The following is a 94,922-nucleotide window of genomic DNA, read 5'->3' as shown; positions in this document are numbered from 1 at the left end:
ACGCACTCGCAATCATCCTCCAAACAGTCACCCCGCAGGAGTGTCAAAACCACTTCAGCGAGGCTGGATATGAACGGACTTAAAACAATCCCGCTCTAGGATCTTCGAAAAAAGGGGCGCAACACGCGCGACAATGAAACCCGTTTCGAAAGGCGCCATTTCGTTTGAATTGCACCTATGTTGCAGCTATCAATCTAGGCTATGCATTCGCTCGACGCCCAACAACGCCTCTTTACGACAAATCTGCTGTCGACCGGCCGCCAATGGCGCCGGGCGGTGGATATGGTCTTGAGTTCTCATGGCATTTCAGAAGCCTCGGCAACGCCGCTTCTGTGGATTGGCCGCCTTGGCGATGGCGTTCGACAGGTGGTGCTCGCCAGCCATGTCGGTATCGAGGGCCCCTCGCTTGTGCGGCTGCTCGACCAGCTGGAGTCCCTTGGCTTGGTTGTGCGCAAGGACGATCCGACGGATCGGCGCGCAAAGGGCCTATGGTTGACGACGGAAGGTGTCGCGCTGGCGGCTCGCATGGAGCGAATTCTCGACGATTTGCGCTCGAGAATATTGCGCGACGTCGATGAGGCCGATCTCGAAGCGGCAGTGCGCGTCCTTCAGGCATTCGACAACATCGATGTTTCCGAGCCAGCGCTTGCCGGCGACGAGCCCGGGGATGTGCGCTAGGCACAAGCGGAGACCGTCGCCCGCTCGGCCGCAATTCTGTTGCACGCTCTTCCGTACGTGCTAGATTTCGTCGAAACATGGCAAGCGTCTGTGTTGGTTGCATTTTTTGGCTCTGTCTGGCGGGTAGGGCGAATGAAGACTGCGAGTGCCTCATCAACAATCCACTACGGTGTCGAGCCGGGATTGCGCTTTGCGCTCCTGCTCGACGGACACGGCGGATGCCGACAGCTCGATATGGCAGGCGTTTGTGCCTGGAAGCCGGAAGACGGCGTGCTCTGGCTTCACTTCGAGAGGGATCATCCCGCGGCGGCGGAGTGGGTGGAGCGGCAGGGTGGCCTTGATCCCTTCGTGACCGAAGCGCTGCTTGAGGAAGAGACGCGGCCGCGCGTCGAGCCGGTCGATGACGGCTTGCTCATCATCCTGCGCGGCGTCTGCGCCACGGCACCGGAAGAAGTAGAGAATGGCAACCGAGAGATCGATCTTGTGCCGCTCCACCTATGGTCGGACTTCAACAGGCTGATTTCGCTGCGCGACAGCGGCCACTACATCATGGCCCTTCGCGACATTCGCCTGGCGTTGGAGAAAGGCAAGGGGCCGCAACGCACCGGCGACCTGCTGGCGCTGATCGGCGATAAGCTCGTGCGCGACCTTGAGCCGGTGCTGGATGGCATGGACGAAGAGGTCGACGAACTCGATGAAATGATCTTCCATGGCGATGCGAGTGAAGTCCGGGAGCGGCTGAAGCTCCTTCGCCGGCGCTCCGTGCAGCTTCGCCGCTATCTTGCGCCGCAACGCGATGCCCTGAATAGGATCGAGCACGACGATGCGCCCTGGCTGCTTGAACGAGACAAGCTGCGGCTTCGCGAGGTCATCGACAAGCTCATGCGCTTCATCGAGTATCTCGACGCGATCCGGGACCGGACAGGCATCCTGCACGACGACCTTTCGACCGTGATCAGCGAGCGGATTGCCCGCAACTCCAACCGACTGGCTGCGCTGGCGGCCCTGCTGCTGCCGCCGAGCGTCGTGGCGGGCTTGTTCGGGATGAATGTCGGCGGCATCCCCGGCGTCAACGATACCTGGGCCTTTGTGATCATTGTTGCCTTCGTGACGATCACGTCGATCGCGACCTTGTGGGCGCTACGCCGAATTGGCTGGTTGTAGGGAGATGCGATTCGCGGTTTGTTGCGTGTACTGTCACACGAAGATTTGACGAGCGCTGCGTTGCCTCATTTCTTGACAAGGGAATTCTCCCGGAAATATTTCTGTTGCGGATGTCACACGTCATCCGCGCGAAATATAAGGGTTCAGGTTCGGCATGATCGACACTCGCTTCTCGACAGCTCTGCAGATCGTCATCAGCGTTGCCGTGAATGAAGAAGCCGATCTTCGAACCACGAGCCAGTCGCTCGCGCAGGGGCTCGATACAAGCTCAAGCTTTGTCCGCAAGTTGCTGCTGCCGCTCAATGAAAGCGGCATTCTGGCGACATCGGCGGGTGGCAAGGGCGGTATTCGTCTGGCGCGTCCGCGAGACCAGATCCTGCTCAGCCAGATCTATGCTGCGGTAACCGGCGACAAGAGAATCTGGGCGACTCGCCACGACATTCCCCATGAAGGACTTGTGGGCGAAAACATCGGCGATCTCTCCGAGTTTCTTTGCGACCGGGCTGAAAAGGCGGTCGTGGACATGCTTGGTTCGGTGACGATTCAAGACAGCGTCTCTGAACTGCGCCGGCTTGAGGCGCAAAAAGCAGCTCTTCAGGGTACGACGGAAACAGGCCTCAATAGCAGCCGTCACGCTGCGGAATAAAACTCACCGACAAAAAAGAGGCGGCCAGGCAGGGAACCCGGACCACCTCTCCTAACTGATCGGAGGTCAATCTGATCAGAAACGATATGGAGCGCCGCAAATTCTCCTCGACCACTGTGGTCGTCGAGGAAAGATAGAATGCGGCGCTGCCGCTTCTTAGAACGCGCGCTGCAGGCGGAAGAAGCCGGTCGTTACATCGTCGCCGTTGTCCGGCTCGAAGTAGTTGACGGTTGCCTTGGCGTAGAGGTTGTCAACGATCTGGTAGTCAAGCGTTACGCCGACCTTCCATGCGTCGTTGCTGTCATCGAAATCACCGGTTGCCGTGTCGATACCGTAGTTGCCGTAGTACTGAACACCGGGGGTGATCTTGAACTTGTCGGTCGCCTTGATGGCGTATTCAGCAGCGAGAACCCATTCCGCCTTCTGGTAGTAGGAGTTCGGGCCAGACGAATAGATGCCTGCGAGGCCGAGCGTGCCCGGGCCAACCGCAACGGTACCCATGGCGCGAACTGCGCCTTCTTCGTTGTCGGTGTCGTAGCCAGCCGTGATCTGGTAGGTGAAGATACCAGCCTTGCCGCCGAGACCAACAGCTACGCCGATATTGTTGGGGGTTTCGCCAGCACCGAAGTAGCCGTCTTCCAGTTCGTCAACGCTGATACCAGCGTAGAAATCGCTGGCTTCGTACTGATAACGGAACGAGTTGTGCAGAGTAACCTTGCTGCCGATGTCATCCGTTTCGCCCGAGAGGCCGTCGTCCCACCAGCTGTAGAACAGACCAGCGCGGAAGCCGGCGACGTCGATGTAAGCGGAGTCGAGCACAGCGGCCTGCGACGAAGCGTTGTCCGCATTGGTCTGCAGGACGATAACGCCGGTGAGCGGGCCATACTCAGTGTCGCTCTTGGCGGTGAACTGGACCTGACCGCGGGTGTACATATCCCAGTCAGAGTCGTTGGCAACAGAGGTGCCGTTGCCGTTGGTCGCGCTGGCATTCGGGCCACCGTTGACCTGGGTACGGATGTAACCGCTGATCTTCAGGCAGGTTTCCGTGCCCGGGATGTAGAAGTAGCCGGTGCCGTAGGCGTCGCATACGCGGACGTATTCAACAGCTTCCGGTTCAGCGGCGACGATGGCGTCGGCAGCCTGGGCGCCCGATACGGCGGCCAGAGCCGCTGCCGAGCTGATGAGCATCATTCTAATAGTCATAGTTGAGTCCAATCTAATGTGGATTGGGCACAGGTCATCATTGCCGTAAACGGCCCTACCTACCCCAATTGTCAAACAAGCCCTCACGGGGACGTGATGTCTCCGCGCCGCCAAATTACATTTCCGAATAAATGTATCAATTATAGATACAGTCATAATTTGTTTTTTATTGCAGAGCAAAAACATCTGTTGCAGAAAGGCAACGGTGGCGTTCGACGCAATTCAGCCACGGTAGAAAACTGCTATTGGTCAATGACTTATAGCAGTTGTGTTTATCCGAGTAACAATGTTGCAGCGCAGCATTTTGCCTTCGGATGTCCGTTCCTTTGGTCAGTGAAGGCGGTCGCAGCGATCAGGATGCGACGCGTATTGCCTCCCCCACGGCTGCCGTCAGTGCGCGAATAATCGGGTCGGATCTGTTCAGAGACAGGCTGCCGTCCGCATCGACGATCCGGCCTAGCAATGCATGGATGCCTTCGCTGAAAAGGCGGCTTGCCTCCGCAGCTTCGAGACTTGCGAGCGTCGTCAGACCGACGACGCGAACGCCGTGAATGTCGACGACTTGATCCGGTTCCGTGACCGAGCAGTTGCCGCCGTCAGCGGCGGTCAGGTCGATTACAATCGTGCCCGGCGCAAGGCTGGACAATGCTTCTTCGTCGATTAGGATCGGGGGGCGCGCGCCCGGCAGGGTGGCGCCTGTGACGATCAATTGCTTGTCGATGAGTTGCGGCGTGATTCGGCGGCGTAGCGCGCTCATGTCTGCCGGGGACGGATTTGCCGAGAGGCCGATGCCGCCGAGAAGAAGTTTCGCGCCCAGCTTCTCGATCCTGTCTTGCGCGTCGTCGGAGAAGGCGATTGCATGCGTCATCGCGCCGAGGCGACGTGCGGTCGCAATCGCCTGCAGGCAAGACGTGTCGGCGCCAAGCGCCAGCATCTTGATGGGGCGCACAAAGCTGCCGTCGATCGTCAGCATCGATGGTGAGACGCCGAGCCGCCGCGCGGCTTCCAGAACCGCGGCGTGTCCACAGATGATCGCCTGCGTTGTCGAGACATCCATGCTGCCGGCATCCGGAAAGCCGGCAAGCCGTGAGAGGTTGAGCCGCGAAGGATGGCTCCTGCCTGCGTCGTCAGCCTCGATTGATCCGAGAAAGATGAGAATGGCGCGTTCGGGAGGCGCCCGGTCGATGTCCGGTTGGCGAACGGAGAGAATGATGTCGGACCGAGATCGAATGTCCTCGAACGAGGCCGGCTGTGCTCCGGCGGCGACATAGGCGTCATCGTCATGACCTGCGGCGATGCCGCAGCCACGTTCGAAGCGGATCGTCACGCGTGGGGAAAGACGGCGCACATCATCCGGCGTCAGCGCAACGCGACGCTCATCGGGAAAAGTCTCCCGAAGCAGTCCGATCTGGACGCGGATAGTGTTGTGCATTCATCGCTCTTCAAGAAGGTATTTCGGAGTGGTGCCGGAGCGATATAGGCGTTCTCCCCCATCGTTTTATGACAAATTTGTAATTATTTTCATCCCTCCGCGATATCTTTGCACAGGCGCTCAACTTTGGGTAAGTTACTGTTCGCGAAGACTTTCCGCCTGCTTGCATCAGGTAATTCTTGAATTGCGATCATGGCGAGAGATCAGGTTTTGCGTAAGCGCGTTTGGATGTAATGGTTTGTCCTGAAGCGCTTGGCTGCTGGAGGCATTTGTGAATTTCTATTCGGTTTATGATCAGGGATTTGTACGTGTAGCGGCATGTACGCCGAACTGCGAAATCGGGGATCCCGATTTCAACGCAGCCGCGACCTTGGAGCTTGCGCGGCAGGGGCATGCGCAGGGCGTCGCCCTCATGGTCTTTCCAGAGCTTGGCATTTCCGGCTATTCCATCGACGACCTGCTTGGCCAGGATGCACTGCTCAAGGCGGTCGAAGCCTCGCTTGCCGAGATCGTTCGGGCCAGCCGGGATCTGACGCCGGTGCTACTCGTCGGCGCGCCGCTGCATAGCGAGGGGCGGCTCTTCAACTGCGCCGTTGCCATCCATGCGGGACGCGTGCTCGGCGTCGTTCCGAAGATGTTTCCGCCAAATTACCGTGAGTTCTACGAAAAGCGGTGGTTTGCGTCCGGCCGCAGCGTGCGTGGCCAGCAGATCCGCGTCGCGGGCCAGGTCGTGCCGTTCGGCGTCGATGTGATTTTTGCAGCCGAAGACGTCGCTGATTTCGTGTTTCACATCGAGATCTGCGAGGACCTCTGGGCGCCTGCACCGCCGAGCGATTTCGGTGCGCTTGCGGGTGCACTGATCCTCACCAATCTTTCCGCGAGCAATATTACGGTTGGCAAGGCGGACACGCGCAAGCTGCTGTGCTCGGCGCAATCGGCGCGTAGCTGGTCGGCCTATGTCTATTCAGCGGCCGGTCCGGGCGAATCAACAACCGACCTTGCATGGGATGGCCAAGCCTGCATCTACGAACTCGGCAGCCTGCTTGCGGAAACAGAGCGGTTTCCGACGACATCGCAGATGTGCGTGGCGGATATCGATGTCGAGCGGTTGCGCCTCGAGCGGCTGCGGACCGGCACGTTCAACGATGCCGCCACGCTCAACCTCGGCCCGGATCGCGAGTTCCGGCGGGTCTCGTTCGCGTTCAAGAAGCCTGAAGGCGATATCGGGCTGAAGCGAGATGTCGCGCGCTTCCCGTTCGTGCCCGCAGACGAGGGGCGGCTCGATCAGGATTGCTACGAAACCTTCAACATTCAGGTGCAGGGCTTGATGAAGCGGCTGCGCTCGACCGGTATCAAGCGCCTTTGCCTCGGTATCTCGGGTGGTCTCGATTCGACCCATGCGCTGCTGGTTGCCGCGCGCGCTTATGATCAGCTCGGCTGGCCGCGTTCGGATATCCTTTGCTTCACGATGCCCGGTTTCGCCACGGGGGATGCCACCAAGTCGAATGCGTGGGCGCTGATGCGCAGCATGGGCGTGACCGCCGAGGAAGTGGATATACGTCCGCTGGCGCTGCAACTTCTCAAGGACCTGAAGCACCCGTTCACGGATGGCGAACCGGTCTATGACATCACGTTCGAGAACGTTCAGGCCGGCTTGCGGACGGATTTCCTGTTCCGCGCGGCCAACCAGCGTAACGCGCTGGTGCTCGGCACGGGCGATCTCTCCGAGATCGGGCTTGGTTGGTCGACCTACGGCGTCGGCGACCAGATGAGTCATTATAATGTCAACGCATCGATCCCGAAGACGCTTATTCAGCATCTGATCCGCTGGGTTATCCGCACCGGCGATTTCGATGCCGAGGCAAAAGCAACGCTCGAGCGCATTCTCGATACGCTGATTTCACCCGAGCTGGTTCCAGCCGACGAGAATGGCGTGATGCAAAGCACCGAGGATAAGATCGGACCCTACGACCTCCACGACTTCGCGCTGTATTACACGACGCGTTTCGGTCTTCGTCCGTCGAAGGTGGCCTTCCTTGCCTACAAGGCATGGCACGATGCCGGCGCCGGCGTCTGGCCGCCGCATTTTCCGGCCGACAAGCGCCGGAGCTTCGATCTGTCCACGATCAAGCATTGGATGGAAGTCTTTCTGTTCCGTTTCTTCACGATCAGTCAGTTCAAGCGCTCGGCCTCGCCGAACGGGCCGAAAGTTACATCGGGCGGCTCGCTTTCGCCGCGCGGAGACTGGCGTGCGCCATCGGATGGCAACGCGCGAATATGGCTGAAAGAACTGAAAGCCAATGTGCCTGATGTCAAAGACTGATGGACTGAGTTGACCACCTTTGCCTTGCCGGGGAGGACCGGTGCGGTAAATATGGGATGACGTGCAAACGCCCGGAGGTCTTCGTCATGAGAGATTGCCGTTCTGAAAATCTTCCGCGCTATGAAGTCTTCCAGGAATTCCCCGGTCGATGGGCGGTCATGGATACCATGACCTCACTGCCCGCTGCGACGGACGGACGCGATTTGGTCGGTCTGACAAAGCAGGATGCCGAGGATATTGCGAGAGAGTTGAACAGCAGCGATGCCCAGGGACTCGATCCGCTGATCTGATTTGTCCAGCTTGGGGCGGCTGGCGGCGCTACCTTTGTTCCCGTGCCGTCATGAGCTGCAAAGAACCGGTTCCCGTGACTATTGGACGTGGGCAAAGTTACTAAATTTATTGCCGAAGCAAGATCAAAAAATCCAAGTCCAGGCAAAACGTGGATATAAACTATATAAAAGATAGCTATTTGTTGTGCGTTCATCGTTTTGGCGTTATTTGCTGGTTAGGGGATGGAATACAGGGTGCGAGGCATAGAAAATGCTGACGAAAAAAGGGAAGTATGGGCTGAAGGCTCTGGTCGATCTGGCGCGGCTGGCGCCGGGCGAAACCGCCTTCATCAATGACGTTGCCGCACGCAACAATATTCCGAAGAAGTTTCTCGACACGATCCTGCTCGAGTTGCGCAATGTCGGTATCCTTCGCTCGAAGAAAGGACCCGGCGGCGGTTATTCGCTATCGCGTCCAGCAACCGAAATTCGCATCGGTCATGTCATCCGTACGCTCGACGGTCCGCTCGCGCCGATCCGCTGCGCCAGCCGCACCGCTTATGAGGCATGCGACGACTGTTCGGATCCCGAAACCTGTCAGGTGCGTCGCTCCATGACCGAGGTACGCGACGCGATTGCCGACATTCTAGACAACATGACGCTGGCTCAATTCGTGGCCTCCGGCGGCAAGCTCGACGATGCCCCGGAAGAACTGCCGATTTCAGCCGTCAGCTGAGCTGTTGCGGATTTCACTGAAATAGTGCCCTGCGATGCCCGAATAGAATTCGTTCACGGGCTGAGCCAGCCCGTGAATGCGGGCGTTTCGCCAGTGCCGATCGAGATTACGACCGATGCCGGCCGCGTCGTCCCCTGAAAGCGCGAACAATGCGTTGGCGGTTTCGAGTGCTGCCGAACTTGCGGTGATCTGGGCGGCGGACGCGGCGTAGAACGCGCTTTCGACGAGCTTCTGCGATGACGAGACCTGCGCGACATCGAGCTTTCGGCCCGCACTTTCCACGAGCGCGGCGGCTGCCTCTATCGTGACGACCAGTTTGCCGATCTCCGCAAGACGCGGCGATGCCGCCAGGTTTGCCAGGACCGCCCTGGCGATCCCAAGGCTGGTGCCGGCGTGCAGGAGAGCTGTGATTGCGTCGACAATCGAGGGGGAGGGTGTTGCGATGGCAGACGTTGCATCCGCGGTCACCAGAGTGCCATCAGCGATTATGGTGGCGCCGCCGTTCGTTCTCTGTCCCAAGCCGTCCCAGTCGTCGATGATGCGCAGGCCCTCGGCTTCCCGCGGCAGGTAGAGCACCAGATTCTGAATTTCGTTCTTGCTCGTTATTGCAAACCAGTCTGCGAAAAGCAGAGCGGGGGCCGGGGTGCTTCGACCAGCCAATCGATAACCGCCTCCTGCAGACGCCACGGCGTCCGGTTCGGCAAAGCATGCGCTGGCGAAGCGTTCGCCTGCCAGCGCGTGGGCGAAGAGGGAGGATCTCAATTCGTCATCGGCAAGAATACGGACCTGTTCTAGGACGCGGAAGTGCAGCTCAAGACACTCGGCGACCGACGAGTCGCCCTCCGCAATGATGGCGACGATTTCGCCGAGCAGGGCGTTGGAAACGTCGAGCCCTTCATGCTCGGGAGGGATGGTGATAGCCGTCAGGCCGGACTGGGAGAGCTGATCGAGCTCCGCATAGGGGAGAATGCGATTGATGTCGCGTTCACTCGCTTGTTGCGCGAATGCTGTCGCAAGCCTTCGGGCGATCGCGATCGCCTCTTCCTCGCTTTCAATTCTATGCGCCACCGGCCTTTGCCGGTTGTGAAACTGCGAAACGGTTCCCATCGGCAACCTCTCTGTTCCCAGCAGTCTGAGGGATCACATTTCTGAAGATAAGGTGCGTTTTTCTACAAGTAGGCATGGTATTGAAATTTTCTTATCCGCTTGATTGTCGCCGCAAGCCCGGTAGTTATGGCGTCGCGTCTCGGTGAAACCTTGGCGGGCGTCATCCTGAAAATCAGGTCGTCAAATTCCTATGCAGTGAGAGGTCTTACATGACACCGAACGGCCGCACACGGCTTACACTTGATCCCGGTGACATGCCGATCTACGCGATCGGTGACATCCACGGCAGGCATGATCTGCTGCAACAGGCCGAGCGAGCGATCGTCGATGACGCTGCAATGCTGCCGGGTCGCAAGCTGATCATCACACTCGGCGACTATATCGATCGGGGGCCGTCCTCCGCTCAGGTCATCTCGCATCTGATGACCTCGCCGCCTGAGAATTTCGATCGCATCTGCCTGACGGGAAACCACGAAACCACCATGCTCGATTACCTCGACGGGCTGATTTCATTTTCCGACTGGATGCCGATGGGCTCCGATGCGCTGCTGAGATCCTACGGGCTTGATCCCGAGCAGTTGCCGCGGATTTTTCCGACGGCCGCCAAGCTGGATGACTTTATCCGGCAATCCATACCGACGTCGCATATCGAGTTCCTGCGATCGCTGCCGATCCTGATCGACACGCCCGATATCCTGTTCGTCCATGCCGGGATCGATCCGGCACGGCCACTTGAAGACCAGGACGACGAGGACCTGGTCTTCATTCGCCAGCGCTTTATCAACAGCGCGCTACCCTTGCCGAAGCTGGTCGTGCACGGACATACGCCGGTCGAACAGCCCGATGTGCGGGCAAGCCGTCTCAACATCGACACCGGCGCCTACAAGAGCGACCGCCTCACGGTCGCTCGTCTGTGGCGTGGACGAGTGCACCTGTTCTCGACCTGATCAGGCGCCGGCTTCAGCCGGCTGCCGGGGCTTCGGTGCTTCGTCGGTGTAGTAGCTCACATATTTCTGGCGGTAACGTTCCGCGCCGCCGAAGTTGGTGAACTTGCCGAGCTCGGTCATGTCAGTCTTGTTCAGGATCACACCCAGGATCTTGGATTTGATCTGCGGTTCCGCGTTGAGCAGGTCACGCACGACATTGGTCGGTGTCGCACCCCATTCGGTCACGAACAGGAAGCCATCGACCTGCGGCGCGAAGGCCTTGGCATCGATGACAGGCCCGAGCGGTGCAAGGTCGACGACGATGTAGTCGAACATCTTCCGCGCGTTCTCCATGAGATTGAACATGCCCTGCGAGGCCAGAAGTTCGCTGGTATGCATCAGGTGATCGTTCGGCAGAACCGGAAGGATCGCGAGCTTCGTCACCGGATCGACCTTGACCGCGCTCGCCCAAGGGACTTCGCCAAGAACAGCTTCGACGAGGCCGTGCTGCGGCGGCTTCTTGAGCATGCGTGTCAGGCCGGGGTTGCGAAGGTCGGCGTCTATCAGAAGCGTGCGCTTGCCGCTTGATGCCAGAAGGGCCGCGAAGTTCGCGGACGTGGTGGACTTGCCTTCGCCCGGCATTGCCGAGACCACGCCGATGACACGGTCGGACTTGCCCTGGAACATGACGTCGCTGGCAAGCTTGGCGTTACGCAGGGTCTCGGCAAAGACTGAACGAGGCGCTTCGAGCACGACGCGCATGATGCGTTCGAATGTTGCGTCGCTGTTATCGGGCTCGGGTGTGACGACCTTCGCCGGCGTTTGAGCGCGAGGCCGGAAGATCTTGTTCTCGCGTGGCCCCTTGGTGACCAGAGGCAGGTAACCGAGAAACTTGAGGCCAAGGATGGTGCGGACATCTCCCTCCACGCGGAAGAAGCGCTCGCGGAATTCCTGGAAGACGGTCAGGGCGCCGCCGGCCATCAATCCGAGGACGATCGCCAAGCCGAGCGTCATGGTCTTCTTCGGGCTGGACGGCGACACCGGTACGCCCGCCTCCGAGATGACGCGAGCCTTGGCGATGGGGAAGGACTGCTGCTGCGAGGCTTCCTCGTATTTTCCGAGGTAGGATTCGTAGAGCGTCTTCAATGCCGTTGCGCGTTGCTCGAGATCATTCAGCTGGACAAGCGACCGATCGGCCTCCGAATTCTTGCCCGTGAGGTGATCGATATTCTGGCGCAGCGATGCCTCGCGCGAACGGGCGACTTCAAACTCGTTGCGGTAGCTCGCGGTCAGCTGCTGAAGTTCCTGGTAGATCTGGTTGGTCAGATCCTGTTTCTCCGAGCGCAGTGCGACGGCTTGCGGGTGGTCCTCGCCGAAATTCGCGGTCACTTCCTGTTCGCGCTTGCTGACGGAAATGTAGCGTGTGCGGAGATCCTGAATCACGGTGTTGTCGGTCTGGCTGGACGAGATCGCGGCGTTCTTCACAGCACTATCCGGTCCAAGATCAACGATGGATTTGAACTGGTTGTAGCGCGCCGAAGTGCTGGCGGCATCGGCCTGGGCAACGATCAGCTGCTTGTTGAGGTCGGCAAGCTGCTGCTCCGACATCAGTTCACCATTGGCCGAGGTCAACCCGTTGTCTGACTTGAACTTCGCGACATCAAGGGCTGCCTGTTGCGACCGCTCCCTGAGGTCGGTCAGACGCTGCTGGAGCCAGACCGACGCGCTTTCGGTCGCGTCGAAATTGGCATTCAGCTGGTCGCTGAGATAGGCGGTTGCGTATGCCTTGGTGATGCGGGCCGCGAGCAGCCGGTCGGTCGAACGGAAGGAAACGGCGAGAACCGCGCTTCGGTTGACTCGCGATACGGTGACGGCGTCCTGAAGCAGGGATGCGGCCTTCTGGCGGCGGCCGTTGCGCTCGTCGTCCTCGTTGGCCGGTGGCTTGCCTGGCAGCAGCGCGCTCATGATCAGCTTCACGCCCGACTTCACGAGGGCAACCGGCGACTGCGGCGGATCAAGGAGCGTGTCGTTGTCCTGAAGCTTTTCGGCATCGACGACGCGAAGCGCGAGCTGGTTCGACTTCAGGATTTCGACGGCGCTGGCGATCTGCATGTCCACTTGCTGCGAATTCGCGATCGGTGGCTGATCCTGGGCATATTTGGTCATGCTGTCATCGAGCAGGATCTGTGTCATCGATGTGTATTGCGAGGTGGAGAAGAGCAGATAGACGACCGCAACGGCGACCATCGCTCCGACGCAAAGGGCGATCGACCCGGCGCGGCGTATCACGATGGCAATCAGGCGGTCGATGTCGATGAAGGAATCGCTGTCGTCGGCCGCTTTCGGCAGAGTGCTGTGCAAGGTCAGGTTCCGTTGGTTCATGGCTCTATCCTTTGCGGGAGCGGGCGCCATCGATGGCTGTGAGGTCGGCTTGCTGGCCAATCAGTTTGCGGAGCGGCGCAAGTGCGCGCTCAAGTCGTGCTGCGATCGGCATCCTCAGATGCGCGACGGCTGACGGGTTGCTCCATGCTGTACTGATCGCTCCTGAGATCGACCGGTCTTTGATATGCTGGACGAGGATCAGGAACGCATGTCCCCGGCGCAGGCTTCGTGTCCTGAATTCCTGCGCGGCCGAAGCCTCCGCATCCAGCGGGTAATTTCGAAGGAAGGTCTTATCGCCTTCGATCATGGCGTCGATGTGATGCAGGGCGAGAACCCGGGAAATCGAGCCCTCGCGGATATGGTAGTCATAGCCGGGGACGGGCTCGATCACGCATTGTGCGCCGAGCGCCATCGCGCCGGCGAAGAAGAGATAGTCTTCGCCGATCCTCAACGCCTCGTCGAAGCGAAGCGCATGGCTTTCGACGAAAGCTCGCTGAAAGATGGGCTTGAGATATCCGAAATTATGCGTCGTTTGAAACAGGGCGTTGGAGCGGATGAAGACGGGGAGGGTCAGCTCCGGTGTCCGCGACAGGTTATGTTCGGCGAACATCGTTTCCGGCGGCGTACCATCGGCCCTGACCACCCGAAGATTGTCGACCGCGATCTGGGCACCAGCGGCTTCGGCGCGCTTGATCATGCGCTGCAGCCTGTCCGGCTCTACCATGTCGTCCGAATCGAGGACGGCAAGCCATCGGCCGGTCGCTGCCGCGATCGCCGCGTTGCGGGCCGCGGATGGTCCGCCGTTGCGGGCAAGCGCCACCAGCCGGACATCGGCTGCCTGGTAGCTTTCCGCAACAGCTCTTGTCTCGTCGGTGGAGCAGTCATCAGCGACGATGACCTCGACCGAAACGCCGCGCTGGGCAAGCGCGCTGTCGATCGCCTTGGCAAGCGTCCCGGCGGCGTTATAGGCGGCGATGATGAAGCTGACGTCGGGCTGGGTTTGCGTCATGCAGCCTCCGCCGTTCCATATTGGCGGATCTCACGGACGCCGAGCAGGCCGCTGACGACGCCGGAATGCATGACGCCGCGAAGGGCATAGCGGTAGCGGGGAACCGCGGAAAAGACGCATCCCAGTGCCGCCGCATAGCAGAAACCGGCCTTGGCCAAGGCCAGTCCGACCGTCTTGATCCGCTTCAGACCCGGGCTCTTTTCCTGCAGTAACCGGCCGTGGGTCTGGCCGAAGCGGAAGCGGCGCTTGGCGAGCCATACCAGATCGGCGCGGTTTTCCGTGACGGGTTCATAGACATAGGCGTTCTCGGCATAGGCAATCATGCCGCCCTCGGCATGCATATGGCTGAAGAACTCCGTGTCCTCGCCGCCGGTTTTGCCAAGCGCGAGGTTGAAGCGGCGACCGGCCACGGTCGGTGAGGCGAGCCGCAGAAGGACATTGCAGGTGTAGCCCGTTCGAATTTCGCCGGCGACCCACACTGGTAGTGTCGAGTGGAAGTCTCCCTCGCGCATCCATGCGGGAGCAGTCTGGGAATAGACGCTGCGAACAGGGCCGAGCACGGCATCCGCCTTGGTCGCTTTCGCCGTTGCCAGCAGTTCGACCAGCCATTCCTCGCTGGCATCCTCGTCGTCATCTATGAAAGCAAGGAAGTCGCCGGTCGCATGATCCAGGCAGGCGTTGCGGGCGATCGAGATGTTCGAGGCCGGGCAATGAACATAGGCGATCTTGTGGGGCACGGTATGCCGCAGGGCATCGACGCGCGCCTGGGCGCTCGGGGTCTTGTCGTTGTCGGCAACGATGATCCGCAACGCGGCGCCTTCGGGAACGGCGAGAACGGCAAGCGAGAGCAGTGCTTCATGCAGCGAAGCGCGCCGGTAAGTGCAAATGCCGATATCGATCTGGATGGTTTTGGTCATGAGGACGCCTTTCGTCCGCGGAAACTCAGAAGCTCCATCCAGAAGCCGGCAGACCAGGCGAAGTGCATGACCATAGCGGAGACTGCGGCCAACGGGCCGTAGGGGTTGCGCTGCCCGACGGCCATCCAGAAGCCGTAGCCCACGCAGGCAACGGCCCAGAGGCTGAACGGAATGACGGCGGCCCAGTTCAGGACGGCAAGGAAGGCGCCAATGAACACCGGAACGACGAGAAGGGGTAGCAGCTGGCGCAGGCTCGGCATGCTGCCGTGCTTCAGAATGTTCTTCGCCCGGCCGCGGCCGTAACCGAGATACTGGCGAAACAGCGTGGCGACGCTGGAGCGCGGATAATAGATCATCCGTGTCTTGTCAGTCATCCAGATGCCGAAACCCGCCTTCTTCAGGCGGTAGTCCAGTTCCGCGTCCTCGTTGTGGCTGAACGTTTCGTCGTATCCGCCGACGGTATCAAAGGCGGCGATGCGCATCAGCGCGTGGTGGCCATGGTTGGTCCAGTGGCCCTTGGCACCCTCACGGTGTTTCGAGCCGCCGTTGCCGAGCTTGGAATTCTGCGCGAATGCGGTCGCCTTCTGGAATGTGCCGAAGCCGACCGTCTGCATTGCCACGACAACCGAGTCAGCTTGCGTTTCGACGGCTTCCTGGACGAGGCGGCGGCAATAGTCGGCGGGATAGTCGCCATGCGCGTCGATGCGGATCATGTAGTCGTAGTCGCGCCCGAAGGTGGCGACCGCCAGGTTGATGGCGGCGCTCTGGATTCGGCGCGGATTGTCCAGCAGGACGATGCGAGGATCGATTGCGCTCGTGCGCGCGACGATCTCGCGTGTCGCATCCTTGCTGCCGCCGTCGGCAACCACGATCTGCGCATTGAGATCATCGAGTTCGGTGCTCAGTTTGCCGAGCAGGGGCTCGATGTGTTTCTCTTCGTTCAGGCAAGGGATGATGATGAGGCTGGAGACGCTGCTACACACATCAGACTTCATGTTTGTCCACCCTTCTGGAGCTGCTGTTTCTGAAAGAATTGCACCGGCTTCGCCCCTCTCTGCGATGGCCGGAACAAGGCGGGAAAGGCTTGCGACGAGCGCTTCGCAATCGCTGCGGTCGGCAAGCCATGTCTTGCGGTCCTGGGCGGCGACGGCCTCGCTCAAGGCGTGATATCGCTCGCCGGTCATGGTCTCGAAGAGAGCCTGTAGGCCGGATGCGCTCGCTTCGGAAAGAGCAACGCCGATGTCTTTTGCGTGCAGGAAGCGTGCGGTCTGCGTGCCGTCCAAGGCAATCGGAACGGTGCCGTAAAGGCAGCCCTCGTAGAGCCGGTTCGGCAAGAGCCAGCTGGAGTTCAGACCTTCCTCGAAGAAGTCGATGGCCCAGGAAAAGTGGACGTCGTCGTAGATGGCCCGGAGATCTTCCGGGTTTCGATATGGCCCTTCGAAACGCAGATAGGGCTCGTCGCGCACGAAGCTGTCGAAGTCCTCGAACTCCGAATAGGCGGGGCGACCGCGCAACACGATTTCCACCCGTCCTTCCATGCGGCGGGAGAAATCCGCCAGCAGGGCAAGCGACTTGCGGCAGCGAAGCGCGCCGAACCAACCGATTTTCCAAGGCTGACCGGGTTGCTTGAGAGGCCGTACGATCGATGGTTCCGGCCCTGAGGCGTCGAGTGCTAGGACCTTGTTTTCGATCAGCAGGGTCTCCGCACGGACGCCTGAGTGAGGCGCGAAATAATTCTCGATGAACGCAGGAGAGCTGGTCATGATCAGTCTGGCATTTCGGCCGAAGAATGCCTCGGCCCGCCGCATCGCTTTGCCGGCGAAATCGCCGCGCGACAGCAGACGGTGGATGTCCAGGCACTCGTAGACGACAGGAACATCGCCGCCGAACAGGGTGTTGGCGCGATCGGCGATGGCAAGCGCTTCGAGATTTCGGCCGATGATGACGTCCGGCTTGCCGGTATTCTTGAGCAGGCTTTTCAACGCCGTCATGGCTTTCGCGACAGCGGCCATACGCTGGGCGAACCGCGCGTCGGCGGTGCGCCCGAGCTCGATCGGCGTCAGTCCGTGCACTTCGGCGAGGCGGTTTTCGCCGCGCCGAAAGCCGGCGAGCGTCACCTCGGCACCGCCCTCGCGCAGCATCAGCACCCGCCGCCGGACGGCCGGGTCAGCCAGATCGTGCACGAGATAGAGGACTTTGAGCATAGAGATGTCTTCTCCGTTGCGAGCCGGTGGCATCGTTTAGTTGAGCGTGCAGGCGATGGATTGGGGGAACTGGCACGGGGCTCCGGCGGCCGTATAGGCAAGTCGCTCGACTTCCAGCGTGGCCGGCTGCGTATAGGCAAAGCGGCCCATCCAGTTCGACAGCGTGTCCGTCCCCCAGAGGCTGAAGAAGATTTTCTGCGGGTTGGTCGGGATTTTCGACGGGTCGGTCACGTCCTGCACGAGCCTGCCGTTGAGATAGTAGCGCAAACGGCCGGGTTCCCAGACGAAGGCATAGTCGTTGAAACCTTCATCCGCCTTGCTGCCGACGGGGACGAGCTTCTCGTTTCCGCCCTTGGCCTTCACGTATTGATTGACCTGTACCTGACTGGTGTTCTTTCCGAGCACCTCGAAGTCGATCTCGTCGTGGTCCTTCTTGTCCGCCGGGCCGATGTAGGTGAAGAACGCGGAATTCAGGCCGGAGCCCGTGCCGGCCTTCATGCGTGCTTCATAGGTTCCGTAGCCGTATCGCTTGGTCGTCTGGATCTCGCCGCAGAGGTACTTGCGATCCTTCGACTGTCCTTCCGTGAAGGAAAGATGCAGGGAGCCGCCTTCGACTTTCACCTGGTTCTTCGACCAGGTGCAGTTCTGATGGGCACCGTTGTTCCAACCGTCGGAGACATACCAGGCGCTGCGGTCGAGCTTGTCGAAGTTTTCGACGAAGGAGCCGCCGGCTTGTTGGGCGACAGCCGACGAGGCTCCGAGAACGAGGACGCCGAGCAGGCCAAGAGTGGGGGAAAGTGTTCGCGCATGGGCGATTTTGGTCGTCATGTGTCACCTTCGCTGTGAAATGAATTCGGAAGAGATCGTCGCTGCCGTTGCAGGCGCTTCAGTCCGTTTTTTCGTGCGTCCGCCAGTCAGCGTCGCATAGAGGCGAGGCGCGATCGTTCGGCAGAGGTTGTTGGAAACCGCAAGAACCGGAAACAGCAACGCCAGCGAGCCCAGGAAGAACAGCGGATAGACGCTGACCCCTCCCTTGCCCCAGACGATCCAGAGAAAAAGCAGCAGGGGATAGTGCGCGCAGAAGATCCAGAAGCTGAGGCTTCCGGTTTTCGAGAGGCGCTGGCCGATCTGGGTTTTGATCAGCAACGCGGATAGCAGCCAGAAGCCGAGGGCGCCGACAATTGCCAGCGTGTTACGGAACAATTGTACCCAATCGGGCATCGATGGACCGGTCAGGTAGATGATCGTAGCAAGCAGCGCAGAGCTCGCAAGCAGAAGTGCCACGCCAACAGGCGCATAACGGTCAAGCGCCTTCAGATCGATCTTATACAGGCCGATGTAGATACCGAGGCTGAAGCTGAAGAGGATCGAGCGCTTGAGGACGATGTAGAGCGACAGTTCCGGAACGAGCGCCAGCACCAGCAGCACCGACAGCGTCAGCAACGGCACGCGGCGGATCAGCCAGGCGAGCAGCGGAGACAGCAGGATGCAGACGAACAGATCGCGCAGGAAGTAGAGCGGAACGTTGACCGGGAAGTCCTCCGTCGCAAAGAGCTGCGTCATCAGATCGCGTGCGGTTGCGTGCCATGGGTCCGGCACATAGCCGTTGCCCAGACCGAAACCGAGCGCCACGACGATTGCGAGAAAGAACGCGCTGTTCCACAGCAGAAACGGCAGCAGCACCGTCTGCGACTTGGTTCGCACGGTCTTCAGATAGCTGAAGCTCTCCAGCCCGCTGCGAAACAGCAGATAACCGGAGATTGCACTCAAACACGGCACACCGACACGGAAGAGCGCTTCCGTCAGAAACACCCTGAACCAGTCGAAAATCCCGTAAGTCCCGTTGAAAGCACTATTTGCTGCATCAAACGGTATATGAACAAACACGATGCCCGAAATGAGCACTATGCGCATCAAGTTGATCCGCGAGGAAACGTTTGCATCAACATTCACGTTATCAGTCACCCCTTTTGGGTCGCACCTCCCTCGCGACCGTTTCAATCAGAGCAGACCCGAGCCCGCAGGCGAGAAGCTAGGGCGGATTCGCGGAATAAAATATGGCACTGCAGCAAAAAGTGATCGTCGGCCCCGGTTTGAAACGTTTGCTACCTGCCGTTACGGAAGCTCTTTTGGCGCTCCAGCGAGCGTCGCGAGCCGCTGTCTATGTCAACGTCAGCAGTGCATTCAAGAAAATGGTTATATTCATTGGGTTAGCTGTTCGCCGCCGGCCGGCGAACACGAAAGTTTTTGTCGACTGGTGACGAATGTTACAATGTTAGAGACCTCGCAGACTGCTTTTTGTGGCAGGAATGGGGCAAATAGCAGCTTGCAGCTGCATTTTGAGGCGGCTGTTCGTGAATCGGTTGTTTGTCCGCTTTGACAAATTTCGGACGAAATGCCCCTGATGATTGTGCGCTGCAGCAGCTTGTGGCCGATCCCTCGGCCGCTATATGCGCGGACTGAAGCACCAATTCGAACCTCTCAAGGAGAGAGTATGGCGACTTTCACGATCATCATCCCGTTCTATCAGCGGGAGGACGGGATCCTCAGGCGGGCGCTGGCGTCGGCCTTTTCGCAAACTTTCCAGGACTTCGACATCATCGTTGTCGACGACCAGTCGCCGTATCCGGTGGCCAGCGAACTTGCGCCGCTTCCCGAGGAGGAACGTGCGCGAATCACCGTTGTCAGCCAGCCGAACGCCGGCCCGGGTGGAGCGCGCAATACCGGCCTCGATCATGTTGCCGGTCAGACGAGCTATGTGGCGTTCCTCGATTCGGACGATATCTGGACGCCCAACCATCTGGAGAATGCCTTTGCCGCGATGCAGACGCTCGGTGGCGATTGCTACTGGGCCTCGATCGAGGGTGGCGAGGAATTCGACTACCACTTCGGAATTGCGGCGCTGGAGCAAGTCGAAGGCGCGCGCCGGGTGATGGAAAAGCCCGTCGTCCTTGACGTGCCCGACATTGCCGGGGTCATGGTCAACAACTGGGCCTTCCTGCACATGTCATGCATGGTCATCGGTCGGCCGTTGATCGAGACCGTTCGCTTCGATGCGGCGTTGCGTCTGGCGGCCGAGGATGTGCTGTACTTCTGCGATTGCATGCTCGCGGCGAAGCAGGTGCTGCTCTGCGCCGAGGCCGGCGCGCTGCGCGGGGAGGGGATCAACATCTTCCACGGCGTCGACAACACGTCGCCGGAGTTCCTGAAGCAGCAATTCATCACCTGGATGGCGCTCGATCGGCTCGAGACCCGCTTCGCGCGCCGTCCGCGCGAGATCGAGGCTATCAAGGCGCACAAGATGATGGCGCGCAGGCAGGCCGTCTGGAGTCAGATCGGGGTTCTGCGCCGGCGCGGACGTCCTGATTTCAAGTTGCTGGCGCGCTGGGTGGCGCAGGATCCGCGCCTGTTGCAAAGCGCCCTGCAGCTCGCCGTGGGCAAGCTCGCCAAGTAGCTTTCGCTACTTGGCCTGGGCCGGCAGAAGATATCGCAAACGCTCGCCTTCAATCGTGACCGAGACGCCGGCCGGGTTGCGCCAGCGCTCGGTCTTGTCGGCGAGAATGCCGCCGGCGATGGCCGGAAAAGCGCCCGGATGCTTCAGCACATGGGCGATGGCCGCGACCGGGCCTGTTTGGGACTTGATATCCAGGAACCGGCGTAGCTCGTACTTCCCGCGCACGTGGCGTTCGTGCCGCCGTACCGCCGCGGCCGCAGGTCGGGGCAGCTCGGATGTCGCAAGAAGCGCGCGGTCAGCTTCATAGAGCCGTTGCAGATCACCGGTGCGGTGGCTGCCGCTGAGCGAGTTGCTGCGAACGACCGCTCCATAGCCGCAGCTATGGATGACCTTGTACCGGGCGCCCAGCGCCAATGCGCGGATATAGAGATCGTAATCCTCGCCGAGGCGCATGTCCTCGCGATATCGCAATCCATGCTTGTCGAGAAACGAGCGGCGCATGACCGGCTTGAGGAAGCCGATCTCGCCTCGCCGAACGCCGCGCTTGGAGATGTTGCCGTCCACGAAGGTCGTAAGGTCAAGGAAAAGCGGATCCTCGTCGAAGTCGTCCAGCTTCTCGGAGGCGAGGGCGGCCGCATCGGCATCGACGAAGGCAATGTTGTCAGCCACGAACTCCCAGTCATCCTCCGCAAGCATTCGACGGAACCGCTCTTCGAAGAAGAAGTCGTCGGCATCGAGAATGGCGATCAGGGGAGCGGAAGAGATGTCGATCGCGTGGTTGCGGGCGGCTGATGGGCCCTTGTTGACGTCGAATCGGACCACATGAAGTCTGCCGCTTGCGTCGTCGCCCCGCTTCGCAGCGTCTGCGGTGCCATCGGTCGATCCGTCATCGACCACGATGACTTCGGCCACTTCCTGCTCGCGAAGGGCTGATCTGACAGCGGTTTCGATGGTATCGGCCGCATTCTTGGCGGCGATGATGACACAGGTGCTTGCCGTTTGAGCCACACTCTACCTCCGTTGTTTCGCCCCAGAACTAGGACGTCGGGCGACGGCAGACAACGGATCGGACTTCACATGATGTTACGGGCCGATCTCCGCGGCCAGGGCGTCGTGGCGGGACGACGGCGATTCGATTCTCAGCGGTTGAAGGGTTCGGAGCCCTTGAACGGCGAGACAGGCAGCTTTTCCGGCTCTTCGCTGCGTGCCGATGCGTTCTTGTTCACGTTCCGGCTCCGGGACTCTTTCCACACGAGATACAGCACGCCGCCGAAATAGCCGGCCTGAAGCAGGACAGCGCAGATCGCCGTCTTGATAAGTGCGCTGGAAAGAGAGCCGCCCAGCCAATAAGTCGCGATTGCAAAAACCGCCAATGCGCCGAGCATGCTGACGAAAACGCGAGGTGCATACATATGTTGCCTCCCCATCGGAGCCGTCATTCAATGAACAACCATTGAATACGACCGCCCCATCAGGACCTTTGGTAGACACGTTTTACAGGACTTCTTGATTTAACAGAAGCTCTGGAGACGTTATTTGCGTCTGCGGTACCGGTAGTACAAGCACGATCTTAAATGTTTGTTCCGGGGATTGGTAAAAATACCACTTATGACGATTTCTCGCATTTTTCGAAGCAAACGCAACGAGATGGCTGCGTCGTTCTCGAATGTGGCGAAACTGGCGACGGATCGTATCGACCGCGCCACAATTCCCTGCCGCATCAGCTGCCGCTTGGGCGTTTTACGTTCAACTTTTATTACAAAGTTTTAATTTCAAACGTTTCGTTTGTGCCCTGCGAAATCAATGTTGCGATGCAATAAAAATCTGTCCGGCAAGATCAAAAACACCCCTTGTGCAGAAGCGAACGATCAAATGGATGATTTCGCCGACAGATGTCGCAATGACTTAGACTTCAGTATTTTTGCGCGGTCAAGCAACTGACGTTCAGGTTGTTTTGTTGTGCAAAGATCAATTCAAGAATGTCCGACAAATGTAAAATTGTTTCAGTGATTGCTGAAAGACAAAAAGGTGAACAGCACCCTATCAAAACCGTTCGGAAACGTTTGGTTTTAAAAATGTGGCTTAAAAAAACAAAATCCGCTCATACACTTCAAACTCGTCAGCGCTAGCTAAGCGTCCTGAGCCTACCGACCAAACGGCAAACATAAGTGGAGTTACCTCTATGAAGTCTGCGACGAGATCGGACAGTTCGCCATTCTATGGCGCAGTTCACGAAAGGGTGTTTCCGCCCACCGGCGGATTCGCAAAACGGGCATTCGATGTGTCCGCTGCCTGCATCGGGCTACTGTTTCTCAGCCCGATTTTTCTTATGGTGATGCTCCTTGTGAAGCTCACGGACCGAGGTCCGGCCTTCTATGGGCATCGTCGTATCGGCCATAACGGCCAGGAATTCCGTTGCCTGAAGTTTCGGACAATGGTGACCAATGGCGACAAGGTTCTGCAGGAGCACCTGCGAAACAACCCGCAAGCCATGGAAGAATGGCGTGCAACGCGCAAGCTGCAGAATGACCCCCGGGTCACTGCCGTTGGTGCGGTGTTGCGCAAGCTGAGCCTTGATGAGCTGCCCCAGCTCTTCAACATCATTCGCGGCGAAATGAGCATCGTCGGACCGCGTCCCGTCGTTCAAGACGAACTTGAAATGTACGAGCATGCGGCCGTTTATTATCTGCAATCGCGTCCGGGCCTTACTGGCCTCTGGCAGGTCAGCGGACGAAACGATGTTTCCTACGCAGCCCGCGTCGCTTTCGACACCCACTATGTCGAGAACTGGTCGTTGGTCCGGGATGTCGTGATTATCGCACGCACCATCCCCGCCGTTTGCGCTCAGCGCGGCAGCTACTAGCTGCTTCTTCTTCCAAGCTCCACGAGCAAACGCGCGGCAACGCCTTGAGCCTTGTCGTGCCGTAACACGGGGAAAGTTATGAATAGACGCTTCTTTGGCGGCAAGGCCGGGCGAACCCGTGCCCTGCAATCCGGCATCGCGCTTGCGGCCGGGTTGAATGCCTTTCTGTTATCAACGTGCATTGCCAGCGCCGATGACTATCGGCTCGGGGTGATGGACAAGCTGAAGATCCGGGTTGCCGAATGGCAGACGGCGGATGGAACGATCCGCGACTGGTCAGTCGTCAGCGGCGACTACGCGGTAGGTCCGTCGGGCAGTATTTCGCTGCCGTTCGTCGGCGATGTGCCGGCGTCTGGAAAGACGACGGACGCGATCGCGCAGGAAATCGGCTCTGCGTTGCAGAAGCAATTCGCCTTGAAGGATCGACCGTCCGCTTCCGTCGAGCTGTCGGAGTTCCGGCCGGTCTATCTTTCCGGTGACGTGGAAAAGCCGGGTGAATACCCGTTTGCGCCGAATCTCACGGTCGTCAAGGCCGTGAGCATCGCCGGCGGTCTTCGCCGCGCCGATGCGGGGCAACGCTTCGCCCGCGACTTCATCAATGCCAAGGGCGATGCCGTCGTCTACATGGCGGATCGCGCACGGCTTCTCGTGAAGCAAGCGCGCCTGAAGGCCGAAACGGCCAACCAGGATACGATCGAGATGCCCGCGGAGCTGCGCGACAAGCCTGAAGCAAAGGCTCTGCTCGCAAGCGAGACGGCACTCATGACGTCACGCAGGAAGCGGCTGACGCTGCAGCTGCAGGCGCTCGACGATCTGCGCGCGCTGCTGCAAAGCGAAGTCGAGACGCTGGCGAAGAAGACCGAGACACAGAACCGCCAGCTGCAGCTGGCGACGGAAGATCGCGACAAGGTCGAGGATCTGGCGGAGAGGGGCCTCGCGCTCAGCGCCCGCAAGATGTCGGCCGAGCAGCGTGCCGCCGACATCGAGGCCACTCTTCTCGATATCGACACGAACTCGCTGAAGGCCAAGCAGGATATCAGCAAGGCCAACCAGGACGAGATCACGCTCAAGAACGACTGGGACGCCCAACTGGCGCAGGAACTCCAGAATGCCGATGCGCAGCTGGACGAGCTCAACCTGAAGCTTGGAACGAGCAATTCGCTGATGTCGGAGGCGTTGACGCAGTCGACGGATGCGGCTCGTTTCGACGGGACCACAGGCGCTGCAAGCATCGCCTACTCGATCATCCGCGAAGTCGATGGAAAGCCGAAGGAAATCCCGGTGCAGGAGAACACTGCACTGCAGCCCGGCGACCTGATCAAGGTCACTGCCGGTCTGTACATGAGGTAACGAGGCCCAATGCGTATCGCTAAGTCGGCGCTCATCCAGCCCGGCGGGAATGCGGCCTATGCCATTCCCGCCGTGGCGCTGTCACTGTTCTGTTTCGCCTACTCGATCAAGTTCGGTCAGGTGGCGATCCTGCTTTATTATGCGCTGTGGTTGCCGCTGATTGCCGTTGATTACAAGAAGGTACTCGGCAGCTACGGCCGCTACATGTGGATTTTCGCGTTTGCGACGCTGGCGTTCCTGTCGGTCTTCTGGTCGGCGGTCCCCAGCGTGTCGCTGCGCGCCAGCATTCAATATCTGACACAGGTGATCTGCGCGCTGATCGCGGTGCGGGTTCTCGATGTCAGGACGCTGACTGTCGGCATGATTGCCGGCGTCGGCATCGTCCTCGTCTACTCCCTGCTGTTCGGTTACTACGAATACGATCCGCTCGACGGCACCTTCAGCTTCGTCGGGGCCTTTGCTTCCAAGAACCAGCTTGGGTTCTATGCGTCGCTGGGGCTGATCGTCTGCTTCGCTGCGGTGTTCATCTTCGGTGAGCGCCGCCTCTGGATGGCGGCTGCCGGTGTCGTCGGCCTATTGTCCGCCTACTGCCTCCTTGCCTGCCAGTCGGCAACATCGGTCCTGACCACCGTCGTGGTGATCGCGCTGATCGTGGGGCTTCGGGTCGTGCTGGCGCTGACGCCCAATCAACGCAAGCTCCTGGTCGTGGGCGGCGGCGTTGCGGTCATCGTTCTGGCAGTGGCGGGTGTCTATCTCGGTGCCGTCGATGCCGTGCTCGGTATTTTCGGCAAGGATTCCACGCTGACCGGCCGAACCTATCTCTGGCAACAGGGGATCGAGGCGGCGCAGCAGAATCCGATTTTCGGCGTTGGCTACCAGGCCTATTGGGTCCAGGGGTTTTCGGAGGCCGAGCGTCTGTGGGAAGAGTTCTTCATCGGCTCGCGCAGCGGCTTCCACTTCCACAACACCTATATCGAGACGGCCGTGGAACTTGGCCTAGCGGGCGTGATCACACTTGCCCTAACGCTGCTCCGGATCCTGTGGGGGCATCTGCGCCGCCTGATCGAGGACATCAGGAACGACGAATCCTACCTGCTGTTCGCTATCGCGGTGCTGCTCACGATCCGCTCCTTTGTCGAGATCGACATCCTGACACCCTACAATGTCGGGACATTCCTTTTCTATTTTGCAGCCGGGAAATTGGCCGCCCCTCGACGCTTGCCGGCTGCCGGCAACTGGCGTCGGCAAAGGCTGCCAGAACCGGTGATGCCATAACGTCATTTGCATTTCAGACCGGCGTTGATCGGTCATTCGAGGGAACCGGATGAAGACTCTTTACGGCATCCAATATCTGCGCGCCTTTGCAGCGCTCGCTGTCGTCGTCTTTCACGCGGCGGAAAAGGTTGGCGAGCACTTTGCGATCGGTGCGGCCGGCGTCGACGTGTTTTTCGTCATCAGCGGTTTCATCATGTGGGTCATCAGCGACCGGCGGCCGATGTCGCCGCAACAGTTCCTGTTTGATCGCGTTCGTCGCATCGCGCCGTCCTACTGGCTGGTCACGGCTGTCATGATCGTCGGTGCGGTGGTCGGGTTGTTTCCCAATCTCAAGCTGACGGCGTCGCATATCATCGCCTCGCTCTTCTTTGTTCCTATGCGCTCGCCGAGCAATGGCGAGATCTGGCCGGTTCTGGTGCAGGGCTGGACGCTGAACTTCGAGATTTTCTTCTACGTGCTGTTTGCCGGTGCGCTGTTTTTGCCGCGCAACTGGCGGCTAGGCTTTCTTTCGCTGGCGTTCGGCGGCTTCTTCGCGTTCGGCTTGATCTTCCAGCCGACGTCTCCGGCGCTTCACACCTACACCCGGCCGATCATTCTCGAGTTTCTCGGCGGCGTTTTCCTTGCCGAACTCTGGCTTCGCCGGTGGATCGCCGGCACCAGCCTCGGGCTGGCCTGTGTCGGCGCCTCGCTTTCGGGCTTTGCGGCGATCTTCCTGATCGGCGCTGATTTCGACGAAGCGATCTGCGGCCCTCTGGCGATGGCGCTTGTCTACGGCATGGTGTCGCTGGAAGCCGATGGAAGCATCGGGCGGGTCCCGTTACTGACCTATCTCGGCGATGCGTCCTATTCGATCTACCTCTGGCATACGCTGGCGATTTCCGTGATCGTCAAGATCGCTGGCTTCGCCGGTCTTTCCTCTGCACCGACGGTGGTGGCGTCGGTGATCGGCGGCACGATCCTCGGTACGGCGGCTTACGAGTTCGTCGAGAAGCCCTTTAGGAAGATGTTCTCGCGGACCGGGTCGAAGCAGGGCGCGCTGGCGCGGCGCCCCTCATGACGAGGCTTCGATCTTCGGCTCTTCCTCGACGGCAGTTTCGGTCTCGGCGGACGCGGCGGGCTTCCGCCGCCACGAATGCAGGACGACATAGAAAACAGGCGTCAGGAACAGGCCAAAGAACGTTACGCCGAGCATCCCGGAGAAAACGGCCGTCCCCAGTGATTGGCGCATTTCGGCGCCGGGGCCGGTGGCGATCGCGAGCGGCAGGACGCCGAAAATAAAGGCGAACGCCGTCATCAGGATCGGGCGCAGGCGCAGGTGGCTGGCCTCGATCGCAGCCTCGACAGGCGATTTGCCCTGTTCCTCAGCCTGGCGTGCGAACTCAACGATCAGAATGGCGTTCTTGGCTGCGAGGCCGATCAGCACGATCAGACCAATCTGGGTCAGGACGTTATTGTCCATGCCCCTCAGCCAGACGCCGATCAGTGCGGCAAGGACGGCAAGCGGGACGATCAGAATGATCGCCAGCGGCAGTATCCAGCTTTCATATTGAGCCGCCAGTGCCAAGAAGACGAAGACGACGGACAAGATGAAGATATAGATGGCCGTGTTGCCGGTGTGGGTTTCCTGGTAGGCGAGCTCTGTCCATTCGAAGGTCGTGCCCGGCGGCAGGATCTTCGTCGCCAGCGCCTCCATCTTCTTGATGGCGTCGCCGGTCGATGTGCCCGGTGTCGGATTGCCCTGCAACGGTACCGACACATACATATTGTACCGCTGCACGAGAGCCGGGCCGCTCGAATCCTGAATATCCATCAAGGTGCCGAGCGGGACCAGCGCGCCGGTTGCGGACCGGACCTTCAGCGCGAGAATATCTTCCCTGTCCATGCGGTATTGCCGGTCAGCCTGTGCGCGCACCTGATAGACGCGGCCGAAAGCGTTGAAATCGTTGACGTAGGCGACACCGAGATTGATTGACAAGGCGTTGAAGATGTTGGGGATCGGCACGTTCAGGAAGCGTGCCTTGTCGCGGTCGATCGCCAGGAAATACTGCGGGCTAGCGTCCGAGAAGGTCGTGAAGACGCCGGTCAGGCCCTCGGTCGTTGCCGCAGCACCCATCATCTGACGAGCGAGGCCCAGCACCCGTGTCATGTCGGCATTTTCAAGATCGGAGATCTGCATCTTGAAGCCGCCGGAGTTGCCGACGCCACGCACCGATGGTGGCGGAATGGCGATGATGAAGGCTTCCTGGATGCTCTGCAGCTTGCCGAAGAGTTCGCCGATGATCTTGTTGGCGGTTTCGCCGCCTTCCTCGCGTTCGGCGAAGGACTTGAACGGCACGAAGACCACGCCTGCATTCGAGGCATTGGTGAAGGTCGCGCCGCTGAAGCCGGCAAACTGCACGGCATTGCCGACGCCAGGCACGGTGCGGGCAATGTCGCCCACCTGTTTGACGACGGCGTCGGTCCGCGCAAGCGAGGCGCCATCGGGTAGCTGCACGACGATGATCGCATAGCCCTGGTCCATCGTTGGAATGAAGCCCGACGGAACCTTCGTGCCCATGTACCAGGTGGCGGTAAGAAGGCCGGCAAAGACCAGGAGCGAGCAGGTCAGCCCCACCCAGCTGCTGACCAGATGCCGGATGATCCATGAATAGCCGGCGCTCATCCGATCGAAGCCATGGTTGAAGCCATCGGCAAGGCCGCGTCCGATGCGGGATGCGATATTGGTCCGTTTGGTCTCGTGATCGTGGCTTTTCAACAGGATGCCGGCCAGCGCCGGCGATAGCGTCAGCGAGTTCAGAGCGGAGATGGCTGTGGTGACTGAGATCGTGACCGCGAACTGCTTGTAGAACTGGCCGGAGATGCCGGGAATGAAGGCGGTGGGCACGAAAACGGCGATCAGCACGAGCGAGATGGCAACGACGGCGGTGCCGACTTCATCCATCGTGACGTGCGCTGCCTCCTTCGGCGTCATCCCTCGCGCCAGATTGCGCTCGACGTTCTCCACCACAACGATCGCGTCGTCCACCACGATCCCGATCGCGAGAACGAGGCCGAAGAGGGTGAGCATGTTGAGGGAGAAGCCGAAGGCGAACAGAATGGCAAAGGTGCCGATCAGCGATACCGGGATCGCGATGATGGGAATGATCGCGGTGCGCCAGGACTGGAGAAAGACCAGAACGACGATCGCCACCAGGATCGCCGCCTCGGCGATCGTCCGATAGACCTCGTAGATGGAGTCCGAGATGAATTCGGTCGTGTCGTAGACGATGCGATATTCCAGCCCCTGCGGGAAGTTCCGCGCAAGGTCCTTCATGATCCCCTGGACCTGATGGGCCGTATCAAGCGCATTGGTTCCCGGTCGTGCAAAGATGCCAAGGGCGACTGCCGGGTCGTTATTAAGATAGCTGTTCGTCACATAGTCCTGTGCCCCGAGCTCGATACGGGCGACATCCTGCAGCTGCACGAGGCGGCCGCTGGCGGTGGATTTGACGATGACATAGCGAAACTCGCGGACGTCGGAGAAGCGGCCATTGGTGCGAACGGTATACTCAAAGGCATTCTTGCCGGTGACGGGCGGCGCTCCGATCTTGCCGCCCGAGACCTGCACGTTCTGATCTCTCAGTGCCGCGACCACGTCATCCGAGGTCATCTGGTATGCCGAGAGCTTCTCGGGATCGAGCCAGATACGCATCGAATACTGTCGTTCGCCGAAGATCTGAACGTCGCCGACGCCATCGAGGCGAACGAGTACGTCGCGGATGCGATTGCGGGCATAGTTCGACACATAGAGCTGGTCATAGCGATGCGACGGCGACAGCAGGTGCACGACCATCATCAGGTCTGGAGAGCTCTTGTCCGTGGTTACGCCCAGTCGCTGCACTTCCTCGGGAAGGCGGGGCAGGGCGATGGAGACGCGGTTCTGGACAAGAACCTGCACCTTGTCGAGGTCGGTACCGAGCTTGAACGTGATGGTCAGCGACATGGCGCCGTCGGCGCTGGAATATGAGGACATATAGAGCATGTCCTCGACGCCGTTGATCTGTTGCTCGAGCGGCGTCGAAACGGTATCGGCGATGGTCTGCGGGTCGGCGCCGGGGTAGGACGTCCGGACGACAATGGTCGGCGGCGCAATCTCGGGATACTGCGATACCGGCAATTGTGTGTAGGCAATGCTGCCGACCACGAGAAAGACGATGGAGATAACCGCCGCAAAGATCGGGCGGTTCACGAAGAAATGGGCAAATCTCATTGTCCGCTCTCCGCTCCGGCCGTATCAGGCGGCGTTTCGCTTCGCTCCTTTGGCAGCTCGGTCATTTGCGGTGTGACCGTTCCGCCGGGCCGGGCGCGCATCAGGCCGTTGACGATGATCGTTTCCGTGCCGTCCAGACCTTCGCGAATGACGCGGTAGCCATAGAGCCGCGGTCCCGGCCGCACGGGCTTGGTCGAAACCTTGCCGTCGGTGCCGACGACATAGACGACGCGCTCGTTTTGATCGGAGCCGATCGCCTCATCGGGAACGAGGATGGCTGTGTAGGTGTTGGAGGCCTCGACCTGAATGCGGCCGAACAGCCCAGGCTGAAGCACGAGGTCGGGATTGGCGAAGCGAGCGCGGATTCTGATCGTGCCGCTCTCGTTGTCGATGCGGTTTTCGGCGAAATCCAGCTTTCCCTTGAAGGGTTTGGCGTTGGGATCGCTGATCGTGACGACGACATCGACGCCGCCACCGCCTTGCTGCAGATCCTTGCCCTGCCGGCGAGCGGTGTCGGCAAAATTCAGCAGGCGACGTTCGTCGACGTCGAAGTAGAAATCGATCGGATCGAGCGAGACGATGGTGGTCAGAATGGTGTCGTCGGCCTGAACCAGATTGCCGGTCGAAATCAGGCGGCGGTCGATGCGGCCGCTGAGCGGCGCAGTGATCTGGGTGTAGAGCATATCAAGAGCGGCGCGATCGGCGGTTGCCTGTGCACCGCGGACGTTGGCTTGCGCTGATATCCATTCGCGGCGGCGGTCATCGAGGATGGAGACGGACTGGCTGCCTGTCGTTGCCAGCGACTCCGCCCGCTTGAACTGCGCTTCCGCATAGGTCTGCGTGGACTTGGCGACCTCAAGAGCGGCGTTCGCTTCGTTCAGCGCCGTGATGAACGGCCGCTGGTCGATCACGAAAAGCAGGTCGTCCTTCTTGACGATTGCGCCATCGGTGAAGTGCACCTCCTGCAGGTAGCCGCCGACGCGGGAGCGAACCGATACCTGGTCCACCGGCTCGAAGCGGCCGATGAATTCGTCGTTGTCGACGACATCGCGCACGACAGGCTTTGCCACCGTGACTGGAGGCGGCGCCGGCGCGCCCTGGGCGACGGCATTTGCGACGGGTAGGAGGATCATGCCGCCGAGCAGAAGCGCGGATCTAAGCGAGAAAAGCATAGCAGTCCCCCGATTGCGGCAGCTGCTTGGCAGCGCCGGTTATGTCGATGAAATCATGCGCGTCATGTCTTGCTGCTGCGGACGAGAGTCGGTCGCCCGTATCGAATTCCGCACCAAGGCGCCGCTGCGGACGTGTTGGTGATCTGCCATTGCCAGAAATCTGATGCGGCGGAGGCCGCCGCTAAGTAGCTGTACGAGGTATATAAACTGCCCCGAAGCGAAATTGCAAATGCCGACGGGTTGCAATTTCGTGCGGCGCAAAAAGCGATGCGTGTGTGCCCATGAGGTCCGTTTGTGCCGCCGTTCGCAAGGACGGAGCGCCGGTGCGGCATTTTGGTCGCATCCGTCGAATCTGTAGCCGGCACCCCTTGTGCGCCGCACAAGCTTAATATATCTGGACACATTATAAGTGTGCTTATGATTGGCGCAGACTTCAATGAACAGCAATCCGACCCTCGGTTTTCTCCTGCACGACATCGCTCGCTTGCTGCGCAAGCGGTTCGAGCATCGTGCGCGGTGCCTTGGGTTGACGCGATCGCAGTGGCAGACGCTGGCGTATCTCTCGGCAAACGAGGGAATCCACCAGGGCGGGCTGGCTGAGATCCTTGAAGTCGAGCCGATTACACTTGCGCGTATTCTCGACAAGCTCGCGGAGCGTGGGCTTATCGAGCGCCGCCAACATCCGACTGATCGTCGTATCTGGCTTCTCTACATGCGGGACGAGGCTCGCCCGCTTCTGGAGACGATGCGCGAAATCGGCGACGTGACACGCGGCGAAGCTTTGGACGGTATCTCGACGGAACAGCGTGACGAACTGTTCCAGATCCTGTCCCTGATGAAAATAAACCTAGTGCAGGCCTGCCGGACCCCCCTGGCTGAAAATGAGACCAACCATGGCTGATCAATCCCCCCTTCGCATCGTTGCCGATGCCAATGCCAAGACTCCAGTTGAAGACAATGACCTTCCTGCATCCAAGGAAACGGTAGCTGAGGCGCCTTCATCCAATTCAGCGCCTGCTTCTGCCGTGGCTGCGCCTGGCGGCACAAAGGTCCGCCGCCGGCGCAGCCTCACGCGTCCCGTGCTCTTTGCGCTTCTGCCCGTCGCGTTGGTGGTTGGTGGATACTACTACGTCAACGGCGGCCAGGTCATGTCGACCGACAATGCCTATATTCAAGCCGACATGGTCGGCCTGACGACTGATGTGTCCGGTATCGTCGATCAGATCAACGTGCATGAGAATGAAGCGGTCAAGAAGGGCCAGGTCCTCTTCAGCCTGCGGCAGGATTCGTTCAAGATCGCCCTCGATGGCGCGACAGCGCAGCTCGGTGCCGTGCGCAACCAGATCCTGAACCTGAAGGCCAGCTATCAGCAGTCGCTTGCCGAGATCACCCAGGCCGAAGCCGACATTCCTTATTATCAGAGCGAATTCGATCGCCAGCAGAACCTGATGAACAGCTCTGCGGCAACCCGCGCGGCGTTCGATCAGGCCAAGCATAATCTGGACGCCGGCCACCAGAAGGTGATCGTCGCCAAGGCGGAAGCGGCTGCGACGCTGGCACAGCTCGGCGGCGACGCCGATCAGCCGGTCGAACAGAACCCGCTCTATCTCGAAGCCAAGGCCAAGGTTGACGATGCGCAGCGCGAGCTCGATCACAGCGTCGTCAAGGCGCCGTTCGACGGCATCGCAACGAACGTCAATTCGCTGCAGCCGGGATCCTATCTGCAGGCGTCCACGCAGGCCTTCTCGCTGGTTTCGACGAGCAACCTGTGGATCGCCGCCAGCCCGAAGGAAACGGAGCTGACCTATGTGAAGCCAGGTCAGCCGGTCAGCATCTATGTCGACACCTATCCTGGCGTCGAGTGGAAGGGCAAGGTCGAGAGCATCAGCCCGGCTTCCGGCTCCAGCTTCTCGCTGCTGCCGGCACAGAACACCACCGGCAACTGGGTGAAGGTCGTGCAGCGTATCCCGATGCGGGTCAGCATCGAGGATGCCGCCGGCAAGCCGCCGCTGCGCGTCGGCATGAGCACCGTCGTCGACGTCGATACCGGCCGTGCCCGCGGTCTTCCGGATTTCGTCTCCAAGCTTTTGGGTCGCACCGGCGGCAAGGATCATGAGTAACGCTGCTGCTTCTTCGCCGGCCACGCCGGTCGCCAATCGCGGCGCGATCACGGCCTGCGTCATTCTCGCCGTCATCATGCAGGCATTGGACACGACAATCGCCAACGTCGCGCTGCCCTATATCCAGGGCAGCGTGTCGGCGAGTGCTGACCAGATCAACTGGGTTTTGACGTCCTATATCGTCGCCGCCGCCATCATGACGCCGCCGTCCGGCTTTCTTGCCGCGAAGTTCGGCCGCAAGAGAGTGCTTCTGACCGCGATCATCGGCTTTGTGGTTGCTTCGGTTCTTTGCGGTCTTGCGCAATCGCTGAACCAGATCGTTGCCTTTCGCCTGCTTCAGGGCTTGTTCGGCGCGTCACTGGTTCCACTGTCTCAGGGTATCCTTCTCGACATTTATAGTGTCGAGGAGCGCGGCTCGGCCATGGCCCTATTTGGCGTCTCGGTCATGGTCGGGCCGGTCCTGGGTCCTGTGATCGGCGGCTGGCTGACGGACAACATCAGCTGGCGCTGGGTGTTCTACATCAACGTGCCCATCGGGGCTCTGGCGTTCGCGGGGATCGTGATCTACGTCACCGAGACCAAGCTGGACGCTCTGGCAAAACTCGACTGGTTCGGGTTCGGGCTGATGAGTTTGGGCATTGCGTCGCTACAGCTCTTCCTCGACCGCGGCGAACAGCTCAACTGGTTCGGCTCGGGCGAGATCATCATCGAGGCGGTTGTCTGCGCGTCGGCTTTCTACCTCCTCATCGTGCATACGTTGACGGCGGAGAAGTCCTTCGTGAATCCGAAGCTGTTCCTCGACCGGAACTTCTCGGTCAGCATGATCTTCATCTTCGTGATCGGCATCACCTATCTCGCCTCGCTGGCACTGATGACGCCTTACCTGCAGACGTTGATGGGCTATCCCGTCATCACCGCTGGTATCGTCATGGGGCCGCGCGGTATGGGGACCATGCTCTGCATGTTCATCGTCGGCAGGCTGATCGGCAAGGTGGATACGCGCATCCTTCTGGTGCTCGGTCTCAGTCTGACGGCGTGGGCGATGTATGACATGACGGGATGGACACCCGACGTCTCGCAGTGGACCATTGTGTCGGTCGGCTTTGTTCAGGGAGCCGGGCTCGGGTTCCTGTTCGTGCCGCTGACGACAATCGCCTTCTCGACCCTGCCGGCTCACATGCGCGGCGATGGTACCGGTCTCTACAATCTGTCGCGTAACATCGGCTCAAGCGTCGGCATTTCGATCGTGTCGGCCCTGCTGGTGGAGAACGCGCAGGTCAATCACGAGACGATCGCGGCCTATGTCACGCCGTTCAACCGCGCCTTCGAGGCCACGGCTGCACAGGGGCTCAATCCGCTGACGGCTGCCGGCCGGGCATCGCTCAACGAGTTGATCACGCTGCAATCGACCATCATTGCCTATATGGACGACTTCAAGCTGCTGATGCTCATGTCGCTCGCCGTCATTCCGCTGGCGCTTCTGCTGCGCAAGCCGAAGGTCGCGCCTGTCATGGACCACAGCGCCGTGATGGAATGATCAGCGGAACGGCTTGCTGAGATATCGCGACCCCAGAATGCCGAAGCGCCATGGTGCTTCGGCATTTTTCGTGATGCCGATACGCTTCCCGGAGACGACCTCGGCGGGCGTGGTCGGTGCGATGGAAAACGGCGCCTGATCGAGCAGCCGGTCATTGAGTGATATGTCGATGCCGAGCGCCTGGCAAAGCTTGCCGGGACCGCTGCAAAGCTGGGTCAGGGCCTCGGTTCCCCGACGCTCCGCCATGGCGGCGAAGCCGACTTCTGGTTCCAGTGCACGGATAAGGACAGCGGAGGCGGGGGTGCAGACGAAGTTCAGGCACCAATGCATGCCATAGATGCGATAGATGTAGACGTTTCCGGGTTTGCCGAACATCGCGCCGTTGCGCTGCGTCGGTCCGCGGAAAGTGTGGGAGGCCTCGTCGTCCGGGAAGTAGGCTTCCGTCTCGGTAATGCGACCGCCGGCGCCGTCCACCAGAAAGTGGCAACCGAGAAGATCGCGCGCGACACTGATGGCGTCGCGTTCAAAGAAATCGGACAGTTTTCGGCCAGTCAAAGGAGTGGTGCCGATCGCACCGAGCGATTGTGTCATCGGTTCTGGGCGAGTTGACCGGCGGCCTAGTGGCCGGTCTTGGGATGCGCGACTGATGTTCCCGTCACCGAAACGGGATCGCTCGCCGGGAAAGTATCTTCGAGACCTTCCTCCAGTTCCTCTTCCAAAAGGGCCGGATCCTTCTGGCGCCGGCTGTCTGTCTTCGGGGCGTCCAGGGCGACTGCAAGCAGCGCCTTCGCACGCGCGACCGCATTGTCGCTCGTCAGGCCGGGGGACGCTGCCTTGTAGAGGGTGACGGAAATGCTGTTGCCGGTGTCGTCGCCGAAGATAACGGCGAAGCCGCCATCCCTGGGGTGCACGGTGGTGTCTGTGATGGCCATGGAATGTTCTCCCGGTTCTGACAGTTGAGCCAAGTGAAACGCTTTTCGTCAGGATTGTCGAGCAAAGACCTTGACGATCCAGTCGATGAAAACGCGCACGCGCGGCGAGAGTTGCCTGTTGCGCGGGTAGAGCAGCGAGACGGGCGTCTGCGTCAACGGGAAATCCTTAAGGATATGAACGAGTTCGCCGGAGTGAATGTAGCGCTCGGCGTGATAGCGCGGCACCTGTATGATGCCGAGGCCGAGCTTGGCTGCGGCATGGAAGCTCTCTGCGGCATTGACGGAGATGGTTGCCGGCAGGACCACGTTGCGGATCGCACCGTTTACCAGGAATTCGAGGGGTAAAAGCGAGCCGGTCGCGCTGGAGTGAAAGCCGACCATGCGGTGGCCCTTCAAGTCGTCGGGATGATCTGGCGTTCCAAATCTTGCAAGGTAGGCGGGGGAGGCGAGCGTTACCTCCTCCAGCATCGCCACCCGGCGCGCGACCATGTCGCTGTCCTGCGGTGTTCCCACGCGCAGCACGCAGTCGATCCCCTCGCGCACGAGATCCACGAGCCGGTCGCCCTCGCTCATGTAGAGCTCTATATCGGGATAGGTCTCGAGAAACGACGGCAGGTTAGGCAAGACGAAGTGCCTGCCGAGCGTGCCATGCACATCCACCCGAAGAACGCCCTTTGGCTTGGCGCCGGCAAACGCGCCCTCAGCCTCTTCGATGTCGGCGAGAATGGAAAGACATCGCTGATAATAAGCCTCGCCATCAAGCGTCGGGCTCACGTGGCGTGTCGTCCGCTGCAGCAGGCGCACGCCGAGGCGAGCTTCCAGCTGCTTTACCGCGTCGGTGACGGTGGAGCGGGGCAGGCCGGTATCGTCGGCGGCAGCGGTGAAGCTGCGGCGTTCCACGACCCGGGAAAACACCCGCATGGCATCGAATCTGTCCATCTTGTTGTTCGTCTTTCCCGGATAGTGATGGCGAATAATGCATGATTATCCGCTGAACAGAAAGCGCCATCTTGTCCTCATCGAAACGCGCTGGGCGCAAATGATGAAGGAGAAGGACAATGACCGTAGCAGAGAACAAGGTCGCACTGGTTACCGGCGCTTCCAGGGGCATCGGGGCTGCTATCGCCGAGCGTCTTGGCAAAGACGGGTTCACCGTTGTCATCAACTACTCGGGCAATGCGGCTCCGGCCGAGGAGCTGGCGCAGGCGATCGAGCGAAAGGGCGGAAAGGCGCTGACGGCCAAGGCCGATGTCAGCGATGCCGAAGCGGTTCGCCGGATGTTCGATGCGGCGGAAGCTGCCTTCGGCGGGGTCGATATTCTGGTGAACAATGCCGGGATCATGATGCTGTCTTCCATAGCCGATGCCGACGACGCCAACTTCGATCGCCAGATCGACGTCAATCTAAAGGGCACTTTCAACACGCTGCGCGAAGCTGGAAAACGCCTTCGGGACGGCGGGCGGATCGTCAATTTCTCGACCTCGGTCGTCGGGACCAAACTCGAGACCTATGGCGTCTATGCCGCCACCAAGGCAGCGGTCGAGATGTTGACTGCGATCATGTCGAAGGAAATGCGCGGGCGGAACATCACCGTCAACGCGGTGGCGCCGGGGCCGACAGCTACAGACCTGTTTTTGAACGGAAAATCCGATGAACTTGTCGCCCGTCTGGCGAAGATGAATCCCCTCGAAAGGCTGGGGATGCCGGACGATATTGCTGCTGCCGTATCGTTCCTTGTTGGCCCCGATGGCGCCTGGATCAATGGCCAGGTGCTGCGTGCCAATGGCGGGATGGTGTGACGCTTAGGCCGCACTGTTCCATTTTTGAATACGTGCTGTGCACGAATCAGCCCTTACAAAAGGCAAATTCTGCGCTTATATTAGAAAGGTAAGGGCGACGGGAGGCCTCCAACTCCGGGCGCCAGGTTCTCAGATACCGGCCGTGCCATTTACCCTGGTGGTATGGATGGGTCTGAAGGAAATTCGATACCCAGACAGTTGCGGCCCGTCGAAGGAACTCCCTTCCGGGCCGCAATTGTTTTCACGCCTTATCCTTCACGCGTCGTTGAGCTTGGCATCGACCAGCAGCTTGACCAGCCAATCGACGAAGACGCGGACCTTGTTGCTGAGGTGGCGGTTCGGCGGGTAGACGATATAGAGCGCGAGCGGCTCGCGGGTCCATTCCGGCAGCACGGGTATCAGCTCGCCCTTTGCCAGCGCATCGCGGATCATGAAGCGCGGCAGCTGGGCGATTCCGAGGCCCGTCAACGCTGCCGTTACAAAGGTCCGGCTATCGTTGACCGACACCATATAGCGCGGATTGACCTCCAGATTTTCGTTGTCCTTGCGGAATTCGAACGGAAGCGTCCGGTTGGTCTGTGCGCGAAAGTAGCTTACGGAATAGTGATCGTTTTCAAGATCTTCCGGGCGTTCCGGCTTGCCGAACTTCTCGAGGTAGAGGGGTGAGGCGCAGGTGATCAGATCTACCTCCGATACGCGCCGTGCGATCAGCGACTGGTCCGCCGGTGTGCCGCCGCGCAGGGCGCAGTCGACGTTCTCGGCGAGATAGTCTACGGTTCGATCACCGACACCGAGATCGATGCGGATATCGGGATATTTCTGATAGAAATCACAAAGCGCGGGCACGACGATCCAGTCGGCGAAAGCGCCGGCCATCTCGACGCGCAGGCGACCGCCCGGAAGGCCCTGCGAGTTTGTCAGGCTGCCATCGAGTTCTTCGAGTTCCGACACGATCTGTGCTGCGCGCTCGTAGTAAAGCGCGCCGTCGGTCGTCACCATGACGCGGCGGGTGGTGCGGTTCAGAAGCTTGGTGTGAAGATGTGCTTCAAGTCCCTGGATGAGATTGGTCACCGTCGCCTTGGGCATGGCGAGTGTATCGGCGGCCCGTGTGAAATTGCCTGTCTCTACGACGCGGATGAAGGCGCGCATTGCCGAGAGCTGGTCCATCGGAAATCACCTAAATAGGTTGCACTGCGGTATTGTTCGAAATTTGGAACAGTGTAATCGCGATGGCGTCACTTATTCCGTGAGTGGAATAACAATATCTTTTTTTCAGAAATTGCAAGCCGTCGCGGCTCGCAATATGTTTTACTCCGATTGAGCGAAAGCTGGAACGATGACGGTGCAGGTGAAAGACATGGTGCTGGAGAAGGTGGCCATCGGCCCCGTTTCCGCGCGCGTCTATCAGGGCGCCGAATTCGGCAAGGGCTCGCCGATCGTGCTCTACTTTCACGGTGGTGCCTTCCAGCAATCCGGCCTCCAGGATTGCCCGGTCGCCGAGGCGATCGCGAGCGCCGGCGCCATCGTCGTCGTGGCCGACTACAACGCGCCGCTCGGGAATGTCTTCCCGAAGCCGCTCGAGGTCGGCTACTCGCTGTTTTCCTACATGGCCAACAAGCGCGCCTCCGGTATCGGCGATCGCAATTCGCTGCTGCTGGTGGCCGGCGACGAAGCGGGTGGCAACATTGCCGCCGGTGTCGCCTTGAAGGCACGTGACCACTATGCCGATGCACTCGACGGCCAGATCCTGATTTCTCCCTTGCTCGACCCCTTCATGGGCTCTGCTTCGATCCGCGAGGCCGACAGCATCGGCATGCGCCAGCGTTGGGCAGAGGGCTGGAGCCACTATCTCAGCGGCGGCGGCTGCCATCCTTATGCGGCGCCCTGTCTCTGTTCGCGTATTGCGGGCGTTGCGCCTGCTCTGGTTTTCACCGCTGGAGACGACCCGCTCCGCGATGAAACGCTTGGCTACTCCGACCGCCTGAAACAGGCCGGCGTTGCAGTTCGTCAGCATGTTCTCCCCGCCGGAGCAGGCTGGCCATCGATTTACGGCGGGACATCCGACAAGTCGCCGGAGTGGCAGGAGAGCATCAGCCACGAATTCGGAAACTTCGTTCGGGATATGCGCAGACAACCCCTTGCATTGAAGACGAACTGATTATTTTTCGGCCGCGAAGGCCGTAAGGAGAATACCAATGACGTCCAGTAAGAAGCGCTGGGCCCTCGTGGGCGCCGGTCTGAGCCTTGCTGCGTCCGTTTCGGCCGCAGCCATCTTTTTCGAACTGCCGATGAGCGCGACTGCAACGGCGGCTTCCACACCCGCGCAGGCTCCCGCTGTGCCGGTGACGGTTGCCGTCGTCGGCAGCCGTGATGTCACGACCTGGCAGGAGTTTTCGGGCCGCCTTGAAGCGGTGGATCGCGTGCAGGTCCGTTCACGCGTGGCCGGCGCTGTCCAGTCGGTGCACTTCCGCGAAGGCGCGCTGGTGAAGGCCGGCGATCTGCTCTTCACCATCGATCCGGAGCCCTACCAGGCGGCGGTTTCGCAGGCTGAAGGACAGACCGCCTCTGCCGAGGCCAAGGTCAATCTTGCTCAGATCGAACTCGAGCGCGGCCGCCGGCTTTCCGACAACAAGACGATTTCGCAGAGCGATTTCGACCAGCGGCAGAATGCCTTTACGGAGGCTCAGGCCGGTCTTCGCACCGCTCAGGCGGCGCTTCGCTCGGCCCAGCTTGAACTCGGCTACACCGAGGTCCGCGCCCCGGTCGCCGGCCGCGTCGGCAAGATCGAGGTGACCGTCGGTAACCTTGTTGCCGAGGGCAGCGCATCTCCGGCGCTGACGACGCTTGTGTCGGTCGATCCGATCTACGCCAGCTTCAACGCCAGCGAAGAGATGGTGACGAATGCGCTTGCCCAGCTTCCTGCTGGCGACGGTGCCGTTCCCGCTGTCGAGCAGATTCCCGTCGAGGTCGGCACGCTCGCCGATCAGGGCACGCCGATCAAGGGCAAGCTGCAACTGATCGACAACCAGGTTGATGCGGCCAGCGGCACGATCGGCGTTCGCGCCGTCTTCGACAATCCCGGCGGCAAGCTGATCCCCGGCCAGTTCGTTCGTGTCCGCATGGGCGAGCCGAAGGCCGAGAACAAGATCCTGATCAGCGACCGCGCGATCGGCACCGACCAGGACAAGAAGTTCGTGTTCGTCGTCGATGCCGAAAACAAGGTCAGCTATCGGCCGGTCCAGCTTGGTCCGTCTGCGGACGGCCAGCGTATCGTCGAAAGCGGCCTGACTGTTGGCGACAAGATCGTCGTCAATGGCTTGCAGCGTATCCGTCCGGGTGCAGTGGTTGCCCCGCAGGCGGAAGAGAAAGTCGCGACGGCGCAGTAAGCTGAAGCATCCGGAGCGTCTCGGCGCCCCGCGTTAATTCCGAAATGACGTGATCCACCGGCGGTCTCCCAACCGCCGGAGAGGGTCGTTGCATCCCAAATTTCATCCCGGAGAGGGCTTTGAAATGAATTTTTCCAGATTTTTTGTCGACCGTCCGGTGTTCGCCGGAGTTCTGTCGGTCCTCATCGTCGTCGCCGGTCTGCTTGGACTGCGCGCACTGCCGATTTCCGAATATCCCGAGGTGGTTCCGCCATCGATCGTCGTGCGCGCCACCTATCCGGGCGCAAACCCCGAGGTCATTGCGCAGACGGTCGCCACGCCGCTCGAAGAGCAGATCAACGGCGTCGAGGGCATGCTCTACATGTCCAGCCAGGCGACCTCGGACGGCGTCATGACGCTGACCGTCACCTTCAAGCTCGGAACCGACCCCGACAAGGCGCAGCAGCTGGTTCAGAACCGCGTTTCGCAGGCCGAGCCGCGCTTGCCGGAAGAGGTGAAGACCATCGGCATCACGACGGTCAAGAGCTCTCCTGACCTGATGATGGTCGTGAACCTGATTTCGCCTGACAACCGCTACGACATCACCTATTTGCGCAACTACGGCGTCCTCAACATCAAGGACCGGCTGGCGCGCATCGATGGCGTCGGCCAGGTACAGGTCTTCGGTTCGGGCGACTATTCGATGCGCGTCTGGATCGACCCGCAGAAGGCGGCCGAACATGGCCTTGCCGCAAGCGATGTCACCAACGCGATCCGCGGCCAGAACGTGCAGGCCGCAGCCGGCACCATCGGCGCTTCGCCGAGCCTGTCGGGCGTAGACCTGCAGCTGAACGTCAATGCGCAGGGCCGTCTGCAGACGCCTGAGCAATTCGGCAACATCATCGTCAAAACAGGATCGAACGGCGAAATCACGCGTCTGCGCGATGTCGCCCGTATCGAGCTTGGCGCTGCCGATTATTCGCTGCGCTCGATCCTCGATGGCAAGCCGGCGGTCGCCATTCCGGTCTTCCAGTCTCCGGGTTCGAACGCCATCACCATCTCGGACGAAGTCCAGAAGACGATGGAAGAGCTGAAGACCGCCATGCCTGACGGTGTCAGCTACGAGATCGTCTATGACACGACGAAGTTCGTCCGCTCGTCGATCGAGAAGGTCGTAGACACGCTGCTCGAAGCCATCGCGCTCGTCGTCATCGTCGTCATCCTGTTCCTGCAGACATGGCGCGCCTCGATCATCCCGCTGATTGCCGTTCCGGTCTCGATCATCGGCACGTTCGCGGTGATGTATGTCTTCGGTTTCTCGATCAACGCGCTCAGTCTCTTCGGCCTCGTGCTGGCGATCGGTATCGTGGTGGATGACGCGATCGTCGTTGTCGAAAACGTCGAGCGAAACATCGAAAACGGGCTCAGCCCACGGGCTGCCACCTACAAGGCCATGAAGGAAGTGTCCGGTCCGATCATCGCGATCGCGCTGGTGCTTGTCGCGGTCTTCGTGCCGCTCGCCTTCATCTCCGGCCTGTCGGGCCAGTTCTATCGCCAGTTCGCGCTGACGATTGCGATCTCGACGGTCATTTCGGCCTTCAACTCGCTGACGCTGTCTCCGGCTCTGGCTTCGCTGCTGCTGCAGGATCACCACGCCAAGCGTGACTGGCTGACACGCGCCATGGATGCCGCCTTCGGCTGGTTCTTCCGAGGCTTCAACAAGGCCTTCGGCGCCGGTTCGCGGGGTTATGGCAAGGGCGTCGGCGGCCTGCTGTCGCGCAAGAGCATCGTCATGCTGGTGTATGTCGTGCTGGCAGGCGCGACCTACGGGCTCTTCAATGCAGTGCCGGGCGGTTTCGTGCCGGCGCAGGACAAGCAGTATCTGATCGGCTTTGCCCAGCTGCCGGATGCCGCCAGCCTTGACCGCACCGAAGACGTCATCAAGCGGATGAGCGATATCGCCATGGCTGAGCCTGGCGTCGCGCATGCGATTGCCTTCCCGGGCCTGTCTATCAACGGCTTCACCAACTCCTCGAACGCCGGCATCGTCTTCGTGACGCTGAAGGATTTCGAGGAACGCAAGTCGCCGGCGCTTTCGGGCGGTGCGATCGCCATGTCCCTGAACCAGAAGTTCGCGGCAATCCAGGATGCCTTCATCGCGATGTTCCCGCCGCCGCCGGTCAACGGCCTCGGCACGACGGGTGGCTTCAAGATGCAGCTCGAGGACCGCGCCGGTCTCGGCTATCAGGTGCTCGACGAGGCCAACAAGGCGATGATCGCCAAGGCCTACCAGACGCCTGAGCTCACAGGCATCTTCTCTGCCTACCAGATCAATGTTCCGCAGCTCTATGCCGATCTCGACCGTGAGAAGGCGGAACAGCTGGGCGTCCCGGTGACCGACGTTTTCGAGACGCTGCAGATCTATCTCGGTTCGCTCTATGTCAACGACTTCAACGCCTTCGGTCGTACCTACAGCGTGCGCGTCCAGGCCGATGCCAAGTTCCGGGCGCAGCCCGAGGATATCGGCAAGCTGAAGGTTCGTTCGGTATCGGGCCAGATGATCCCGCTGTCTGCGCTCCTGAAGGTGAACGCGACAACCGGGCCGGAGCGGACCAACCGTTATAACGGTTTCCTCTCCGCCGATATCAACGGCGGTCCTGCTCCGGGCTTCTCCTCCGGCCAGGCTCAGGCAGCGATCGAGAAGATCGCCGAAGAGACCCTGCCGAAGGGCATCAGCTTCGAATGGACGGATCTGACCTATCAGCAGATCCTGGCGGGTAATTCGGGCGTGGTCGTCTTCCCGCTGGCGCTGCTGCTGGTGTTCCTGGTGCTCGCTGCTCAGTATGAGAGCCTCGCGCTGCCGATCGCGATCATCATGATCGTGCCGATGGGTGTCCTGGCGGCGTTGACGGGGATCTGGCTGACCGGTGGAGACAACAACATCTTCACGCAGATCGGTCTGGTCGTCCTTGTCGGCCTGTCGGCGAAGAACGCGATCCTGATCGTGGAATTCGCCCGTGAGCTGGAATTCGAAGGACGGACTCCGGTCCAGGCCGCCATCGAGGCAAGTCGCCTGCGTCTGCGTCCGATCCTGATGACCTCCATGGCGTTCATCATGGGTGTCGTGCCGCTTGTCGTCTCGACCGGCGCCGGTGCCGAGATGCGCGCGGCGATGGGTGTCGCGGTGTTCTCGGGCATGATCGGCGTCACCTTCTTCGGCATCTTCATGACGCCCGTCTTCTACGTGCTGGTTCGCAAACTGTCGGGCAACCGCCCGCTGATCCAGCATACGGAGCACGAGCACGACGCGGAGGAAGCCGAAATCATTCGGCTTGCCGCCGAGTAACCCCCACTCAGCGGCCAGACGTGGAAAGGCGGAGCATTGCTCCGCCTTTTCTGTTTTCATGCCTCTGCCATGAGGTTATGTCTTGATTAACGTACATCGGGCGAGAGGAGTCGCGCGGTGTTTCGGTGCGAGGAGGCATTGATGCATATTGCGATTGTCGGCGCTGCAGGGATGATCGGGCGTACGCTGACAGCCCGGTTGGTTTCCGATGGAGCGCTGGCAGGGCAGACGGTGACGCGGCTGTCGCTGGTCGACGTCATCGAGCCGGACGTCCCACAAGGTTTCGGTGGTCGGGCGGATGTCGCAGCGGTTGATATTTCAATGCCAGGGCAGGCCGCGAAGATCGTCAGCTCCCGCCCGGATGTCATATTCCATCTGGCCGCCATCGTCTCCGGCGAGGCCGAGCTGGATTTCGAGAAGGGCTACGGCATCAACCTGGAGGGGACGCGTGCACTGTTCGAGGCAATTCGCCTTGCTCACCTTCGGGATAGTTACCGGCCTTGTGTCGTGTTTACCTCGTCGATCGCGGTCTTCGGTGCGCCATTCCCCGATGTCATTTCCGACGACTTCAATCTGACACCTCTCACGAGCTACGGCACGCAGAAGGCGATGGGAGAACTCCTGCTCGCGGACTATACACGCCGCGGGTTCATCGATGGCATCGGCATCCGCCTGCCAACGATCTGCATCCGGCCGGGAAAACCGAACAAGGCGGCGTCAGGATTTTTCTCCGGGATCTTGCGCGAACCCTTGGCTGGGCAACCTGCCATTCTTCCGGTGCCGGATACCGTTCGTCACTGGCACGCATCGCCGCGTTCGGCGGTTGGCTTCCTGATCCATGCCGCCAGCATCGATCTCCAGCCGCTGGGCTCCCGCCGCAGCCTGACCATGCCGGGTGTCTGTGCTTCGGTCGGCGAGCAGATCGAGGCCCTGCGGCGCATCGCGGGCGACAAGGCCGTCGCGCTCATCCGTCGCGAACCTGATGAAATGGTCATGAAGATCGTCGCGGGCTGGCCGCAAGCCTTCGATGCCCGGCGCGCGACGGAGCTCGGTTTCCGCGCCGATGCCTCGTTCGACGATATTATTCGCGTGCATATCGATGATGAAATGGGAGGAGTGCTTTGATGAGCGACAAGGCGCGCAATATTGCGTTTCTGGGAACCGGACTGATGGGCGCGCCGATGGTCCGGCGGCTTCTCGGCGTGGGTTTCCCGGTGACTGTCTGGAACAGGGACAAGACGAAGGCAGAGGCGCTTGCCCAGGACGGAGCCGTCGTGGCTGATACGCCTGCCGCTGCCGTGAACGGAGCGGCGGTCGTCTTCACTATGTTGAGTGACGGTAATGCCGTTGGCGACGTGCTGTTTTCGAAGGGCGTGGCGGACGCATTGGCCGCAGGGGCGATCGTCATCGACTCGAGTTCGATATCGCCCAAACAGGCGCGTGAACATGCGGGCAAACTGGCCGAGCGGGGCATTCGTCACCTGGATGCACCGGTCTCCGGCGGCGTTGTCGGGGCGACTGCCGGGACATTGGCGATCATGGCGGGGGGCGATGAAGCGCTGGTCGGCCAGCTGGCGGATGTCTTTGCGCCGCTGGGGCGTGTGACATATGTCGGCCCGAGCGGCACCGGCCAGCTTGCCAAGCTCGGTAACCAGCAGATTGTTGCGGTGACGATCGGCGCGGTTGCCGAGGCGATGATGCTGGTCGAGGCCGGCGGCGGCTCACGCGAGGCGTTTCGCCGGGCAATCCGTGGCGGCTTTGCGGAGAGCCGGATCCTCGATGTGCACGGCCAGCGGATGGTTGAACGCAGTTTTGGCAATGCCGGCCCGTCGAGGCTGCAGCTCAAAGACCTGAACAACATCCTGGCGGAGGCCGAGAGCCTGTCGCTGACACTGCCTCTGACGGAGGCTGTTCGGTCCGAATTTGCCGAGTTCGTCGCGAATGGCGGCGGAGATACGGATCATAGCGGTCTGCTGCTTCATCTGGAGAAGAAGAACACCGGTGCCGGTGAATAGTCGAGCGGACGGCGAGCCTCTTCATCTCGTCGTGCGTGCCGATTCGCGCACAATCGTTGATGGATTTTTAGGGTGTCCTAATTAATGTCTCGCGTGAGGGTTGGTGACCGCGTACAAGCAATAGATCGGATGTGCCCCTATTTTTGAAGCTGAGTGAGGCTTAGACGGCGTTGGTACCAGACAATCCCATACGATCCGAGCGAGAGTTCCAGGATATCCTGCGCCGCCTCGAGCTTGCGCTGGATGCCTCGCAGATCGGTGTGTGGGAACACGACCTGGACCGAAACGTGATCTCCTGGGACGCGCAGATGCATCGGCTCTATCGAACGGGACGGTCGAGCGGTCCTGTCGCAACCGCCGTCTGGTCCGACGCGATTCATCCTGATGATCGGTTGCGTGCAGAAGAGGAATTCGACGACGCCGTTGTCAGTCGCGGCCAGTATAATTCCGAATTCCGCATCATCTGGCCGAACGGCGAGATCCGGTACATTCGCTCGCGTGCGCATTTTTATGTCAGCGATGAGGGCAGACCTTCCTTCATCGGCGCGGAATGGGATGTGACGGCGGACGTGTTGCTCAACGACGAGGCGGCGCGGCAACGGTCCGTCGCGGAGGCGCGCGCTCTTGCACTTGAGGAGAGCAACGCCCGGATCGAATATGCGGCGGAGCATGACTATCTGACGGGATTGCCGAACCGCCGTCTTTTCGACAGTCGGCTGGCTGAACTCGCGGAAATGCCTCATGTCTCGACGCTTGCTGTGCTGCATCTCGATCTCGACCAGTTCAAGCAGATCAACGACAGCCATGGTCACACTGCCGGTGACGCGGTCTTGCGCGCCGCAGCACTGCGCATCGAGGCTGCCATTCCGGAGACTGCGATGGCCGCTCGTATCGGCGGCGACGAGTTCGTCATCGTCCTCGTCAATTTCGGCGGCATGGCTGCGTTGAACCGCATAGCGAAGGATGTGCAGCGTCGATTGAAGAAGAAGGTTCGGTTTGGCCAGGAGCTTCTTCAGTCGGGTGCCTCGATCGGAATTTCATGGTCCGCCAATCGCGGCGAGGCAAACCTGCTCGCGGAGTCGGATATCGCGCTTTATCAGGCGAAAGCATCGGGCCGCGATCGCATCGAGTTCTTCTCGCAGCAGCTGAAGGACGACCTGATGAGCAAGCGGCGGCTTGCGGAGGAACTGACGCTCGCTCTCGAGTCCGGCGACATCGTCCCGTTCTACCAGCTGCAATTCGACGCTCGGACGCGGGAGATCGTCGGGATCGAGGCATTGGCTCGCTGGAAACACCCGGAGCGAGGCATTCTTGCGCCCGGGACGTTCCTGAAGGTTGCGGATGAGTACAATCTATCCGCCGAGCTCGATGCGACAATTCTCCGGCGCGTGCTCGCCGATCGGCGCTCATGGGAGCGGCACGGCGCGAAAGTCCCGCATATCGCCGTCAATATTTCCGGTCAGCGGCTCTATGATCCGCTGCTCGTGGACGATCTGGTGGCTCTCAAGATTGCGCCGAATTCCATCGTCTTCGAGCTGATCGAGACGATCTTTCTCGATGATTGCGACGACGAGCTGCTTCAGCGCGTCGATCGGATCAAGCAGATGGGGATCGAAATCGAGATCGACGACTTTGGTTCCGGCCACGCATCGCTGATCGGTCTTGTCCGGCTGCGGCCGACGCGGCTGAAGATCGACCGGCAGCTTGTCGACGAGATTGATACCTCCGAGGAGCAGCGCCGCGTCGTCAAGTCGATCGTCGAAATCGCCAAGGCTCTTGACGTCGGGGTGATTGCCGAAGGCGTTGAAACGGAAGCGCATGCAGCGGTACTTGCAGATCTTGGCTGCGAAACGCTGCAGGGGTTCGCGCTTAGCCATCCGGCGTCCGCCGCTGAAGTCAGCGGTGTCTTTGCAAGGCTTGCTGCGCAGGCATCGCGCGGGCGCTTGTGATCTAGGCTGTCTGCGGCTCGAGCTCGCGGTGGGCTTCGAGGTACCACTCGACAAAGGCCTTAACGCCAGTCGCCAGCGGGGTGGTCGGCTTGTAGCCGGTGAGGGCAACCAGCAGGTCGGCGCTGGCGAATGTCCGGGGGACATCACCCTTCTGCATGGGCAGCATCACGCGCTTTGCCGGTCGGGCCAGCGCCTTTTCGACGGTTTCGACAAAGTCCAGCAGGCTTACCTGCTGACCGCCGCCAATGTTGACGACGCGGAACGGAGCCTGATGCGACAGCGTCTCGACGCGCTCGTCATTCACGCGGTTGCTTTCCGAAGGAATGACGGCGGCCAAACGGACGATCGATTCCACCAGATCGTCGATATAGGTGAAATCCCGGCTCATCTTGCCTTCGCCGTAGATCTCGATCGGCTGGTCCTGCAGGATGTTCTTGACGAACTTGAAGAGCGCCATATCCGGGCGACCCCATGGCCCGTACACCGTGAAGAAGCGGAAAGCCGTCGTCGGAATCTTGTGGAGGTGCGAATAGCTGTGCGCCATCAGCTCCATCGACTTCTTCGTCGCGGCATAGAAGGTGAGAGGCTCGTCGGCGCGGTCCGTTTCGCGGAACGGTACCGACGCGTTGGCGCCGTAGATCGACGAGGTGGAAGCCAGCAGCAGGTGCTGGATCCCGGCGCTTTTGGCTGCCTCCAGAACGTTCCAGGAGCCTTCGAGATTGGAGGTTAGGTAGGCGTGTGGGTTCTCAAGACTGTATCGGACACCTGCCTGCGCAGCCAAGTGAATGATGATATCCGGCTTGGCGGAGGCGACAGCGTCCTCCAAGGCCTTGCGATCCTCAAGCATTGCGGTGACGGCGCGGAACGCCGGGAACTGCGCCAATGCGGCATTCCGCATATGCTTGAGGCGGATGTTGTAATAGTGCGTCATTCCATCGAAGCCGACGACTTCGTGACCGTCCTGAAGCAGGCGGCGGGCAAGATGAAACCCTATGAAGCCGGCCGTGCCGGTGATGAAATAGCGCATTCCTATTGAAGCTCGCTTTTCTTGCCGACAGCGAAGTAGCTGAAGCCGTGGCGGGTAACCTCGGCGGTCGGGTAGATGTTGCGCAGGTCCACCAGAACGGGTTGCCGCACCAGTCCCTTCAGGCGCTTGAAATCGAGCGCGCGGAATTCATCCCATTCCGTCACAAGCACGATGGCGTCGGCGCCTTCGGCAATCTCATATGGGTCCTTGCCGTAGGTGACAGGGCCAAGCAGGTCGCGCGAGGCCTCCATGCCTTCCGGATCGTAGACATGGACCGTCGCACCGCCGTCGAGCAGGGCCTGGACAATCGTGATGGACGGCGCATCGCGCATGTCGTCCGTGTTTGGCTTGAAGGTCAGGCCGAGGATCGCGATCTTCTTGCCGCGCACGCTGCCGCCGCATGCGGCGATCACCTTGCGGCCCATGGCGCGCTTGCGGTTGTCGTTGATTGCGACGGTGGTTTCGATCAGGCGCATCGGGCTGTCGAAATCCTGGGCGGTCTTGACCAGCGCCAGCGTGTCCTTGGGGAAGCACGAGCCGCCGTAGCCGGGACCGGCGTGCAGGAACTTGTCGCCGATGCGCTTGTCCATGCCAATGCCCTTGGACACCTTCTGCACATCCGCGCCGATCTGTTCGCAGAGGTCGGCGATCTCGTTGATGAAGGTGATCTTCATCGCGAGGAAGGCGTTGGCGGCATACTTGATCAGCTCGGACGTGCGGCGTTCGCAGAAGTAAAGCGGTGCTTCGTTGAGATAGAGCGGGCGGTAGACTTCCCGCATGATCTCGATCGCACGCGGCTCTTCCGTCCCAAGAACGATGCGGTCAGGGCGCTTGAAGTCGCTGATCGCGGCGCCCTCGCGGAGGAATTCGGGATTGGAGACGACCGCGATATCCTTGTCCGGGAATTCCTCGCGGAAGATCCGCTCGAGTTCGTCACCGGTTCCAACAGGTACGGTCGACTTGGTCACCACGACGGTGAAGCCGTTGACGGCGGCCGCAATTTCACGGGCTGCCGCGTAGACGTAGCTCAGGTCGGCATGACCGTCGCCACGGCGCGACGGCGTGCCGACAGCGATGAAGACGACATCGGCATCCGCAACCGAAGGAGCCAAGTCCTTGGAGAAGTCCAGGCGACCTGCACTTCGGTTGTTCTCGATGATCGCACCGAGGCCGGGCTCGTAGATCGGCACTTCGCCGGCTTCAAGGGCGTCGATCTTGGCCACGGATTTATCAACGCAGGTTACGTGGTGGCCGAAATCAGCCAGACAAGCACCAGAGACAAGGCCGACATAGCCTGAGCCAATCATCACAATACGCATGGGTTCAATCCCCGAAACATCGAAAGGGTCCCGACCGAGCGGCGGGTTTGTGACGGTGTTACAGAGGTAATTTTATAAGTTCAAGACAAACGAGCCTAGTTCCTTCCGAACTCATCGACGATCCGGATGATGTCGTCTTCGCCGAGATAGGAGCCGGTCTGCACTTCGATCAGCTCGAGCGTGATCTTTCCGGGGTTGGCAAGACGGTGAACTTCGCCAAGCGGAATATAGACCGACTCGTTCTCGCGCAGCATCTGCACGTTGTCGCCAATGGTCACTTCGGCCGTGCCCTTCACCACGATCCAGTGTTCGGAGCGGTGATGGTGCTTCTGCAGTGACAGCTTCATGCCGGGGGTGACGAAGATGCGCTTCACCTGGAAGCGATCGCCATTCAGGATGGAGGTATAGCCGCCCCACGGGCGGTAGGACGTCGGGTGCGTTTCCGTCAGCTTGGATGTCGCGGGCAGGGCGGCGAGCATCTTGACGATATCGCCGACGCCCTGGCTGTCTTCCAGCCGTCCGACATAGACCGCGTCTTCGCTGGCGACGACGGCGATGTTCTCCATGCCTTGCACGGCAAGGTGCACGCCATGCGTCATCACGAGCGAATTCTTCGTGTTGACCAGCGTGGTGTTGGCGGCTGCCACATTGCCAAGTTCGTCACGGCTGCCGCTCTTCCAGACGGAATCCCAGCTGCCGAGGTCCGACCACTTGAACGGCGAAGGAACGACCGCGGCGTTGCTTGTCTTTTCCATGATCGCGTAGTCGATGGAGATATTGGGGCTTGCGGCAAAGGCCGTCTTGTCGAGCCGGATGAAATCGAGGTCCTTGACGCCCTTGGCGACGGCCTCGCTGGCAGCCTTCAGCACCGCCGGCGCGTAATTGGTCATCTCGCTGATCAGGCGGGAGACCGAGAACATGAACATGCCGGAATTCCAGTAGAAGCCTCCCTGTGCCAGCATTTCCTCCGCCTTCGCAAGCGCCGGCTTCTCGATGAAGCGCTTCACCGTCTTCGCGCCGCTCGGAAGGTTGTCGCCGCCTTCAATGTAGCCGTAGCCGGTGGCGGGTTCGCTCGGGTTGATGCCGAAGGTGACGAGTTTTCCGTCGGCGGCAGTGGCTGCGGCCGTCCGCACCGATTCAAAATAGGAATCGTCGGCGACGATCTCATAGTCGGAGCCGAGGACATGCATGATAGTGTCGTCGCCGAAGCGCTCACGCACCAGCGTCGCGGCTGCCGCGACGGCTGCTGCAGTGTTGCGTGCTGTCGGCTCCAGCAGGATGGCCGCGAGGCCGAGATCCAGTTCGCGCGCCTGTTCCGCCACCAGAAAGCGGAACTCCTCGTTGGTGAGCACCACCGGCGTCGTATAGAGCGTCGGGTCGGAGACGCGCAGCAGCGTTTCCTGAAACAGCGTGCGGTCACCGATGAAGCGGATGAATTGCTTTGGCGCAGCGGCGCGCGACAAAGGCCAAAGGCGGGTGCCTTTTCCGCCTGCCATAATCACTGGAACTATCTTCTGCATCACAGCGTCCTCGAATGTTCTTATGTCGTCAATCAGTGTGCGGCCGCCCATTGGCGGATGCCGGCAAGCCCGTCAGCGAGCAGGCCGGCGGCTGCGGCCTCGGTCTCCGACTCGACGTAGCAGCGCATCTCCGGAGCGTTGCCGGAAGGTCTGAAATGGATGATCCGCCGATCCTTGAGCGTCACCCGAAGGCCGTCGATATCGCTGATCGCGTCGACCTCGCCGATGGACCGAAGAAAGGCGGCAAGATTTTCCGGGCCGGCGCGCAGGTAGGCCATAAGCCGGGCGCTTGTCTCGATGGGGAAGTTTTCGAGGCGGTCTGCGGCGGCAACTGGAAGGCGGTACGTGGCGACCAATGCCGAAAGCGGCTGCTTCGTCGATGCTGCGAGCGAAAGCGTCGCCAGTATCGGCAGGAAGCAGTCTCTGGTTGGCAAGGCCCGCAGCGGCTGGCCGTGCACGGAAAAGTCGCTTGCGGTGAGTACGCCACCGTTTGCCTCAAAGCCGGCGACACCGTCACTGCCGGCCGTGCGTGCATCCTGCATGCCTGCAATAACGAAGGGCGATCCGACACGCGTGCGGATCACCCGAAAATTGCCGGCGGATTCGATACCGGAGTTCGATGTGACGGGCGTAACCACGACTTCTGCGTCGAGAAAATTGGCGGTGATCAGCCCCAGGAGGTCGCCGCGCAGCGGCTGGCCACTTTCATCGGCGACCAGCGGGCGATCGCCGTCGCCGTCGGCGGATACGATGGCATCCAGGCCATATTGCTTTGCCGCGTTCTTGAGGATCGCGATGGTTTCCTCGGAGACCGCTTCCGTGTCGACGGGGATGAATGTTTCGGAGCGCCCGAAGGCGATCACCTTGGCGCCGTACTGCTCAAGCAATTCGACCAGGAGGTCGCGAGCAACCGTGCTGTGCTGGTAGACACCGATCGTCAGGCCTGCGAGCGCGCCGTTTTCGAGCAGTCCGCCATTGCGCTGGACAAACAATGACCGGCACTCTTCGGAGCGATCCGGAGCGGTTTTTGCGCCCGGCGTGAAAGAAAAGCCCGCCCGGTCAAGCTCAGCGGCGGCTGCGGTAATCGCCGCTTCGTCGTCCTTGTCGATCTCGCCGTCGGGCCGGTAGAATTTGATGCCGTTTCTGTCGGCGGGAATATGCGAGCCGGTGATCATCAGGCAGGCCGCGCGTTCCTGCAGGCCGTACAGAGCAAGCGCGGGCGTTGGGACCGTGCCGCAGTCGGCTGTCCTGAAGCCAAGGCCGGCAAGCGCATCGACGCAATTTTCAGCCATCTCCGGGCTGGAGTCGCGGAAGTCGCGGCCGACCAGAATCAGATCGCCAGGCTGGGCACGTCGGCTGTCCAGCAGGTATCGACCAAAGGCTGTCGCATAGAGCGCGGAGGCGCGGCCTTTCAGATCCTCGGAAAGGCCTCGTAGCCCGCTTGTACCAAATTTCATCCTGAATAAGCCCTCGGATGCGCTTGAATTCGCTAGTGCTTTGGACGCAATCTACGCAAAGATTGTAAATTTTAACGACTGGCGACCGATAAAATGTCTGCCAAATCCCTTTTCGAAGCAAGTTGAAAGCTCTTCCAGCCGGAAGGGCGGAGGCATGACCATGAATGAACGGACGGTAGCGCTTGAAGAAAGCTGGAGGGATGCTCTCGCTGGAGAGTTCGAAAGTCCCTACATGCAGCAGCTCAAGGCTTTCCTGACGGCGCAGAAGGAGAGTGGCAAGCGGATATTCCCCAAGGGAGCGGAGTATTTTCGCGCCCTGGACCTCACGCCGCTCGCCGACGTCAAGGTCGTCATCCTTGGTCAGGACCCGTATCATGGCCTCGGGCAGGCACATGGTCTGTGCTTCAGCGTTCGGCCCGGTGTGCGAATTCCGCCGTCGCTCGTCAATATCTACAAGGAAATACAAAGCGATCTCGGGATCACCCCGGCCAAGCATGGGTTTCTCGAGCAATGGGCCCGGCAAGGCGTCCTGCTCCTGAACAGCGTTCTCACCGTCGAAGAGGCACAAGCGGCATCCCATCAGGGAAAGGGCTGGGAGAAGTTTACCGACGCGGTGATCCGCAAGGTGAACGATGAATGCGATGCGGTGGTCTTCATGCTTTGGGGCGCCTATGCGCAACGCAAGGCGGCGTTTGTCGACACGTCGCGGCATCTCGTTTTGAAGGCGGCGCATCCTTCGCCGCTTTCGGCACACAATGGATTTTTCGGCTGCGGGCATTTTTCCCAGGCCAATGCCTTCCTTCAGGCACGCGGCCGCGACCCGATCGACTGGCAACTTCCGCTCCAGCCGGAGGACAGCTGACGCATTGCTGAACGAACTGATCTTGTCGTTCACTAAAAGGAGACAATGCGTTCCGGTCGGCGGGACTATTCCTGTCGGCGGTTAAGGATCATCTATCACCCATCGAAAGCCCGCGAGGCGGGCCAGAAAGGGGTCTTAAATGCTCGATCAGATCAAGGGTCTGCACCACGTCACGTCGATGGCGGAGGACGCCCGCACCAACAATCAGTTTTTCACGAATGCGCTCGGTTTGCGCCGGGTCAAGAAAACCGTGAACTTCGACGCACCTGACGTCTATCACCTCTATTACGGTGACGAGACCGGGTCGCCAGGTACGATCATGACCTATTTTCCATTTCCCAAGATGGCCCAGGGTCGTCCCGGCACGGGCGAGGTGGGAACAACGGTCTACTCCATCCCCGAAGGGTCGATCGGCTTCTGGAGCGATCGCCTTTCCAAGCTGAATGTCGGCGGTCTCAAGGCCGAAGAGACATTCGGTGAAAAGCGCTTGAACTTTGCCGGTCCCGACGGCAATGGTTTCGCGCTCGTCGAGGTCAAGGACGATAACCGCCTACCATGGACCCATGGCGGGATCAGCGAGGATCATGCGATCCGCGGCTTCCACTCCGTCGCCATGCGTTTGCGCGATGACGGTGCCACCTCGGAGCTCCTGAAGTTCATGGGCTACCAAGTGCAGGAAGAGCGAGACGGCGTGAAGCGCCTGACAATCCCGGGTGGCAACGGCGCACATCTTGTCGATCTCGAAACCATGCCGAATATCTCGCGCGCCTTGCCGGGTGCGGGGTCGGTCCACCACGTGGCCTTTGCCGTCGAGAACCGTGAAAAGCAGCTCGAAGTCCGCAAGGCGCTGATGGACACGGGCTACCAGGTCACGCCTGTTATCGACCGCGATTACTTTTGGGCGATCTATTTCCGCACGCCGGGTGGCGTCCTGTTCGAGATCGCGACGAACGAACCTGGTTTCGACCGTGACGAGGATACCGCGCATCTCGGTGAAGCACTGAAACTGCCGCAACAGCATCAGCATCTGCGGTCCCTGCTCGAACAGCACCTGCAGCCGCTGGAAGGCTGAGGTGGGAGATTGACATGACCGAAAGCAATTATGTGCACCGGCTGCATGCCGGTGCGCCAGGCAAACCCATTCTCTTCGCTCTTCACGGCACGGGCGGCGACGAAAACCAGTTCTTCGATTTCGTGCGACGCTTGCTGCCGGACGCGACCATCGTTTCGCCGCGCGGCGATATTTCCGAATATGGAGCGGCGCGCTTCTTCAAGCGAACGGGCGAAGGTGTCTACGACATGGCCGATCTCGCGCGCGCGACCGACAAGATGGCTGCCTTTGTCGAGAGACTTGCCGAGGAGCACAGCGCTTCGTCGATCCTGGGCCTCGGCTTTTCAAATGGGGCCAACATTCTTGCCAACGTGCTGATCGAGAAGGGGTTGTTCGACGCTTCGGCGTTGATGCATCCGCTCATTCCGTTCCAGCCCAAGGCAAATCCTGCCTTGGCGGGCCGCAAGATACTGATCACCGCCGGTCAACGGGATCCGATTTGTCCCCCGCCGGTAACGCAGGCACTGGCTGACTATTTCGAAAGCCAGAATGCGTCCGTCGCGACGGAATGGCACCCGGGTGGGCACGATATCCGCCCGAACGAAATCGACGCGGTTCGAGTGCTTTTCGAGCGATATCGATAGATCGACAATGCGTCGGACAGTCTTTTATGAGGCTGTCCGATGCGCGACCGGGCGGCGCCGAGTTGCCGCAAATATAATACGATGATCTCTAGTTGTGTATTCAATCATTTATGGTAATTGTTTGTTAACAATACCTGGGCGGGTGCCCGGTTGTGGATCCGTCGAGGGTTTGCTTTCGGATGAACGAGATTGCCGACCTTCGAACGCTATTCGGCCTGATGCGACGTCAGGTGTGGACGATACTGGCTTTTGCCGCGGCGATCTTCCTGCTGACGCTCATCGTCGTTTTCTCCGTGACGCCGCGATACACCGCGCAAGCACTTCTTCTCGTCGATACCAGTTCCAAGAACCTGCTTGATCCGGATACGGCGTCGGCAAACGGGCTGACGGATAATTCGCGGGTGGAGAGTGAAGTTCGGATCATTCAGTCCGATGCGGTTCTGCTCGATGTCGTCAGGGACGGCAATCTGCTGTCGGATCCGGAGTTTCGGCCGGGTCGTGGCGCGATTGCGCGCGTCCGTGATCTGTTTGGCGGGGAGACTGCCCCGGCATCCGAAAGCGTTGCTCTTGGATCAGTGCTTGCCTCGCTGAAAGACGCGGTCAGGGTTAGGCGAGAAGGCCTGACCTACCTGATCACGGTCGGGGTCACCTCGCAGGATGCCGAGAAGGCTGCAAGGCTCGCCAACCTGGTGACTACAGCCTATGTCAGGAACCAGGTGGACGGCAAGGTCGCTGGTACGATTGCCGCTCGCAACAGCCTCCAGCAGCGGGTGGCCGCGGCCAAGCAGCTGCTGGCAGAGCACGAGATCGAGCTCGACGCCTTTACGGCTTCCCATCATGACCTGCCGGGCTTCAATATCGACGCAGTGCCGCGAATTTCCGCGGCCGGTTTTGGAACCATGGCCGATGGCGGGAGTGCCGTCCCCTCTGCAACGGTGACCCAGTTCTACAGCCTTCAGCAGTCGTCGCAGATTGCCAGAGCTCAGTATCAGAACCTGCTGACCCGACTGCAGGACTTCGAGGCGCAGGCAACGCTGCAACTGGCGGACAGTCGCGTCGTCTCGCAGGCAATGGCGCCAATCGACCCCTCCTATCCGAAGACCTTGCCGATCCTGGCCGTGATGGCGATGGTCGCCGTTGGCATTGGTCTGGGCGCTGCCTTCCTGCGTGAGTTCTTCGTTGGCGGGTTTACCGGCGAAGATCAGGTGAGCGCGGTGTTGAACATTCCGCTGGCAGCGGTGGTGCCGCATCAGGAGGGGAGCGAGCTGGACAAACCACATGGCCGTGGCCTCTCGGACACGATCATAACCGCGCCGCTTTCGGTCTTCTCGGAATCGATCAGGCGGATCAGGGTGTCCGTCGAGCAGGCGCTGCTCAGTCGGGCAGCATTTCTCGATGACGGCCAGGAACAGGGGATCGTGATCATGGTGTCGTCGCCGTCGCATCAGGACGGCAAGTCGACGCTTGCGGCCTCGCTTGCACGAACCTATTCCCGCGCCGGCAAGCGAACGCTGCTGATCGATTGCGATCTGCGCAAGCCCAGCATTCACCGGCATGTTGATCGGGAGCCGACGCCGGCGTTCGTCAATTTGCTGCGGGGGGAGCCTGATCCCGGGCTCGCGAATATCGTCGTGACCGACAATGCGACCAATCTCTCCGTGATCCTGGGCGCGCGCCCGGCCGAGTTTCCGACCGACGACCTGCTGATGAGCCCGAAAATCAGGGCGCTGCTTTCGCGTGCACGTCAGCACTTCGACTATGTGGTAATCGATACGCCGCCGGTCGATGCGGCGGTGGATGCGCTCTATCTTGCGCGCCTGTGCGACGCGGTTCTCTTCGTGGTCCGCTGGGCCAATACGCCTCAAAGCGTGGCTCGCAAGGCTGTTGCCGAGCTCAAGGCAAACGTCCGTGACGGTGTTCCGATCGTTGCTGTGTTGAACCGGCAGGATCAGAAAAAGTGGCTGAGCTTCGGCGGCGCCTATTCGCCGTCGAGGACCTGAGACAATGCCGGCGACCACAGCCGGTTCAAATGTGAATGCAATTTAAGCGATATGCTCGGTTGAGCTTGACATCCAGGTTGTTTTCGTAAAAGTTTAGTTAAATTGCGAATACAACCGACGCCTTATTCTTGATGGAATAGCATATCGGCGGCCCGATATTGGCAGCCGAGCGCGTGGAATAGCATTTTTCAGAAAATCATAGCGAACAAGACATGGTCGAGGGCATGCGGATTCTCGTTCACGACTATTCCGGACATCCGTTCCAGATCGAGCTTTCCCGTTGTCTGGCACGACGGGGCCACACGCTGTCGCACGTCTACTCGGCGAGTTTCCAGACCCCGAAGGGCGACCTCGCCACCAAGGCCGATGATCCCGATACGCTTGACATCGTTGGACTTTCGCTCTCCGAAACCTTCCAGAAGAACAGCTTCTTCAAACGGAGATCGCAGGAAATCGAGTTCGGCCGGATGGTGGCGCGGCAGATCAGGCATTTCCGGCCCGATATCGTCGTGTCCTCCAATGCGCCGCTAGATACACAGGCGTTGATCTACAAGGCCGCGCGTGCCTGTGCCGCGAAGTTCGTCTTCTGGCTTCAGGACATCTATAGCGAGGCGATCAGTCGGGTCGTTCCGAAGGCGCTTCCGGTGTTCGGCGGCGTGATTGCGGCTCGCTACCGGAGACTGGAATATTCGCTCCTGCGACGCAGCGATCATGTGGTTGCGATCACCGAGGATTTTGTTTCGATCCTGCGACAGCAGGGTGTTGTGCAGGCGCGGGTCTCGGTTGTCGAGAACTGGGCGCCGTTGGGCGAGATGACGGACGCTCGAAGCGAAACTGCGCTTCCGGCGGGCGAGGCGGGGCGGGCCCACGCGATCTACGCTGGGACCCTCGGATACAAGCACAATCCCGATATTCTACTCGCCGCCGCCAAGCAGTTGCCCGTTTCCATCGAGGTTTTTTCCGAGGGGAAAGTCGCCGACAGCCTTTCCCGCCGCGCGACCGAGGAAGGTGTTGCCAATCTGTCGGTCAGGGCCTGGGTGCCTTTCGGCGATCTGCCGAAAGTGTTGGCGAAGGCCGATATCCTGATTGCGATGATCGAGCAGGATGCGGGCATATTTTCGGTACCATCCAAGGTATTGACCTATCTCTGCTGCGGGAAGCCCATTCTTGCCGCGATCCCGACGGGAAACCTTGCACGCCGGATCATCGAAAGGGTGCAGGCCGGGCTTGTCTCGTCACCAAGCGATGCGGGGTCGTTTATCGAAAACCTTCGAAAGCTTGCGGGGGATGTGCCTTTGCGCAAGGCGCTCGGCGCGAACGGGCGAGATTACGCGGAGAAGAATTTTGATATTCAACGGATCGGCGATCGTTTCGAGGGGATTTTCGCCGGTCTGTTCTTGCCGGAGTTGAAAGCAATCTAACGCTGGGGGGCGTAGCGTGCGTGGGAAGACTGCTCTTGTCTGTGGTGCCGGTGGCTTCATCGGCAGCCATCTCGTTCAACGATTGAAACATGAGGGCCTTTGGGTTCGCGGGGTCGATCTGAAGTTTCCTGATTACGAGGAAAGTGCGGCCGATGAGTTCGTCATTGGCGATCTCAGGAGCCAGAGCGTTTGCGAACAGGTGATCGACGGTCGCTTCGACGAGGTCTATCAGCTGGCAGCCGACATGGGCGGCGCCGGCTACATCTTCACCGGCGAGCATGATGCCGACATCATCCACAACTCGGCGACCATCAATCTCAACGTGGCCGGTTTCTCCCGGCTGCGGCACATCGATCGCATCTTCTATTCGTCGTCGGCCTGCATCTATCCAGCCTACAACCAGGAAGATCCTGATAACCCCAACTGCCGGGAATCCTCGGCCTATCCGGCCGCGCCGGACAGCGAGTACGGGTGGGAGAAGCTGATCTCGGAGCGGCTTTTCCTGGCCTACAACCGCAATCACGGGATGACCAACCGGATCGCCCGGTATCACAACATTTTCGGCCCGTGCGGGTCCTGGGAGGGCGGCAAGGAGAAGGCGCCGGCGGCGATCTGCCGGAAGGTCGCGATGGCTTCCTCTGGCGGAGAGATCGAAATATGGGGTGATGGGCTGCAAACGCGGTCGTTCCTCTATGTCGACGAATGCATAGAGGGGACGACGCGGCTGACGCGCTCGGACTTTCAGGGACCGGTGAACATCGGGTCGGACGAAATGGTCAGCATAAACACGCTCGTCGATATGGTCTGCGACATCGCGGGCAAGCGTCTTCACAAGCGGCATATTCCTGGGCCGACCGGAGTGCGCGGTCGAAACTCGGACAACCGCCTGATCGAGGAGAAACTCGGCTGGCGTCCTTCACAGAGCCTGACGATCGGTCTTGAGAAGACCTATGAGTGGATAGAGCGGCAGCTGATGCGGAAGGCGGCGTGATGCCGGCTGACGCAACGGTCGCCAGATCGACGGCGCTTCGCAGGATATCTCAGAATGGCCATGCGAACGCTCTGTTGCTGATCGCCAGCTTCGGCATGGGGCAGGGCTCGATCTTTCTCGCGCAGACCTTGCTCGTCAGTCGCGACGCGTTCGATCTTCTCGCGCGTTTCGGCGTGTCCTTCTCCTTTGCGATCCTTGCCTTGATGATTGTCGATTGCGGGTCGGTCACGACGATCGCCAGGCGCGTTTCGCTTGCGGATGCCGCAGGACGGCAGGCCGAGATCGGGCGGTGCTACTGGGCTGCGTGCCGCGTGCGTTTCTGCATTGCCGCCATCGTGGCGACGGTCGGGCTCGGTTATGCCCTCGTGTCGGCGGATCCGTTCTACCGCTTCTATATCTTGTCGGCTATTCCGGCGCTGTTCCTCTGGTCGTTCAATGCCGCAGGGGTGTTCGACGGCATGCAGCTCAGCGGTATCAGCGGAGCGACCAGCGTTCTGGCCTATCTCTCATCGGCGTTTGCTCTCGTGTTTGCAGCGCACGAAGCGCCAAGCACAGCTGGCCTCGTGCTCGGTGCTGCGCTTTCGGCCGGCTATGCCTTTGCCGTCGCGGCCCAGTTGGCGATGCTGCGTCTGCTGGGTTGCTTGCCTCGGCCAGTGAACGTCACGCGGACGCAAAGCCTGGAATTCGCGCGGGAAGGCGGCGCCGTCCTGCTTTCCGTCCTTCCGGGGCAACTGTCATTCCGGTTTCAGATCGTCGTCTGTTCGCTGGTTCTGGGGGAGGTGGCGACCGCGCTCTTCGTTTACGGGCGCCAGATCGCCGCTGCCGCGTCGCAAGTGCTGGACTTCGTTCGCAGGGCACATTTCGCAGTGCTTGCCAGAAATCTGCTATCGGCGGCAAAGCCTTTTCGGGCTGCGTTTCGAACCCAGCGTTTGGCAACCCTGCTGGCGGTGGCCATGGCGTCGGGCCTGCTCGTTGGTGCCGCCGGCTGCTCGATACTGCTCGACGGTGCGCTAGCAAGCGCGGCAGCCGTCGTCGCGCTGTTCTCTGTCGGCATTCTGACCGGCGCCCTGGCGCAAACGGTGGCGCAGGCCGCGCAGGCGCTGGGGCGGTTTGCTCTGGTTGCCTGGGCGATGAATGCCGCCATGATCGCCTGTGTGGCTGCCAGCGCCGGCCTTGGCTGGTGGGTCAGCCTGCCGGGGCTCGCGATCGCGGAGGTTCTGAGCCATGGTGTCATGGTGCTTTGCGTCTGCCGTCCTCTCCGACGGATAACGCCCGCCACTTCGGTCCAGGTCAATCCATGATCCGGATGGGAACCGTACTTGCCCTCTATCTGGCCAATCTTCCTTTCGCCGACAGCGTATTTGTTGTCCTGCTGACTTTACCGATGCTCGCGATGGTGCTGGCGGGCCTCACGCGGATCGAATCAAAGCAGTTTCAGGTCGGAGACGTGTTCTGGTTCTGCCTCTTCATCTATTTCGTGATTTCGCCGCTGCAGCTGCTGCATGGCGACCAGATCGGCGGAACGACGGCGATTACGGCCTTCGCCTACGAGCCGGGGGAGTACGTCGCGGCAATGATCATTGTCGTTCTCTTCTGCCTTCCCTTTCTTTTCGTCTCGATGGAGAAGGGCGAGAGGGCGCCAACCTCGGTGGAGCCAGGGCTGACCGGCCTGCTGGTCGTGAACGTCACGTCCTTTGCGTTGTTCGTTCTGTCGGAAAGCGGTTTTGATCGATTGCTGCTGCCGCGACTTGAGCAGGACCCATCGCAATCATTCATCGCGGGCATGCTGTTTCTGGCCGCGCAATCGGTCACGACCTGCCTGATAGCCGCTCGTTTCCGGGTGGCTCAGCACCGATTTGCAGCAGCCATTCCCTTGCTGGCGACCGTGCTTCTGCTCGCGATCTCACGCAACCCGTTCAACGCGCCGCGTTTCATTCTGCTCGCCGTGTGGGGACCCATCGTGCTTGCGCTCGCCGGCGGCAAGGTTTCCGCCTCGAAATTTTACATCGCCAGCCTGCTCGCGCTGACGGTCGGCTTCCCGATCCTCAATATCACGACGCGATCGGGTCTGAGCGGGCTCTCCGATCTCTCCCAATTGTCCGTTGTCGGCAATTTCTTCGACATTCCTTCCATCGACGTCTACGACACTGCCGTTCACGCCGTTCGTTTCATGTCCGCCCACGATCATCTTTGGGGTGAAAAGCTAACCGCTGTGGTTCTCTTCTTCGTTCCGCGGGCAATGTGGGAAGGAAAGCCGATCGTCGGTGGCCTGGATATTGGCAATGAACTGTTCTCCGCGGGCATGTACGGCACGCCAAACCTGTCGTTCTTTCTCGGCTGCGATTTCTACATGGATTTTGGTTTCCTGGGTGTGGTGCTCGGCGGCACCGTCGCGGCCGTGTTGCTGCGAAGCGCGCTTCGCTCGACCTGGGGCAGCTTCTTCCAGGTTGACGTCATGCATTTCGTTATTGCGTCCTCGCTTCCGATCCTCCTGCGCGGTCCGGTGGGTGCGGTGTTGCCACTCTTTACCTGTCAGATGCTCGTCACGCGACTGGCAGCGATCCCGGTTCGGCGCGACGCGACGCGCGCGGTCAGTGCAGCGGAAGGATAAAGCCGGTGATGGAGATGGAACAGAGGCGACTGGGGATATTGGATGCCCAAGCAAACGGATCGCGGAGCGGCGGCCCGAGCTTCAGCCTCGGGCACCGAGCGCATCGGGCGGTATGGAAGTTGACCTGGGCGCTTCTCGCGGCATGGACGCCGGCTCCGCTTCATCCTTGGCGGGCGCTGCTCCTGAGGCTCTTCGGCGCGAAACTGGCGTCGAATGCGCGCGTCCATGGCTCGGCGAAGATATGGTACCCGCCAAACCTCACAATGGAAGTCAACACGCTGATCGGCCCTGTTGTGACCTGCTACAGCATGGCGCCGATCCGCATCTGCGCGCACGCTATCGTGTCGCAAGGCGCCCATCTTTGCGCCGGCACGCATGACATCGACGACCCGCATTTCCAGCTGGTTGCGCGGCCGATCACGATCGGCGCCAATGCCTGGGTAGCTGCCGAGGCATTCGTCGGGCCGGGCGTGATCGTTGAGGAGGGCGCGGTTCTCGGCGCGCGGGGTGTTGCGTTGAAGGATCTGCCCGCGTGGAGCGTCCACGCGGGAAACCCGGCCCGGTTCATTCGGCAGCGAGCGCGCATTACCAGCCCATAGCAAGCGTGGCGGCGACCCACGCTTCCGCGACGATGGCATAACCCTGGTCGTTGAGATGGATGCCATCGGATCGCAGTGATCGGGGAACGATGCCGGCGGCACGGTCCTCGTCATCGAGCGCGCTCCCATCGCCTGCCGCAAGAAGCGTGGCGTGCAGATCGACATAATGCGGCCCGTAGCGACGGAGCAGTTCGCTGTTCAGATCGAAGATAGCCTGTTTCGTCTGCGGCGTGTCGTTTGCCGAGGTCAGGATCGAGCCGATGAGAAACCGTCCGCTCGTCGTGTGCGCCACCATCGACGCGATATCGGACAGGACGGCCGCCTGATCCGTTGCGTTGTTGCGTCCGGCCCAGATCCATTGAAGATAGCGTCGATGCGACATGGCCTCATCGGATTTGAAGGGTGTTTCATAGGGCACCGGGATGCTGTCACCGGCAAGGCTTCTGGTGAAGTTCCATGTCGAGCCGGATTCGACCGTGAGCGTTCCCCGCGTGCCGGCCAGGGTGCCGCCGGCGCTGGCCGAACTGGTACCGTGGAAGACATCGATTGATCGGTATGTCACCGGAACCTGCGGGTTGTCGTCTCCCCATTCGATCACGATATTGTCGAGCGACCAGACGATTGATGTGCCGCTTGTGAGGATCGCGAGCGCGCCACACACCGGATTGCCGAAATCCATGTTCCCGCTGGTGAAGACGAGCTCGTGATGACCGCTGCTGCTGATCACCCAGGTCGGGTTTCCGTCGGCGGTTCTCGTCGCCCAGCTGCCGCCCGGCGTGTTCAATCCACCGACGTGGATCAGGCCGGTCCCTACGGGAAAGTCGATATCGAAGGCGATGCGGATCAGCTTGCCCTCAGGGATTGCAGCAACTGCCAGCTCGCATCCCCGCAGTGTTCCAGCATCATCGTTTTCAATGACAAGCTTCCCGCCCTCCACACGTATCGGTGTCGTGTGCCCATCCTGTTGGCGGGGCGTCCATCCCTCTGCTGAAGCGCTGAAGCGGTGCGTGGTGGAATAGGTCGGATGGTATGCCGGTATCTGCCCGTCGCCCGGCGTCAGCTGCAGAGCCGTCTCGCTCCCGCCCGCCTCGAACTGTCCGGGGAAAATGCGCAGCGTCAGATCGATCGTGCTGCCTTCGGTGACACTCAGCAGGATGGTGGACCGTACGAACCGGTGCGTCGCCAGCCCCGTTGCTGCGACGTGGCTGCGCGTGCCGTCGAGTTGAAACGAGGGCGCGGCGATTTCGTCGAGGTAGCCTCCCAGTTCATCGGCTTCGATCAGCAGCAGGCGCAAACCGACGACCCCGGCGGTCGATCCGCCGATCAGCTGGGCGTCCGCGGATATCGTCCAGCTGCTGCCCGGCTCGATTTCGTAGTTCGCGGCGATCGCGCCATAGACCAGTCGGCCGATGTCGGTGAACGATGCGGTTGCCGTGCCCTGAATGCGGACATCGCCGTATGGCAAGCCAGTCTCGTCGCGGCCCTTCTGCACGAGCTGATGGCTGAGCCCGTTGATGCTGCCGTCTTCGAATGTGTCCATCCAGTCGCGGCTATGCGGGTAAAGGTTCGTGGGGTTGCTGTCGCGCACAGCGATGAGCAGCGACAAGCCGCCCTGACGGGCCGCGATTTCGGTCGAACTCTGCCCGCCGATGCCGCGGTTCGCCACGTTTCGCGCGGGAGTGAAGAGGTTGGAGGCAACCGCGGGATATGCCTGAGCAAGACTTGAGGCACCGGCGCCTGCGGTGAGACTGTCGCCGTAGGCGACGATCGGGAGAGGCACCGGCGCTTTCGGGACATCGGGTTGAGCGACACCAAGGCTGAAACCAACATGCATTTGAGATCTCCATACGATGCTAGGAGTTTAATCCTAAGGCATGGTCGGTGTGCGGGGATAGGAAAGCGGCGGTGGCACTTCAGAGAAGGGCGGATGGATGTGGGGTGCTTTCTGGACGGGCCCTCCATAAGACCGGAAACGCTCCGTTAAATCCGCCGCCGCCGTCGATCACGTTTCTGCCGCTCCAATTCTCTCCCTTCTGGCACGTAGCTTTTGACCGATTGAACTGACAGGGTATCCTCTCCGGCCTTCCTGATGCTTAGAACGGGAAGCTAGCCGCATCGATATGAAGGACGACGGGAAGCTAAGTGTGCCGTGGTCCAGTGGTTGGTAACCAGCGGCCGGTAGCAGATGATACCAAAGCAGATGGATACGCGCTGCCAGTGCGTTCGGGAGAACTACCTATGATGTCCACAAAGAGTATATGGGGGCGCTTCATGCTGATCCACTCACTGTGAGCCCCCGCATGCTGCAGAACCCGGCTCTACCAGGGGCAGTGGGTATGATCACGTCTGCTTTGCGCCAGCAGGAGACATTGCGGCAATAGAGTGAATAGCTTTATCTCGCGATATACAGGGTGAACCAAGAGGGAAAGACACTCTCGTTTATGTCGCTGGACCGTTCATCGTTCTATTTATCATTTTTTTGGCAACGAGCCCTTTTGCTTTGATCTTTCACGCTATGATCGCTTTCACCAAGCGGAGGAACGGCAGTTTAGCAGCGACCGCCTTGTACGGCGCTGAAGTGATTGGGGTATATCTTTGGTTCAGATGGATTATCGACCCGATTAATGCGGGCTTCGATGCCAACCTTTATGATGGCCCTGTCGGCTTCGGGGCGGGTATGTTTGGGGGCTTCATCATGTTCTTTGCCGGAATGCTAGTGATACTTAACGGTATCGGGCTGTGCCGATTATTGCGCAAAGCCCCGCAGTGACGATTGCGGAACCGGCATGGCTCGGTCAAAAGGGTGAGTAATGGTCTACAATTATGCATTTTGCGCAGTTTTGTTGGTCCTTGTTGTTTGGAATTTCTATATTGGCTGGATAAACAGCGGATATATCGTGAGGGCTAGGTCACTAGGGATATCATCAACTGGAGTGTACTTCGGGTTGGTGAACTACAAAGACCCACGGTGCCCCCCTGATCTCCGCGCTAAGGTGACCCGCCTATTGCGAACATCGGTAGCTTTCAATCTGGTCTGCGTTCTGCTGCTTCTTGCTATTGCGCACGCCCATCCTCTTTGAGATTAATATTGTCGCGGCAGATCAACAGTCTTGAAGCGGGACACGATGTTGGCCCCTTGGACCAGTGGTCCCTATGTCTGCTCTGGGCCGAGAGCAGACAACTGCCTTGGCCGCTTCGCGCCATATGCAGACTTTTGAACGCGGTTAGTTCCATCCCCACTTCCCTGCTTGGCTGCCAGCAAAAGCGAGTAAGCTGATAAGAAACATCAGCGGGAATATTCGTATTGAAAGCCAAGCAGTCAGTTCTGGAGTCAGGTCTTTAACGTCACGAATTTTCCCAAAGAATGGGATCATCATCGCAATCATTACGCAGAAGATGATGGCTGCGGCACCAAAGAATAAGTTGGTAATCATTCCTATGGTTCTCCATGACTGCCAGAATGCGGACGCGCTTAAATCCTGCGATAGCTATCTGCTAGCAGCCTGAATATGGCTATGATCCTCGGGGCGAACACTGCTAGGAAGGGCGGTACAAGAAAGGCGACCAGCTTGGCTTTTTCGAGATGCTTCACTGGCGGATGCAACGTGACGACAGCGGAGCCCGCCACAAACAACACCACGAAAAAGGCACAGCCCGCAGCCAGCTTGAACAACCGTGTAAACTCATCCTCTGAACTGGCCTTGGCTTGTTCAGCTTGAACCGCGAGGTCCAAACCGGGACGAAAGTTCCAAATGAAGGAGCCGATTGCCATAAGCACACCAAGCATTAGGCAATCGAATGGCGATAGGTTCAGATCGAAAGCAAATGTCGCGATACGAAGCAATATGAATGCCCCAATGGTTGCGAATATCGTGAGTTCGCTGCGTCTATTGTATGTCGCCTTGTTGATCATTTTCGCTCCGCAGCCTTCGAGGCTTCTAGCCATCAGAATAACCTAGGCGCGATAATTCCACTCTAATGCAACCGATAAAAATCTATGAATCTTGGCGAAATGACTGCTTAGGGCCGTTAGGTGACGTCCGGGCGGGGCACAGCACCAAGGTTGGAAATTTATCTTTGAACGCTCTCGTCATCGTGGATTTCAGATCGCGAGGAAGCTTGAGTTCGTCTAGCTGTTCGGGCGTGGGTTCCGGCGCAAAGTCGATGGTGTCGAATACAGCGACGGTAGTGTCGTGCTTAAGTGAGAAGGTCGTCACCAAATCGATCGCGCCGTGGCGAGATGCTATCGTAAGACGATGAGACCCGAGATCGACTAATTTGACATTCTCTTGAAGAACGCGCTTCCCGCTCGTTTCAACGAGCACTAAGTTGCCTTGGTCTACAGCGAGAAAGTCCCCACCACACGATGAACCTAAAGCATGGAGTTCGCTGCTCGTAAATTTCGCAACGTCAGGACTTTTGGTTTCCGGCGAGCACCCAACGGAAGCGGTAGCAAGCAAGACCAAAGCTAATGGCCCTCTAGGGAGCATGACGTATCCTCGCGCGGCGTTCTCTGAAAAAAACCACCGCGTGCGTCGTAAGGTTTCGTGAAGACAACCTTTGGTATTTTACAGTTATACTGGCGCCTTAGCCGCTTCGGGCCGATAGCGGACTCAGCGCCCATCATCAAAAGGTATGTCGCCGCTAGGGAGCGCCTGGCGATGCCCGGCTCTGTTTTCTTGTCCGAAAGGTAGTGCGGATCTGTCCAGAAAGCCGTGCCGCGCCAGAGTGGACGCGGCGCTGCCGAGACTGCCTGATGTTCAGATATGCTACGCTTGATTTCGAGAATTATTGGATGCTTCATGTTGTCTTAAGTAATTCCCTTGAGATTGTAATTTCGTTGCTCCATGATGTTGTCGATGCAAAGAGTTTCTCGCGTCGCGCATCGTGACGATCGATGCAGATCGTTTCAGCCATGAGCATGTTTCTTTATTGCCGGTTGTTGTCATGCGCCGCTGGACTCGATTTTGATCTGCGTCCAGCCTGATCGTACGTGCGGCGGATATGATGTAGGAAGATTGCATGAATTCGGAGTTTGCCGTTCGTCCGATGCGGCCCGGTGAGTTGGAGCTTGTACTCGAATGGGCTCGACAGGAGGGATGGAACCCGGGTCTCGATGACTCGCTCGCCTTCCATGATGCAGATCCCTCCGGCTTCTTCGTCGGGGCACTCGGAGAAGTGCCTGTCGGATCGATTTCCGTCGTCAAGTATGGCGATGCCTTTGCCTTCCTCGGCCTTTATATGGTGCATCCCGATTTTCGCGGCCGAGGATATGGCAAGGCCATCTGGGATATCGGCATGGCATCGGCTGAAGGCCGGTCGATCGGTCTCGATGGCGTCACCGCGCAGCAGGACAATTACCGCAAGGTCGGTTTTGAAACGGCCTACCAGACTGTTCGCTACGGCGGCGTGATTTCCTCCCTGCCGCAATCACCCCTGGTGGCGCACGCCGTATCCGACAAGCTCGACGGCTTGTTGCGCTACGATACGACGGTCTTTGGAGCGCCACGATCGGCCTTCGTTTCATCGTGGTGCGCGGAGCGCAAGCATCGCCGCACGGCAATCGTGCGCAAGAACGGCAAGATCCGTGGTTATGGCACGATCCGCCGCTGTTATGAGGGCTACAAGATCGGGCCGCTCTTTGCGGCTGATGTGGATAGTGCTGCCGCGCTACTGGCGGTCCTCGGGCCGGAAGCGGAGGGCGCGCAGGTCTACATCGATGTTCCCGTCAACAACAAGGATGCAGTTGCCCTTGTCGAAGGCATGGGGCTCGAGCCCGTTTTCGAGACAGCCCGCATGTATCGGGGAACGGCGCCGGCGGTGCCGCTTCGAAACGTGTTCGGCGTCACGACGCTGGAACTCGGCTAATCCATCGCGGATGCAGGCATCGCTGTTGCGGTGCCCTTCGGGCGTCCCTTCTCGGCAATGGCGATGCCGCCGAGCGCCAGAGCGAGCGCGATAACATGAAACAGCTGCAAGCTCTCACCTAGCAAGGCCACGGACAGCAACGTGCCGAAGACCGGCACGAGATTGATGAATAGTCCGGCACGATTGGCGCCGATCGATTCTACGCCCTTGATATAGAGGACCTGCGCCAGCAACGATGCGAAGATCGCCGTATAGATGGTAATGAGCCAGCCATTCTGGTCGGGCATCTGCATGGCTCCCTGCGTGCTTTCCCACAGCAGGAGCGGTATCGCGGTCAGCATCGCACCGAGCGCTGGTATCGCCATCAGCGTGCGCCAGTCGAGCGGAGGCTTCCACCGCAGAAAGATCGTGTAGATCGAGTAGGCAGCCACGGCGACCAGCATCAGGCCGTCACCGCGATTGAGGCCGAGTTGCAGCAGGGTGGCGAGATTGCCATGCGCCGCCGTAAGCGCAACGCCTATAAGCGTCAGACCGAAGCCGGCAATCTGGGCGAAAGAAATGGCTGTGCGGAAGAGTATAAAATTGAGCAGGAAGATCAGTATCGGAATGCCGGCCTGTTCGATTGCGACATTGATCGCTGTCGTATACTTTACTGCGGAATAGAGCATCGCGTTGAAAAGCGTGTAGCCAATAATGCCGTAGAAGAAGAGCAGGGGGAGATTTTTCCGAACGACGGGCCAGTCGCGCTTCAACTGCGGCAAGGAGATTGCGGCGATCAGCGCGGTTGCCAGAAACCAGCGCAGAAAAGTCAGCATCATCGGGCTGACATGCCCGAGGGCAAGCTTGCCGGCGACAGTATTGCCGCCCCAGCAAAGGGCAGCAACGACGAGGCAGATATAGGCAGTAAATCGCACAGCCGATTCTTTCCAGCGCGTGCGGAGACGGCGCTTAGTTTCTCTTAATCAACGGGCAGGTAGCCCGCGCTTAGCTGATTTGTCACGTAAAAAGCCGATTCAGGCGGCAATACAGGGTCGCTTTCCCAAAAACAAAGTTTTATAGATGCGCGGGTTTGAGCAGGGTGCGGTTAAAACCGCCTTTAACAGGAAGACGTGAATGACGAACGTAGTCGTAGTCGGTTCGCAATGGGGTGACGAAGGCAAAGGCAAGATTGTCGATTGGCTTTCGGAACGCGCCGATGTGATCGTGCGCTATCAGGGCGGACACAATGCGGGCCACACGCTGGTCATCGACGGTGTCAGCTACAAGCTTGCCCTTCTGCCATCTGGCCTCGTGCGCGGCAAACTCAGTGTCATCGGCAATGGCGTCGTCGTCGATCCCCATCATTTCGTCGCTGAAGTCGCGAAGCTGCGCGCGCAGGGTGTCAATGTAACGCCCGAGGTGCTGCGCATCGCTGACAACGCGCCGCTGATCCTGTCGCTGCACCGCGACCTCGACGGCTTCCGTGAAGACGCCGCCTCCAACAGCGGTACGAAGATTGGCACCACCCGCCGCGGCATCGGTCCGGCCTATGAAGACAAGGTCGGCCGCCGCGCGATCCGCGCCATCGACCTCGCCGACAAGGAAGCCCTGCCGGCCAAGATCGACCGTCTGCTGACGCACCACAATGCGCTGCGCCGCGGCCTCGGCCTGCCGGAGATTTCGGTTGAATCGCTCGAGAAAGAGCTGAACGACGTCGCCGATCAGGTTCTGCCTTATGTCGACCAGGTCTGGCGCATCCTCGATGACCAGCGCAAGGCTGGCGCCCGCATCCTGTTTGAAGGTGCGCAGGGCGCGCTGCTCGACAACGACCATGGCACCTATCCGTTCGTCACCTCGTCGAACACCGTTGCCGGTCAGGCTGCCGCTGGTTCGGGTCTCGGCCCGACGGCAATCGGTTATGTTCTCGGCATCACCAAAGCTTACACGACGCGTGTGGGCGAAGGTCCGTTCCCGTGCGAACTAAACGACGACGTCGGCAAGCATCTTTCGACCGTCGGTCGCGAAGTTGGCGTCAATACCGGTCGTCCGCGCCGTTGCGGCTGGTTCGATTCGGTTCTGGTCCGCCAGACGGTGAAGACATCGGGTATCACCGGCATCGCGTTGACCAAGCTCGACGTTCTCGATGGTCTCGACGAACTGAAGATCTGCGTCGCCTACAAGCTTGACGGCAAGGAGATCGATTATCTTCCCGCAAGCCAGGCTGCCCAGGCGCGTGTCGAGCCTGTCTACATTACGCTCGAAGGCTGGAAAGAATCGACCGTTGGAGCCCGTAGCTGGGCTGATCTGCCGGCGCAGGCGATCAAGTATGTGCGCCAGGTCGAAGAACTTATCGGAGCGCCCGTCGCTCTCCTGTCTACAAGTCCTGAGCGAGACGACACCATACTTGTGACCGATCCGTTTGAGGACTAAGGTCGCGGGTCATTATTTTGTGTGGTTTGGTTAACAAACCACACTCTTTGAGAAAGTACGAATGGCGGATTTTATCGCAGTTATCCGGCGGGCGGTTGACGGCCTGACCGACAACACTCCCGAGATGCGGGTGAAGGTCTACGAGCGCGCTCGCGGTGCCGTTCAGCGGCAGCTCGAGAACATGAAGCCGCGTCCGCCGGAAGCGATGCTGCAACGGCAGCTTGAAAAGCTCGAAGCAGCGATCCGCGAAGTAGAGGCCGAGCATGCCGTGGCATTGCCGGCCGAGGACGACATCTCGGACGTCGAGCTCGCGCTGGAGATCCCGGCAGAGCCGATCGACGAGGCCGAGCCAGAACCCGCGGCAGCCGCGCCCGTCGCAGAGGTAGCCCCGGTCGAAGAGCCGGTTCATGAACAGCAGGCGGCGTACGAAGAGCCTCGCTACGAGGAGCGTGCTGCAGCTTTGGCGGCTCCTGCCTACGAGGAACCGGTTTATGAAGAGCCGGTCGCGCATGAAGAGCCCGCACCGCACGTCGAGGAGCCGGTTCAGTATCACGAAGAACCGGCGCAGCACTATCATGAGGCTCCCGCCGACGAGGTGGTCGAGGCTCAAGAAGCGATAGCGGCCGAGGAAGTCTACACGCCCCCAGTCCACGAGGAGGCGCCTCAGGCCTGGCACGAAGCGGAGCCGTCCTTTGCGGCTGAGCCCGAGCCGGTCGAGCCTTGGCAGGCACCCCATCACGACGATGTCGTCGAGAAAGAGCCCTATCAGGAGTTCTCGCCGGAGCCGGCGGTCGAGCCCCATATCGAGCCAGCTTATGAACCGGCGCCGCAGCCGGTGGCACGTGATTTCGACCTGAGCAACCGGCTCGTCGAACCTGTGCATGTCTTCGAGCAGCAAACGGCGGAATTCGTCGAGCATGTTCGCGAAGAACCGATTCATGCTGATACCGCCGCGCATTTCGACCCGGTATGGTCCGAACATGCCGAGGAAGTCCCGGAGCCGGTCAGAAGAGACGAGCCGACTGACTGGGCGCTTGAGGAGCTCCGCCAGTTTTCGGAGAAATCACCCGTCGCGCCGGCAAACGACGCAGCGCGGGCCTTCGAAGATGTGATTGCCGGGATCGAGCATCCGCCTGAGCCCACGAAGATGCCTGCTGCAAACGAGGGCTTCTCCTGGGAAGCGGCTGCGTTCGACGACCTGCCGCCGCTCGACAGCGGTAAGAAGGAGCAGATCAGCGCCCATTTCGATGATGGCGATCTGTTCTCCGAGGTTCACGGCACTTCGGCTGCGAAGCCCGCGCCGGCGGCCAACGATGCCTGGCAGGAGGCAACCCAGCTTCGCGGTTATGACAACCGCGGCGTGGTTGCCGAAGACGACGATGGCATTTCGTCGAGCGATGTCGACAACGCCATCGCGTCGAAGTTCCAAGGCAAGAATTTCCGCATGGAGCCGAAGCGCCGTCGTTTCGGCATCGGCTCGATCGTCACGATCCTGATCGCGCTCGGCGTTGTGGGTGGAGGCGGCTATGCTGCCTGGACCAACCAGGCCGCTCTGACCGAAATGGTCAAGGGTCTTGTCAGCGCTGCGCCGTCGCAGACAGCCAAGACCGAAACGGCACCCGCAAAGCCCGATCCGGCGACGCCTGCATCGCAAGCCGGCGATCCGGCCGCAGCGAACCCGCCGCAGAAGGAAGTCGCGTCGTTGAACGACGGCTCTTCCGTCAGCAGCAAGTTCACGCAGAGACTGAATGCCGACGGCACCGAAACGGATGCCGGCCCGGCGGCTGCCCCCGGCACTCAGGTCGCCGAAGGAAAGTCTGTCGCCGAGCAGAACGTGGCCGCATCCGATGCTCCCCCACCGGTCTCAGGCGGCACACAACCGGTTGCAGCGCCAACGCCGGGAACGGCGTCCGCCGCAACGCCGACTGCCGACTCGACCACGCCGGCAGCGACCGCGCCGGTTGGCTCCAGCGAAAAAATGTTCCTCTACGAGGAGCGCATTGGTCAGAGTTCGCCGACAGCCATCCAGGGGTCGGTCGTCTGGAGCCTTCAGCACGAGGCTGGGCAGGATGGCAAGCAGGATGCCGTCGTTCGTGGAATGGTCACCGTTCCCGAGCGTAATCTGAGCGCGCAGCTGACCTTCAAGCGCAATTCCGATCCGTCGCTGCCGGCGAGCCATATCGTCGAGATCGTCTTCTCGCTGCCGCCGAACTTCGAAGGCGGCGCCATCGATGGCGTTCAGCGCATTTCGATGAAGCGGACGGAGCAGGATCGAGGCGACGCTTTGATTGCGGTTCCGGCCAAGATTACCGACGATTTCCACATGATCGCGCTGAACGATTATCCGGATGCACGCAAGGCGAACCTCGATCTTCTGTCCAATCGTGATTGGCTTGATATCCCGATTACCTACCGCAACGGCCGCCGTGCCCTGCTGACGATGCAGAAGGGGACGACCGGCGCCGAGGCGTTTACCGCGGCGATCAAGGAATGGGCCGCTTCGGGCGACGTTTCCACCAGCCAGTAAACCGAACTGGACACAACGATCAAAGAAAAGGGCGGGTCATGGACCCGCCCTTTTTGTTGGGAAATAAACCGTGATTATGCGGTTGCTTCAACCACGCGCACGGCCTTGGCTCGTTCGAGCGCTTCCTTGCGCACGGCGTCCTGAACCTTCTCAAAGGCCCGGACTTCGATCTGCCGCACGCGCTCGCGGCTGATATCGAACTCCGTCGACAGATCCTCGAGCGTCACCGGATCTTCAGCAAGGCGGCGTGCCTCGAAGATGCGGCGTTCGCGGTCGTTCAGCACGCTCATGGCCTTGGCCAGCATGCGGCGGCGCGTATCGAGCTCGTCCTGTTCGATCAGAACAGCTTCCTGGCTGTCGTGATCGTCGACCAGCCAATCCTGCCACTGACCGGAGTCGCCTTCGGAGGCCTTGATCGGTGCGTTCAACGAGGCGTCGCCGGAAAGGCGACGGTTCATCGAAACCACCTCTTCCTCGGAGACCTTCAGCTTGGTCGCGATCTCGGTCACGTGCTCAGGCTTCAGATCGCCTTCATCGATAGCCTGGATGCGGCCCTTGAGGCGGCGCAGGTTGAAGAAGAGACGCTTCTGATTGGCGGTGGTACCCATCTTAACGAGCGACCACGAACGCAGGATATATTCCTGGATCGAAGCCTTGATCCACCACATCGCGTAGGTTGCCAGACGGAAACCGCGTTCGGGATCGAATTTCTTCACGGCCTGCATGAGGCCGACGTTGCCTTCCGACACGACTTCGCCGATTGGCAGGCCATAGCCACGGTAGCCCATGGCAATCTTCGCCACGAGGCGCAGATGGCTGGTGACGAGCTTATGCGCAGCTTCGCGATCGCCATGCTCAGAGTAGCGCTTGGCGAGCATATATTCTTCCTGCGGTTCCAGCATCGGGAACTTGCGGATTTCGTCGAGATAACGATTGAGACCGGCTTCACCGGCCGTAATGGACGGCAAACTATTTCGGGCCATGGATTGCACCCTCCTATCTGAATTCCGGCTCCCGCTCGGACGCGTCCCTGCGTCTTCAAGGCAAACCGGGAACGTGCGGCTTGGGAAGCCCGCACGAAGTCAGTGTAGAGATAAGTATGGCGAAACAGTAGTTCAAGGCCGCCGTTCACTTCACGTTCTTGTGACGGCTGACCCGTTGCAGACAGGCCCGTTACAGCTCGGCGTCCCTGAGCGCCTCGGTCAGTGCCACCATGTCGTCGGGCAGGGGAACTTCGAAGCGCATGAGTTCGCCGGTGCGCGGATGTTCGAACTGCAGCATGTAGGCGTGCAGGGCCTGACGTCCGAAGCTGTTGACCGCCTTCTTGGCGGCATCCGGCAGCAGGTTGGCCTTAGTCTTGAAATGCGCGCCGTAAACCATGTCGCCGAGCAGCGGGTGGCCGATATGGGCCATGTGGACGCGGATCTGATGGGTCCGGCCGGTCTCCAGGTGGCATTCGACCAGCGACGCCAGAGATAGCGAGTCTGGGGTTTCGTGGAAGCGCTCGATCACCTCGTAGTGGGTGATCGCCTCGTCGGCATCGGCGGTGCCAGGGCGCTTGACGGCGCGGCGGGTGCGGTCGCCGGTGTCGCGGCCGAGGGGGGCGTTGATACTGCCGGTCAGCGTGCGCGGACGGCCCCAGACGACGGCCTGGTAGGCGCGCTCGATGGGCATGGTGCGGCCGTGGTCGGCAAACTGGGCGGAGAGATGGCGGTGAGCCACGTCGTTCTTGGCGACGACCATGACACCGGTCGTGTCCTTGTCGAGGCGGTGAACGATGCCGGGGCGGCGGACGCCGCCGATGCCGGAAAGGCTGTCGCCGCAATGGTAGATCAGGGCGTTGACCAGCGTGCCGGTCCAGTTGCCGGCAGCGGGGTGCACAACCATGCCCGTGGGCTTCGAGATGACGATCAAGTCATCGTCCTCGTAGAGAATGTCGAGCGGGATATTCTCGCCCTTCGGCGTCTGATCTTCAGGCTCTGGAAGATTGATCTCGAAGATGTCGCCCGGGCGCACCTTCTTTTGCGGATCGGCAACGACGGCGCCCTTGGACGATACCTGACCGTCCTTGATCAGCACCTTCACGCGGCTGCGGGAGAATTCTTCACCAAGCTGCGCGGTCATCCACGCGTCGAGCCGCCCTTCCGCGTTCTCATCGGCCGTCAGGACTTTCATAATGCCGGATGCTTGTTTAAAGGGGTCACTCAAGACGCTTCTTCTCCGAAGTATTTTATAAGAATGGAACGCCAATAATGACGAAAATCCAGCCAGAAGACGATCAGGAAGAGAAACCCCTCGATCCGGCGATGGAAAGTGTCCGGCGCAAGATGATCCGCCTGCAGATCGTCTCGGGCATCATCATGTTCGTGAGCCTTATGGCGGTCTTCGGTGCGGTTGTCTACAAGACGATGCGCGCTCCGGCGAAGGATGCGGCAGCAGTGACATCGGCAGGCGTGCCCTCCGATGCGCCGGTGTCGGTGACGGCTACGCTTCCGCCCGGCTTCGTGATCCAGTCCTCTTCGCTTTCCGCTGGCCAGATCCTGTTTTTCGGCACGACGGCTGAAGGTGTGATGAAGGCCTTGGTGTTCGATATCAAAGCCGGCCGTATCGTGGCGGACGTGACGATCAACGGCGGCTGAGTGCGATGACCTCGCGGCTCATCACCATCGAGAGTGCCGATGACCCACGCATTGCGGAGTTCCGCGACATTCGCGAACGCGACCTGACCGGGCGAGAAAGCCGCTTTATCGCCGAAGGCACTGTGGTTCTCAGGATGCTGGCGGCCGCGCATGGCGGGGAGGGCGACTTTGAGGCGGAGAAGGTTCTCCTGCTTCGAAATCGCGTAGATGGCGTGTCCTCGATCCTTGACGGGTTGCCCGGAACTGTCCCGGTCTATGTCGCCGAGGCGGAGGTGCTCGATCGTATCGTCGGTTTTCATCTGCACCGCGGGGTACTAGCGCTTGGTCGCCGGAAGCCTGCCGCAGCGGACCTGATCGAGCGCCTGCCAGCGCGAGCTCTGGTGCTGGTTGGTTGCGGCATTTCAAACCACGACAATGCCGGCTCGATGTTCCGCAACGCCGCGGCGTTCAAGGCAGATGCGATCTTCCTGGACGAGACGTCCTGCGATCCGCTCTATCGCAAGGCGCTGCGCGTCTCTGTCGGGTCGGTGCTGACCGTGCCTTACCAGCGTGGCGGCGATGCCGTTGACGTGCTGACACGGCTCGCGGAGCAGGGCTTTGCGATCTGGACGCTTTCGCCGCGCGGCGAAACGGATATCCGAGAGATACCGGCCTCCGATCGCATGGCCTTGGTTGTCGGGACCGAAGGCGAGGGGCTGCCGGAGGCGGTACTGTCGCGCTTCCGCACGGCACGCATTCCGCAATCGGAAGGGCTGGACAGCCTCAACGTGGCTATGGCGACGGGTATTGCCCTGTTTGCGATGTCGTCCGCCGCGGGCCTGATCTGAGATCAGCCCGGTTCGGAAAGGATCGTTGCCGCGCGCTGGGCGAGGTCCAGACGTTCGCCTTCACGTGGCTCGGCCGGCTCGGGCAGGAGGTCGCGGATCGGGGAAGATGGGCCTTCGTTCAGGGCCGTCAACGCCACCATGTTCGCCGCGATCGCCGCGATCTCTTCGCGGATCGGGCCGTCATTGCCTGTGTTGGTCTTCGCCTTCAGGAGGCTTTCGGAAACGGCGGCACTTCTTGCGCGAACCTCCTCAGCAAGACGTGCAGCAACGGCGGCTGTGTCGAGTTCAGATGGCATCGCGCTCTCCGGCGGTTGCTTTTCAGAGACCAGTTCTGTGGTCACGGTGGCGAGACCTGCATTGCGCAGCGCACGGTTGGCTTTGCGCAGATCCGCGTTTACGGCTTTCACCTGTTCCTTAAGCTTGGCAATGTCCTGCTGTCGGCGTCCGAGCAGCGTCGTCTTCTCCGACAGCGCAGCGGCATCGCGTGCCGCCCTGTCTTCAAAGCGGATGACGGTATGCTCCTGCTGGGATAGCTTCTGCTCGGCCTCTTTGGCGCGCTTCTGAAGCAGGCTGGCGTCCTGACGGAGATTGTCGCGCTCGATGCGAAGCGCGCCCGACTTGAATGTCAGGCTTTCGATCTGGGTGTCGCGGGCGGCCATATCGATCTTGAGATTGTCCGCCTGTTCGGCCAGCTTGTTCAGCCGCGTCCGCAGCGCATCCAACTCCCCATCCTTGGCAGCACCCGCCTGTTCGGCAATATGCAGGCTGGTCTTCAGCTGGCTGATATAGTTCTCGTCCTTGCGCAGATGGGAGCGAAGCTCGGCCGCCTCGACGCTCATGTCGCCGATCTGCGCCTGAAGGGCACTGATCTCGGATGCAAACTTGCCGGCGTCTAGGGCGACCGAGTCATGCTTCAGCTGCAGCGACAGGGACTTCTCGCGCTCGCGGACGAGGTCCTGCGTGGTGCGAGCATTCTCGGCGGCATAAAGGGCACGCACCATGTCCTTCTGGGCGCGGACTTCCTGCGGGCTTAACGGCATGGTCGCCCGCATCCGGTTCTCGGTGTACCAAACGATGCGTCGATGGATTGCGGGCGATACCAGAAAGGCGAGGAACGCCGCGGTCAGGAAACCCAATCCGAACAACAGAGCATATTCGATCACGGCGTTGCCACTGCTTCCAGGAATTGATTTGCGTCAGTGCTAATCATTAAGCGGACGACCGGCATAGAGCAAGTGGCGGAAAGGCGACGCTCCACGAGAGTTCGTCGCCTCCTGACGATCAGAAGGGGTTCCAGGTCGGATTCGGCGTAACCTTGAGGTAGCCAACGTTCAGGCCGAGGCGGGCGCCGACACCGGTACGGATCGGAACGACGAGCACGTTGTTGTTCTTGAGCAGTGTCATCCCGAAGCCGGCGATCACGAAAGCCTGGCCGCTGACACCGCCGAACCGGGCGTAGATCGCGTCGGTGGAGGGAAGGTCGTAAACCAGCATCATCACGCGCGTGCCTTGGCCGCCGTAGTCGATGCCGAGGGAGGGGCCCTGCCAGTAGAGCGGGTGCTCGCCGGCGTTCTTGGTGTTCAGCTGCCCTTCGCCGTAGGTGAGACCGGCTATGAATGCACCGGATCCTTCCTGGCCAAGGATGTAGCCATTGGGCAAGCCGTACTTCTGGAAGGCAGCCTCGACGACCTTGGCAAGGCCGCCGCTCGTCGAGCCGAAGAACGAGTGACCGGCGTCAACGATCTCCTGCATCGTGTACTGGCTGCTGTTGGCCTCTTGCGCTGATGCCTGCGTCGAGGCAAGCATCGCCAGCGGAAGAGTCAACGCAACGAATAACCGGCAGAAGGCGGTCAGTCTTCCGAAGATTTGAGGGCGCATGGGTGTCATCCGTTCATCATGGTCGGTTCGGTAGGCCGTTTCCGGCGTTTCATTCATTTTGCGCGGATGGTCTTAACAATCGGTTTACCAAATATGGTGTCATTATGGCGCCGAATACGCGCGCAAACTTCGTGCAATTTTGATGACGCAAGATATACGGCGAAATGAGCCTATCGCCCTCAGGAGACGATGATGTCGAAGAATCCCAACCTTACTCTGACAGGGCCCGATCTGGCAGCATTGCTGTGCAGCCGGGTTTGCCATGACGTGATCTCTCCCGTCGGAGCCATCAACAATGGCCTGGAACTGCTTGACGAGGGCGGAGCCGATGCGGATGCGATGGATCTTATTCGTACAAGTGCGCTGAATGCTTCGGTTCGCCTCAAGTTCGCGCGGCTTGCCTTCGGCGCCTCGGGCTCCGTCGGTGCCTCGATCGATACCGGCGAGGCCGAGCGGGCCGCCAAGGACTTCGCCGCTGCTGAAAAGAAGACCGAGGTCACCTGGACCGGTCCACGTGCCATCATCGCGAAGAACCGCGTCAAGCTCCTGCTGAACCTGTTTCTGGTTGCCTATTCGTCGATCCCGCGCGGCGGCTCGCTTGAAATCACACTGGAAAATCCGGAATTCGACGCAAAGTTCAAGATCGTTGCCAAGGGCAAGCTGATGCGTCTGCCGCCGAAGTTCGTGGAAATTTCCACGCGCGAGATCGAGGAAGCCGTCGATGCCCACTCGATTCAGCCTTACTACACAGTGCTTCTGGCCGAAGAATGCGGCATGGAGCTGGGCCACAGCGCGACTGCGGAAGAGATTGTTTTCACCGCCGAAGTACCGGCTGCCTGATGCGCTTCGGCGCATCATTTGCAGCGCCGAAGTAACAATTCCTTAGCCTAATGTTTCTATCGTCGGCTGATATAACGCCCGATACCACAAAAATTGGGCGAAGGAGCAGCTATGCAGAGATTCATGATCACTGACGCATCTGACGTTGTTCGCAAGGTCGGGAGGCGCATTCTCTCAGAGCTCGATTTTCTTGTCAGCGAAGCATCCAATGTAAGCGAAGCGCTGTCCCGCTGCGGGGCAGAGCTCCCGGACTACGTGATCGTCGATTCGGGCATGGACGGCGCCCTGGAGCTGATTGCGGGGATCCGCGCCATGGAAGGCGGCAAAGAGGTAAAGATCTACTACTGCGTGATCGAGGCCGACCTCAAGAAACTGATGATGGGCAAGCGGGCAGGGGCCACGGATTTCCTGCTGAAGCCGTTCGACCGGAAGATCCTGACCGCAGTCTTCGGCAATCGCGCCGTCGCCGCATAACCGATCGACAAATCCAATCCTGAGCCGAGCCGCTTGTTTCAAGCGGCTTTTTTAGTTGCCCTACCGACAAAAAAATCCCGCCGAAACGGCGGGATTCTTGTTGCTCGATGGCAAAGGGGCGGACGCGTCAGGCGGTTTCGGCGTATTCGGCGCCATCCGGCTCGCGCAGCACGTAGCCACGGCCCCAGACAGTCTCGATGTAATTGGCGCCGCCGGCTGCATTTGCGAGCTTCTTGCGCAGCTTGCAGATGAAAACGTCGATGATCTTCAGTTCAGGCTCGTCCATGCCGCCGTAGAGGTGGTTCAGGAACATTTCCTTGGTGAGCGTGGTGCCCTTGCGGAGCGAAAGCAGCTCCAGCATCTGGTATTCCTTGCCCGTCAGGTGCACGCGCTGGCCGCCGACTTCGACGGTCTTGGCGTCGAGGTTGACGATCAGTTCGCCGGTCATGATGACCGACTGGGCATGGCCCTTGGAACGACGGACGATCGCATGAATGCGCGCGACCAGTTCGTCCTTGTGGAACGGCTTGGTCATGTAGTCGTCGGCACCGAAGCCGAGACCGCGAACCTTGTCTTCAATACCGGCCATGCCGGAGAGAATCAGGATCGGTGTTTTGACCTTGGACAGACGGAGAGTGCGCAGCACTTCATATCCGGACATGTCTGGAAGGTTGAGATCAAGGAGGATGATATCATAATCATACAACTTGCCGAGATCGACGCCCTCTTCACCTAGATCGGTGGTGTAGACGTTGAAACTTTCTGATTTGAGCATCAGTTCGATGCTCTGCGCTGTCGCGCTATCATCTTCGATGAGTAGTACCCGCATTCTTATCCCCTTTACCGCCGCCGAAAGGTGGTCTGGCCCCTACGCGATACCGAACATGTCACTGCGTGATTTGGAAGCTGCCACGAAATGGTTAACAAATTCTGATTCACTCTGGCAAGAGGTAACGAATTTATTAAATATTTTACCCATTACGCTGTTTTCCAACGAGAATCCGCAAAGCTCACTCCTCAACTGTTACATTAAGAAGGGCCGGTAAGCGATTCATTCGACTCACCAATGAAACAGGCCGGAAATCGCGTAGTTGTGTTTACCGACCCTTAAATCATCGGCACTATCATTAACGATGCCCGTAAACGAAAGGTTACCAGCGGTAGGTTTTTGTTAACACCGAGGGAAATTTTTTGGGCAGGCCGTGTCAAAGCGGCTCGCAGGGGCGGTTTCAAGTGGAGCCGGGGTCTCGCATCACTGGAGTAATGCGTATGAAGTCGCGTGAGAGCCTAACTCGCCTGAAAGAGTTTCAGGTGAATGAAAAACGTCGTCAACTGCAGCAATTGCAGATGATGATGTCCGAATTTGACCGGATGACGAAGGATCTGGAGAGCCAGATCGTCGTCGAGGAAAAGAAGTCCGGCATTTCCGACCCGAATCACTTCGCCTATCCGACCTTCGCAAAGGCAGCACGCCAGCGCGCGGACAATCTTCAGGTTTCGATCAAGGAACTGAGGATGCAGGAAGAGGCTTTGGAGCAATCGCTCGAAGAGATGCAGGCGGAATATGCACGTGCTGCCGCGCTTGAAGAGCGCGACGGTGCAATCCGGGCACGGGCCTAAGCCAGGGTGACAGGCGCCTGACGGCGCCAGGGTGTCATCTCATAAAAGCCATGCATGGTGGGCGTGCTGCCCGTCATACATGGCTTTTGGCGTTTTTTGATTCGTCAGTTGACGACGTCGCGCCATTCTTCGTGGCGCTGCGACTGGGCCTTGAAGAAGGGGCACAGCGGGAAAATCTTCCAGCCGCCCTTTCTGGCTTCTTCCACGGCATGCAATGCCAATGCTTGGCCAACACCCTTGCCACGCAGAGCATCAGGAACGCCGGTGTGATCGATGATCACGAGTTTCGGTGATGTCCGGGAATAGGTCATCTCAGCCTGATGACCGTCGAGTTCGGCGACGTATCTGCCGCCCGATGCATTTTCTTCGTTGGTGATTTTCACTGCCATATTCCTCTCGACTGTGTCGATCGGCAAATTGGCATGGCGCCGCGTTTCCGCAAAGCTGCCTGAAGGAGACGCACTGTTCGCTGAAAGGGGCAGGGGACGTGGAGACGGCGACGGCGTTCATCCTTTCCCTGAACCATTGCTTGCCCGGCCTTGGGCCGAGTGGTCTTTGTGGACCTCGGCCGAGCTGAAGCATCGATTCAATGAATTGGCGACGATAGTGCCTGCAGTATATCAATGACTTCGGGCCGGCGTCAGATCCCTACTAGGGATGTGCGTTCGGCCCGAAAAATTACGATAGGCTTCAAAAATTGATCAATGGCGGTACTGCTGGATGCGCGTCGTGCGCAAACCGGCCAGACCGTGGCTATTAATGGATGACTGCCAGGAGAGGAACTCTTCCACAGTCAGCGTGTAACGTTCGCAGGCTTCTTCCAAGCTCAGCAGGCCACCGCGCACCGCGGCGACAACCTCTGCCTTGCGACGGATTACCCAGCGCCGGGTATTCGGCGGCGGAAGATCCGCAATCGTCAGCGGGCTGCCATCGGGGCCGATGACATATTTCACTCGGGGACGTATCATTTCGGTCATTGGACTCTCTACACAACTCAAGACCACGAGAGCCACTCTAGCTTGTCACATTTAAAAATTGCCTAAGCACAAAGTAAGACTTTGATAACAACTTTAAGCGCCAACCTTTGTCGAGGCGATTTGGGGACCCGACACGCCTCCCGTTAGGTAAACTTGTACTCAGCGCATAGGAGCCATGCGCAATGGTTATTGTTTAATTGATCTCCATCAATTTATAAGCACTGCAACATAAATGCGCTGCTAGACCCTCGTCTCCGTTCTTCTCATCTTGTCCGGAATGACCGCGGCTACCGCTTCGCCTCTTGGCGATCCGGGCGTGTCTGCTTTTCCGGTACTCGAAATCCCCTTGTTTTGGAGAGAAGCTCGAGTCGGAGCCGGCCGCCAAGGGACGAAAATCAATGAGGAAACATGTGCGCGCCGTCCGTGACGGCGTGGAGGATACTGTTTTTCCGCATTCGGACAGGGTGCCGAAAACTCCAGCATCAATGATTGGTGAGCGCCTTGGTGAAATGGCGCGACGTACAGGCCACAGCTACTATCTGCTGGCTGCGTTTCCGCGCGGCGACCGCGCCGGTTTTGCGGTCAACTGTCTTGCTACGAATTGGCCGCAAGAGATCATCGACTTTTACGAAGATGCAGATCTTTTCTATTGTTGCAAGCTCGTGAACCGGCTGAAGCGATCGGTCATGCCGGTTTTCTGCGACAAGGCGCCGTTCGAGAGCACGGCGGCGAACCAGGAAAACCCTGGGCTTGTGAAACTCTTCAGAACGCACGGATTGAAGAACACGTTCGCGTTCACACTGCATGACGCCGATCTCAGACAGTATATTTTTGCCTTCTCCGGGGATCGGGCCAAAGCCAGCCGCGACGAAGCGATGGCGCAAGTTTTCCTCGCGATGGAATTTCTGGAAATGTTTTCCCAGGACTATCCTGTGGAGCGCCCGTCCGAGAGCCTCAGCAATCGCGAGATCGAATGTCTGCGTTGGTCGGCGGCGGGCAAGAGCAGCGAAGAGATCGCGATCATCCTGGATCTCTCCTCCCACACGGTCGTCGGCTATCTGAAAAGCGCGATGCGCAAACTGGATTCGGTCAATCGAATGCAGGCCGTCGCTCGCGCCTTTCGCTATCGGTTGCTTTAGCTCTATAGCATGATCACCAAGAGTTCGGTCTTTGCCGGGCCGAACTCGTAGAGCGCCGAGCCGGTGTGTAGAATCGCCAGCCAGTCACCCTCATCGAGCCAGGCGACGGTGGCAACCGATTGTTGCGCAGGATTGGCCGAGGCGGCTCCTTCGGCAGAGCCCAAGACCGTGACGCCATTCTTCTCGATCGAGGCCACGTGTCCTGAGGACGACAGGGTCCTGAGACCAAGCGACAGCAGATAGAAGCCGCTTGCCGGGACGAGCAATCGACTGCCGGCACCCGAGGAAACCGCCGCTCCCAGCGCAAATCCACTTTGAAGGACCGGCATGTCATCAAAGCCGCTCCTGCTGCCCGTTGCGGGCGTCGCGGTGCCTGCGGATCTCGAAGTCCGCACGATCGGACGCGCCGGCGTTCTTACGACACCGCCTTGCGAGACATGCAGCGCCGTCTGCCAGTCGGTGCCGTTGTTGCTGATCTTGATGGAGAATTCGTCGTTGCCGGCGAGCCCCATTTCGGCACGGCCGGACCATGCTGTCTGGAAGAGCAGGGATCCGGTGTCGGAAACGGCTGCCTTGTTGACCTTCAGCTGGTGACCGCTCCCGACGTGGCTGAAGAGGCTTGCCTCGGCGGCGACAGACAATCGATTGACCGCGTCCGGCGTCGCATTGATGCCAATCATTGGCACTGAGCCATCGCCGGCAAAGGGCACGGTATTCCAAGCCGCGCCGTCGTAAGAGCGCAGCTGTCCCGATGCGGTGAAGAATCCGCACCACCCGGCCTTCGGGCTCAGATACAGCCAAGCGCCATCCTGCCACACGGCAAGCATTCCACTCTTTCCGGTCCAGATGCCGCTTGCGCCCGCCGCAACTAGGTAGCATGCGCCCTCCACTGCGTCTTCGGGTGGTGCTGCTGATTCGCCCGTGATCGTCAGCTGGACAAGCGCGTCGAGGCGTTGGAGCGCCTCGTTGTGGGTTACGTGCTTCTGCGCCTGCGAGGGCAGGATGAAAGGCAAGGCGAGATTGGCGGTCTGTTCGGACACGATAGGCGGCTCCCGATTTCGCCGCGCATATTGCCGGCGTGGTTCATCGCCGCAATGCTAGGAGCCTCGCCGTAGGGGAGTATGAAAACGTCAGCGTGTGCTTGATTTCTCTCGATGTTTTTCGGTTCTCATGCCCGCTCCACGACACTCTTTCCACCCCAGGAGATGAAGTTCGGGTTTGCGAAATCGGTGTCGTGGCTCTGGCCGATCTTGCCATAGGTCAACGGCAGGCCATCGAGTGTGACGGTGGTGCCGCCCGCTGCGCGCAAGACGGCGTCTCCCGCCGCGGTGTCCCACTCCATCGTGCGCGTGAAGCGTGGGTAGACATCGGCTTCCCCTTCCGCCAGGAGGCAGAACTTCAAGGACGAGCCAATGTTGGTGCAGTCCGAGATCGATTGCTCGGCCAGGAAATGGGCGGTCTGCGGGCTGTCGTGAGACCTGCTCGCGAGCGCCGTGCGCCTGGCTGGCTGGGCACGCACGCCGATGTCGTGCCTGCGTGCGACCTGAAAGCCATCGTCGACGTATAGCTTCTCGGCCCGGGCGCCTTCGCCACAGAAGGCTATGCCGAGGGCAGGGGCAAAGACGATCCCGGCAACCGGTTTGCCATCGACGATATAGGCGATGTTGACGGTAAATTCGCGCCGTTTGTCGACGAACTCGCGCGTGCCGTCCAGCGGATCGACGAGAAAGAACGACGTGCCGATGGCGGGAACGATGCCGCCGGCGACCGATTCTTCGGCGATGATGGGGATATCAGGGAAGTCACGCTGCAGGTGTGAGATGATGATTCGCTCGGCCTTCTCATCGGCGATGGTGACTGGACTGTTGTCCGCCTTCTTCGCGGCAGGACAGCCGTCGAGAAAGATCGTCATGATCACCTTGCCCGCTTCGATGGCGGCGCGTTCGAATGTCTCGAGCATGGCTCGCCTTCCGAATGACCTGTCTTATGCAACCAATGTCGGAATAGACACCGGGCACAGCGAATTCAATACTTACGCCTGTCTATCATTTGTTGCGCCAACAGGCAGCGGCGCGCGGCCGATTCTTCGTCGCCCTGGTATGTCGATATATAAGCGATCCAAAGGAGGATTGCAGGTGCCACCCGTGACCTCGAAGATGCCCCGAAACTGGTGTCGGCAGATGCTATCGCTCGCCCTTTACCGGTACTTTTTAGGGGCTTCGTCTCAGTGTCATACAGCGCAATGTGGTCAAAAGAGGTGTTTTTAATCAGGTGGCGTTGAAAAAATCGACTTTTTGGACGCAAAAAAGTCATTTTCACCAAAACGGCAAAGAACTTTGGAGCATTGTGATTTTGCACTTCCCTTTTGGTTCGAAAGCAGTATGAAATCTTTAATCAAGGGCTTAATAAGGGCTCTAATAACAAGAGATGCAGGTTGATCTGGTCTGCATCCAGGGGAAATGACATATGGAATATTTTGTCCAGCAGCTCGTTAACGGGCTGACTCTTGGATCCATCTATGGCCTTGTGGCTATCGGCTATACGATGGTTTACGGCATTATCGGCATGATCAATTTCGCCCATGGCGACATCTTCATGCTCGGCGGATTTGCCGGACTTATCGTCTTTCTCGTCCTCACATCGATGTTTGCTGGCCTGCCGGTTGCCGTGTTGCTCCTCGCCATGCTTCTCGTCGCGATGCTGATGACGAGCTTGTGGAATTGGACGATCGAGCGTGTGGCTTATCGTCCGCTGCGCGGCTCCTTTCGCCTGGCGCCGCTGATTACCGCGATCGGCATGTCGATCACGCTGTCCAACTTCATTCAGGTCACCCAGGGTCCGCGCAACAAGCCGATCCCGCCACTGGTCAGCAGCGTCTACAACATCGCCGGCATCTCGATTTCGCTGAAGCAAATCGTCATCATCGTTATCACGGCGGTGCTGCTCACGGTGTTCTGGTATCTTGTGAACCGTACGGCTCTCGGGCGCGCTCAGCGTGCAACGGAGCAGGATCGCAAGATGGCGGCACTGCTCGGCGTCAATGTGGACCAGACGATCTCGGTTACCTTCATCATGGGCGCTGCACTCGCTGCTGTCGCCGGCACGATGTATCTGATGTATTATGGGGTGGTGAACTTCAACGACGGCTTCGTGCCGGGCGTCAAGGCCTTTACCGCAGCTGTTCTGGGCGGCATCGGCTCCCTGCCGGGCGCAGTCCTCGGCGGTCTGATGATCGGGCTCATCGAGTCCCTTTGGTCAGCCTACTTCACCATCGCATACAAGGATGTGGCGACATTCGCCATCCTCGCTTTCGTGCTGATCTTCAAGCCGACAGGTATCCTGGGCCGGCCGGAAGTCGAGAAGGTTTAACGTCATGGCAAATGTTGAAAACTCCCCTGGCAAGCCCGTATCCGGACTTGTCCAGAAGGGTATTAAAGAAGCTCTGTTCGCTGCTGTCATCTCGTTCGGCATGTTCGTGCTGTATGTCGGCCTCAAAAGCGATCAGAACATCAACAACGAACTGATCATCGTTCAACGATGGGGACTGCTCGCCGTCTTCGTGGCGATCGCCGCGATTGGCCGGTTCCTGATCGTTGTCTTCCTGCGGCCGCATCTCGATGCGCGCAAGCTCGCGAAAGCACGCCGCGGCGAGTTGGACATCTCGACGGATAAGGGCTTTTTTCACACGCACTTCCTGAAGATCGCGCTTGTGGCGCTGCTGCTCTATCCGATGGTGATCGTGGCGCTGGTCGGCGCCCAAGGTTCGCTCAAGTGGGTGGACAACTTCGGCATCCAGATCCTGATCTACGTGATGCTTGCCTGGGGCCTGAACATCGTGGTCGGTCTCGCCGGTCTGCTCGACCTCGGTTACGTCGCCTTCTACGCGGTGGGTGCCTATTCCTACGCGCTCCTGTCGAGCTACTTCGGTCTGTCGTTCTGGCTGCTGCTGCCGATGTCCGGTATCCTGGCCGCTCTGTGGGGCGTCATTCTCGGCTTCCCGGTGCTTCGCCTGCGCGGTGACTATCTGGCCATCGTCACGCTTGCCTTCGGTGAAATCATTCGTCTCGTCATCATCAACTGGACGGATCTGACGAAGGGCACGTTCGGTATCTCGGGCATTCCGAAGGCGACGCTGTTCGGTATTCCCTTCGATGCCAGCCCGCATGGCTTCGCCAAGCTTTTCCACCTGCCGATCTCGTCGGCTTACTACAAGATCTTCCTCTTCTACCTCATCCTGGCATTGTGCCTGCTCACCGCCTACGTGACGATCCGTCTTCGCCGTATGCCGATCGGTCGTGCCTGGGAAGCGCTGCGTGAAGACGAAATCGCTTGCCGCTCGCTCGGTATCAATACTGTCACGACGAAGCTGACAGCATTCGCAACCGGCGCCATGTTCGGCGGCTTTGCGGGCTCCTTCTTCGCTGCACGCCAGGGCTTCGTGTCGCCTGAATCCTTCGTCTTCCTGGAATCGGCCGTGATCCTTGCCATCGTCGTTCTCGGCGGCATGGGTTCGCTGACCGGGATCGCGATCGCCGCCATCGTCATGGTGGGTGGTACGGAAGCACTGCGCGAAATGGACTTCCTGAAGGTGATCTTCGGACCTGACTTCACGCCGGAACTCTACCGCATGCTGCTCTTCGGTCTGGCGATGGTCGTCGTCATGCTGATCAAGCCGCGCGGCTTCGTGGGCTCGCGTGAACCAACGGCCTTCCTCAAGGAGCGCAAGACCGTTTCCGGAAGCTTTACCAAGGAGGGCCACGGTTGATGAGCCCCCAGGAAACCAACATGACCAGCGATACCCTGCTCAAGGTCGAGCACCTGTCGATGAAGTTCGGTGGCCTGATGGCGATCAACGACTTCTCGTTCGAAGCCAAGCGCGGCGATATCACCGCGCTGATCGGGCCGAACGGCGCCGGCAAGACCACCGTGTTCAACTGCATCACCGGCTTCTACAAGCCGACGATGGGCATGATCACCATGCAGCAGAAAAGCGGCAAGGAGTTCCTGCTCGAACGCCTGCCCGACTTCCGCATCACCAAGGAAGCCAAGGTCGCCCGTACATTCCAGAACATCCGCCTGTTCTCCGGCTTGACGGTTCTGGAAAATCTGCTGGTTGCGCAGCACAACAAGCTGATGAAGGCGTCCGGGTACACCGTTCTTGGTTTGCTCGGGATCGGGCCTTATCGCGCGGAAGCGAAAAATGCGATCGAGCTTGCTCGTCATTGGCTTGAGAAGGCAGATCTGATCGATCGTGCCGACGATCCTGCTGGCGACCTGCCATATGGTGCACAACGCCGTCTGGAGATCGCCCGCGCCATGTGCACGGGGCCGGAACTGCTGTGCCTTGACGAGCCCGCCGCCGGCCTCAACCCGCGTGAATCCGCAGCATTGAATACGCTGCTGCGCAGCATCCGTGCCGAGAGCGGCACATCTATTCTGCTGATTGAACACGACATGTCCGTCGTCATGGAGATTTCGGACCACGTTGTGGTTCTGGAGTATGGCCAGAAGATTTCTGACGGTACGCCTGATCAAGTGAAGAATGATCCGAGGGTCATCGCGGCCTATCTCGGTGTCGAGGACGAGGAAGTGGAACAAGTGATTGCAGCCGTCGAGAACCTCGAAGGAGGCTCAAACTGATGACCGGTCAGCCACTTCTGAAAGTTCAGGGCGTTGAAACCTACTACGGCAACATTCGCGCGCTCGCAGGCATCGACGTCGAAGTCAACCAGGGCGAAATCGTCAGCCTGATCGGCGCCAACGGCGCCGGCAAGTCGACGCTGATGATGACGATCTGCGGCAGCCCGCAGGCGCGTACCGGCGCGATCATCTTCGAGGGCCGCGACATCACCAAAATGCCGACGCACGAGATTGCCCGGTTGCGCATCGCGCAGTCGCCGGAAGGTCGTCGCATCTTCCCGCGCATGACCGTCATGGAAAATCTCCAGATGGGTGCCGGCCTCGATAACCTCAAATACTTCAAGGAAGACGTCGAGAAGATCTTCACGATGTTCCCGCGTCTCAAGGAGCGCCAGACGCAGCGCGGTGGTACACTGTCGGGTGGCGAGCAGCAGATGCTGTCGATCGGCCGCGCGCTGATGGCCCGCCCGAAGCTGCTGCTGCTCGACGAACCCTCGCTCGGTCTGGCTCCGCTGATCGTCAAGGGTATTTTCGAGGCGATCAAGGCGCTCAACAAGCAGGACGGGCTGACCGTCTTCCTCGTCGAGCAGAACGCCTTTGCCGCACTGAAGCTGTCCGACCGCGCTTATGTCATGGTCAACGGCAAGGTGACCATGTCGGGCTCCGGACAGGAGCTGCTGGCAAACCCCGAAGTCCGCGCCGCCTATCTCGAAGGCGGACGGCATTGAGCATGACGAAGAGGAGACTTTGATATGCAGGGACTTTTCTTTGAAGGCGATACCGGCGTGCGCAGCGTCATTCGGCTTTTCGTCGTGCTGATCGGTTTCTGGACCGCCTGGCGTGCGGGCAGGGCTGCAGCGGAAAGCTGGAGCAACTACCCGCTGGTCATCGCCTACACATTGCTGCTGGGATTTGCGATGCAGTTTCTGCATCACGCGCTCTTCGATGGGCCGTTCCTCAGCCTCTTCTACTACGTCATCGACGTAGTTCTTCTCTTGATCTTCTCGACGGCCGGCTATCGCTATCGCCGGACCAACCAGATGGTCAATAACTACTACTGGCTCTACGAAAAGACGTCCCCCTTCTCCTGGAAGGCAAAACATTGACAGCCGGTTGAATCTAGGGACAGATTGCCCCTCGGAGTGGAACAAGTTTCCTTGCGCAGTAAAGTGGGTAATGCGCTGGGTAGTGGAACAGAACCCGCTAAAAAATTGGGAGTAACAAATGAAGAAGTCTCTTCTTTCGGCAGTAGCCCTGACGGCGATGGTCGCCTTCAGCGGCAACGCTTGGGCCGACGTTATCGTTGCTGTGGCCGGCCCGCTGACTGGACCTAACGCTGCGTTTGGTGCTCAGCTCCAGAAGGGTGCCGAACAGGCTGCCGCAGACATCAACGCTGCTGGTGGCATCAACGGCGAGCAGATCAAGATCGTGCTCGGCGACGACGTTTCCGACCCGAAGCAGGGTATCTCGGTTGCGAACAAGTTCGCTGCTGACGGCGTGAAGTTCGTTATCGGCCACTTCAACTCGGGTGTTTCGATCCCGGCTTCGGAAGTCTACGCTGAAAACGGCATTCTCGAAATCACCCCGGCTGCTACGAACCCGAAGTTCACCGAGCGCGGCCTGTGGAACACCTTCCGTACTTGCGGTCGTGACGACCAGCAGGGCGCGATTGCCGGCAAGTATCTGGCTGACCACTTCAAGGACGCCAAGATCGCTGTCGTTCACGACAAGACGCCTTACGGCCAGGGCCTCGCAGATGAAACCAAGAAGGCCATGAATGCCGCTGGTATCACCGAAGTCATGTACGAAGGCATCAACGTCGGTGACAAGGACTTCTCGGCCCTCATCGCCAAGATGAAGGAAGCCGGCGTCTCGATCATCTACTGGGGTGGTCTGCACACCGAAGCTGGTCTGATCATCCGTCAGGCTGCCGACCAGGGGCTGAAGGCTACGCTCGTATCGGGTGACGGTATCGTTTCGAACGAACTGGCATCGATCGCTGGCGATGCAGTCGCCGGTACGCTGAACACGTTCGGTCCCGATCCGACCCTGAACCCCGACAACAAGGACCTCGTTGCCAAGTTCAAGGCAGCTGGCTTCAACCCGGAAGCCTACACGCTGTACTCCTACGCTGCCCTCCAGACGATCGCTGAAGCTGCCAAGGCAGCCGCTTCGACCGACGCTGAAGCCGTAGCTGCAGCGATGAAGGCAAAGGGTCCGTTCAAGACCGTTCTCGGCGAAATGTCTTTCGACGAAAAGGGTGACCCGAAGCTTCCTGGCTACATCATGTACGAATGGAAGAAGGGTGCGGACGGCAAGTTCGGCTACTTCCCGCAGGACGCGAAGTAAGAACGCCTGTTCCTACCACTTTGGAAGCCCGGTCTCGCACCGGGCTTCTTTCGTTTTTGGCGGCGATGCGAACCGCCGGCCATTGACTGGCCTTGCGATTGAGGATGATCCAGTTAGGATCGCCCGCGAATTCAACAGGTTGCCGTACTCGAAATTTCTCCGAGCGACACGGCCGCAGAAGATATGGATACGCCATGCCTCGCCCCAAAATTCTCGTCACCCGGCGCTGGCCGTCAGCAGTCGAAGCGGTGCTTTCCGAGCGTTTCGATGTGACCTTCAATACCGGCGATCTGCCGATGTCGGCCGAGGCGATCGCCGACGCGCTGCACAGCCACGACGGCGTGCTTCCGACCGTGTCCGACAAGCTGCCCGCCTCGGTTTTCGAAGGGGAGACGCGCGCGAGGATCCTCGGCAATTTCGGGGTCGGCTACAATCACATCGACATTGCTGCCGCAAAAGCCAAGGGCATTGTGGTCACCAATACGCCCGGCGTGCTCACCGACTGTACGGCGGATATCGCCATGCTCCTGCTCCTCACGATTGCTCGTCGTGGCGGTGAAGGAGAGCGGCAGGTTCGCGGCGGTGAATGGAAGGGATGGTGCCCGACGCATATGATCGGCACCAAGGTCACAGGCAAGACGGTCGGCATCATCGGCTTCGGTCGTATCGGCAAGGCATTCGCGCAGCGGTGCCATTTCGGTTTCGGCATGGATGTCGTCTTCTACAATCGCTCGGTGGTCGATCCCGCGGAGGCGGCTCGCTACGGCGCGCGCCAGCTGCCGACGGTCGAGGATGTTCTGGCCATGTCCGATTTCGTCTCTCTGCATTGCCCCGGCGGCGCGGAGAACCGCCACCTCATGAACGCCGCCCGGCTGGCCGCCATGAAGCCCGGTGCATACCTGATCAATACGGCCCGGGGCGACGTGGTTGACGAGACTGCGCTCATCGCCGCTCTGCAAGCAGGCATCATTCGCGGCGCTGGCCTCGATGTCTACGAGGCGGAGCCGCATGTGCCCGAGAGCCTGCGTGGCATGGAGAATGTCGTTTTGCTGCCGCATCTCGGCAGCGCCACCGAGGAAACCCGCAATGCAATGGGAATGAAGGTGGTGGACAATATCACCGCCTTCTTCGAGGGCAGGGAGCCGCCGGACCGGGTGGCGTGATAAGCCACTATCGCTCGGCGTTGACCGCTCTCTGTGCGGCTGATGGACCACGCGGCTTTGCCTCGAGGCCGAACAGCAGGCGTGCCCGCCCGGGGATGAGATCGACGGCGAGGGCGAACAGGCCGGAGATCACGAACGTGGCAGCGGCGACGATCATGAAGCTGGGCACGGCGGCAAGGCCGAGTGGCAGCACGTAATAAAGGGCCCCGACGATCACTGTCTGGTGGATGATGTAGAGCGGGAAGACCAGTCGATTGGCCGTCACCAGCCGCGCGTCCGGCTGGTTGAAGTGGCGGGCGGCGAAGCCGATCAGCGTCAGGATCATCGACCAGGCGAGCACGAAGATCGCGGCCTTGAACAGCGGCGTTTCATTGGCGTAGCTGCCGATCGCCTGCTCGGCGGGCGGCATCCAGGCGAAGACGTAGAGGAATATCGTGGCAAAGAGCGCGATGGCGGCGCTGACAAAGCGTTTCGCGATAATCAGCTCGATCAGGCTGCGGTGATTGCGGGCGATGAGGAAGCCGAGACCGAACCAGCTTGCCCAGACCGCGAACCATGCGCCGTCATTGTAGAGCGCGTTGGTTTCCTTGGGATAGAACGGCGTCAGAGCGAGGTTGAGCAGCAGCGGCAGCAGGAAAAACAAGTAGA

At 60.0% G+C, this 94,922-nt stretch carries 84 protein-coding genes and 1 pseudogene (1 of these 85 running past the window's edge); 49 read left to right on the top strand and 36 right to left on the bottom strand.

From position 1 onward, the window contains the following. Window positions 1-201 precede the first annotated feature (201 nt). The 3 genes from A6U87_RS10665 to A6U87_RS10655 all read left to right on the top strand — a co-directional run bounded on the left by A6U87_RS10665 (window position 202) and on the right by A6U87_RS10655 (window position 2,488). Complete coding sequence (locus A6U87_RS10665) at window positions 202-678, top strand: MarR family winged helix-turn-helix transcriptional regulator (protein ID WP_065691238.1); 477 nt, start codon at window positions 202-204, stop codon at window positions 676-678. A 132-nt stretch (window positions 679-810) separates the two neighbouring features. Beyond that, entirely contained in the window at window positions 811-1,842 is a 1,032-nt protein-coding gene (locus A6U87_RS10660; RefSeq protein WP_065691237.1) for a CorA family divalent cation transporter, read from the top strand. Between the two features lie 154 nt (window positions 1,843-1,996). Continuing rightward, window positions 1,997-2,488 carry an Rrf2 family transcriptional regulator gene (locus A6U87_RS10655; protein WP_065691236.1) on the top strand — a complete coding sequence of 164 codons (492 nt, stop codon included), beginning with the start codon at window positions 1,997-1,999 and terminating at the stop codon, window positions 2,486-2,488. 156 nt (window positions 2,489-2,644) lie between these two features. On the opposite strand, the gene A6U87_RS10650 is transcribed toward A6U87_RS10655, so the two are convergent. Next, window positions 2,645-3,691: a porin gene (locus A6U87_RS10650; protein WP_065691235.1), complete on the bottom strand. Its 1,047-nt coding sequence runs from the start codon at window positions 3,689-3,691 to the stop codon at window positions 2,645-2,647. 352 nt (window positions 3,692-4,043) lie between these two features. Beyond that, on the bottom strand, window positions 4,044-5,123 hold the full coding sequence (locus A6U87_RS10645) for an NAD/NADP transhydrogenase subunit alpha (protein ID WP_065691234.1): 1,080 nt from the start codon (window positions 5,121-5,123) through the stop codon (window positions 4,044-4,046). Between the two features lie 271 nt (window positions 5,124-5,394). Here A6U87_RS10645 and A6U87_RS10640 point away from each other — a divergent pair, with 271 nt between their 5' ends. The 3 genes from A6U87_RS10640 (at window position 5,395) to A6U87_RS10630 (ending at window position 8,451) form a co-directional block, all read left to right on the top strand. Continuing rightward, window positions 5,395-7,446: an NAD(+) synthase gene (locus tag A6U87_RS10640; RefSeq protein ID WP_065691233.1), complete on the top strand. Its 2,052-nt coding sequence runs from the start codon at window positions 5,395-5,397 to the stop codon at window positions 7,444-7,446. A gap of 86 nt (window positions 7,447-7,532) precedes the next feature. After that, window positions 7,533-7,736, top strand: a complete 204-nt coding sequence (locus A6U87_RS10635; protein WP_065691248.1) for a hypothetical protein — start codon at window positions 7,533-7,535, stop codon at window positions 7,734-7,736. Between the two features lie 250 nt (window positions 7,737-7,986). After that, the gene (locus A6U87_RS10630) at window positions 7,987-8,451 is read left to right on the top strand and encodes an Rrf2 family transcriptional regulator (RefSeq protein WP_065691232.1); all 465 of its coding nucleotides are present in this window, start codon (window positions 7,987-7,989) and stop codon (window positions 8,449-8,451) included. On the opposite strand, the gene A6U87_RS10625 is transcribed toward A6U87_RS10630, so the two are convergent. Further along, the gene (locus A6U87_RS10625) at window positions 8,437-9,558 is read right to left on the bottom strand and encodes an acyl-CoA dehydrogenase family protein (RefSeq protein WP_065691231.1); all 1,122 of its coding nucleotides are present in this window, start codon (window positions 9,556-9,558) and stop codon (window positions 8,437-8,439) included. The two genes, A6U87_RS10630 and A6U87_RS10625, sit on opposite strands and share 15 nt — an antisense overlap. A 209-nt stretch (window positions 9,559-9,767) precedes the next feature. Here A6U87_RS10625 and A6U87_RS10620 point away from each other — a divergent pair, with 209 nt between their 5' ends. Next, window positions 9,768-10,505, top strand: coding sequence for a metallophosphoesterase family protein (locus A6U87_RS10620; protein WP_065691230.1), 738 nt, complete (start codon window positions 9,768-9,770; stop codon window positions 10,503-10,505). On the opposite strand, the gene A6U87_RS10615 is transcribed toward A6U87_RS10620, so the two are convergent. The 7 genes and pseudogenes from A6U87_RS10615 to A6U87_RS10590 form a co-directional block, all read right to left on the bottom strand. Further along, window positions 10,506-12,866, bottom strand: a complete 2,361-nt coding sequence (locus tag A6U87_RS10615; protein WP_065691229.1) for a polysaccharide biosynthesis tyrosine autokinase — start codon at window positions 12,864-12,866, stop codon at window positions 10,506-10,508. Between the two features lie 4 nt (window positions 12,867-12,870). Next, window positions 12,871-13,875 (bottom strand): glycosyltransferase family 2 protein, encoded by a 1,005-nt coding sequence (locus A6U87_RS10610; RefSeq protein ID WP_065691228.1) that lies wholly within the window; start codon window positions 13,873-13,875, stop codon window positions 12,871-12,873. After that, a complete protein-coding gene (locus tag A6U87_RS10605; RefSeq protein WP_065691227.1) occupies window positions 13,872-14,792 on the bottom strand; it encodes a glycosyltransferase family 2 protein in 921 nt (306 codons plus the stop codon). The genes A6U87_RS10610 and A6U87_RS10605 overlap by 4 nt, the downstream gene beginning before the upstream one ends. Beyond that, window positions 14,789-15,787, bottom strand: a complete 999-nt coding sequence (locus tag A6U87_RS30110; RefSeq protein ID WP_065691247.1) for a glycosyltransferase family 2 protein — start codon at window positions 15,785-15,787, stop codon at window positions 14,789-14,791. Before A6U87_RS30110 ends, A6U87_RS10605 begins: the two co-directional genes overlap by 4 nt. A 75-nt stretch (window positions 15,788-15,862) precedes the next feature. Next, window positions 15,863-16,996, bottom strand: a pseudogene (locus A6U87_RS30630) (glycosyltransferase); the annotation flags it as partial. A gap of 36 nt (window positions 16,997-17,032) precedes the next feature. Next, complete coding sequence (locus A6U87_RS10595) at window positions 17,033-17,824, bottom strand: glycoside hydrolase family 16 protein (protein WP_065691226.1); 792 nt, start codon at window positions 17,822-17,824, stop codon at window positions 17,033-17,035. 3 nt (window positions 17,825-17,827) lie between these two features. After that, on the bottom strand, window positions 17,828-18,910 hold the full coding sequence (locus tag A6U87_RS10590; protein WP_198928694.1) for an acyltransferase: 1,083 nt from the start codon (window positions 18,908-18,910) through the stop codon (window positions 17,828-17,830). A gap of 143 nt (window positions 18,911-19,053) precedes the next feature. Between A6U87_RS10590 and A6U87_RS10585 the strand changes: the two genes are divergently transcribed. Together A6U87_RS10585 and A6U87_RS10580 are read left to right on the top strand one after the other, a co-directional pair. Beyond that, complete coding sequence (locus A6U87_RS10585; protein ID WP_065691224.1) at window positions 19,054-19,257, top strand: hypothetical protein; 204 nt, start codon at window positions 19,054-19,056, stop codon at window positions 19,255-19,257. A gap of 233 nt (window positions 19,258-19,490) precedes the next feature. Further along, window positions 19,491-20,450: a glycosyltransferase gene (locus tag A6U87_RS10580; protein WP_065691223.1), complete on the top strand. Its 960-nt coding sequence runs from the start codon at window positions 19,491-19,493 to the stop codon at window positions 20,448-20,450. A 6-nt stretch (window positions 20,451-20,456) separates the two neighbouring features. On the opposite strand, the gene A6U87_RS10575 is transcribed toward A6U87_RS10580, so the two are convergent. Then, a complete protein-coding gene (locus A6U87_RS10575; RefSeq protein ID WP_065691222.1) occupies window positions 20,457-21,458 on the bottom strand; it encodes a glycosyltransferase in 1,002 nt (333 codons plus the stop codon). A gap of 131 nt (window positions 21,459-21,589) precedes the next feature. Next, complete coding sequence (locus A6U87_RS10570) at window positions 21,590-21,862, bottom strand: exopolysaccharide production repressor protein (protein WP_065691221.1); 273 nt, start codon at window positions 21,860-21,862, stop codon at window positions 21,590-21,592. A 770-nt stretch (window positions 21,863-22,632) separates the two neighbouring features. Between A6U87_RS10570 and A6U87_RS10565 the strand changes: the two genes are divergently transcribed. The 4 genes from A6U87_RS10565 to A6U87_RS10550 all read left to right on the top strand — a co-directional run bounded on the left by A6U87_RS10565 (window position 22,633) and on the right by A6U87_RS10550 (window position 26,995). After that, window positions 22,633-23,313, top strand: a complete 681-nt coding sequence (locus A6U87_RS10565; protein ID WP_065691220.1) for a sugar transferase — start codon at window positions 22,633-22,635, stop codon at window positions 23,311-23,313. A gap of 78 nt (window positions 23,314-23,391) precedes the next feature. Further along, entirely contained in the window at window positions 23,392-24,663 is a 1,272-nt protein-coding gene (locus tag A6U87_RS10560; protein WP_065691219.1) for a polysaccharide biosynthesis/export family protein, read from the top strand. A 9-nt stretch (window positions 24,664-24,672) separates the two neighbouring features. Further along, the gene (locus tag A6U87_RS10555; protein WP_065691218.1) at window positions 24,673-25,938 is read left to right on the top strand and encodes an O-antigen ligase; all 1,266 of its coding nucleotides are present in this window, start codon (window positions 24,673-24,675) and stop codon (window positions 25,936-25,938) included. 49 nt (window positions 25,939-25,987) lie between these two features. Beyond that, the gene (locus tag A6U87_RS10550; protein ID WP_065691217.1) at window positions 25,988-26,995 is read left to right on the top strand and encodes an acyltransferase; all 1,008 of its coding nucleotides are present in this window, start codon (window positions 25,988-25,990) and stop codon (window positions 26,993-26,995) included. Here the strand turns inward: A6U87_RS10550 and A6U87_RS10545 are convergent. Then, window positions 26,990-30,187 carry an efflux RND transporter permease subunit gene (locus tag A6U87_RS10545; protein ID WP_065691216.1) on the bottom strand — a complete coding sequence of 1,066 codons (3,198 nt, stop codon included), beginning with the start codon at window positions 30,185-30,187 and terminating at the stop codon, window positions 26,990-26,992. The two genes, A6U87_RS10550 and A6U87_RS10545, sit on opposite strands and share 6 nt — an antisense overlap. Beyond that, the gene (locus A6U87_RS10540) at window positions 30,184-31,359 is read right to left on the bottom strand and encodes an efflux RND transporter periplasmic adaptor subunit (RefSeq protein WP_065691215.1); all 1,176 of its coding nucleotides are present in this window, start codon (window positions 31,357-31,359) and stop codon (window positions 30,184-30,186) included. The genes A6U87_RS10545 and A6U87_RS10540 overlap by 4 nt, the downstream gene beginning before the upstream one ends. A gap of 436 nt (window positions 31,360-31,795) precedes the next feature. Between A6U87_RS10540 and A6U87_RS10535 the strand changes: the two genes are divergently transcribed. Genes A6U87_RS10535 through A6U87_RS10525 form a run of 3 tightly spaced genes read left to right on the top strand, consistent with a single transcriptional unit; the run spans window position 31,796 to window position 35,016 of the window. Then, window positions 31,796-32,260 carry a MarR family winged helix-turn-helix transcriptional regulator gene (locus A6U87_RS10535; RefSeq protein WP_065691214.1) on the top strand — a complete coding sequence of 155 codons (465 nt, stop codon included), beginning with the start codon at window positions 31,796-31,798 and terminating at the stop codon, window positions 32,258-32,260. Beyond that, window positions 32,253-33,479 carry an HlyD family secretion protein gene (locus A6U87_RS10530; RefSeq protein ID WP_065691213.1) on the top strand — a complete coding sequence of 409 codons (1,227 nt, stop codon included), beginning with the start codon at window positions 32,253-32,255 and terminating at the stop codon, window positions 33,477-33,479. Before A6U87_RS10535 ends, A6U87_RS10530 begins: the two co-directional genes overlap by 8 nt. After that, window positions 33,472-35,016, top strand: coding sequence for a DHA2 family efflux MFS transporter permease subunit (locus A6U87_RS10525; RefSeq protein ID WP_065691212.1), 1,545 nt, complete (start codon window positions 33,472-33,474; stop codon window positions 35,014-35,016). The genes A6U87_RS10530 and A6U87_RS10525 overlap by 8 nt, the downstream gene beginning before the upstream one ends. Here the strand turns inward: A6U87_RS10525 and A6U87_RS10520 are convergent, their stop codons facing one another. The 3 genes from A6U87_RS10520 to A6U87_RS10510 are packed head-to-tail and all read right to left on the bottom strand — an operon-like array spanning window position 35,017 to window position 36,887. Beyond that, window positions 35,017-35,607, bottom strand: a complete 591-nt coding sequence (locus tag A6U87_RS10520; protein WP_065691211.1) for a DNA-3-methyladenine glycosylase — start codon at window positions 35,605-35,607, stop codon at window positions 35,017-35,019. Window positions 35,608-35,633: 26 nt separating this feature from the next. Beyond that, entirely contained in the window at window positions 35,634-35,948 is a 315-nt protein-coding gene (locus A6U87_RS10515; RefSeq protein ID WP_065691210.1) for a hypothetical protein, read from the bottom strand. A gap of 48 nt (window positions 35,949-35,996) precedes the next feature. Further along, on the bottom strand, window positions 35,997-36,887 hold the full coding sequence (locus tag A6U87_RS10510; protein ID WP_065691209.1) for a LysR family transcriptional regulator: 891 nt from the start codon (window positions 36,885-36,887) through the stop codon (window positions 35,997-35,999). 119 nt (window positions 36,888-37,006) lie between these two features. Here A6U87_RS10510 and A6U87_RS10505 point away from each other — a divergent pair, with 119 nt between their 5' ends. Next, a complete protein-coding gene (locus tag A6U87_RS10505) occupies window positions 37,007-37,747 on the top strand; it encodes an SDR family oxidoreductase (RefSeq protein WP_065691208.1) in 741 nt (246 codons plus the stop codon). Window positions 37,748-38,002: 255 nt separating this feature from the next. Here the strand turns inward: A6U87_RS10505 and A6U87_RS10500 are convergent, their stop codons facing one another. Further along, entirely contained in the window at window positions 38,003-38,914 is a 912-nt protein-coding gene (locus tag A6U87_RS10500; protein WP_065691207.1) for a LysR family transcriptional regulator, read from the bottom strand. Window positions 38,915-39,083: 169 nt separating this feature from the next. On the opposite strand from A6U87_RS10500, the gene A6U87_RS10495 reads away from it, so the two are divergent. The 6 genes from A6U87_RS10495 to A6U87_RS10470 all read left to right on the top strand — a co-directional run bounded on the left by A6U87_RS10495 (window position 39,084) and on the right by A6U87_RS10470 (window position 48,422). Next, window positions 39,084-39,905: an alpha/beta hydrolase fold domain-containing protein gene (locus A6U87_RS10495; protein ID WP_065691206.1), complete on the top strand. Its 822-nt coding sequence runs from the start codon at window positions 39,084-39,086 to the stop codon at window positions 39,903-39,905. 37 nt (window positions 39,906-39,942) lie between these two features. Further along, window positions 39,943-41,133, top strand: a complete 1,191-nt coding sequence (locus tag A6U87_RS10490) for an efflux RND transporter periplasmic adaptor subunit (protein WP_065691205.1) — start codon at window positions 39,943-39,945, stop codon at window positions 41,131-41,133. A 124-nt stretch (window positions 41,134-41,257) separates the two neighbouring features. Next, window positions 41,258-44,458 (top strand): efflux RND transporter permease subunit, encoded by a 3,201-nt coding sequence (locus A6U87_RS10485; RefSeq protein WP_065691204.1) that lies wholly within the window; start codon window positions 41,258-41,260, stop codon window positions 44,456-44,458. A 141-nt stretch (window positions 44,459-44,599) separates the two neighbouring features. Beyond that, window positions 44,600-45,583 (top strand): D-erythronate dehydrogenase, encoded by a 984-nt coding sequence (gene denD / locus A6U87_RS10480; protein ID WP_065691203.1) that lies wholly within the window; start codon window positions 44,600-44,602, stop codon window positions 45,581-45,583. Further along, on the top strand, window positions 45,583-46,473 hold the full coding sequence (locus tag A6U87_RS10475) for an NAD(P)-dependent oxidoreductase (protein ID WP_065691202.1): 891 nt from the start codon (window positions 45,583-45,585) through the stop codon (window positions 46,471-46,473). The genes denD and A6U87_RS10475 overlap by 1 nt, the downstream gene beginning before the upstream one ends. Before the next feature lie 170 nt (window positions 46,474-46,643). Further along, window positions 46,644-48,422, top strand: coding sequence for a bifunctional diguanylate cyclase/phosphodiesterase (locus A6U87_RS10470; RefSeq protein ID WP_065691201.1), 1,779 nt, complete (start codon window positions 46,644-46,646; stop codon window positions 48,420-48,422). A gap of 1 nt (window position 48,423) precedes the next feature. Here the strand turns inward: A6U87_RS10470 and A6U87_RS10465 are convergent, their stop codons facing one another. The 4 genes from A6U87_RS10465 to A6U87_RS10450 all read right to left on the bottom strand — a co-directional run bounded on the left by A6U87_RS10465 (window position 48,424) and on the right by A6U87_RS10450 (window position 53,745). Continuing rightward, the gene (locus A6U87_RS10465; protein WP_065691200.1) at window positions 48,424-49,449 is read right to left on the bottom strand and encodes an NAD-dependent epimerase; all 1,026 of its coding nucleotides are present in this window, start codon (window positions 49,447-49,449) and stop codon (window positions 48,424-48,426) included. A 2-nt stretch (window positions 49,450-49,451) separates the two neighbouring features. Beyond that, window positions 49,452-50,768, bottom strand: coding sequence for a UDP-glucose/GDP-mannose dehydrogenase family protein (locus A6U87_RS10460; protein ID WP_065691199.1), 1,317 nt, complete (start codon window positions 50,766-50,768; stop codon window positions 49,452-49,454). A 95-nt stretch (window positions 50,769-50,863) separates the two neighbouring features. Further along, window positions 50,864-52,291: a mannose-1-phosphate guanylyltransferase/mannose-6-phosphate isomerase gene (locus tag A6U87_RS10455; RefSeq protein ID WP_065691246.1), complete on the bottom strand. Its 1,428-nt coding sequence runs from the start codon at window positions 52,289-52,291 to the stop codon at window positions 50,864-50,866. A 29-nt stretch (window positions 52,292-52,320) separates the two neighbouring features. Continuing rightward, window positions 52,321-53,745 carry a phosphomannomutase gene (locus tag A6U87_RS10450; RefSeq protein WP_065691198.1) on the bottom strand — a complete coding sequence of 475 codons (1,425 nt, stop codon included), beginning with the start codon at window positions 53,743-53,745 and terminating at the stop codon, window positions 52,321-52,323. A 160-nt stretch (window positions 53,746-53,905) separates the two neighbouring features. On the opposite strand from A6U87_RS10450, the gene ung reads away from it, so the two are divergent. The 9 genes from ung to A6U87_RS10405 all read left to right on the top strand — a co-directional run bounded on the left by ung (window position 53,906) and on the right by A6U87_RS10405 (window position 63,924). Continuing rightward, a complete protein-coding gene (ung, locus tag A6U87_RS10445; RefSeq protein ID WP_065691245.1) occupies window positions 53,906-54,607 on the top strand; it encodes a uracil-DNA glycosylase in 702 nt (233 codons plus the stop codon). Between the two features lie 139 nt (window positions 54,608-54,746). Then, on the top strand, window positions 54,747-55,679 hold the full coding sequence (locus A6U87_RS10440; RefSeq protein ID WP_065691197.1) for a VOC family protein: 933 nt from the start codon (window positions 54,747-54,749) through the stop codon (window positions 55,677-55,679). Window positions 55,680-55,693: 14 nt separating this feature from the next. Then, the gene (locus A6U87_RS10435; protein ID WP_065691196.1) at window positions 55,694-56,302 is read left to right on the top strand and encodes an alpha/beta hydrolase; all 609 of its coding nucleotides are present in this window, start codon (window positions 55,694-55,696) and stop codon (window positions 56,300-56,302) included. Between the two features lie 179 nt (window positions 56,303-56,481). After that, a complete protein-coding gene (locus tag A6U87_RS10430; RefSeq protein ID WP_065691195.1) occupies window positions 56,482-58,302 on the top strand; it encodes a polysaccharide biosynthesis tyrosine autokinase in 1,821 nt (606 codons plus the stop codon). Between the two features lie 212 nt (window positions 58,303-58,514). Continuing rightward, the gene (locus A6U87_RS10425) at window positions 58,515-59,723 is read left to right on the top strand and encodes a glycosyltransferase family 4 protein (protein WP_065691194.1); all 1,209 of its coding nucleotides are present in this window, start codon (window positions 58,515-58,517) and stop codon (window positions 59,721-59,723) included. 16 nt (window positions 59,724-59,739) lie between these two features. Then, window positions 59,740-60,714 (top strand): NAD-dependent epimerase/dehydratase family protein, encoded by a 975-nt coding sequence (locus A6U87_RS10420; protein ID WP_065691193.1) that lies wholly within the window; start codon window positions 59,740-59,742, stop codon window positions 60,712-60,714. Then, the gene (locus A6U87_RS10415; protein ID WP_141683938.1) at window positions 60,678-62,015 is read left to right on the top strand and encodes a hypothetical protein; all 1,338 of its coding nucleotides are present in this window, start codon (window positions 60,678-60,680) and stop codon (window positions 62,013-62,015) included. The genes A6U87_RS10420 and A6U87_RS10415 overlap by 37 nt, the downstream gene beginning before the upstream one ends. Then, window positions 62,012-63,325, top strand: a complete 1,314-nt coding sequence (locus A6U87_RS10410; RefSeq protein WP_065691191.1) for a hypothetical protein — start codon at window positions 62,012-62,014, stop codon at window positions 63,323-63,325. Before A6U87_RS10415 ends, A6U87_RS10410 begins: the two co-directional genes overlap by 4 nt. 8 nt (window positions 63,326-63,333) lie before the next feature. After that, window positions 63,334-63,924 (top strand): putative colanic acid biosynthesis acetyltransferase, encoded by a 591-nt coding sequence (locus A6U87_RS10405; protein ID WP_342587884.1) that lies wholly within the window; start codon window positions 63,334-63,336, stop codon window positions 63,922-63,924. Here the strand turns inward: A6U87_RS10405 and A6U87_RS10400 are convergent. Further along, on the bottom strand, window positions 63,911-65,758 hold the full coding sequence (locus tag A6U87_RS10400; RefSeq protein WP_065691190.1) for an SGNH/GDSL hydrolase family protein: 1,848 nt from the start codon (window positions 65,756-65,758) through the stop codon (window positions 63,911-63,913). The genes A6U87_RS10405 and A6U87_RS10400 overlap by 14 nt on opposite strands. Before the next feature lie 681 nt (window positions 65,759-66,439). Here A6U87_RS10400 and A6U87_RS10395 point away from each other — a divergent pair. Continuing rightward, complete coding sequence (locus tag A6U87_RS10395; RefSeq protein ID WP_065691189.1) at window positions 66,440-66,694, top strand: hypothetical protein; 255 nt, start codon at window positions 66,440-66,442, stop codon at window positions 66,692-66,694. A gap of 454 nt (window positions 66,695-67,148) precedes the next feature. Here the strand turns inward: A6U87_RS10395 and A6U87_RS10390 are convergent, their stop codons facing one another. Further along, window positions 67,149-67,358 carry a hypothetical protein gene (locus tag A6U87_RS10390; RefSeq protein WP_065691188.1) on the bottom strand — a complete coding sequence of 70 codons (210 nt, stop codon included), beginning with the start codon at window positions 67,356-67,358 and terminating at the stop codon, window positions 67,149-67,151. Window positions 67,359-67,396: 38 nt separating this feature from the next. Next, complete coding sequence (locus tag A6U87_RS10385) at window positions 67,397-67,870, bottom strand: hypothetical protein (RefSeq protein ID WP_141683937.1); 474 nt, start codon at window positions 67,868-67,870, stop codon at window positions 67,397-67,399. 1,076 nt (window positions 67,871-68,946) lie between these two features. Between A6U87_RS10385 and A6U87_RS10375 the strand changes: the two genes are divergently transcribed. Continuing rightward, the gene (locus A6U87_RS10375; protein ID WP_065691185.1) at window positions 68,947-69,792 is read left to right on the top strand and encodes a GNAT family N-acetyltransferase; all 846 of its coding nucleotides are present in this window, start codon (window positions 68,947-68,949) and stop codon (window positions 69,790-69,792) included. On the opposite strand, the gene A6U87_RS10370 is transcribed toward A6U87_RS10375, so the two are convergent. Further along, window positions 69,789-70,706, bottom strand: a complete 918-nt coding sequence (locus tag A6U87_RS10370) for a DMT family transporter (RefSeq protein WP_065691184.1) — start codon at window positions 70,704-70,706, stop codon at window positions 69,789-69,791. The genes A6U87_RS10375 and A6U87_RS10370 overlap by 4 nt on opposite strands. Window positions 70,707-70,905: 199 nt before the next feature. Here A6U87_RS10370 and A6U87_RS10365 point away from each other — a divergent pair, with 199 nt between their 5' ends. Both A6U87_RS10365 and A6U87_RS10360 read left to right on the top strand, forming a co-directional pair. Continuing rightward, window positions 70,906-72,201: an adenylosuccinate synthase gene (locus A6U87_RS10365; RefSeq protein WP_065691183.1), complete on the top strand. Its 1,296-nt coding sequence runs from the start codon at window positions 70,906-70,908 to the stop codon at window positions 72,199-72,201. A 61-nt stretch (window positions 72,202-72,262) separates the two neighbouring features. Beyond that, complete coding sequence (locus A6U87_RS10360) at window positions 72,263-74,728, top strand: hypothetical protein (RefSeq protein WP_065691182.1); 2,466 nt, start codon at window positions 72,263-72,265, stop codon at window positions 74,726-74,728. Between the two features lie 74 nt (window positions 74,729-74,802). On the opposite strand, the gene rpoH is transcribed toward A6U87_RS10360, so the two are convergent. Continuing rightward, window positions 74,803-75,711, bottom strand: coding sequence for an RNA polymerase sigma factor RpoH (rpoH, locus tag A6U87_RS10355; protein WP_065691181.1), 909 nt, complete (start codon window positions 75,709-75,711; stop codon window positions 74,803-74,805). Window positions 75,712-75,901: 190 nt separating this feature from the next. After that, window positions 75,902-76,936: an RluA family pseudouridine synthase gene (locus tag A6U87_RS10350; RefSeq protein WP_065691180.1), complete on the bottom strand. Its 1,035-nt coding sequence runs from the start codon at window positions 76,934-76,936 to the stop codon at window positions 75,902-75,904. A 44-nt stretch (window positions 76,937-76,980) separates the two neighbouring features. Here A6U87_RS10350 and A6U87_RS10345 point away from each other — a divergent pair, with 44 nt between their 5' ends. Together A6U87_RS10345 and A6U87_RS10340 are read left to right on the top strand one after the other, a co-directional pair. Then, complete coding sequence (locus A6U87_RS10345) at window positions 76,981-77,367, top strand: hypothetical protein (RefSeq protein ID WP_065691179.1); 387 nt, start codon at window positions 76,981-76,983, stop codon at window positions 77,365-77,367. Between the two features lie 5 nt (window positions 77,368-77,372). Then, complete coding sequence (locus A6U87_RS10340; protein ID WP_065691178.1) at window positions 77,373-78,194, top strand: RNA methyltransferase; 822 nt, start codon at window positions 77,373-77,375, stop codon at window positions 78,192-78,194. A 2-nt stretch (window positions 78,195-78,196) separates the two neighbouring features. On the opposite strand, the gene A6U87_RS10335 is transcribed toward A6U87_RS10340, so the two are convergent. Both A6U87_RS10335 and A6U87_RS10330 read right to left on the bottom strand, forming a co-directional pair. After that, window positions 78,197-79,357: a hypothetical protein gene (locus tag A6U87_RS10335; protein ID WP_065691177.1), complete on the bottom strand. Its 1,161-nt coding sequence runs from the start codon at window positions 79,355-79,357 to the stop codon at window positions 78,197-78,199. A gap of 118 nt (window positions 79,358-79,475) precedes the next feature. After that, a complete protein-coding gene (locus A6U87_RS10330) occupies window positions 79,476-80,000 on the bottom strand; it encodes a DUF1134 domain-containing protein (protein ID WP_244499463.1) in 525 nt (174 codons plus the stop codon). A 261-nt stretch (window positions 80,001-80,261) separates the two neighbouring features. Here A6U87_RS10330 and chpT point away from each other — a divergent pair, with 261 nt between their 5' ends. Both chpT and A6U87_RS10320 read left to right on the top strand, forming a co-directional pair. Then, window positions 80,262-80,912, top strand: a complete 651-nt coding sequence (gene chpT, locus A6U87_RS10325; protein WP_198928693.1) for a histidine phosphotransferase ChpT — start codon at window positions 80,262-80,264, stop codon at window positions 80,910-80,912. A gap of 111 nt (window positions 80,913-81,023) precedes the next feature. Further along, entirely contained in the window at window positions 81,024-81,386 is a 363-nt protein-coding gene (locus A6U87_RS10320) for a PleD family two-component system response regulator (protein WP_065691175.1), read from the top strand. Window positions 81,387-81,513: 127 nt separating this feature from the next. Here the strand turns inward: A6U87_RS10320 and ctrA are convergent, their stop codons facing one another. Further along, window positions 81,514-82,215, bottom strand: a complete 702-nt coding sequence (gene ctrA / locus A6U87_RS10315; protein ID WP_003542362.1) for a response regulator transcription factor CtrA — start codon at window positions 82,213-82,215, stop codon at window positions 81,514-81,516. Window positions 82,216-82,655: 440 nt separating this feature from the next. On the opposite strand from ctrA, the gene A6U87_RS10310 reads away from it, so the two are divergent. Beyond that, complete coding sequence (locus A6U87_RS10310) at window positions 82,656-83,006, top strand: flagellar export protein FliJ (RefSeq protein WP_065691174.1); 351 nt, start codon at window positions 82,656-82,658, stop codon at window positions 83,004-83,006. Between the two features lie 104 nt (window positions 83,007-83,110). On the opposite strand, the gene A6U87_RS10305 is transcribed toward A6U87_RS10310, so the two are convergent. Both A6U87_RS10305 and A6U87_RS10300 read right to left on the bottom strand, forming a co-directional pair. Beyond that, a complete protein-coding gene (locus tag A6U87_RS10305) occupies window positions 83,111-83,389 on the bottom strand; it encodes a GNAT family N-acetyltransferase (protein WP_065691242.1) in 279 nt (92 codons plus the stop codon). 318 nt (window positions 83,390-83,707) lie between these two features. Beyond that, complete coding sequence (locus A6U87_RS10300) at window positions 83,708-83,983, bottom strand: DUF1153 domain-containing protein (protein ID WP_007533628.1); 276 nt, start codon at window positions 83,981-83,983, stop codon at window positions 83,708-83,710. Between the two features lie 398 nt (window positions 83,984-84,381). On the opposite strand from A6U87_RS10300, the gene A6U87_RS10295 reads away from it, so the two are divergent. Further along, window positions 84,382-85,122, top strand: a complete 741-nt coding sequence (locus tag A6U87_RS10295; protein ID WP_065691173.1) for a LuxR C-terminal-related transcriptional regulator — start codon at window positions 84,382-84,384, stop codon at window positions 85,120-85,122. A gap of 2 nt (window positions 85,123-85,124) precedes the next feature. On the opposite strand, the gene A6U87_RS10290 is transcribed toward A6U87_RS10295, so the two are convergent. Next, the gene (locus tag A6U87_RS10290; protein WP_065691172.1) at window positions 85,125-86,162 is read right to left on the bottom strand and encodes a DUF2793 domain-containing protein; all 1,038 of its coding nucleotides are present in this window, start codon (window positions 86,160-86,162) and stop codon (window positions 85,125-85,127) included. 128 nt (window positions 86,163-86,290) lie between these two features. Next, the gene (cysQ, locus tag A6U87_RS10285; protein WP_065691171.1) at window positions 86,291-87,082 is read right to left on the bottom strand and encodes a 3'(2'),5'-bisphosphate nucleotidase CysQ; all 792 of its coding nucleotides are present in this window, start codon (window positions 87,080-87,082) and stop codon (window positions 86,291-86,293) included. Between the two features lie 506 nt (window positions 87,083-87,588). On the opposite strand from cysQ, the gene A6U87_RS10280 reads away from it, so the two are divergent. The 7 genes from A6U87_RS10280 (at window position 87,589) to A6U87_RS10250 (ending at window position 94,274) form a co-directional block, all read left to right on the top strand. After that, the gene (locus tag A6U87_RS10280) at window positions 87,589-88,491 is read left to right on the top strand and encodes a branched-chain amino acid ABC transporter permease (RefSeq protein ID WP_065691170.1); all 903 of its coding nucleotides are present in this window, start codon (window positions 87,589-87,591) and stop codon (window positions 88,489-88,491) included. A gap of 4 nt (window positions 88,492-88,495) precedes the next feature. After that, complete coding sequence (livM, locus tag A6U87_RS10275; RefSeq protein WP_065691169.1) at window positions 88,496-89,887, top strand: high-affinity branched-chain amino acid ABC transporter permease LivM; 1,392 nt, start codon at window positions 88,496-88,498, stop codon at window positions 89,885-89,887. Continuing rightward, window positions 89,887-90,762, top strand: coding sequence for an ABC transporter ATP-binding protein (locus A6U87_RS10270; RefSeq protein WP_065691168.1), 876 nt, complete (start codon window positions 89,887-89,889; stop codon window positions 90,760-90,762). Before livM ends, A6U87_RS10270 begins: the two co-directional genes overlap by 1 nt. Continuing rightward, a complete protein-coding gene (locus A6U87_RS10265) occupies window positions 90,762-91,490 on the top strand; it encodes an ABC transporter ATP-binding protein (protein ID WP_065691167.1) in 729 nt (242 codons plus the stop codon). Before A6U87_RS10270 ends, A6U87_RS10265 begins: the two co-directional genes overlap by 1 nt. A gap of 24 nt (window positions 91,491-91,514) precedes the next feature. Further along, window positions 91,515-91,868, top strand: a complete 354-nt coding sequence (locus A6U87_RS10260; RefSeq protein ID WP_065691166.1) for a DUF6867 family protein — start codon at window positions 91,515-91,517, stop codon at window positions 91,866-91,868. Between the two features lie 118 nt (window positions 91,869-91,986). After that, on the top strand, window positions 91,987-93,111 hold the full coding sequence (locus tag A6U87_RS10255; protein ID WP_065691165.1) for a branched-chain amino acid ABC transporter substrate-binding protein: 1,125 nt from the start codon (window positions 91,987-91,989) through the stop codon (window positions 93,109-93,111). A gap of 194 nt (window positions 93,112-93,305) precedes the next feature. Continuing rightward, window positions 93,306-94,274, top strand: a complete 969-nt coding sequence (locus A6U87_RS10250; protein WP_065691164.1) for a D-glycerate dehydrogenase — start codon at window positions 93,306-93,308, stop codon at window positions 94,272-94,274. A gap of 7 nt (window positions 94,275-94,281) precedes the next feature. Here the strand turns inward: A6U87_RS10250 and A6U87_RS10245 are convergent, their stop codons facing one another. Next, window positions 94,282-94,922, bottom strand: the 3' portion of a protein-coding gene (locus tag A6U87_RS10245) for an acyltransferase (RefSeq protein WP_065691163.1). It continues 544 nt past the right edge of the window; only the last 641 of its 1,185 coding nucleotides appear in the window; its start codon lies off the right edge, out of view; it ends in the stop codon at window positions 94,282-94,284.

The organism is Rhizobium sp. AC44/96 (assembly GCF_001692185.1).
Lineage (GTDB): Bacteria > Pseudomonadota > Alphaproteobacteria > Rhizobiales > Rhizobiaceae > Rhizobium.
Note: the sequence above shows the minus strand (reverse complement) of the source record. Positions and strands in the feature narration are given on the sequence as shown.

Bases quoted from the DNA above. Each gene is read 5' to 3' on its own strand.
- A6U87_RS10665 (WP_065691238.1), top strand. From the start codon at position 202: ATGCATTCGCTCGACGCCCAACAACGCCTCTTTACGACAAATCTGCTG.
- A6U87_RS10660 (WP_065691237.1), top strand. From the start codon at position 811: ATGAAGACTGCGAGTGCCTCATCAACAATCCACTACGGTGTCGAGCCG.
- A6U87_RS10655 (WP_065691236.1), top strand. From the start codon at position 1,997: ATGATCGACACTCGCTTCTCGACAGCTCTGCAGATCGTCATCAGCGTT.
- A6U87_RS10650 (WP_065691235.1), bottom strand. From the start codon at position 3,691: ATGACTATTAGAATGATGCTCATCAGCTCGGCAGCGGCTCTGGCCGCC.
- A6U87_RS10645 (WP_065691234.1), bottom strand. From the start codon at position 5,123: ATGCACAACACTATCCGCGTCCAGATCGGACTGCTTCGGGAGACTTTT.
- A6U87_RS10635 (WP_065691248.1), top strand. From the start codon at position 7,533: ATGAGAGATTGCCGTTCTGAAAATCTTCCGCGCTATGAAGTCTTCCAG.
- A6U87_RS10630 (WP_065691232.1), top strand. From the start codon at position 7,987: ATGCTGACGAAAAAAGGGAAGTATGGGCTGAAGGCTCTGGTCGATCTG.
- A6U87_RS10625 (WP_065691231.1), bottom strand. From the start codon at position 9,558: ATGGGAACCGTTTCGCAGTTTCACAACCGGCAAAGGCCGGTGGCGCAT.
- A6U87_RS10620 (WP_065691230.1), top strand. From the start codon at position 9,768: ATGACACCGAACGGCCGCACACGGCTTACACTTGATCCCGGTGACATG.
- A6U87_RS10615 (WP_065691229.1), bottom strand. From the start codon at position 12,866: ATGAACCAACGGAACCTGACCTTGCACAGCACTCTGCCGAAAGCGGCC.
- A6U87_RS10610 (WP_065691228.1), bottom strand. From the start codon at position 13,875: ATGACGCAAACCCAGCCCGACGTCAGCTTCATCATCGCCGCCTATAAC.
- A6U87_RS10605 (WP_065691227.1), bottom strand. From the start codon at position 14,792: ATGACCAAAACCATCCAGATCGATATCGGCATTTGCACTTACCGGCGC.
- A6U87_RS30110 (WP_065691247.1), bottom strand. From the start codon at position 15,787: ATGAAGTCTGATGTGTGTAGCAGCGTCTCCAGCCTCATCATCATCCCT.
- A6U87_RS10595 (WP_065691226.1), bottom strand. From the start codon at position 17,824: ATGACGACCAAAATCGCCCATGCGCGAACACTTTCCCCCACTCTTGGC.
- A6U87_RS10590 (WP_198928694.1), bottom strand. From the start codon at position 18,910: ATGCGCATAGTGCTCATTTCGGGCATCGTGTTTGTTCATATACCGTTT.
- A6U87_RS10585 (WP_065691224.1), top strand. From the start codon at position 19,054: ATGGCACTGCAGCAAAAAGTGATCGTCGGCCCCGGTTTGAAACGTTTG.
- A6U87_RS10580 (WP_065691223.1), top strand. From the start codon at position 19,491: ATGGCGACTTTCACGATCATCATCCCGTTCTATCAGCGGGAGGACGGG.
- A6U87_RS10570 (WP_065691221.1), bottom strand. From the start codon at position 21,862: ATGTATGCACCTCGCGTTTTCGTCAGCATGCTCGGCGCATTGGCGGTT.
- A6U87_RS10565 (WP_065691220.1), top strand. From the start codon at position 22,633: ATGAAGTCTGCGACGAGATCGGACAGTTCGCCATTCTATGGCGCAGTT.
- A6U87_RS10560 (WP_065691219.1), top strand. From the start codon at position 23,392: ATGAATAGACGCTTCTTTGGCGGCAAGGCCGGGCGAACCCGTGCCCTG.
- A6U87_RS10555 (WP_065691218.1), top strand. From the start codon at position 24,673: ATGCGTATCGCTAAGTCGGCGCTCATCCAGCCCGGCGGGAATGCGGCC.
- A6U87_RS10550 (WP_065691217.1), top strand. From the start codon at position 25,988: ATGAAGACTCTTTACGGCATCCAATATCTGCGCGCCTTTGCAGCGCTC.
- A6U87_RS10545 (WP_065691216.1), bottom strand. From the start codon at position 30,187: ATGAGATTTGCCCATTTCTTCGTGAACCGCCCGATCTTTGCGGCGGTT.
- A6U87_RS10540 (WP_065691215.1), bottom strand. From the start codon at position 31,359: ATGCTTTTCTCGCTTAGATCCGCGCTTCTGCTCGGCGGCATGATCCTC.
- A6U87_RS10535 (WP_065691214.1), top strand. From the start codon at position 31,796: ATGAACAGCAATCCGACCCTCGGTTTTCTCCTGCACGACATCGCTCGC.
- A6U87_RS10530 (WP_065691213.1), top strand. From the start codon at position 32,253: ATGGCTGATCAATCCCCCCTTCGCATCGTTGCCGATGCCAATGCCAAG.
- A6U87_RS10525 (WP_065691212.1), top strand. From the start codon at position 33,472: ATGAGTAACGCTGCTGCTTCTTCGCCGGCCACGCCGGTCGCCAATCGC.
- A6U87_RS10520 (WP_065691211.1), bottom strand. From the start codon at position 35,607: ATGACACAATCGCTCGGTGCGATCGGCACCACTCCTTTGACTGGCCGA.
- A6U87_RS10515 (WP_065691210.1), bottom strand. From the start codon at position 35,948: ATGGCCATCACAGACACCACCGTGCACCCCAGGGATGGCGGCTTCGCC.
- A6U87_RS10510 (WP_065691209.1), bottom strand. From the start codon at position 36,887: ATGGACAGATTCGATGCCATGCGGGTGTTTTCCCGGGTCGTGGAACGC.
- A6U87_RS10505 (WP_065691208.1), top strand. From the start codon at position 37,007: ATGACCGTAGCAGAGAACAAGGTCGCACTGGTTACCGGCGCTTCCAGG.
- A6U87_RS10500 (WP_065691207.1), bottom strand. From the start codon at position 38,914: ATGGACCAGCTCTCGGCAATGCGCGCCTTCATCCGCGTCGTAGAGACA.
- A6U87_RS10495 (WP_065691206.1), top strand. From the start codon at position 39,084: ATGACGGTGCAGGTGAAAGACATGGTGCTGGAGAAGGTGGCCATCGGC.
- A6U87_RS10490 (WP_065691205.1), top strand. From the start codon at position 39,943: ATGACGTCCAGTAAGAAGCGCTGGGCCCTCGTGGGCGCCGGTCTGAGC.
- A6U87_RS10485 (WP_065691204.1), top strand. From the start codon at position 41,258: ATGAATTTTTCCAGATTTTTTGTCGACCGTCCGGTGTTCGCCGGAGTT.
- denD (WP_065691203.1), top strand. From the start codon at position 44,600: ATGCATATTGCGATTGTCGGCGCTGCAGGGATGATCGGGCGTACGCTG.
- A6U87_RS10475 (WP_065691202.1), top strand. From the start codon at position 45,583: ATGAGCGACAAGGCGCGCAATATTGCGTTTCTGGGAACCGGACTGATG.
- A6U87_RS10465 (WP_065691200.1), bottom strand. From the start codon at position 49,449: ATGCGCTATTTCATCACCGGCACGGCCGGCTTCATAGGGTTTCATCTT.
- A6U87_RS10460 (WP_065691199.1), bottom strand. From the start codon at position 50,768: ATGCGTATTGTGATGATTGGCTCAGGCTATGTCGGCCTTGTCTCTGGT.
- A6U87_RS10450 (WP_065691198.1), bottom strand. From the start codon at position 53,745: ATGAAATTTGGTACAAGCGGGCTACGAGGCCTTTCCGAGGATCTGAAA.
- ung (WP_065691245.1), top strand. From the start codon at position 53,906: ATGAATGAACGGACGGTAGCGCTTGAAGAAAGCTGGAGGGATGCTCTC.
- A6U87_RS10440 (WP_065691197.1), top strand. From the start codon at position 54,747: ATGCTCGATCAGATCAAGGGTCTGCACCACGTCACGTCGATGGCGGAG.
- A6U87_RS10435 (WP_065691196.1), top strand. From the start codon at position 55,694: ATGACCGAAAGCAATTATGTGCACCGGCTGCATGCCGGTGCGCCAGGC.
- A6U87_RS10430 (WP_065691195.1), top strand. From the start codon at position 56,482: ATGAACGAGATTGCCGACCTTCGAACGCTATTCGGCCTGATGCGACGT.
- A6U87_RS10425 (WP_065691194.1), top strand. From the start codon at position 58,515: ATGGTCGAGGGCATGCGGATTCTCGTTCACGACTATTCCGGACATCCG.
- A6U87_RS10410 (WP_065691191.1), top strand. From the start codon at position 62,012: ATGATCCGGATGGGAACCGTACTTGCCCTCTATCTGGCCAATCTTCCT.
- A6U87_RS10405 (WP_342587884.1), top strand. From the start codon at position 63,334: ATGGAGATGGAACAGAGGCGACTGGGGATATTGGATGCCCAAGCAAAC.
- A6U87_RS10400 (WP_065691190.1), bottom strand. From the start codon at position 65,758: ATGCATGTTGGTTTCAGCCTTGGTGTCGCTCAACCCGATGTCCCGAAA.
- A6U87_RS10395 (WP_065691189.1), top strand. From the start codon at position 66,440: ATGATCGCTTTCACCAAGCGGAGGAACGGCAGTTTAGCAGCGACCGCC.
- A6U87_RS10390 (WP_065691188.1), bottom strand. From the start codon at position 67,358: ATGATTACCAACTTATTCTTTGGTGCCGCAGCCATCATCTTCTGCGTA.
- A6U87_RS10385 (WP_141683937.1), bottom strand. From the start codon at position 67,870: ATGGCTAGAAGCCTCGAAGGCTGCGGAGCGAAAATGATCAACAAGGCG.
- A6U87_RS10375 (WP_065691185.1), top strand. From the start codon at position 68,947: ATGAATTCGGAGTTTGCCGTTCGTCCGATGCGGCCCGGTGAGTTGGAG.
- A6U87_RS10365 (WP_065691183.1), top strand. From the start codon at position 70,906: ATGACGAACGTAGTCGTAGTCGGTTCGCAATGGGGTGACGAAGGCAAA.
- A6U87_RS10360 (WP_065691182.1), top strand. From the start codon at position 72,263: ATGGCGGATTTTATCGCAGTTATCCGGCGGGCGGTTGACGGCCTGACC.
- rpoH (WP_065691181.1), bottom strand. From the start codon at position 75,711: ATGGCCCGAAATAGTTTGCCGTCCATTACGGCCGGTGAAGCCGGTCTC.
- A6U87_RS10345 (WP_065691179.1), top strand. From the start codon at position 76,981: ATGACGAAAATCCAGCCAGAAGACGATCAGGAAGAGAAACCCCTCGAT.
- A6U87_RS10340 (WP_065691178.1), top strand. From the start codon at position 77,373: ATGACCTCGCGGCTCATCACCATCGAGAGTGCCGATGACCCACGCATT.
- A6U87_RS10330 (WP_244499463.1), bottom strand. From the start codon at position 80,000: ATGCTTGCCTCGACGCAGGCATCAGCGCAAGAGGCCAACAGCAGCCAG.
- chpT (WP_198928693.1), top strand. From the start codon at position 80,262: ATGATGTCGAAGAATCCCAACCTTACTCTGACAGGGCCCGATCTGGCA.
- A6U87_RS10320 (WP_065691175.1), top strand. From the start codon at position 81,024: ATGCAGAGATTCATGATCACTGACGCATCTGACGTTGTTCGCAAGGTC.
- ctrA (WP_003542362.1), bottom strand. From the start codon at position 82,215: ATGCGGGTACTACTCATCGAAGATGATAGCGCGACAGCGCAGAGCATC.
- A6U87_RS10310 (WP_065691174.1), top strand. From the start codon at position 82,656: ATGAAGTCGCGTGAGAGCCTAACTCGCCTGAAAGAGTTTCAGGTGAAT.
- A6U87_RS10300 (WP_007533628.1), bottom strand. From the start codon at position 83,983: ATGACCGAAATGATACGTCCCCGAGTGAAATATGTCATCGGCCCCGAT.
- A6U87_RS10295 (WP_065691173.1), top strand. From the start codon at position 84,382: ATGAGGAAACATGTGCGCGCCGTCCGTGACGGCGTGGAGGATACTGTT.
- cysQ (WP_065691171.1), bottom strand. From the start codon at position 87,082: ATGCTCGAGACATTCGAACGCGCCGCCATCGAAGCGGGCAAGGTGATC.
- A6U87_RS10280 (WP_065691170.1), top strand. From the start codon at position 87,589: ATGGAATATTTTGTCCAGCAGCTCGTTAACGGGCTGACTCTTGGATCC.
- livM (WP_065691169.1), top strand. From the start codon at position 88,496: ATGGCAAATGTTGAAAACTCCCCTGGCAAGCCCGTATCCGGACTTGTC.
- A6U87_RS10270 (WP_065691168.1), top strand. From the start codon at position 89,887: ATGAGCCCCCAGGAAACCAACATGACCAGCGATACCCTGCTCAAGGTC.
- A6U87_RS10265 (WP_065691167.1), top strand. From the start codon at position 90,762: ATGACCGGTCAGCCACTTCTGAAAGTTCAGGGCGTTGAAACCTACTAC.
- A6U87_RS10260 (WP_065691166.1), top strand. From the start codon at position 91,515: ATGCAGGGACTTTTCTTTGAAGGCGATACCGGCGTGCGCAGCGTCATT.
- A6U87_RS10255 (WP_065691165.1), top strand. From the start codon at position 91,987: ATGAAGAAGTCTCTTCTTTCGGCAGTAGCCCTGACGGCGATGGTCGCC.
- A6U87_RS10250 (WP_065691164.1), top strand. From the start codon at position 93,306: ATGCCTCGCCCCAAAATTCTCGTCACCCGGCGCTGGCCGTCAGCAGTC.